Source organism: Rhizobium sp. SEMIA4064, from assembly GCF_003025035.1.
Taxonomy (GTDB): Bacteria; Pseudomonadota; Alphaproteobacteria; order Rhizobiales; family Rhizobiaceae; genus Rhizobium; species Rhizobium paranaense.
On the sequence record NZ_PYJN01000022.1, the window covers coordinates 1 to 114,624 of the forward strand.

The window sequence follows — 114,624 nt, forward strand, 5'->3', positions numbered from 1 at the left end:
ACCATCCTGACGGCCGCCACCTCGGTCGGCAAGAACGTCATGCCGCGGGTTGCAGCCCTGCTTGACGTCGCCCAGGTTTCGGAAATCATCGAAGTCGTGTCGTCCGACACCTTCAAGCGGCCAATCTATGCCGGCAATGCCATCCAGACGGTGCAGGCAAGCGATGCCAGACGAGTGATCACCGTGCGCACCGCCTCGTTTGCTTCCGCCACAGAGGGTGGTTCGGCCACCGTCGAGGCGATCGCGGCGGTCGCCAATCCCGGTCTGTCGACCTTCGTTGCCGACGCACTGTCGACCTCGGATCGTCCGGAACTGACGTCTGCAAAGATCATCATCTCCGGTGGTCGCGCCCTCGGTTCGGCGGAAAAGTTCAAGGAAGTCATCCTGCCGGTTGCCGACAAGCTCGGTGCTGCCGTCGGCGCAAGCCGTGCTGCCGTCGATGCCGGTTATGCGCCGAACGACTGGCAGGTCGGCCAGACCGGCAAGGTGGTGGCGCCGCAGCTCTATATCGCCTGCGGCATATCCGGCGCCATCCAGCATCTCGCCGGCATGAAGGACAGCAAGGTCATCGTCGCCATCAACAAGGACGAAGAGGCCCCGATCTTCCAGATCGCCGACTATGGCCTCGTCGCGGACTTGTTCGAGGCGCTGCCCGAACTCGAAAAGGCGCTGTGATCGCACCGATCACTCTCTTTCGCAGTTGCGAAAGACTGGAAAATTGTCCTTTATAGAGCTATCAATCTTGCCGGGCTAGAAATAGTCCGGCAAATTTATGATGCAAAGCATGGCGCGCCTTCAAGAACGCGCCGCCGGGGAGTTGGCAATGAGTTCGCTGAAGACGATTGGTATTATCGGCGCGGGCCAGATGGGCTGCGGTATTGCCCACGTGTCCGCCTTGGCCGGCTACAAGGTTCACATCTACGATCTGTCGCAGGATCGCATCGAAAGCGGCCTTGCCACCATCAACGGCAACCTTGCCCGGCACGTCGCTTCCGGCAAGATGAGCGACGAGGACCGCAAGGCGGCGTTGTCGCACATCACCGGCTCCTCCGATCTCAACGACCTTGCCCACGTCGATCTCGCAATCGAGGCCGCGACTGAGGACGAAAGCGTCAAGCGCAAGATCTACGCTCAGGTCTGTCCGATCCTGAAGCCCGAGGCGATCCTCGCCACCAACACCTCATCGCTGTCGATCACGCGGCTCGCATCCGCGACCGACCGGCCGGAACGCTTCATGGGCATCCATTTCATGAACCCGGTGCCGGTGATGAAGCTGGTCGAGCTAGTGCGCGGCATCGCCACCGAGGAATCGACCTTCTCCGCCGCCAAAGACTACGTCACCTCGCTGGAAAAGACGATCACCGTGGCCGAAGACTTCCCGGCCTTCATCGTCAACCGCATCCTGCTGCCGATGATCAACGAGGCGATCTATACGCTTTATGAAGGCGTCGGCACCGTCGATGCCATCGACACCGCCATGCGGCTCGGCGCCAACCACCCGATGGGCCCGCTGCAGCTCGCCGATTTCATTGGCCTCGACACCTGCCTGTCGATCATGCAGGTGCTGCATGACGGGCTCGCCGACTCCAAGTATCGCCCCTGCCCGCTGCTGGTGAAATATGTCGAAGCCGGCTGGCTCGGACGCAAATCCGGCCGTGGCTTCTACGACTATCGCGGCGAAGTGCCGGTTCCGACACGGTAGAATACCTCGCCCCCAATGGGGGTCTGAAGGACGGGTTGAGACCTGTGGCTCAACCCCGGCAAAGGTCGCGCGAAAGCGCGTGGTGAGGGGACGTTACCGGGAAGCCAAAACCGATGCGCGGTACTCGTTGGCGCGCCGCTCCAGAAGCAGCTCAAACGATCGTTTGATTCTATTCACATGCGGCGTCTTATACTCAAAGCGCTCATTGTGAATGTGGATCAGCATCGAGGCGTTGACCTCGAAAATCACCACCCTGCCCTGGGAATCGAGCGAACAATCGATACCAAAATAATCGAGACCGATCTGACGGCGGATGGCATCGAGGGCCGCCATGCCTTCTAGCCCGAAGACGCTGCCGGGATCGTTCAGAAAGGCCTCTTCCTCTTTGCGCATCCACTCGACGTCGGACATGCGCGTCGTGACATGATGCACCTTCCAGCCATCACCGATGGCCAGGTGATAGGGAAGTATCTCATCTCCGACGAAGACGAAGCGGTACTTGCGGAAAAGCCTGTCGGGTGAACTGTAGTTGACGAAATCCGTCAGATAGAGGGTCTGCTCTCCGGCGTCCTCGGCAAAGCTCAGCAGGGCGCCGGCATCCGCCACCAGTTCCATCATATCGCCGCCATGCTTGCCGGTATGACGCACGATCACCGGAAAGGCGCCGGTGTCGCCGTCACGCACCCGCCGGCACAGATCTTTGGCCTCGATACGAATGGTCGTCGGCATGACCGCGTTCGCAACGCTGCTCAGGCGTCGCGAGATGGATTCGCGATCCGTCGCCAACATCAGCCGCGGGTGATTGACGACCGGCCTTTCCAGGGAATCGGCAACATCGATGGCAGACGCCATCACATCGAGCCCAAAATCAGTGTCCGAAACGAGATTGACGATGACATCAACCCGATCGCTGCGGACTTGCGGGTCATTGCGATAACCACGCAAGATAAAGATCACCTCCGTGTCGAAGTAACTGTCTCTGATCAGATCCTCATAGGGCGTGTTGCCAGCTTCGGGTGAGAAGAGCAGCAGCACTCGAAACTTTGCTGGCCTTTTCGCCGCCGGATAGTTGCGGACGACGCCCATCTCGGCGACCGCCAGAAAACAAACATGCGCCGCCGCCGGATTTCCAAGCTTGAGCTCAAACTTTCCGCAAAGCATCAATGCTTCGCGATCGGTCGGCTCGACACGCAGCGCCCGTTGCGCCGTAGCTAGGCCCTCGCGCCAGCGACCGGTCGCCTCCAGCGCCTGCGCCTTGTTGCAGAGGCAGCGAAAATCCTCGGGAAAGCGCGACAATCCTTTGTCATAGGCTGCTATCGCCCTGTCGAAATCGCCGGATTTCTGGAGAATATCGCCAAGCCGCGACCACGATGTTGGGTCTTCGGGCGACTGATGGCAGTTGCGCAAGGCTTCTTGTATGGCTTCCGGCACATTGCGCAGCGACTCTACGACCTGGCTGCGCTTGGAAAAAGCCAGGCTGTAATCGCTCTTGAGAGCGATTGCCCGCTCGAGACTCGAAAGCGCTTCGACCGAGCGCCCCACCTCCTCAAGCACGACACCATGGTTGTACCAGGATGCCGCGTCATCCGGCTGCGCGGCAACCACTCTCTCATAGCACTGCAGCGCCCGCGCAAGATCGCCGGTGTTTTGACATGCCATGCCAAGACCTGACATCGCATGTATGTAATCGGGTTTGAGGCGGAGCGCTGTTTCGAACCAAACGATGGCATCCTGCGGCCTGTCGACGTTCAGCAGCAAGAAACCCAGCGTATTGGACGCGATCGGTTCACGGCTGACAAGCTCGCCAGCCGATAGAAACAGATTGATAGCATCCTCGTAGCTGCCAGCACCCATCAAGGTCGCAGCCTGGATCAGGATGGAGGGAAGCGCTGATGCATCGGGCAGAGTATGGGCCGGAGACTGATTCATCTGGATCGATTTTCAAACAGAGAACGGGTTGGGCGATTGCCCTAGTCTCTCATCCGGGCCTTACCCGAGGATGACCCCGTATTCGATCAGATCCAAATCTCGTGTCTCACGATGCGCGCAAACGGCCTCACAGCGCTATCGCAGCCTTCACCAGGCTCTTTGCGTCCTCGCTGTCCCATGCCGCCGGCCCGTTCATGGCCGAGACGAGGCAGCCCTTGCCGTCGATCAGCAGCGTCACCGGCAGGCCGAAAGCAAGGCCCTGCTTCTTCAGCGCATTGAAGACGCCCATGGTGCTGTCACGATAATAGCCGAGCTTGTCGATGCCGTAATCCGTGCGGAACGTCTTCGGCTTTTCGTCGTCGCCCGTATCGATATTGACGGCGACGACCTCGAACTTGTCATTGCCCAAGCTTTTCTGCAACGCGTTCAGCGCCGGCATTTCTTCGCGGCACGGCACGCACCATGTCGCCCAGACATTGAGAAGCAAGGTCTTGCCGGAGAAACTGCCGACCGACAGCGGCTGGCCGTCCGGCCCCTTGAAGGCAACATTCTGCAGCGAGATCGGCGTCTGCGGCGCAGCCATGGCAGCGACCTGACCCTTGGTAAAGGGCGTCAAAGCTGCGGCGCGATCCTTTGCCGTATCGCATTGCCCGGATGAGGCCGTTTCACCAACGCCATTGCCATACCCCGCCTCCTTCACGTATACCGCTGCCGCGCCCGCAATAACCCCAGCGACGGCGGCAAGCAGAACGAGTTTCATAGACGGCAGACCGAACGGCTTCTTTGCTGTCATTACATTCTCCAGGTAGGCATCTCATGGCTGACGGCACGGACACCAAATCCTCCAACCAGATGTGGGGCGGACGTTTCGCCTCCGGCCCCGCGGCGATCATGGAGGAGATAAATGCATCGATCGGTTTCGACAAGAAGCTGTTTGCACAGGATATCCGCGGCTCCATCGCCCATGCCGGCATGCTCGCTCATCAAGGCATCATTTCCACCGAGGATAAAGACAAGATCGTTCACGGCCTGAACACGATCCTGTCAGAGATCGAGAGCGGCAATTTCGAATTTTCCCGCCGCCTCGAAGACATCCACATGAATGTCGAAGCACGGCTCGCGACGCTGATCGGCCCGGCCGCCGGAAGGCTGCACACCGCCCGTTCGCGGAACGACCAAGTGGCGCTCGATTTCCGCCTCTGGGTCAAGGAAGAGCTGCAGAAATGCGAACAGGCGCTGACTGATCTCATCGCCGCCTTCCTCGACCGCGCCGAAGAACATGCCGAGAGTGTCATGCCCGGCTTCACCCATCTACAGACGGCACAGCCCGTCACCTTCGGCCATCATTGCATGGCCTATGTCGAAATGTTCGGCCGCGACCGCTCGCGCGTGCGCCACGCCATCGAGCACATGGACGAATCCCCGATCGGCGCGGCAGCCCTTGCCGGCACCGGCTTCCCGATCGATCGCCACATGACCGCAAAGGCGCTCGGCTTCCGTGAGCCGACGCGCAATTCGATCGACACCGTTTCCGACCGCGATTTCGCCATCGAATTCCTGTCGATCGCCGCCATCGCCGGCATGCACCTATCGCGGCTCGCCGAGGAAATCGTCATCTGGTCGACGCCGCAGTTCGGCTTCGTGCGCCTCTCCGACGCCTTCTCCACCGGCTCCTCCATCATGCCGCAGAAGAAGAACCCGGATGCCGCCGAGCTCGTGCGCGCCAAGACCGGCCGTATCAACGGCTCGCTGGTAGCGCTCCTGACCATCATGAAGGGCCTGCCGCTCGCCTATTCCAAGGACATGCAGGAAGACAAGGAACAGGTGTTCGACGCCGCCGAAAGCCTGGAACTGGCGATTGCCGCCATGACCGGCATGGTGCGCGACATGACAATCAACACCGCCCGCATGAAGGCGGCAGCCGGCTCCGGCTATTCGACCGCCACCGATCTTGCCGACTGGCTGGTGCGCGAAGCGGGCTTGCCTTTCCGTGACGCCCATCACGTCACCGGTCGCGCCGTTGCACTCGCCGAGAGCAAGTCCTGCGATCTTGCCCAACTATCGCTCGAAGAACTGCAGGCGATCCACCCGGCGATTACGGCCAACATCTTCGACGTTCTGACCGTCGAGGCCTCGGTCGCCAGCCGCAAGAGCTACGGTGGCACGGCGCCGTCGGAGGTACGCAAGCAGATCGCCTTCTGGCGTGCTCGCAACTGAGAAAATCGCCGAAAATCACAATCAACAATCAGGGTGCACAAGGCCCGGAAACTTCGCTATGAAGGACTGCTTCCGCGTTTGCCGCCCAAGAGGATTTCGATGCAGATCAACATGCCGCATATCATCCGCCTGGCCGTCGTGCTTTCGGTCATCGGCCTTGCCGTCGTCGGATGTGGCCGCAAGGGCGATCTTGATCCGCCAAGTGCAGCGGCAACCAAGGGCGGTGACGTCTCCAAGCCGACGAAACAGCCGGGCACCGAGGACAAGAAGTTCCTCCTCGATCCGCTTCTCTAAACAGGCCTCGACCGTGAACCATTTTCAATATCGCGACGGCATTCTCTACGCCGAGGACGTTCCCGTTCCGGAAATCGCCAAGGCGGTCGGCACGCCATTCTACGTCTATTCGACGGCAACCCTCGAGCGTCACTACCGCGTCTTCTCCGAAGCCTTCGGCGATGTCGACGCCATGGTCTGCTATGCGATGAAGGCCAATTCCAACCAGGCGGTGCTGAAGACCCTCGGCCGGCTCGGCGCCGGCGTCGACGTCGTGTCCGTCGGCGAACTGCATCGTGCTCTGGCCGCCGGCATCCCGGCAAGCCGCATCATGTTCTCCGGCGTCGGCAAGACTGCTGAGGAGATGGATGTGGCGCTTGAAGCCGGCATTTACTGCTTCAACGTCGAATCCGAGCCGGAACTGGAAGTGCTGAACCAGCGCGCCGTCCGCGCCGGTAAGGTCGCTCCCGTTTCCTTCCGCATCAATCCCGACGTCGATGCCCGCACGCATGCGAAGATTTCGACCGGCAAGAAGGAAAACAAGTTCGGCATCTCGTGGGAGCGTGCCCGCGCCGTCTACGGCCGCGCCGCCAATTTGCCGGGCATCAAGGTCACCGGCATCGACATGCATATCGGCAGCCAGATCACCGAGCTGCAACCCTTCGAGGACGCCTTCAAGCTGCTGCGCGATCTCGTCGAGACGCTGCGCGGCGACGGCCACGATATCCACCATGTCGATATCGGCGGCGGCCTCGGCATTCCCTACCGCGACGACAACGATCCGCCGCCGGCGCCGGAAGCCTATGCCCACATCGTCAAGAATCAGTTGAGCGGCCTGAGCTGCAAGATCGTCACCGAGCCCGGCCGCCTGATCGTCGGCAATGCCGGCATCCTGGTGACCGAGGTGATCTACGTGAAGGATGGCGGCCACAAGACTTTCGTCATTGTTGACGGCGCCATGAACGACCTGATCCGCCCGACGCTTTACGAGGCCTATCACGAAATTCGTGCCGTCGAGATCACCGCCGCCAATGCCCCGCGCATCAAGGCCGACGTCGTCGGCCCGGTCTGCGAGACCGGCGACTATTTGGCGCTCGACCGTGAAATGGCGATGCCGAAGCCCGGCGATCTGCTGGCCGTCAGCTCCGGCGGCGCTTATGGCGCGGTGCAGGCCGGCACCTATAACAGCCGGCTTCTGGTGCCCGAAGTGTTGGTCAAGGGCAGCAAATTCCATGTCATTCGGCCGCGCAAGACCTATGACGAGCTGATTGGCCTCGATTCGATCCCGCCCTGGTTCGACGTGTGAGTTCGGAAATCCGAGCCGATTTTCGATGAAATTCACGCGCTATGCCCGACCAAAGAGCTTGATCACGTTTCGGCGAAATCCGATGAAAAAGCGGCCTTCACCACCGCTTGCCCTCGTCTTCGCCACAAAGAATGTTATCTTCCTGTGAAAGGCGTCTCGCCGGGCGCCATGATTGCGGGCCGATGCGACGCCCCAGCGTCTCCAACAGAGAGATAGCCATCAACGTCAGATCGGGGAGAAAACCGGACCGATGACCAGCCCCAGCAACCTCAAGAAGGGCGCGCTCGCCACCCGTCCGGCGCTGGCGCGGCTGGTTGCGGTCAAGCGTCTCTTTGCGCGGCTGGTCCTGACATCCGAACAAATCTTGCCCCTGCTGCTGGTGCCGCTTTCGATCCTGGCTCTTTTCCTGTCTGCAGCCTGGTTCGGTATTTTCCGCATCGCCCCGGATGTTCTGCGCCTCGGCCTGCTTGCCGTTTTCGCCATCGCCTTCGCCGTCTCCATTTTCCCCTTCCGCCGCCTGCGCTGGCCGACGGTCGCCGAAGCCGACCGGATGCTGGAGGAGCGTAACGGCCTCGCCCATCAGCCGGTCACCGTGCAGGAGGACGAGCCAGCCTTCGACACGCCCTTTGCCCGGGCGCTGTGGCGGGAGCATCAGGTGCGCATGGCGGCGCGGATCGCCGCTCTGGACGCCGGCCTGCCACGTCCTGACATCGCCCGCTACGACCGCTTCGCACTTCGCACCATTCCTGCGCTGCTGCTGGTGACGGCATTCAGCTTTTCCATGTCCAACGGCGGCGGCTCGCTGACCGATGCCTTCACCGCTCCGGCCGTGACGTCCGTCAATCCGGATCTGCGCGTCGATGCCTGGGTGACGCCGCCCTATTATACCGGTGGGGCGCCCGTCTACCTGACGGGCAGTGCCGCCAATACCGGTGACAGCGTCAACGTACCGCAATTCTCCGAACTGACCGTGCGCGTCACCGGCGCTACAACGGACGAGAAGGTACTGTTTCAGGCCGCCGGCAGCGACAATGACGCCGAGATTCCCGAGCAGGCCGCGGATGCGAGCAAGCAGCCGGCAAACGGCAATGCCGCCACGCCTCCGACCGTACAACCGGTGTCGAATAACGCCGCCGCCCCGGCCGGCACCGACGCCATGGTCGCCCGCACCCATGTGCTGAAGCTCGAAAAGGGCGGCAAGCTCACCGTCAACGGGAAATCCTGGTCTTTCAAAGTCGTCGCCGACAAGCCGCCAGAAATCGCCTTCGACGGCATTCCGCACGCAACCGCCAACGGCGCGCTCGAAATCGGCTTCAAAGTCAAGGATGACTACGGCGTCGAAGAGGCCCATGCCGAAATCGTGCCTGTCGAGACCGATCCCCAGGCGACGCCCCTCTATGGCCTGCCGGAATACAGGCTGGAGATTTCGCGCCGCGACCGCCGCAACGGCAAGGGGCTGGCAAACCACGACCTGACGCAGGACCCGCTTGCCGGCAAGCAGGTGCGTATCACCCTCGTCGCGCGTGACGGCGCTGGTCAGACCGGCCGCAGCGCGCCCTATGAAATGACCCTCCCCTCGCGCAATTTCAGCGAGCCACTCGCCGCCGCCGTTGCCGAGGAACGCCAGATTTTTGCGCTGGATACCCGCAAGATGCCCGAGGCGATTGAACTCAATCAATCGCTGACGATCCGCCCGAACGAGACGATCCCCGATCTCGGCAATTACCTGCTGCTCAAATCGGCGCTGACACGCATGAAGCTCGCTCACGGCGATATCGCGCTGAAGGATACCGCCGACTACCTGTGGCAGATCGCGCTCGGCATGGAAGACGCGCAACTGACCGATGCGGAGAAGGCCCTTCGCGACGCGCAGCAGAAGCTATCCGAGGCTCTGCAGCGCAATGCCTCCGACGCCGAGATCAAGAAGCTGACGGACGAACTGCGCAAGGCGATGAACGACTATATGAAGGAGCTCGCCGAGCGCATGAAGAACATGCCGGCGCAGCCGAACCAGAAGTCGGCCAACATTCTGCGCCAGCAGGATCTGCAGCGGATGATGGACCAGATTGAAAATCTCGCCCGCTCCGGCAATCGTGAAGCGGCGCAGCAGATGCTTTCCGAACTGCAGCAGATGATGAACAACCTGCAGGCAGGCAGGCCGCAGCGCGGCCAGAACCAGCAGCAGGGCGAAGCCAACGACAAGATGCGCCAGCAGATGGACAAGCTCGGCCGCATCCTGCGCGACCAGCAGAAGCTGATGGAGCAGACCTTCAAGCTCGACCAGGCCATGCGCGACCGCATGCAGCGCGGCGATCCCAACGAGGATGGCGACGATGCGCTGAACCAGCCTATGCCGGATCTGAATGATCCGACGCAGCAGGACCAAGGGCAGCAGGATCAGGGCCAACGGGATCGGCAGCAAGGCCAGAACCAGCAGGGCCAAAATCAGCAAGGCCAACAACAGGGCCAAAAGCAGCAGGACGGCAATCAGACGGACAACATGACCGCCGATCAACTGCGCGATGCCCTGAAGCAATTGCGCAAGCAGCAGGATGAACTCGGCAAGCAGCTCGGCGAACTGCAAAAGGACCTGGGCTCCATGGGCATGAAGCCGAACCAGAATTACGGCAAGGCCCAACAGGAAATGAAGGGCGCCTCCGGAGACCTCGCCCAGGGCAACGGCGAAGCCGCCGTACAGGGCCAGGGCCGCGCCCTCGACGCACTGCGCAAGGGTACACGCGACATGATGAATCAGCTTATGGCGCAGATGCAACAGCAGCAGGGTCAGGGCCAGGGGCAGCAGCAAGGTCAGGCCGGCCAGGGTAATCAGAACGGCCGCGATCCGCTTGGCCGTCTGCGCAATGGCGACCCCTTCGGCGACGACGCCAATGAGAATAAGGTGCCCGATCGCATCGATCCACAGCGCGCCCGCGAAATCCTGGATGCGATCCGCGAGCGGCTGAGCAACAATCCGTCATTGTCGGAAGAACGGCGTTATCTCGAACGCCTACTCAATTTGGGCCAATAAGGGGTCACCCCCGCTTCGCCGCTATCGGCGAAGCCTATTCCGATGATCTTGCCGCTTAGGCAGCAAGCGCGCGGGCAACCGCCTTGCGGATATCCGGCAAAGCGAAGGGCTTGGAAACGACATCGACGATCTTTTCCATGAGATCGTCGGCGCGTTCGCGCTGTTCCGCATAGCCGGTCATCAAGAGGATCTTCATGCCAGGGCAAGTCGAGGCAGCCTGATGCGCCAATTCGATGCCGTCCATCACCGGCATGCGGATATCGGAGAGCAGCAGGTCGTAAGCGCCCTGCTTCAGTTTTTCCAAACCTTCGGCGCCATCGGCCGCCTCTTCGGTCTCGTGGCCGTCCAAGCGCAGGGCTCGGGCGACAAAGGTGCGAAGAGAATCTTCGTCTTCCGTGATCAGAATTTTTGCCATGGTCTATGCTCCGTGGTCCGTCATGTTCCGCGACCGAAATCACCAGAATTCCGTTTGCGATAGGTAAACGACGGTGGTGCGATGCGGCTCCGTGGTTAATGAGTCGTCATCGCTGGAGCGTATTGGGACAGATTGCGAGAGCATCGGATTGTCCCAAAACCGGTAGCCATTTCTGGCTCCGAAATCTCAGGCGTCCCCGGTTACCACGCCAACAAAGGGCAGTTCGCGGAAAGCATAGGCGACGTCCATGCCGTAGCCGACGACGAAATAGTCGGGGCATTCGAAACCGACATAGTCGGCCTCCAGCTCTTCCTGGCGCTTGACGCTCTTGTCGAGTAGCACCGCGAGCGTGACGTGGCGGGCGCCGCGCTCGTAGAGCAATTCCTTGGCGAATCGCAGCGTGCGGCCGGATTCCAAGATGTCGTCGATCAGCAGCACATCGCGATCCCTGACATCGCTGTCGATGTCCTTGACGATGCGCACGCCCTGGGAGACCGTGCCCGCGCCGTAGCTCGAGAGCGTGATGAACTCGACTTCCGGCGCCAACCCCGTCTCATGCAGCGCACGCAGCAGATCGGCGGCAAAAATGAACGAGCCCTTGAGAATGGCGATGACGAGGAGATCCTTCGTCGGGCCGCTGGCGATTTCCTGCGCCATGGCGTGGTTGCGCTCGGCGATCTGTTCGGCGGTGAAAAGCGGCTCGATATTCTTCCCGCGTACGACAGGCATTGATTGGCATGCTCCATGGCTGTTGCGGCGCTTCTCCGCCGATCAAGCTCTAGGCCCTAGCACAATCCAGGGGGCCGACACACCCCCTAGGGCATAAAGGAAAGGCGAACATCCGGCATTTTTCCACCGGGATGCTGTAATCGCGTAGAAAATCCGCGGCTTTCGTGCGGTCCGATGCGATTGACCGGCGGGTTCACCACGACGCTTGTCAGCAACTGACCGCCGGAAAAGATATCGGCGCGGACGGACGGCACCGAGAACGTGGCGCCGGTCTCATTCTCGATGATGCCGTTGACGGTGACCACCCGCATGCCGTTCTCGTCATGCGGCGTCAGCGTCACATGCGAGAACTGCAGCGGCTCCGACGTCGCCTGTGCCGGCGTGCCTGATAGCCCTGAGAAACCACCGGCAAGTCCGAAGACCAGGATGGCCAGAGCAACGATGAGCGCCACGAAACTGCGGCGCGACGCCTGCTGCAGCCAACCCTCGGCAAGGCGCAGGCTCGTGAATGCATGACGGAGAGTGCCCTTAGCAGCCGGCCGCGACGATTGCCCGGGACGGGAAGCCCTGTCGCGGGTGTTGCTGGTCGACGCGGTCCTGATGCGGCTGGGGATGACCGTCACGAACTCGGCGTCGACGACATCTTCCTTCGGCCCGAAGCGGCGCGATAGTCCCGAACCCAGTGCGCGTTCGGGCGGCAGCAGGTCATAGATCAATCCCGCCTGTTGCTGGCGGTGGCGAAAAGTGCCCATGGCGACCTCCCTTTCCGGTGATCCACATGGTTTCCACGCCCATCTGAATTCTGGGCATTGAAACGAATCCTGCCCAGTCGTAAATTTTAATGGTTAATGCTTCGCAAAGATCGCCATGAATCGGGCGCCTTTCCAGCAAAATTTACCGGCTGTTAACGGCCTTGGTTAACAAGTCGCCTGATTGAACACTGCGGAAGAGTGGACTGCCCGTTGATTCATTTTGAGAACGTCGGTTTGCGCTATGGTATGGGCCCGGAAATCCTCCGCGACCTGACCTTCGACATTCCGAAAAAATCGTTCCAGTTCCTGACGGGACCTTCTGGCGCCGGCAAGACGACGTTGCTTCGGCTTCTCTTCATGTCGCTGCAGCCGACCCGCGGACTGATCCGCATGTTCGATCGTGAGATTTCCTCGATCCCGCGCAACGAACTGCCGCTCCTGCGCCGCCGCGTCGGCATCGTCTTCCAGGATTTCCGGCTGCTGGAACATCTGACGACCTACGAAAACGTCGCCCTCCCCCTGCGCGTGCGCGGCAAGGAGGAAAGCTCCTATCGTACCGACGTATTGGAGCTGTTGAAATGGGTCGGCCTCGGCGAACGCATCAATGTATTGCCGCCGGTGCTGTCAGGCGGCGAGAAGCAGCGCGCCGCCATTGCCCGCGCCCTGATCGATCGCCCGGAAATCCTGCTTGCCGACGAGCCGACCGGCAATGTCGATCCGCCCATGGCGCGGCGGCTGCTCAACCTGTTCCTCGAACTCAACCGCCTCGGCACGGCGGTCGTCATCGCCACGCACGACCTCACCCTCATGGATCAGATCGAGGCCCGGCGCATGATTCTATCGGGAGGGCATCTCGATATCTATGACTGAGCCCACCCCACGCAGAAGAGCCTCGAATGCCGAGGCTGCCAACAACAAGGAAAGACCCGTCGCATCTCCGCCGGAGAGGAGACGGCCGGAAATGCGCGTCCGCCCAACCGGACCGATCGTGCCGTCCTCCAACATCCAGGGCAATGCGCTGATCGTCGTCATCGCCATCATGGCGTTCCTTGCCTGTCTGACGCTCGGCGCCGTCAGCATGGTGCGTTCGACGGCGGCAAGCTGGGAAAGCCAGATTTCCCGTGAGATCACCATCCAGATCAAGCCGGACGACAATCTCGACATGGACAAAGCGCTCGCCAGCGCCCGCGATATCGCACTCGGTTTCGTCGGCACCAAAAGTGGCCAGATCGTCGACGAGGCGGCGACGGCGCGACTGCTCGAACCCTGGCTCGGCGCTGGGCTCGACCTCAAAGAGCTGCCCGTCCCCCGCCTGGTGATCATCACCATCGACGAAACGCATCCCCCCGATTTCGAGGCGATGCGCAACCTTCTCAAGGACCAAATTCCGCAGGCGACGCTGGATGATCACCGCACCTGGGTCGATCGGCTCGTCTCGATGGCGCATACCACCGTTCTCATCGGCACCGGCGTGCTGCTCCTGGTTTTCACCGCCATGGTGCTGACCGTGGTTTTTGCCACGCGCGGCGCGCTCTCGAGCAATCGCCACATCGTCGAGGTGCTGCACTTCGTCGGCGCCGAGAGCACCTTCGTCGCCACCGAATTCCAGAAGCATTTCCTGAAGATCAGCCTGAAGGGTTCGGCAGCCGGCAGCGCGCTTGCCGCCTTTTTCTTCGCCAGCGCCGGCTTTCTGCAAAGCCGCACGATCGCCACGCCGCAAACCGATCAGGCAACCGCTCTGTTCGGCACATTTTCGGTTGGCGCGCTTGGCTATCTCGGCATTCTCGCCACGATGATCATCATCGCCCTGCTCACCACGATCACGGCGCGCTTTACCGTCATGCGCACCATTTACGAGATCGATTTGATCCGCTCCGACCCGGGGAGGACCGAAACTGTGCAGAATTGACGCTACGGCGACGATTTTTTACGATCTAATAGCCTGCTACTTGCCGCAATTAGCGCATAATGACGAATCATGAGCATGGACCTGACGACTCGCAAGGCAGTGAGCTCGCAGACGTTGCGGGAGCAATCCCGCAGCGACAGGCCTGTGCGGCGCAGCCTCTTCCGCCGGTTCTTGCGCTGGGGCGGCTTCGGCTTCATCATCCTTGTCGCTATTGTCTTCGGCGGCTTCCTGCATTTCGCCGATTCGATCACCACGCTAAAGCCACCACTGGAACCGAAGGCGGATGCCATTGTCGTGCTGACCGGCGGTTATCAGCGCATAGGGCAGGCGGTGGAATTGCTGCGCACCGGCGCCGGCAATCGGCTATTGATCTCCGGCGTCCATCCGACCACCACGCCGTCGCAAATCCGCAGGCTGACCCAAAGCCCCGTCAGCCTCTTCAATTGCTGCGTCGATGTCGGCTATGACGCCCTCGACACCATCGGCAATGCCCGCGAGGCCGCGAAATGGATTCACGCCCGCGGCTACAAGAGCATATTGGTGGTGACCAACAATTATCACATGCCGCGCAGCCTGGCCGAGCTGAAATATGTCGATCCGGCCACGGATTTCATTCCCTATCCGGTGGTCAATTCCGATCTCAAGACCACGAACTGGTTCACAGATCCCAATGCGCTGCGCACCATGCTCTCCGAATACGTTAAGGTACTTCTCGCCGGCGCCCGCAATCTCACGGGGCTCGGACGCCCGCTCGGCCTGCGCTCGCGGGAGACGGACGACGATCCGAGCTAAGATCGTCGGCGAAACGCGACCGACTTTTTATTGACAGCGTAATCGTGTAGGCAAGGCTTCAGATGCTGGCGAAAGCCGGCGTGTTGGGAAAGCCTTGATGATCACTCTGCGTTCGATCCTGTTCAATACGACCTTCTATGCCAACCTGATCATTCGCATGATCGTGCTTTCACCGATCTATTTCCTGATGCCGCGCAAGGCCGGCTATGCGATCCCCAAGGCCTGGGCAAAATCCAGCGTCTGGCTGATGGAGAAGATCGTCGGCACCACCTTCGAAATCGAGGGCCTGGAGAATATTCCCGCCGGCAGCTACATCTTCGCCCCAAAGCATCAATCCTTCTGGGATACTTTCGCGTTGCTGCCCTATCTCGACGATCCCGTCTACATTCTGAAGCGGGAGCTGATGTGGATTCCGCTGTTCGGCTGGTATGCGAAGAAACAGCGCATGATCCCGGTTGACCGCAGCGCACGCGGCAAGGTGATGTTCGACGTGCTGAAGCGCACGCGGGAAGAACTGTCCACCGGCCGTCAGTTGATCATCTATCCCGAAGGCACCCGCCGCCCGCCGGGCGCCGAGCCGGTCTACAAATACGGCATCGCCCGCATGTATCGCGATCTCGATATCCCCGTCGTCGCCGTAGCCATGCATCCCGGCCTGTTCTGGCCGCGCCGCACCTTCCGCAAATATCCCGGCCATTTCAAGGTACGCATCCTGCCGCCGATTCCGCCGGGCCTGGACCCGGACGCTTTCTTCGCGCGACTGCTTGAGGAGACGGAAAAGGCAAGCGACGAATTGCTGGTCGAAACCATCGCCAACAACCCGCATCTGCCGGTCCCGCCCACAGCGGCAAAACGCCTGGCGGAGATCGCCAAGGCGAAAGTGGCGGCCGCGGTTTAAGCCGGATGCCTTCCGCGCAGTGGGCGATCAGGACGCTTCCCGCATCCGTTCGATCTCGCCCGCCACCTGTTCCAGCCATTGGTCGCGAATGCCCATCTCGCGCAGATGTGTCAGCGTATTGAAGACATAGGCATCGTTCGGCCCGGACTGTCCGACGGCGGAATCGACGATATGGGCGGCTTCTATGGCATCGAGCGTGCCGGCATATTGCTGATGGTCCCGGTCGACAATATAGGCGACGGCGGTTACCCTCCGGCCATCCGCAAGGCGAATGGGCAACGTCTTTTCCAGATAGACGTTGGTGACCAGCTCGCGCTCGCGCAGATAGTTCAGGACCTCGTCCCACTCGGCGGTGGCTATGCTGAATGCCATGCCGCGGCAGGAGCCGCCGCGATCGAGGCCAAGCACCAGGCCGGGGCTGGCCTCCGTACCGCGATGAACCCAGGAATGGACGCAAAGGGAGCGGCGGTAGCCGAAAATCAAGGCCTCTGCTTTTTCAACATAGCTAAAGCCCGGATTCCACATGAGTGATCCGTAGCCAAATACCCAAAATTCGTCCATATCCAACGCCAAATCACTGTGAACACATAGGTTCAACCATTGGAGAACAACATGGCAGCGTCAAGCCAGGGCGTAGCATCCGGCAGAGGCAAACGCATGTGGCTCATCGGGCTGGGGCTGATCGTGATCCTGGCCGGGCTTTATACCGGCGGCTGGTTCTATGCGACCACGATGGTGAAAACGACCGTGCTGAAGGCGCTCGGCGAGCAGAACGCCGCCGGCATCTCGGGCGAATGCAGCGACATGGCCTTCAGCGGCTTTCCCTTCTCCATCGGCCTGTCCTGCACCAAGGTGACTGTCGACGATCATGTAAAGGGCGTTTCCGCCTCCTTCGACAATCTGAATGCCTCGGCGCCGGTCTATCAGCCGAACCATGTCGGCTGGAGCCTGAAATCGCCAGCGGAAATCCGCACCGCGCAGGGTTTGACGGTGTCGGCCGAATGGACTGATCTGCAATCGAACCTCGTCGCCAAGGGCCGCGGTGTCGCGCAGAGCGAGACCGTCATCGATGGGCTGAAGGCCGGCATCGTCTCCTCCTTCACCGGCCAGAGCGCCGACGTGACCGCCGCTCACACCGAAATGCACGCACGCCAGAACGGCGACGACCTGGAACTGGCGATCGGCATCGAAAACGCCACGGCAGTCATCAAGGACTTTCCGCAGACGCTACCGACGGCATCGACGAGCGCCGATATCACCCTGACCGGCAAGGCCGGCCTGCTCGACGGCAGTGACGGACACGGCCTTTATGGCGCCGCCGGCGTTCTCCGTCAGGTGGTGATCGATATCGGCGACGGCCGCGTCATGACGCTTTCCGGCCCCTTCAATTTCGACGATCAGGGCTTTCTCTCCGGCCGGTTCAAACTGGAGATCAATCAGATCGGGCCATGGGGCGACAGCCTGAAGGCGACGATTCCGGCGGCCAAGAACATGATCGACACAGCCACCAAGCTCCTGAAATCGCTCGCAGCCGGCAGTGACAAAGTCTCCGTCGATCTTACGGCCGATCGCGGACGCCTGTCCCTGAGCGGCTTTATCCCGCTCGGGAAGATTCCGCCGATTTAAGCAGGAAATCGACTACTTCTTCACATCCAGCGCGTGGCGGCCGAAATCCGGGGCATCGACGTCCTGGCCGGCCTCCACGATCGAGCGGCGGATGGCGCGGGTGCGGGTGAAGAGATCGAAGATCTTATCACCCTCGCCCCAGCGGATTGCCCGCTGCAGATAAGCGAGATCTTCCGAGAAACGCGCCAGCATTTCCAGAATGGCATCGCGATTGTGCAGGCAGACATCGCGCCACATGGTCGGATCGGAAGCGGCGAGGCGAGTGAAGTCGCGGAAGCCGGAGGCGGAATATTTGATCACTTCCGATTCCGTCACCGTCTCCAGATCGTCAGCCGTGCCGACAATGTTATAGGCGATGAGATGCGGCAGATGCGAAACGATCGCCAGCACCTTGTCGTGATGGGCGGCATCCATTTCATCGACGCGCGAGCCGAGCGATTCCCAGAAACGGCGAAGCCTTTTGATGGCAGCCTCGTCCGTGCCGGGGACCGGCGTGAAGATGCACCAGCGGCCTTCAAACAGCCCGGCAAATCCGGCGTCAGGCCCGGACTTCTCCGTGCCCGCAATGGGATGGCCGGGAATGAAATGCACATTGCCCGGCATATGCGGTTGCATCTGCGCGATCACGGACGCCTTGGTCGAACCGACGTCGGTGACGATGGCGCCGGGCTTCAGATGCGCCGAGATTTCCGCGGCAACACTTCCCGATGCGCCGACCGGCACGGAGACGATGACGAGATCGGCATCCCTAACGGCTTCGGCTGACGACGGCGTATAGCGGTCGCCGAGCTTGAGTTCCTCGGCGCGCTTCAGCGTCTCGGCGCTGCGGGTTGAAACCACGACTTCCTTGGCGAGGCCGAGCCGCTTGATATCATGGGCGATCGACGAGCCGATCAGGCCGATGCCGATCAGCGCGATACGGTCGAACTGCACGCTGCTCATGCCTTGTGTCCCATGAATTCGGTCAGAGCGGCGATGACGCCCAGATTGGCTTCTTCCGTGCCGATGCTCATGCGCAGCGCATTCGGGAAGCCATAGGCGCGTACCGCGCGCAGGATATAGCCGCGGCTAGTCAGGAACTCGTCGGCATCGGCGGCACGCTTGCCTTCGATATCGGGGAAGTGGACCAGTACGAAGTTGGCAACCGACGGCGTCACTTCGAGTCCGATCGATTCGAAGGCCTTCGTCACCTTCTCAATCCATAGCGTGTTGTGCGCTACCGCCTTCTGGGTGAAAGCCTGGTCGCGGATGGCAGCGGCACCTGCGGCGATGGCTGCCGCGTTCATGTTGAACGGGCCGCGCACACGGTTCAGCGCATCCACCACATCTACCGGTCCATACATCCAGCCGACGCGCAGCGCCGCAAGCCCGTAGATCTTCGAAAAGGTGCGGGTCATGACGACATTGGGATTCGAGGAAACGAGCTCGAGGCCGGCCTCGTAATCGTTGCGGCGGACATATTCAGCATAGGCGGCATCGAGCACGAGGATGACATGCTTCGGCAAACCCGCCTGCAGGCGGCGGATTTCGTTGACCGGAACATAGGTGCCAGTCGGATTGGCCGGATTGGCGATGAAGACGATCTTGGTCCGCTCGGTAACGGCGGCGAGGATCGCGTCAACATCGACGGTGCGATCCTTCTCCTTAACCGTGACCGGCGTCGCGCCGGCAGCCAGGATCTGGATCTTGTAGATCAGGAAGCCGTGCTCGGTGATGATGCCCTCATCGCCAGCGCCGAGATAGACATGGCAGAGCAGACCGAGCAGCTCATCGGAACCATTGCCGCAGAGGATATTGGCGGTGTTCAGGCCGTGAATATCGGCGATCGCCTGACGCAGCTCAGTAGCCTGCCCGTCCGGATAGCGTTCCAGGTGTTCACCAGCAGCGCGGAAGGCTTCGATAGCCTTGGGGCTTGCACCGAACGGCGTCTCGTTCGAGGAAAGCTTGAACACCCGCGCCACGCCGGGCGCATGCTCCTTGCCCGGCACATAGGCGGCGATATCGAGAATGCCGGGGCGCGGGACGGGCTTGTTCATTTCCATGCTCATGGGATCGACCTTGGGAAGGGCCGGAAAATTCCGGCTTTAGACACCCCGTGGCATTAATGCGGATTGACGAATTTGTCGAGTGTTTGCCGATCGGCTAGAGCATCCCGCCTTCAGGTGGAATCACCTGCAAGCGGATAAGATGCTCTAGATTCAAAAGATCAGAGCGCCAGATAACGCACCGTCGCGCGTCGTCGGGATGCCGCGCGGCGCCAGCACCGGCACGAAGACGCGGCGTGAGGCGCGGACGGCGACCGGCAGGCCCTGATAGAGCCGCTTCTGCGCCTCGACGATGATGACGCCGGAGAAAGCCGGCCAGAGAGTGCGCCCGATCCGCTCGAAAGCGCGTCTGAGACGCAGGACGGTGCGCAGTTTCGAAGGAGGAAAGAACAGCGCCTCGGCGGTTGCTCCCGGCGTGAAGTTGGTCTCGCGCAGCAGCGAGGTGAGCTGCCCGCGCGAATAGGGTCGGCCGGAGCCGAAGGGCGTATGCTCCATGCGCGCCCACACGCCCGTGCGGTTCGGCACGACGATGACCAGCCGACCGCCCGGCGCCAGCACCCGCCAAAGCTCCTTCAGAGTCTCGCGCGGGCTCTCGGCGAATTCCAGCGAATGCACCATCAGCACCCGATCGATGGAACTGTCCGGCAGCGGCAATTCCTCATCGAAGATCAGCGCTGTCGAGGAAACCGAATCCACCGGCCAGTTCACAGCACCTTGCCCCGCCGGCATGAAGGCGAATGTGCGCTCGGTGTCGGCGCGGAAGCGATCGAGATAGGGAACGGCATAGCCGAGACCGACAAGACGCTCGTCCGGCAGCCGAGACCAGATCGAGGAAAGCGCCATGGCGATAGACTGCTCGGCCAAGCGCCCAAGCTCGGAATGATAGAATTGGCGGAGATCGACGATATCGGCGTGCATCGCCACAAATGTTATCAGCCGCCCGTTGGACTTCAAGGCCGAACCGCCTACATTCCGATGCAAGCGCATCGATGAGGACTATTTCGACCATGAAACCCTTGGAATTAGAGGTATTTATCTGCCGATCCGACAATTTCGGCGTGCTCGTCCATGATCCAGAAAGCGGTTACACGGCGTCGATCGACGCGCCCGAAGCCGGGCCTATTCTGGCGGCTGCCAAGCGTCGTGGCTGGACGATCACCCACATCCTCACCACTCATCATCACACCGATCACGTCGAGGGTAATCTGGCGCTGAAGGAGCAATTCGGCTGCGAGATCATCGGCCCCATCAACGAAGCCGTCGCCATTCCCGGCCTCGACCGCGCCGTCAGCGACGGTGACACCTTCGAATTCGGCGATCACACCGTCAATGTCATCGAGACACCCGGCCATACCGCCGGCCATGTCTGTTACCATTTCGAGGATGACAAGCTGCTTTTTGCCGCCGACACGCTCTTTGCGCTCGGCTGCGGCCGGCTGTTCGAACGGCCGGCGGCGGATATGTGGGCATCCCTGCAGAAGCTCGCCGTATTGCCGGACGAAACGGCAATCTATTTCGGCCATGAATATACGCTGTCCAACGCCCGCTTCGCCGTGACCATCGATCCCGACAATGAGAGGCTGAAGGCACGCGCTGCCGATATCGAGGCCCTGAGAGCCGAAGGCAAATTCACCGTTCCGACGACGCTTGCGCTGGAGAAGGAGACCAATCCCTTCCTGCGCGCCGCCGATCCGTCGATCCGCAGGCATCTGCTGATGGAAAGCCGCAGCAACGAGGAAGTCTTTGCCGAAATCCGCAAACGCAAGGACAATTTCTGATGCGGCCGGAAGAGATCATCGAGGCACTTTCCATGCAGCCGCATCCGGAAGGCGGCTGGTATGTGCAGACATTCCGCGACGAGCACGGCGGCAGCCGTGGTCATTCGACCGCGATCTACTATCTCCTGCAGGCGGGCCAACGCTCGCATTGGCATCGGGTGCGCGATGCCGCGGAGGTCTGGCATTACTATGCCGGTGCGCCGCTGGCGCTGCATCGCTCCGCCGACGGCAAGGCGAGCGAGACAATCGTCCTCGGCATCGACCTCGTAAAAGGCGAGCGTCCGCAGGCAATCATTCCCGCCGACTGGTGGCAGTCCGCCGAAAGCCTCGGCGATTTCACCCTCGTCGGCTGCACGGTCGCACCGGGCTTCGAATTTTCCAGCTTCGAAATGGCGGCTCCAGACTGGAAGCCTTTGTCGGCCTGAACTTTTCCATTCATTGATATCGAGCACGACTCAAGGTGGCTGCTTTGCGCGCGGCCGCCTTGAAAAAGCGTCACACTGCGTCAGCTTTACACGGGGAGAGAGAAAATTGACTGATGTGGAGGAGGTTTTTTCGTGCGTTTGTTGTTTCCCATATGTGTCTTGGCGGGCTGCATCATGAGCCTTCCCGCCGCTGCTCTTGACGCTCCCGCCGCGCCGCCGGCGGAACGCCCGCTGAAGGAATTCGTCACCTCGGTCGAAAAGGACGGATCGATTACCTTCCGCCTTTATGCCCCTTCGGCAAAAGCCGTGACCGTCGTTCTCGGATCGCACGATCCGATCGCGCTGCAACGTGGCGACGACGGCATATGGGCTGCCAAAACCGAGCCGCTGAAGCCCAACCTCTATGAATACTACTTCAACATCGACGGCTTTCGCAGCATCGATCCCGGCACGAATTCGCCGAAGCCGCAGCGGCAAGTGAATACCAGCCTCATTCTGGTACCCGGCAGCATCCTTGATACCCGCAACGTCCCGCACGGCGACCTCAGGCTGGTGACGCTGCATTCGAAAGCGCTCAATTCGGAGCGCCAGATGTATGTCTACACGCCACCCGGCTACAGCAACCCGTCGAAGCCCCTCCCCGTGCTCTATCTCTATCACGGCTTCGGCGACACGGTGGCATCCTGGGTTGCGCAGGGTCGAGCACCGCAGATCCTCGATAATCTGCTGGCGGAAAAGAAGATCGAGCCGATGATCGTCGTCATTCCGGACACGGAAACCGATGTGCCGGATGCGATTGCGGAGAATTTCCCCGCCGCGGAACGCCGTAAGAACTTCTATCCCGCAAATGCCGAAGCGGCGGATCGAGAACTCATCGAAGATCTCATCCCCTATATGAAAAGCCATTATCAGGTGCGCAGCGATGCTGACGGGCGCGCGGTCGCCGGCCTGTCGCAGGGCGGATACCAGGCGCTCGTTTCCGGCCTGTCGCATCTCGACACCTTCGGCTGGGTCGCGACCTTCAGCGGCGTCAGCACGACCACCGTGCCGAACAAAGGGGTCGACGCCGTCTTGAACGATCCGGACAAGATCAACAAGGCTCTACGCAACTTCACGGTGACGGTCGGAAGCAAGGATCTGGTCGTCGGCAAGGATGTTGCCGGCCTGAAGGCGACGCTCGAAGAGAAGAAAATCAAGCACGATTATGACGAATATCCGGACCTCCAGCATGAGATGGATGTCTGGCGGCCATCGCTGATCGCTTTCCTGGAGAAGGTCTTCAAAGAATAGGCTGCAGGGACCCGAGCGGAGCTATTGCGCCGCTTCCGCCTGCGCCGCTCCATCGCCGTTGCGGCGCAGGATCATCCTGTGCGCTGCCAGCACTGCCCCGCCGGTGACCAGAAGGCAGGCGAGCGCGATGCCCCAGCTTGGCTCGGCAAAGCCGAACAATGTCAGGATCAGCGTCGAGAGCAGCGGCGCGGCATAGCTGGCCGCGCCGAGAATCTGGATATCGCCGTTCTTGACGCCATAATCCCAGGCATAGAAGGCGGCCCCCACCGGAAAGAGGCCCAGCCCAAGCACCGCAACCCATTGCGACGCCGCGTCCGGCCAGATCGTATCCTCCAGGCCAAGGTGGCAAACGAAGGAAAGGGCCGATGTCGCCAGGCAGAAGATGGTGACGACATCGGTCGAGACCGCTTCGAACCGGCGCGTGATCAGCGAATAGCCGGACCAGGTGAAGGCGCAAAGGAATGCCGCGCCATAGCCGATGGCATAAGCGCCCTCGAAGTGAAACCCATTGCGGCCAACGATCAGCACCGTGCCGGCGAGACCCATCACCGCGCCGACGATATGGTACCAGCGCAGCCGCTCGCCCGGCAGCAGCGCCGAGCCGACGACGATCAGCAACGGCCAGAGATAGGCGATCAACCCAGCCTCGACGGCCGGCGCATGGCGCAGCGCGGTGAAATAGAGGAAATGATAGCCGAATAGCCCGGCAACGCCGGTGATCCACACTTTGGCAGGCTGGCGTAGCAGCCGCAGGCGCTCCGGCCTCAGCACGAGAACAAGGATGCCGGGGATACTGCCGATGGCGAAACAGACGGCGAGCAATTGAAACGGCGGCATCTTGCCCGATGCCACCGTCAACAGCGCCAGGAACGACCACATCACGATGGCCGCAAATCCCGTCAATGTTGCCCGAAACTTCAACTCCGCCCCCCAGTCTATCGCCGCGGGCGTCAGTCAAAACCCGCTTAGCTGCCGTATTTCACTGCGGTGATCGTCACCGTGCCGTATTGCGTCGGGATACGGACGTAGACAGGCGCATATACATTCATGGCATCGGCCTTGGCAAACCAGATCTCCATGCCGTCGCTCTTGGCGAGATAAAGGTAATCCTTGCGCGTTCCCTTGTAGCCGCTCTTCGGCGTGAAGCGAACGCCGCAGGCAATCGTCTTGCCCTTGAAACCATCCGTCGAAAACGGGTGCGATCCCTTCGGCGACAGTTTCAGATCCATGCGCATCTCACCGTCGAAGACAGGCAAGGTCTGATTGCAGAGATTGAGATTGGCGGTAATCGGAAAGATCATCCCGGAAATCGGATCGAGCACCGAGTGGAGATCTCCGTCGCTGAGCGGAATCCAGCTTTGCGGCCGCTTCGGCTCTGGCGTGATCGTGTTCGACGTCACATTGCCGTTAGTATAGGCGACATCATAGGTACGTTCCTTTTTGCCGCTTTTGTAGAAGAGCTTGTAGTGGGTCGCCTGCAGCCTGTTATCCCCGACAGTACCGCTCACATCGGTTTTCGCGTCGATCGACGTGACGAGATCGGCAAGACCGGCCGAGGTGATATCCCCCCGGATGGTGAACTGCTTATCCTTGACCTCGGTCTTGAAATCCGCCCTCGCGATCGGAATGCCGGCAAGCGCCACGCGATACTGCGTTTCATGCCGCAATTCCTCGGCCGATGCCATGAATGGCAGCGACGTCACCAGGGCGGAAATGAAAAGCCACCTTCGAAATTGAACCATGATCAAAGCCTTCAACAAAGAGCAGGCAGCATATATAGGCGCTTTATGCACCTGCTGCGACAATCAGAAAACAGCAGCTTTTTGACGGAATTGCGGGAAAGCTCAAGGTTTGGCTTGACGTAGCCGGCCGCGCTGACTATAGAACCGCAACTTTCCAATTATGGCCTGTTGGATTGCGCGCCGGGTTTTGCCCGGGATGACTATCCGATGGCCAAGAAAAACAAAAGTAGGTGTTCCATGTCCCGCATGTGCGAATTGACCGGCAAGGCCGTCCTCGTGGGCAACAATGTTAGCCACGCCAACAACAAGACCAAGCGTCGGTTCCTGCCGAACCTCTGCCAGGTCACTCTGATTTCTGACGTTCTTGGCCAGCGTTATCGTCTGCGCGTTTCCGCTGCAGCACTCCGCTCGGTCGAGCATCGCGGCGGCCTAGACGCTTTCCTTATCAAGGCAAGCGAAAACGAGCTCAGCATGCGCGCCCGCCTGCTGCGTCGCCAGATCGTCAAGAAGACCGCTGAAGCTGCTGAAGCTGCTGTAGCCGCTTAAGCCAAACTTCTCGATATAATACGGGCTAAAAGGCTTGCACGGATAACCTCCGGACAGGCCTTTTTCCATGTCCGGTTTCCCTCCAACTGGTGGCATCACCCAGGATAAAAAAATGCTGAAATCACGCTATACGCTTGCCTATGTTCTGCTGATGACGCTGGTCGTCGTTGCCTCCAACATCCTCGTGCAGTATCCGCTGCAGGCGACGATCGCCGGCATCAATCTCGCGGATATCCTGACCTGGGGCGCCTTCACCTATCCCGTCGCCTTCCTGATCACCGACCTGACCAACCGCCAGTTCGGCCCGAAGGCCGCGCGCAAGGTGGTGTTTGCCGGTTTCGTCGTCGGCGTTACCTTGTCCTTCTTCACCGCACAGCCGCGTATCGCGATTGCCTCGGGCTCGGCCTATCTCGCCGGCCAGCTTCTCGATATCTCGGTGTTCAACCACCTGCGCCGCATGGCCTGGTGGCGTGCGCCGCTGTTCGGTTCGCTGATCGGCTCGATGCTGGACACGGTGATGTTCTTCTCCTTTGCCTTCGCCCCCTTCTTCGTCTTCTTCGGCCCGAACGATCCCTTCGCGATCGACTGGGCGCCGATCCTCGGTGCCTTCTCGACATCGGCACCACGTTGGATTTCCTGGGCGATCGGCGATTTCTCGGTCAAGGTGACCGTCGGCCTCGTCATGCTGCTGCCCTATGGCGCGCTGATGAACGTGCTGAAACCGATGTCGCAGCAGCAGGCACGAGCCTGACCGCAAGCACCAGCACGACTACGTTCGCCCGAACTCGCGGCGATCAAGGCTTCGTCGCAACCGAGGAACCGACCGGCGGCTCCTCATTCACTGCATCGGCGAACTTGCGCATAAGCCGCACCAGTTCGTCGACCTCGTCCGGATTCCAGCTCTCGAAGATGGCGCGCCCGATCCTTTCGCGCGCCGCGTCGACCAGATCGGTCATCGCCTTGCCTTTTTCGGTGATGACGGCCTCACGGACGCGACGGTCGGCAGCACTCCCCTTTCGCTCGACCAGCCCGAGGCTTTCCAACTTTGCGACCTGGCGGCTGACGGTGGTGTAGTCCCGCCCCACGCGATCGGCCATTTCCACCACGCCGATCGGCCCGAACCGCTCGATGCCGACAAGCAACGGAAACAACGCCCGGTCCAGCGGAATTCCCGCCTCCTTGATCAGCACCTCATCGCGCTGCGGTCGATTTATCACCGCGACGATATCGAGAACAGCCCCATGCAGTTGGCGCAATTGATCGGAGATATGTGTATTTTGCACATTTTTTGTTGACGACATTCCTGACTCCTCATATATGTGCATTATACACGCATTATCGAGATCCAAAAGGATAAATGTCATGAAAGCTGCCATCGTCAGGGAAGCCGGGCACGCGCCCGTTTACGGAGATTTCGCCGAGCCGGTGCCATCGGCGGATGAGGTTCGCGTCACCGTTACCGCCGCCGCCATCAGCCATGTCGTCAAGGGCCGGGCCTCGGGCAAACACTACAGCTCGTCCGGCCAGTTCCCCTTTGTCGTCGGCATCGACGGCGTGGGCCGGCTTGACGACGGGCGTCGGGTCTATTTCGTCGTGCCGAAGGCGCCGTTCGGCAGCATGGCAGAATACGCCGTGGTGTCCCCGGCCCATTGTATAGCCCTGCCCGACGATATCGACGACATCACCGCTGCCGCCATTGCCAATCCCGGCATGTCCTCCTGGGCCGCCTATACCGAACGCGCCAAACTCAAGGCCGGTGAGACCGTATTGATCAACGGCGCCACCGGCACCGCCGGCCGCCTCGCCGTGCAGATCGCCAAGCATCTCGGCGCACGCAAGGTGATCGCCACCGGCCGCAACATCGACGCCCTACGCTCGCTTGCGGCGATTGGCGCCGATGTGACGATCCCCCTGGTGGAAAACGACGCCGCTCTGGGGGAGAGCTTCAAGCAACAATTCGCCGAGGGCGTAGACGTCGTCATCGACTACCTCTGGGGAAGAAGCGCCGAACGCCTGCTGATCGCCGCCGCCAAATTCGGCCGGGATGCCGTGCCTCTGCGATTCGTGCAGATCGGTTCCAGCAGCGGGGCGGATATAACACTGCCGAGCGCAGTGCTGCGTTCTTCCGCAATCGAGCTGATGGGCAGCGGCATCGGCAGCATATCGGTCGACGGGCTCGTCCATGCCGTCGGCAAGCTGTTGCGGGCGACCACTCCGGCCGGCTTGACGGTCGCAGTAAAGCCCGTTCCCCTCTCCGACGTCGAGCGGGCATGGCCGGAGGATGACAGCGCGCGGCGCACCGTCTTCACGATGAATGCCGTGACATCCTGAGGAACCACGTCAAAGGCGCGGGCCGCTATTTCATGCTGACTGCCGTATCGTCCCGCAGCCGGAATTCCAGCATCAGGCTTCGCTGCAAAATCGAATGGTTGTCGTCGGAGACCATGATCAGGTGGATCGTACCGTCGGCAGCCCGGAAAGCGTCCAGCCCTTCCATATTGTCGATCTGCAGATTGGACCCTGCTTCGAAGATGACATTGCCGTCGACGACCGCGCCGGGCTTGATGTCGCCGCCGGCAATACGGCGGATGCGTACGCCGATCCCGTGCGCCAGATCGAAGCGCCGCTCCAGCAGCAGCAGATCGCCGTCGGGCAGAAAAACACCGTCGCTGGCGTCGAAATCGTCGCTATGGCGCACCGTAAAACGGCCCTTCAGCGGCCCATCCAGGATTGCCGCCAGCATGTTGCCTTCATCGTCCAGACTGCGCTCCGCGACGATCACCGCTGCCCCCGCCAACGGGCTTGATTGCGGCGCGGTCATCAGGGTTTCCAGGCTGCGGTTGCCGTGCAATTGCTTCTTCGGGATCAGGATCGGAATGCTGCCATCCGGCGGCGATGTCTCGAAGCCGGGATCGGGATAGGAATCGACGCGATGATTCTGCTCATAGCTGACGAGAACATGGTTGCCCCGTAGCACCAGCCCCTCCGCATCCATCGCGCCCTTACCGGCATCCGTCTCACCGAAACGGTCGACCATGGGCATGATACGGGCATCGACGATGCCTTTCAGTTTGCCGTCCTCGTCACGCTCGATGGTTCCCGTCAGCCAATGGCCGGTATCCAGGACCGAAACGAAATGACGCTGATCCGGACGGAAGCGGATGGCGGAGAGGGCGCCGAGAAGCGCATTGCCGGAGCTGAGTTCGAGGCCGCCGAGAAATTCAAGCGCACCGAACCGTGTCTGCTCGGAACCGGGCTTGAACGCCGAAATCGCCGTCGCGTGGATGTCCGCAGATCCGCCTTCCGAAGTATCCACAGAGCCACAGCCGGCGAGCAGCATCACAAGCATGGTCGCGCGGCAAAGGCGTTTCATGGGCTCTCACGGGGCCTTGCAACTGGGCGGAAATCGCACCGGCCGGAAGGCCGATGCAGGTTTGACTATGGGCTATTCAGCTTGCGCGACGCATACGCGGCAGGCTTGCCTGATCCTCGAACAGCGATGCAAGCTGTTCCGTCATGGCGCCGGCCAACTCGTCGGCATCGACGATCGTGACGGCGCGGCGATAATAGCGCGTGACGTCGTGGCCAATGCCGATTGCCAGCAGCTCCACCGGCGAACGCGTCTCGATCTGCTCGATCACGGCGCGCAGGTGCCGCTCCAGATAGTTGCCCGGATTGACAGACAGCGTCGAATCGTCGACCGGCGCGCCGTCCGAGATCATCATCAGGATGCGGCGCTGCTCGCGGCGGCCGAGCAGGCGGTTATGCGCCCAAATCAGCGCCTCGCCGTCGATATTTTCCTTGAGCAGGCCTTCGCGCATCATCAGGCCGAGATTGGTACGCGCCCGCCGATAGGGCTCGTCTGCCGATTTGTAGATGATGTGGCGAAGATCGTTGAGCCGGCCCGGCGTTTGCGGCTTGCCGCCGGCAAGCCATTTCTCGCGCGCCTGTCCGCCCTTCCAGGCCTTGGTAGTGAAGCCGAGGATTTCGACCTTAACGCCGCAGCGTTCCAGCGTGCGCGCCAGAATATCGGCGCAGGTGGCTGCGACGGTGATCGGCCGGCCGCGCATCGATCCGGAATTATCGATCAGCAGCGTCACGACCGTATCGCGGAATTGCGTGTCGCGCTCCATCTTGAAGGAGAGTGCCTGCATCGGATCGATGATCAGGCGCGTCAGACGTGCCGGGTCGAGATAACCCTCTTCGAGGTCGAAATCCCAGGCGCGGTTCTGCTGCGCCATCAACCGGCGCTGTAGGCGGTTGGCGAGCCGCCCTACGGCACCCTGCAGATGCGCGAGCTGCTTATCGAGGAAGGCACGCAGGCGCTCGAGCTCGACGGTGTCGCAGAGCTCCTGCGCCGTCGTCGTCTCATCGAATTCCTCGGTGAAGACGTGGTAGTCGACCTTTTCGTTGAAATCGGCGAAGGGCGTGTTCGGACGGCGGGTTTCGCCCGGCGTCTCCGAATCCTCTTCGCCCTCTTCGCTCATGTCGTCGTCGGAGATTTCGGCGCCATCCATCTCGCCGTCGTCCATCTGCTCATCGGAAGCTTCGCTGTCCTCAGCAGGCGCGGAGTCGGAACCGTCGTCGTTCTCGACGTCCTGATCATCCTGATCCTCGCCGCTCGGCTTGTCCTCCTCGGCAGACTCCTCATCGGAATCCGGCTCCATGTCCTCGTCGCCGTATTCCTCGGCCATTTCCATGGCCGTCAGCATGCTGCGCACGACGCGGGCAAAAGCCTGCTGGTCATTGATGGCAGAAAGCAGATGGTCGAGTTCGCCGCCGGTCTTGTCCTCGATGAAGGAACGCCAGAGGTCGAGCACTTTGCCGGCGCTTGCCGGCGGCTGCTGGCCGGTCAGCTTCTCGCGCACGATCATCGCCATGGCCTCGCCGATCGGCGCATCTTCTTGCCGCTCGATGCCGGAGAAATTCGCCTTGGCGTATTTTTCTGAATTCATCGAATTGAGGTTGGTGGCCATACCGCTCATGCGCAGCGCGCCGATCGATTCCACGCGAGCCTGTTCGACGGCATCGAAGATGGAGCGCGCATCGGCGCCCTGCGGCGCCATGGTGGCATGCACGCGCGCATCGTGGCAGGCAAGCCGCAAGGCCATGGAATCGCCAAGGCCGCGCGTCACCGCCAGCTCATGCGCCGTCAGCCGCTTCGAAAGCTCCGGCAGGCGAATGCGCTCGCCCGTCATCCCCGGGCGCTCGTTGGCGAAAGCCACCTCGACCTCGGCATCGCCGGCGATCGAGCGTACGCAGCCGGTAATCGCCCGACGCAACGGCTCCATGTCCACCGGGGCACCCGGCTTCGCTTTGGAATTGTCTCCGCGACCTGCCATGACTTGCTGGCTCTTCTTCTTAGGCTTCGAGCACGATGTTGGCGGCGCTTTCCTTCAGCTCGACGCCGAAAGCGCGCTGATACTGCTCGGCGACCAACGGCCGCTCCAGCTCATCGCACTTGTTGAGGAAGGTCACGCGGAAGGCAAAGGCGACATCGCCGAAGATTTCCGCATTTTCCGCCCAGGTGATGACCGTACGCGGGCTCATGACGGTGGAAAGATCGCCGTTCATGAAGGCTGCACGGGTCAGATCGGCGACACGCACCATCTTGGACACGGTGTCGCGGCCCTTTTCGGTGCGGAAGGACTTCACCTTGGCGAGCACGATATCGACTTCGTTGTTGTGCGGCAGGTAGTTCAGCGTCGTGACGATCGACCAGCGGTCCATCTGCGCCTGGTTGATCTGCTGCGTGCCGTGATAGAGGCCAGTCGTGTCGCCGAGACCGATGGTGTTGGCCGTCGCGAACAGGCGGAAGGCGGGGTGCGGACGGATAACGCGGCTCTGGTCGAGCAGCGTCAGGCGGCCCGACGATTCCAGCACGCGCTGAATGACGAACATCACGTCCGGGCGGCCGGCGTCGTATTCGTCGAAGACGAGGGCGACGTTGTGCTGATAGGCCCAGGGCAGGATGCCGTCCTTGAATTCGGTGATCTGCAGCCCGTCCTTCACGACGATCGCGTCCTTGCCGACAAGATCGATACGGCTGACATGGCTGTCGAGGTTGATACGCACGCAGGGCCAGTTGAGGCGGGCTGCGACCTGCTCGATGTGCGAGGACTTGCCGGTGCCGTGATAGCCGGAAATCATCACGCGGCGGTTATGGGCAAAGCCGGCGAGAATGGCGAGCGTCGTCTCGCGATCAAAGAGATAGTCGGTGTCAAGGTCGGGCACATAGGCATCGCCCTTGCTGTATGCCGGAACGCGGATATCGGAATCGATGCCAAAGACTTCACGGACCGAAACGGTCGTATCGGGAAGCTCGGAAATATCAAGGTCAATCTTGCTCATCATGTCTCCAGGGCGGGTGACTCTCACCCAGCCATATCAATCTCAGCCGTTTTTGATCCGTGACGCCGCAGCTTGTTGTCCGCATCCGTCAGGTCGGAACAACGGCGATACTTCTCCGGGACTGAAGCGAAACCTCGGCGCGACGACATGATCGCTTGCGAGCATTCTTGAACAGAGTCCCGGACAAGAAACGCCGCGTCCGGAAAGTTGGCCGAGGTGCAGCCAGCCAAAAGCGCACCTTGCCGCAGTCGCCTGCGGCCTCAGCCGATTTGGACCATACCTGATTGAAGGCGGAGAGCAAGGACAGGAATTAACAAAAACCGTTCTGCTTCAACAATTGATAAGCCTGAATGACTGCGCGAAACCGTTCCTCCGACCCGCGGTCACCGCCATTGGCATCCGGATGGTGCTTTTTCACCAATTCCTTGTAACGGCTCTTGATCTCGGCGCTGGTGGCGTTCGCAGCCAGCCCCATCGTGTCGAAGGCTTTCGCTTCGAGCGTCTTCAGCTTGCGCTCCTGCGGGAAACGCGGGCCGCGTCCCTGCCCCTGCCCGTCCTTGACGAAACCGAAGGGATCGCGCACGCGGGAATAGGAACCGGAACGGATGTCGGATTGCAGTGGGCTGTTGCGCGCCGATTTGTTGACGCCGACGGTCCAGGTCGGACGATGACCGGTGATGGCTTCCTTCTGGTAGCGCGCGATCTCACCGTCCGAGAGGCCGGAAAAATAATTGTAGCCCTTGTTGTAATCTTTGACGTGCTCGAAGCAGAACAAAAAGAACTGCCCTTCCGCATTGCGCCCGACCGGCGCACGATGCGTACCCTTTTTATCGCAGCCGTCCCATTGGCACGTCGGCGGAGCCTGTTCGGCCTCCGGCTCGCGTTTGCGGCGGGTTCGAATGCGATCGAAATATTTTGAATCGAGTCTCATGGCGCCCTAATTATGGGGCCTCAGCCACCCCACAACAAGAATTGACAAATGGGAATGTTGCAGGCTTTGTGAAACCTTTTTCGCGAACAAGGTACCGGCGGGAATATGGAAACGACGCTTCAATCCCGCATTGAGAAAAAGCTCAACGAAGCCTTCGCGCCCGAACGTCTCGCTGTCATCAACGAAAGCCACTTACATGCCGGTCATCAGCCCGACATGACCGGAACGGGCGAGACCCATATAAGAGTTCGAATCGTCTCCGCCAAGTTCACGGGCATGACACGCCTTGCCCGCCACAGGGCGATCACAGAGCTTTTGAAGCCGGAACTCGATGCCGGCCTGCATGCCCTTGCCGTGGAACCCGCAGCACCGGGCGAAGCCGTGCGGTGGTAACGGCTACTCCGACTTCCCCTCTTCCGTCTCTGCCGGCCTGATCCGAAGCTTTGTGATGCGGTTCTTTTCCCGCTTCATGACGATGAAGCGCTTGCCGTAGAAGGTGAAGGCCTGACGTTCTTCCGGGATGGTCATCGATTCGTGGATGACGAGACCGGCAATCGTCGTCGCCTCTTCGTCGGGCAGATCCCAGTCGAGCGCGCGGTTGAGATCGCGAATCGGTACGACGCCATCGACGACGATCGAGCCATCGGCCTCTTGCCGCACACCCTGGATATCGAGGTCGTGCTCGTCGGAAATATCGCCGACGATCTCTTCCAGAATGTCTTCAAGGGTAACGATCCCCTGCACTTCGCCATATTCGTCGACGACGACTGCAAAATGCTGCTTGCGGCGCAGGAAGGCGTTGAGCTGGTCTTCGAGATTAGTGCTGTCGGGCACGAACCAGGGTTTTTGCGCGATCTTGACGATGTCGAGATTTTCCGGCTCGACATTCGGCTCCGCCAGCGCCCTCAGCAGATCCTTGGCGTGGACGACGCCGATGATGTTGTCGATCGTACCGCGCCAGAGCGGCATGCGCGTATAGGGGCTATCGAGAATGGCGCGGACGACGACTTCCGGCGGATCGTCGGCATTGATGGCGCGCATCGCCGTGCGATGGACCATGATGTCGGAAAGCTCCAGCTCGCCGAGATCGAGCACACCGCCCAGGCGGTCGCGGTCGGCCTTGACCACCGAACCCTCGCGATGCAGCAGATCGACGGCGCCGCGCAGCTCGTCATACGCCGACAGCATCGACACTTCCTTGGAGAGATTGATGCCGAAGAGGCCGAGAATCTGACGAACGATGGCGTTGACGAAGCTCGAAATCGGTCCGACGACGGCAACGAAGAGACGCACCGTGCCGGCGACATTGAGAGCAAAACGGTCCGGCGTCGAGATCGCCCAGCTTTTCGGCAGGACTTCCGCGAAGATGACGAGAATGACCGTCATGGCCGCCGTCGCCAGCGCAACGCCGGAGCTGCCGAACAGGCCGAGAAACAGGCTGGTTGCGATCGATGACGACAGGATGTTGGCGAGATTGTTGCCGATCAGCAGCGCGCCGATCAGCCGGTCACGGCGCTCGATCAACTGCCGCACGATCCCCGCGCGCTCGTCGCCATTCGCCTCCAGCGTATGGATGCGGCTGCGCGAAGCCGCCGTCAGCGCCGTTTCCGAACCGGAGAAAAATGCCGACAGCAGCACGAGCGCGATGATCGAGATGATCTCGGGCCAATATTCCCACAGAGCAGCCAGCGTGCCTTGAACCGTCATTGCGGATGTTTTTCCCTTAGGAAACTGAGAACTTCGGAAGCCGGAACATCATCGGCGACGAAAGATTGCCCGATGCCGCGGGTCAGGATGAAGGTGAGCTTGCCGCTCTTGACCTTCTTGTCCTGAGCGATCGCGTCCATCAACACCTCGGCCGGCGGCAGATCGCCCGGAATGTCGCCCATCCGCGTCGGCAGGCCGACCGCCTTCAGATGCGTCTCGACGCGCTTGGCATCGTCAGGGCTTGCCAGATTGAGGCGCGAGGAAAATTCGTGCGCCAGCACCATGCCGATCGAAACGCCCTCGCCATGCACCAGCCGCCGGCTGTCGTAGGCGGTGGCCGCCTCCAACGCATGGCCGAAGGTGTGGCCGAGATTGAGCAGCGCCCGGGGACCGTTTTCGCGCTCGTCGGCAACGACAACGTCGGATTTCGCCTGGCAGCTCGCGGCAATCGCCTCGATGCGTTGAGCGCCGCCGGAGAACACCTCTTTCCAGTTGGCCTCCAGCCAGGCAAAGAAATCCGGCTTGTCGATCAGGCCGTATTTGGCGACCTCGGCATAGCCGGCGCGGAATTCGCGTTCGCTGAGCGTATTCAGCACGTCGGTATCGGCGAGTACGAGATCGGGCTGGTGGAAGACGCCGACTAGGTTCTTGCCGTGATGGGTATTGATGCCGGTCTTGCCGCCGACGGACGAATCCACCTGCGACAGCAGCGAGGTCGGCACCTGTACGAAACGGACGCCGCGGCGCACGATGCCGGCAGCAAAGCCGGCGAGATCGCCGATCACGCCGCCGCCAAGCGCGATGACGGCATCGTTGCGCTCGACACGCGCCGTGAGCACGGCATCGCAGACGGCCATCAAATGCTCGAAGCTCTTTGTCTTCTCGCCGGCCGGCAGGACGAGCTTGGAGGACTGGATACCAGCCTCCTGAAGGCTCGCAATCAGCGCATCGAGATAGAGCGGCGCGACATTTTCGTCTGTGATGACAGCGGCTCTGCGGCCCTTCAACCTTGCTGCGATTTCCTTGCCGGCGCGCGCAATCAGGCCAGGGCCGATCAGAATGTCATAGGCGCGCTCGCCGAGGGGCACGCGGACGAGACGCTCGGCCGATGTGATCGCATTCATGGTGTCTTGCTTCCTTCTTTCCCCTCGACGATGGCCACAAGGACTTCCTTGACCATGACATCCTTGCCCACATCGCGGGACAAAACCGTGAGATCGGCTTCCGCATAGATCGGATAGCGCGCATTCATCAGCTTTTCGAGGGTCTGCTTCGGATTTTCGGTTTTGAGCAGCGGTCGCGTATCGCGCTTGTTGACCCGCTCCCAAAGCACGTCGAGATCGGCCTTCAGCCAGACGGACAGGCCGCTGCGTTTGACATGCCGGCGCGTCCGGTCGTTGATGAAGGCGCCGCCGCCGGTGGAAACGACGCGAGGGCCGCCCTTGAGCAGCCGCTTGATCACCCGCGTTTCCAGCGCCCGGAACTCGTCTTCGCCATAAGCCTCGAACAGCTCGGAAATCGTCATACGCGAAACGCGTTCGATCTCGATATCCGTATCGACGAAGGGAATGCCGAGCTGATGCGCGACCAGCCGGCCGATCGAGGATTTTCCGGCCCCCATTAACCCCACGAGGACAAGGTTGCGCGTGCCCAATACGGCGCGCGCTTTGTCTCTGAGGCTTTCTGCAAGGGTCAGCACTTCTTCGTTCATCGGCCCATTCACAATTTGTTTGGAAACGGTATCGTCAAATGCGCCTGTAGCGTCAAGACGCCGCAACATAAACATGTCTGCAATATCCTTCGGCTAACGCTTGTCGGATATGATTACACTATATCGCCGGACCAATGATTGGGACGAGGAGAGTTTCTGAATGCCGACCCTGTTTCGCTTCCTTGTCATCTGCGCGGTCATCGCCGGATCGGTCTATGGAGCAATGTGGGCTTTAGTGCTCTTCGTCGATCCGCAGCCGCGCGATGTGACGATCCGCATACCCTCCGAACGCGTCAACCCGCCGGCAACCGGCTCGGTCAAGCCGTGAGCGCGGGGATCGCCGTGAAGGATCTGAGCCGCGTCCATATGGAAGCCTTCCTCGAAATGATGAGCGCCGAGCGCGGCGCGGCGGTCAACACGCTGCAGTCCTATGAGCGCGACCTCGACGATCTCCACTCCTTTTTGTCGGAGCGCAAGGTCCGCATGACGGAAGCCGCATCGAACGATCTCGGCGCCTATCTCTCCGGCCTTTCACACCAGGGCTTCAAGCCCTCGTCGCAGGCACGCCGGCTGTCGGCCATGCGCCAGTTCTATAAATTTCTCTATGCCGAGGGTCTGCGCACGGATGATCCCACCGGCATTCTCGACGCGCCGAAGAAGGGCCGCGCCCTGCCGAAGACCATGGGCGTCGACGATGTGACGCGCCTTCTCGCCCAGGCCGAACAGGAAGCGGCCGTCGAAGGTCCCGATCAATTGCAGCATCTGCGCATGCTGGTTTTGCTGGAGCTGCTCTATGCCACCGGCATGCGCGTCAGCGAACTCGTGTCCCTGCCGGCGAAAGTGCTGGACCAGGAAGGCCGTTTCCTGATGATCCGCGGCAAAGGCAACAAGGAGCGGCTGGTGCCCCTGTCACAGTCGGCCATCGCTGCGCTGAAGACCTATGGCCGCCGACAGGCGCTGGAGGCTGCAAACACCAAACAGCCAGTTCCGGAAAGCCCATGGCTCTTTCCCGCAGCCTCCAAGCAGGGCTATCTGCCGCGGCAGGTCTTTGCGCGCGACCTGAAGGATCTCGCCATTCGCGCCGGCCTGACACCCTCGTTGATCTCGCCGCATGTGATGCGCCACGCCTTCGCCAGCCACCTGCTTGCCAATGGCGCGGACCTGCGCGTGGTGCAGGAACTTCTTGGCCATTCCGACATTTCGACCACACAAATCTACACACATGTGCTGGAAGAACGGCTTCACCAACTGGTGCAAACGCATCACCCCCTTGCCAAACAGGCTAAAAAACAGGATTAGGACCGGCACACAGGCTATACGTGCCGTCTCTCGTCACGGGCAAAAGGATCGGAAACGCACCTCATGCACAATTATCTCGACTTCGAAAAACCCATCTCGGATCTCGAAGGCAAGATTCACGAGCTGAAGAAACTGGCAAGCGAAGACGAGAGTATCGATACGTCTGATGAAGTCGGACGGCTCGAAATTCGCGTCCGCGAAGCCATGGCCGACATCTATTCGAAGCTCAATGCCTGGCAGAAGACGCAGGTTGCCCGCCATCCGCAGCGCCCGCATTTCGTCGACTATGCCGGAGCGCTGTTTACGGAATTCACGCCGCTGGCCGGCGACCGCAAATTTTCCGAGGATGCCGCCATCCAGGCGGGCTTCGCCCGTTTCCGCGGCCAGCCTGTCGCTGTCATCGGCCAGGAAAAAGGCAATGACACCAAGACGCGCCTGAAGCACAATTTCGGCAGCGCCCGTCCCGAGGGTTACCGCAAGGCGATCCGCATCCTGGAAATGGCCGACCGTTTTCAACTGCCCGTCGTCACCCTGGTTGATACGGCAGGCGCCTACCCCGGCGTCGGCGCCGAGGAGCGCGGTCAGGCTGAAGCGATTGCCCGCTCCACGGAAATGTGCCTGGGCGTCAAGGTGCCGATCATCTCGGTCGTCATCGGCGAAGGCGGCTCCGGCGGCGCGATCGCGATTGCCACCGGCAATCGCGTCTATATGCTCGAACATTCGATCTACAGCGTGATTTCACCCGAAGGTGCCGCCTCGATCCTCTGGCGCGATTCCACCCGCGCCAAGGAAGCCGCCACCAACATGAAAATCACCGCCGAGGATCTGAAGGGGCTTGGCATCATCGACGGCATCATTCCCGAACCGCTTGGCGGCGCGCATCGCGATCCGCAGACGGTGATTGCCGCGACCGGCGACATGATTTCCAACGCGCTTAGCGAACTTTCCAGCCGTTCGGGCGAACAATTGCGCAGCGACCGCCGTCAGAAATTCCTCAACATGGGTCGCAATCTCTAACTCAGGTTCGAGATTCCTGATGCCCCAAGACGGGAATGAGGCCAAATCTTGGCCACATTCTTGTTATCGAACCCTTTATGACAAAGAAAAGCTTGCGGGTGCGCCGCGAGCACGTCATAGGCTGGTAAGGAATTCTCAAGTATAAGCCGTCTATGATTCCGTTTCATGTTTCGATTTGGCGGCGGCGAACAGATCGTGCCGGCCGCTCTTCATGTCTATGGGCTAAGTCAGAATGCGCATCCGTCACCTTGCCTATGTTTCCCTGATGGCGCTGGCTCTTGCCGGCTGTAACGACACGCTCGAATCCGCGTCGGTCGATCTGTCGACGGTGAAAAACAAGGTCGAGCAGCCGCTTCCGAGCCACATCCTCGCCGACATGTCGAAAAAGGGCATGGACCGCAATTCGCCGATCATGATCCGCATCTTCAAGGAAGAAGGTGCGATGGAGATCCTCAAGGCGAACCAGAGCAATCGCTTCGAGGTCATCGCCGATTATAAGATCTGCGCCTGGTCCGGCCGTCTCGGCCCGAAGGTGAAGGAAGGCGACCGGCAAGCGCCGGAAGGCTTCTACATGCTGACGCCGGCCAACCTCAATCCGAACTCCAAATATTACCTTGCCATCAACACCGGTTTTCCGAACCGCTATGACGCGGCCAACGGCCGCAACGGCGCCAATCTGATGATCCATGGCGCCTGCTCGTCGTCGGGCTGCTATTCGATGACCGACCAGCAGGTGCTGGAGATCTATGCCTTCGCGCGCGACGCCTTCAAGGGCGGCCAGAAGGCGATCCAACTCGAAGCCTATCCCTTCCGCATGACAGCGGAAAACATGGTCAAACACCGCCTCAGCCCCAATATCGAATTCTGGAAGATGCTGAAGGTCGGCTACGACAATTTCGAAGTGACCAAGCGTCCGCCGGAAGTCGAGGTCTGCGAGAAGAAATACGTCTTCAACCAGCAGGCCAGTGGCCCGTTCAACGCCGGCGGCAAATGCCCTGTCATGACCACCCCGCCGGCCCTGCAGACTGCGCTTCTGTCCTACAACAAGCAGTATGACGCCGATTACACCGCCGCTCTGAAGAAATTTGACGGCATGGCCTGGTACGACCCGACCGAAGCCGAACGCAAGGCTGTTGTCGCCAAGCAGCGCAAGGGCCACGATATCGCCTATGCCCCGACCGGCACCGCGCTTGCCGCCGGCAAGATGATGAAGGTGGCTGATCTGGAATCGATGATGGCGAACCAGTCGGGCCAGCAGCTTGCCCGCGGCGCCACGGTCGCCAATCCGACGACGGCAAGCATCCGTATGGCGACGGCCGCCCCGGGTCTCACCGGACAGCCGGTGGCTCAACCCGCCGACATCGCCGTGGCAGCCAACATTCCGGCGAATGTGCCGATCCCGATGGCGAACCCGATGAACCCGGGCGTCAATCCGCTCGCCTATGCACCGCCTCCGGCTGTCGAGACCGCGCAGACCGAAGCCAAGAAGCCGCCCTTCTGGAAGTTCTGGGCCAAGAGTGAATAGCCTGACCGACGAGGTTTACGACCTGCGCGGGCTGAAATGCCCCTATCCGGCGATCAAAACGGAAAAGCGCCTGCGCGGAATGCCGAGCGGCACGACTTTGACGGTCGAAACGACCGATCCCCTCGCCATCATCGACATCCCGCATCTCTGCAATGAAAAGGGCCACGCACTTCTCGCCAGCGAGAAGACCGACAGCGGCCATCGCTTCATCATTCGCAAGGGTTGATCGGCCGCGGTCAGGGGCCATCCTCGTGGTTCGAGGGTCGCCCTTCGACAAGCTCAGGCTCCCGCCTCACCATGAGGATGGAGCGAGCCCGGCATTCCTTGGGCATACCTGACACTGCACTCTGACTATGGGCGACAATGCACAAAGATCAGCCTCACCCTGAAGTGGCCGCAGGGCCCTCGAAGGGCGAGGCGGGTTGCTTGATCTCATCGGAGTGAAACTAAAACCGCATCCCCGGCACCGCCAGCGGGTTGTCCTGCAGCGCCGCCCTATCCGGCGTGTCGACACGCGGCTTGCTCAGGAACGCGTCGAACAGGCCCTTCACGAAGTCTTCGGGCAGATCCTTGGTGATGATCACCATGCGCGTGCGCCGGTCGTCGGGATTGGGCCAGGCGGGCAGGCGCACCGGCGGATGGAAGATATTCTGCACGCCATGCAGCACGACCGGACGCTCCGGCCTGTCGGACATGGCAACGATCGCCTTCATCCGCAGCAGCTTCTCGCCATGCGCGGAACGCAGGAGGTCGATGAACATTTCCAGCGCAATCGGATCGATCGGTTGGCTCTCGACAATCGAGAAGGAGCGGATCGACTCGCCGTGACGGGTCACATCATGGGCGTGCTGATGCCGATGGCCATGATGATGGTGGCCATGGCGATGATGGCCGTGGCCGCCGTGATGATGATCGTGATCGTGCCCGGGCTCGTCATGCCCATGTTCGTGATCATGGTCATCATCATCAGCCTCAAGTTCGTCGCGCAGCCAGCGGCCGACATCGGCGATCTTGGAGGCCGGATCGTAGAGCCCGTTGACGAGAATGGCGGCGCGGCCGGCCGCTTCGCTGTCGGCATTCATGATCTGCGCCCGCGGATTGAGCGCCCGCAGCCGTCCCTCCATCATGCCGAGGGAGGCAGCGCCTTCCAGGCCAGTCTTGGAGATGATCAGCCGGTCGGCAACCGCGACCTGCTTGCGCGCCTCTTCATGATTGTCGAGCGTCTGCAAGCCGTTGACCGCATCGACGACGGTGATCACACCATCCAGGTCGAAATTGGTGGCGATGATCGGATTGCCCATGATCGACTGCATCACCGGCGCCGGATCGGCAAGGCCGGTCGTTTCGATGACGACGCGCTTCAGCGGCCGGATGCGGCCGGTCTGCATAGCGTCCATCAGATTTGCGAGCGTATCCACCAGCTCGCCGCGCACCGTGCAGCAGAGGCAGCCATCGGAGAGCTCGATGATGGCATCGCCGGAGCTTTCGACCAGCAGGTGGTCGATGCCGATATCGCCGAACTCATTGATGATGACAGCCGCATCCCGCATCTCCGCGTCCTTGAGGATGCGATTGAGCAATGTCGATTTGCCGGCTCCGAGAAAACCGGTCAGGATCGAAACCGGCACCCTCTCCTGCGGAACGCTCATGGTTCAGGTCCGATCAGTAAGTGGGACGCGGCATGGGGATGGGAATACCGGTGACACCGCCCGTAACGGCAATTTTGTCGCCCTTCACGGCCTTGTCGCCCTTCGCCGCCACATCGTCCTTGTCGCCCTTGCTTGCGGTGGCAACGTCCTGACCGCCGATCAGGCCGGCATAGACGAAATTCGGCTCGTGATCCATTTCATGGATATAGGGCGACTGCACCTTGGTGCGGCCGGTGGGATCGCGGGTCTCGCTGCGGTGTTGCGCGCCCTTGGCGCTGCAGATGTCGGCGGTGATGTCGGCAACCTCGTCCTGGCCCTGTCCATAGGGCTGCAGGCTTGCCAGCGTATCCCGGCCGGAGAACTGGTTCTCGAAACCCTTTTCGAGGAAATTAGCGGAATCATCGGCGCGTGCGGCAAGGCTGTCCGTTCCGAGAACGACTGAGACCAGCGTACGGCCGTTGCGTGTGGCCGAGGCGATCTGGTTGAAGCCGGAAGCACAGATGAAACCAGTCTTCATGCCGTCGGCGCCATCGAAGCGACCGATGAGCATGTTGATGTTCGGCACCTGCTTGACGCCGTTGGTGAACCCTTCCAGCGAGAAATAGCCGGCATATTGCGGGAACTCGCGGCGGAGCGCCACGCTGACGACCGCAAGATCGCGTGCTGTCGTGTACTGGCCCTTGCCGGGCAGGCCATTGGGATTGATGTAATGCGTGTCACGCATTCCGAGGCGGGCGGCTTCCGCGTTCATGCGCGCGACGAAACCCTGCTCGGAACCGCCGACCGTCTCCGCGATCGCCATCGCGAGGTCGTTGGCGGATTTGACCAACATCATCTTCAGCGCATTGTCGAGCGTCAGCTTCTGGCCCGGCTTGAAATACATCTTCGCGGGCGGCTGCGAAGAGGAAAGCTTGGACATGACAACGGGCGTATCGAGCGTGACCTGGCCGGACTGAAGGGCACGGAAGGCGACATAGACCGTCATCAGCTTGGTCAGCGAAGCCGGATACCACTTGCGGAAGGCGTCTTCATGATCGAGCACCCGGCCGCTGCTGACATCGACGAGGATATGCGGATTGGCTTCGGCCACATGCGCGGTCGACAGGAAAAGCATGGATGCGGCGGCGGCCATGGGAACCAGCCGCAAGGCGGCATACAAACGATTCTGCTTCGTCAGCACGGTCAATCCTTCAGAAGTCCGGAATTTTCTCGAAAGCTCCCCCTATTTAACCTATATGGCTAAGAGAAGGCAAAGGCGATTGACGAGTTTATTGCCAACCGATCACAGCCTTGTGATCACGCGCACGGCATAAAAAAGTGCGATGTGATGTTGAGGGTTGTGTCGGATCAAATTGCTAGACCCGAATCCGATATTGAGCAGCAGGAAAAATCAGCATGCCGATTTTGAACAGAGCCGCCGAACTCCAGGACGAAGTGACGGAATGGCGCCGCTATATCCATACGAGGCCTGAGCTGATGTATGCGGTGGAAAACACCGCTGCCTTCGTGGCAGAAAAGCTCAGGGCATTTGGCGTTGACGAGGTCGTCACCGGCATCGGCCGCACTGGCGTCGTCGGCCTGATCCGCGGCAAGGGCGAAGGCCGTACCGTCGGCCTGCGCGCCGATATGGATGCCCTGCCGCTCACCGAAATCACCGGCAAGCCCTGGGCTTCCGAGACACCCGGCAAGATGCATGCCTGCGGCCATGACGGCCACACCGCCATGCTGCTGGGTGCTGCGAAATATCTTGCCGAAACCCGCAATTTCAATGGCAACATCGCCGTCATCTTCCAGCCGGCCGAAGAGGGTGGCGCCGGCGGCGATGCCATGGTCAAGGACGGCATGATGGAGCGCTTCCGCATCGAGGAAGTCTACGGCATGCACAATCTGCCGGGCCTGCCGGTCGGCCAGTTCGCCATCCGCAAGGGCGCGATCATGGCGGCGACCGACGAGTTCACCGTCACCATCAAGGGGCGCGGCGGCCACGCCGCCATGCCGCACACGACCATCGACCCGATCGCCATCGGCGCGCAGATCGTCACCAACCTGCAGCTCATCGCCTCGCGCAGTGCCAATCCGCTGAAATCGGTGGTCGTCTCCGTCACCAAGTTCAATGGCGGCAACGCCTACAATGTCATCCCGAACGACGCGAGCTTCGTCGGCACCGTACGCACGCTCGATCCGGAAATCCGCGACCTCGCCGAGCGCCGCTTCCGGCAGATCGTCAGCGGCATCGCCGCCAGCCATGATGCCGAGGCGGATATCCAGTTCCACCGCAACTATCCGGTCACCGTCAACCACGCCGACGAGACCGAGCACGCGATTGCCGCCGCAAGCGACATCGCGGGGACTGCCAATGTCATCCCGAACATCGATCCCATGATGGGCGGCGAGGATTTCTCCTACATGCTGAACGCCCGCCCCGGCGCCTTCATCTTCGTCGGCAACGGCGACACCGCCGGCCTGCACAACCCGGCCTACGACTTCAACGACGAAGCCATCGCCCACGGCATCTCCTATTGGGTGCGCCTCGCCGAACAACGCCTGAACGCCTGAGCCTCCACCATCTTTCCGTGCGCCTGACCATGGCGCACGGCCCGGCAAAAGCAGATTGTCTCCGAGACGGGAAAAGGGCTTGGCTTCGGGCCCTTGCTTTTGTATGGATCAATCTCAGTGGTCCCGTAGCTCAGCAGGATAGAGCATCAGATTCCTAATCTGAGGGTCACGCGTTCGAATCGCGTCGGGATCACCAATATCCTCAATAACTAGCATGAGTTTCGATGCGGCTTTCGTGCGCCATCAATTTACCAGAATTACCAGCATTTACAGGCGTTTTCGGACGTTAGCGGGAATTCGGTGGCGCATGATTGGCACATGAAATTGGTGCACTGACGGCCTTGAGCGACTGCACATGGAACGGTGGCTGCGGCATCCGCGAACAGCTTGACGCGATTCTCAAAAAATATGCCTGTCAGCGCGGTTTTGCCAAATGGCTACTTCGGTTCCGGCGCAGGATTTTCGTAGTCCTTGCGGTGTTCTGACCACCAGTTTAGCAAGTAGTCGATTGCCAACGGTTTTATTTTCAGATTTGTGTCCATCGTGAAGTACCGACCCGCGTACTCGACTGCCTTCAAGCTTGCATCGGTTTTCATGACCTCGATAAAGAAATCCAGCTTCTCAAGTTTTGGTATATCACTACGGTTATTGATAAATTCGATCAGTGCAGGTTTGAGAGGAACCGCCGTTGAGCCAAAAAAAATTGATTTCAAAGTACCGATGGATAGGATGTCAGGCTCGACGTCAGTTGGCCAAGGGAGTTGGAGGTTAGTTTCGTAAATCCCTTGGCTGTGAGCATCCGTGATAACGTTCTGAGCGGCGTCAGCCCGTTTCGCATAGGGCTGCTCTGGTCGTTAGCGATTAAAGAAAGCTTGTCAAAGGCGCCGCGATCATCGTTCTGCGCTTGCTGAATCACATTCCCGAAGTCCGCATCCTTTTGAAGACGTTCCAAGGTGACCTTCGCCGCTGAAAGAGTGGCATTGAGATCAGCGAGCTTCTGATCGGCGGCGTTTATTTGGGAGGCGGCCTTATTCGAAAGGCCGGCCGCATTTTTGGCCTGTGCTGCCACGGCATCTACTGTCGCAGATTGATTTTCGACTCGAGTTTTCAAAGCTTGGATTGTGCCAGCATCGACTGATGCCTGAGCGGTTGCTGCTTTAATCGTTCCGATACCTAACACCTTGAACTCAGTTATCCTGTCCAACAACATCATCCCAAATCCGACGAGGATCATCATACCTAATAGAGATGCTTCCGCTTTTCCTACCTTTTTCCCTCTGAATAGAAAAACAATATAAATCCCTATCGCTACAACAACGATCACAGCACCGAGAATCTGAAACCACATCGGAGAGGCACTTTCTTTCACGCGCAAATTTGCCAGGTGACAATAGATAATCGAGTTTCAAAATACCTGACTTCTTAAGATAAAGACCTCGAAAAGCTAGGCGCGAGTCAGGTTCATATCGTGCAGCATACGCATAGATTATTGCTCAAGTTGCAAGGGCTCCTTTCGAGCGCCAGCTTGGGAAGCTCGACTTATTCTCTATGGCGCCTGCACTTAGATGTAAAACTCGCCCGTTCGTGAACGAAAAAGCCCTTTGATACCAATAGGGCTGTAAAACCGTGCGGCGCCAAAACTCAGGGCGCATCGATATTGACTCGATCGCGCACAGGAACATAATAAGAACAAATAGGCGGCGGCAAACAAGAAACGAGGAAGGCCCATGCCTCGCGATATCCATCGCTTCATCCCCGCATTTGAGACACTGCGCTTTGTGGCGACGTCCTGCATAGGCCGCACGATTCGACAGACCGGCGCGATTTTGCGCTCTACGCTGAGTTAAAATGCGAAGGGCCTTAAATCTACGCTACCTTTGTAAACTCACCCCACCAAAATCCGATTCCGCACCAGCCTGACCCCCGGCACGGCCTCCGCCACTGCAGTCGCCCGTTCAACCTCCTGCGGAGTTGCCGCCGTTCCGTCCAATCGGATTTCCTGGCCGACGGCGGTCACGGTGACGTCGGAGGCGTCGAGGCCGCCGGCGACAGCAAGGGCGTTGGCGACTGTGGATTCCAGCGCCGAGCGTTTGGCATTTTCGCTTTCTATTTCGGGCTTTAGGCCGTGAAACGTAGCCGCTTTGAAAACCATTGCCCTTCTCCTGCGCCTCTGCAGGATGGAAAACGCGGTATCTGCGTATTGGTTCATTAGTAGCCCGAAAATTGCCGTTAATGCCAGAGATTCCAGCGCGAAGGGACCGGGGAAGAATGCGCCGACAGAGCTGCGGACTTGCCGCCTCCCGCGATCCCCTGTAGAGCCATGGGCAATCACAGCAAGATGCGGATACTGGAATGACCACCGGGAGCAAGGCGCCGCGCCGCCTGACGATATTGGGTTCGACCGGCTCGATCGGACAAAACACGCTCGACGTCATCGCCCAATTGGGCGGACGCGAAGCGTTCGATATCGCCGCAATCTCCGGGCATGACAATATCGATCTCCTGGCGAGCCAGGCGAAAGCCTGCGGCGCCGCTCTCGCCGTCACGGCCAATGAGGAGCGCTATCAGGACCTCAAGGCGGCGCTCGCCGGAACCGACATTGCCGTAGCCGCCGGCAGGAACGCTCTCCTCGAGGCTGCCTCCATCCCTTCCGATTGGGTGATGGCGGCGATCGTCGGCACGGCGGGGCTTGCGCCGACGCTGGAGGCCGCGCGCCGGGGCGCCGACATCGCGCTCGCCAACAAGGAATGCCTGGTTTCCGCCGGCGAACTCTTCGTGCGTGCCGTCAGCGAAGGCGGCGGACGGCTGATACCGGTGGACAGCGAACACAGCGCGATTTTCCAGGCGCTCGAGGACGACCAACAGCATGCGGTCGAGCGGATCATCCTCACAGCCTCGGGCGGCCCCTTCCGCACATGGTCGCGCGAGCAGATGGCCAATGTCACGGCAGCGACCGCGCGCGCGCATCCGAACTGGTCGATGGGCCTGAAGATCTCCATCGGCAGCGCTTCGATGTTCAACAAGGCGCTGGAGATGATCGAGGCCAAGCATTTGTTCAATGTCGGCCCGGATCAGATCGAAGTTATCGTCCACCCGCAATCCATCGTCCATTCGATGGTCGGCTATACGGACGGCTCCGTGCTGGCGCAGCTCGGCTGTCCGGACATGCGCACGGCCATCGGCTATGCGCTGAGCTATCCGTCCCGACCGAAGCTTGATGTCGACCGGCTGGATTTTGCAAAACTGGCCCGGCTGGATTTCGAAGCGCCGGACGAGGTTCGTTTCCCCGCACTGCGTCTTGCCCGCACCGCGCTGGAACGCGGCGGGCTGCAGGGCGCCGTCATGAATGCTGCCGAGGAGATTGCCTTCCAGGCCTTCGTGGACGAGCGCATCGGCTTCCTCGAAATGGCCGACATCGCCGAAGCGGTCATGGACCAGATGATCGGGGTCGGCAGCGCCGAAACGATGGATGCGGTCTTTGCCGCCGACGATGAAGCCCGCAGCCGCGCCAGCGCGCTTGTCGCGCAAAGGGAAAAGGCAGCCTAACCCGCTCGCGAGAAGCCGCGTAAGCCGGAAACGGATGACTGCCCGGAGCTGCGAATTCGTTTGTTGGCGAGGCTCTTTCAACATATTTGATGGAGATCACCAACGTCGCGTTCCGGAGAAGGCATTCCATGGCACTGCATCTCGAAACTCCGCTGCTCGAATCCCCTTCCCTAAGCCTGGCGTCGGGCCGATCCGTCTGGTTGAAGATGGATGCGCTCCAGCCCCCTGGCTCCTTCAAGATCCGCGGCATAGGGGCGGCCTGTGAGCATCACGCCAGAAACGGAAAGCGCCGCTTCGTATCCTCTTCCGGAGGCAATGCCGGCATTGCGGTGGCCTATGCCGGACGCCGCCTCTCGATCCCGGTGTCGGTCTTCGTTCCGCAGACGACGACCGAACGGGCAAAATCGCTGATCCGCCAGGAGGGCGCCGAGGTCTTCGTCCATGGCGCGTCCTGGCAGGAGGCCAACGAGCGCGCGCTTGAGGCAGTCGATGCGGAAACCGCATTCATTCACCCGTTTGACGATCCGCTTCTGTGGACTGGGCATGCGACGATCATCGACGAGGTCGTCAACGCTGGCGTCGCGTTCGACGCGGTCGTTCTTTCGGTCGGCGGCGGCGGGCTTCTGGCTGGCGTTGCGGAAGGGCTTGACCGCAATGGCCTTAAAGGCGTCCCGATCATAGCGGCCGAAACCGAAGGCGCGGCGTCCCTCGCAGCCTCCGTGAAGGCCGGCAAACTCACCGAACTGCCTGCCATCACCAGCATCGCAACCTCGCTTGGCGCCCGAAAAGTCAGCCAGCGCGCCTTTGAGATCGCTCAGACCCTACCCGTCGAGAGCGTCGTCGTGGACGATCGCGCTGCCGTTAACGCGTGTATGCGCGTCCTCGACGATCATCGCGTGCTCGTGGAGCCGGCGTGTGGCGCAGCATTGGCGGTCGCCTATAGCCATGCCGATCGATTGGCAGGCTATGAGCGAGTCCTCATCGTGGTTTGCGGCGGGGCGACGGCTTCGCTCGCTCAGCTACAGGCCTGGCAAGCATCCTGATCATCACCCAGAATTCAAAAAGTCAGGGCGCGGAAACAACATTTCCGCGCCCTGACCAAAGAACAAAAATGTAAGCTTTTACTTACGCCACCGCGCGAGCGAGCGCACAGCGCGACCAGAGCGCATGCAGCGCGCCGACGAGATGCTCGATATCGGCATCCGAATGCAGCGGTGTCGGTGTGATGCGCAGGCGTTCGGTCTTCTTCGGCACGGTCGGATAATTGATCGGCTGGACGTAGACGCCCATATCGAGCAGCAGGTCCGAGATCCATTTGCACTTGGCAGCATCGCCGACCAAAACCGGCACGACATGGCTCGGGTTCGGCATATGCGGAATGCCGGCAGCGTCGAGCTGGGTACGCAGCCGGCGCACCCGGTCCTGATGGCGGGCACGTTCGAACTGGCTGACCTTCAGATGCCGGATCGAGGCGACGGCACCCGCCGCCAAGGCCGGCGGCAGCGATGTCGTGAAGATGAAGCCGGAGGCAAAGGAGCGGATGAAATCGCAAAGTGCGGTCGACGCAGCAATATAGCCGCCCATGACGCCGAAGGCCTTGCCGAGCGTGCCCTCGATCACCGTCAGCCGGTCCATCAGCCCTTCGCGCTCGGCAATGCCGCCGCCGCGCGGGCCATACATGCCGACGGCATGCACTTCGTCGAGATAGGTCATCGCCCCATATTGGTCGGCGAGATCGCAGATCTCCTTGATCGGCGCGATATCGCCATCCATCGAATAGACGCTCTCGAAGGCGATCAGCTTCGGCGCCTTCGGATCGGCGGCCTTCAGCTTGGCTTCGAGATCATTAAGGTCGTTGTGCTTCCAGATGACCTTGTCGCACTTGGCATAACGGATGCCCTCGATCATCGAGGCGTGGTTCAGCGCATCCGAGAAGATGATCAGCCCGGGGATCTTGGCGCCGAGCGTGCCGAGCGTCGCCCAGTTGGAGATATAGCCGGAGGTGAAGATCAGCGCGGATTCCTTGCCGTGCAGATCGGCAAGCTCCTGCTCCAGCAAAACATGGTGGTGGTTGGTGCCAGAAATATTCCGGGTGCCTCCCGCACCCGCGCCACAGTGATCAATCGCCTCTTTCATCGCTTCGATCACCTTGGGGTGCTGGCCCATGCCGAGATAGTCGTTCGAGCACCAGACCGTGACGTCCTTGGAGCCTTCCGGCGTATACCAGGTCGCACGCGGAAAGCTGCCGCGCTGACGCTCCAGATCGGCGAACACGCGGTAGCGGCCTTCCTGATGCAACGCGCCCAATTCGCCTTTGAAAAATGCTTCGAAATCCATCATCTGCTCCAGTACCATGCGACCGTTTTCATGATTGCCGATCTGCACGTCAACCCCTCCGCATCGCTTTAGCACTCGCTGCGGCAAATGGCCCTTAATTTTGAACAATTCCAGACAACAATTGTCAATCACCGAGAATTGACAATCTTGCCCCATCTCCGGAATAGCTGAAACCGGAAGGGCGGCCGAGCCGCCCTTCCGGCATTTTCCGCGCGAATTTTATGCTGCCGCGGTCGCGCGCTTGGCCATGACCTTGATCAAATTGGCACGATATTCGGCCGTGGCATGCAGATCAGACAGCAGCGTCGACGAATCAACGGCCGCGTTGGCGACCGCATCCGGTGACCAGTTCGCCGCGAGCGCTTGCTCCATCCCGCCGTGACGGAACACGCCATCAGAACCAGCGCCGGTGACTGCGACCCGCACGCCGTCCGCTCCCTTGGCAACGAAAACGCCGGTCATGGCGTAGCGCGAAGCCGGATTGGGGAACTTGGCATAGCCGGCCTTTTCCGGCGCCTCGAAGGTGATGGTGGTAATCAGCTCACCCTCTTCCAGTGCCGTTTCGAACAGACCGGTGAAGAAATCATCGGCTGCGATCTGACGCCGGTCGGTCACGATGGTAGCCCCCAGGCCCAGCATGGCCGAAGGATAGTCTGCCGCCGGGTCGTTATTGGCGACCGAGCCGCCGATCGTGCCCATATGGCGGACATGCGGATCGCCGATCATGCCGGCAAGATCACAGAGCGCCGGGCAGACGGCGCGAATCGCCGCCGAGGAGGCGACCTCCGCATGTGTCGTCGCAGCGCCGATCGTGACCCTGCGACCATCGACGCGGATGCCCTTCAGCGCCGGGATATGCCTGAGATCGACGAGATCGCTCGGCGAAGCCAGACGCTGCTTCATGGTGGCGATCAGCGTCATGCCGCCGGAGACATATTTGCCCTCCGGCATACCGGACAGAAGCTTGACGGCTTCGTCGACCGAGGAGGCGCGGTGATAGTTGGTTGCATACATGGTTTTCTCCTCCCCTTGTCTCAGGCCACGACCCGTGCCGCTTCCCACACCTTCAGCGGCGTGGCGGGCATGGCCAGGGCATTATTGCCGATCGCATCGGTGATGGCGTTGATCAGCGCCGGCGGAGAGCCGATGGCGCCCGCCTCGCCGCAGCCCTTGACCCCTAGCGGATTGTTCGGGCAGGGCGTGTTTTGATGCGACAGATTGAAGGACGGCAGATCGTCGGCGCGCGGCATGGCGTAGTCCATGAAGCTCGCCGTCAGCAACTGGCCGTTGGCATCGTAATGCACGGCCTCGAGTAGTGCCTGACCGACACCCTGCGCGATACCGCCATGCACCTGACCTTCGACAATCATCGGATTGATGATATTGCCGAAATCGTCAGCAGCGACGAACTGGATAATGTCGGTCTTGCCGGTTTCCGGATCGACCTCGACTTCGCAGATGTAGCAGCCGGCCGGGAAGGTGAAGTTGGCCGGATCGTAGAAGGCGGTTTCCTTCAGGCCCGGCTCCATGCCGGCGGGGAGATTATGCGCAGTGTAGGCCGCCAGCGCCACCTGGAACCAGGGCAGCGACTTGTCGGTGCCGGCGACTTTGACCTCGCCGTTCTCAATGACGATATCGCTCTCGTCGGCCTCCATCAGATGCGCGGCGATCTTCTTCGCCTTGGCTTCCACCTTGTCGAGCGCCTTCACCACGGCGGACATGCCGACCGCACCGGAGCGTGAGCCATAGGTGCCCATGCCCATCTGCACTTTGTCGGTGTCGCCGTGAACGATCGACACGCTGTCGATCGGCACGCCGAACCGTTCGGCGACGAGCTGTGCGAATGTCGTCTCATGACCCTGGCCATGGCTGTGCGAACCGGTAAGCACCTCGACGGTGCCGACGGCATTCACCCGCACTTCCGCCGATTCCCACAAGCCGACACCGGCGCCGAGCGAACCGACCGCCTGAGAAGGCGCGAGCCCGCAGGCCTCGATATAGCAGCTCATGCCGATGCCGCGCTTCATGCCGCGCGCCTCCGCCGCGGTCCTGCGAGCGGGAAAACCGTTCCAATCAGCCTGCTCCATGGCGGCATCCAGCGATGCCTCGTAGTTGCCGGCGTCATAATTCATGATGACCGGCGTCTGATGGGGGAAGGAGCGGACGAAATTGGTTCGCCTGAGTTCCGCCGGTGAAACGCCGAGTTCGCGCGCCGCCGTTTCGACGGTGCGCTCCAGAAGATAGGTCGCCTCCGGACGCCCTGCACCGCGATAAGCATCGACCGGCACCGTATTGGTATAGACGGTGCGAACATTGGCGTGGATCGCCGGGATCGCATATTGGCCCGATAGCAGCGTCGCATAGAGGTAAGTCGGCACGCACGAGGAGAAGAGCGACATATAGGCGCCAAGATTGGCGATGGTATCGACTTTCAACGCCGTGATGCGGTTTTGGGCATCGAAGGCCATCTTCACCTTGGAGACATGGTCGCGGCCGTGAGCATCGGTCAGGAATGCCTCGGTGCGGTCGGCCGTCCATTTGACCGGCACACCGGTCTTCTTCGACGCCCAGAGACAGACGATCTCCTCGGGATAGATATAGATCTTCGAGCCAAAGCCACCGCCGACATCCGGCGCGATGACGCGCAGCTTGTTTTCCGGCGCGACATTGTAGAAAGCGCTCATGACCAGCCGCGCCACATGCGGGTTCTGGCTGGTGGTGTAGCACGTATAGTGATCGTCGCCGGCATCATAGATGCCGAGGGTCGCGCGCGGCTCCATGGCATTCGGCGACAGGCGGTTGTTGTGGATTTCGAGCTCCGTGACATGGGCCGCTTCGACGATCGCCTTGTCGGTTGCGGCGGCGTCGCCGAGTTCCCAGTCGAAGATCAAATTGCCGGCCGCTTCCGGATGAAGCTGCGGCGCGCCAGGCTTCAGCGCTTCGACCGCCTCGATAACGGCGGGAAGCTCTTCATAGTCCACCACGACGGCTTCGGCCGCATCGCGGGCCTCGCCCAGCGAATCGGCCACGACGATCGCCACGGCATCGCCGACATAGCGCACGGTATCGACCGCCAGCGGCCGCCAGGCGCCCATCTTCATCGGCGTGCCGTCCTTGGAGTGGATCATCCAGCCGCAGATGAGATTGCCGATGCCATCGGCCAGCAATTGCTTACCGTCCAGTACGCCGATCACGCCCGGCATGGCCAAAGCGGCCGAGGCGTCGATGCCGGTGAACTTCGCATGCGCATGCGGGCTGCGGACGAAATAGGCATATTTCATGCCCGGCGCCATCATATCGTCGGTATAGCGCCCCTTGCCCGTCAGAAATCTCTTGTCTTCCTTGCGCGCGACGCGCGCACCAATGCCTTCAACGCCCATGATATCCTCCCATTGGGGTTCCGGGGTCGGCAATCCGCCAAGATAACGGTCGTTGGCGTTCGCCAGACAATCTCGGTGAAATCTTATTCGGCCGCCTGCTTGGCGGCGTGCATCGCAGCATTGGCAGAAAGGACTGCCTTGACGATATTGTGGTAGCCGGTGCAGCGACAGATATTGCCTTCGAGCTCGGCACGTACCGTTTCTTCGTCCAGCATGCCGCCATGGCGGTTAATCATGTCGACGGCCGTCATCACCATGCCGGGCGTGCAGAAGCCGCATTGCAGGCCGTGATGCTCCTTGAAGGCAGCCTGAACAGGATGCAATTCGCCATTGGCGACTAGACCCTCAATGGTTGTAATATCCGAGCCCGACGCCTGCACGGCCAGGACCGAACAGCTCTTGACCGATTTGCCATCCATATGAATCACGCAGGCGCCGCATTGGGTCGTATCGCAGCCGACATGGGTTCCCGTCAGGCCAAGCTTTTCCCTGATGAAATGGACGAGCAGCGTGCGATCCTCGCATTCGCCACTGACCGTCCGGCCGTTCACCGTCAACGTCACTTTTGACATATTTTCCTCCTCGCCTCTCCTCCAGAGGCAACAGCCATCATTTGACTTTTTTGTAGTGCGATCAACCTCTACTTTAGAAAGACTGCGGATTTTTCTCCCGCCCGCTTCCTTTTGTTTACTGAATGCAGAAACAGCAAGTTTAGCACCAAAAAAACCGCAAGTGCCCAGTAGACAAACATATTTTGCACGATATTTCTTCGTAGCTGCAGGACTGCAAGGACAGCCCATCGCGGTGGAGCTGGAAAAATTGGGGACGGCGTTGGCCGGGGGTACCGGCTTAACTAACGTTGGAGAGAATTAAATGAAGAAAGCTCTTATGCTCGCACTGGTCGGCTTGTCTATCGCAAGCTGCACCCCGACTGAACAAGGCGCCGGCATCGGCGCTGCGTCCGGCGCCATCATCGGCGGCGCCGTTACCGGCAATGTCCGCGGTGCAGCCGTCGGCGCCGCGATTGGCGGTGTTTCGGGTGCGGTAATCGGCAGCGTCGCCGAACAGCCCGGCCAGTGCTACTACCGTGACCGCTATGGCCGTCGCTACATCGACGATTGCCCGCGCGGCGGCTATCGTCGCAGCTACTATGATGGCGGCGGTTACTGATCCAATACGAATTGAGATACCGAAGTCCCGGGCCTGAGGTCCGGGACTTTTTGATTCCGGCTCACCGCCTTTTCATCTGTAAGAGGTGCAAAGCGGACGTCGTACCAAGGGAAATGACGCCAATTTCAACGCTGGATCGAAGCAATGACCATGGGAGCGACGACCGCCATTTGCTCCCTAAAGAGCATTGAAACAGCCCTAAGTCCCGGACGAAAATCCGGGATTTTTCATTTCCGCGTCGGTCTTTTGCATGTTTTTGAGTCTAAAAAGGTACACGCGGGACGCTTTTGCCTCTATGGTGCCCGCGCGTTAACCTGGGGGAAACGCCAAACTGAGAAAGTTCTTATATAACCGTAAAGCGGCGTATGCATAAAAGAACTGGTCCGAGGAAGGGTATTGCGTATCGGCGAGCAGGCACCGTAATGGCGGTTGCGGCAGCGATTGTGCTCGGCCCGCTCTATGCCGGAAACGCCTTTGCCTTCAAGCTGTTCGGCATGACGCTTTGGGGCGAGGACGATACGACGGATGAGGTTTCCGATCCCGTCCATTACACCGTCGATTTCAAGACTGATAATCTCGACAAGGATCTCAAGGAGGCTCTGACCGAGAGCTCCATGCTGGTTTCGGACAAGAAGAAACCAGTCTCCGGCGATCTCGGCGTCGTCATCAAGGCGCGCGATGATCGCGACCGGTTGATCGCCACTCTCTATGAAAAAGCGCGCTATGGCGGCGTGGTCACCATCACCATCAATGGCACCAATCTCGATGCGCTGCCGCCCAATCCCACCTTCGGCCGTTCGAAACCGGTCGCCGTCACCATCAGCGTCGATCCCGGCCCGATCTTCACGCTCGGCAAGATCAGCCTGCTCGGCGACGCCCGCAGCCTCGATCCCGCCAGCTATGGGCTTGTGCCCGGCGGCGATGCCGGCTCACTGACGATCCTGAAGGCCGGCGACAAGATCGTTGCCGACTTCAAGAACCAGGGCCATCCGCTCGCCAACCTGATCAAGCGCGATGTTGTCGCCGATCACGACACCCAAAGGGTCGATGTCTCGCTGAGCGTCGAAAGTGGTCCCATGGCGCCCATCGGCAATGTCGGCGTCAGCGGCCAGAAATCGGTCGATCCGGATTTCATCAAGCGCTATGCCCGCATCAATGAGGGCAAGCCCTATTCGCCGGACGAACTGAAGAAAGCATCCGACCGCCTGCGCAAGCTCGGCGTCTTTTCCAGTGTCACCATCCGCGAGGCCGACAAACTCGCCCCGGACGGCAGCATTCCCATGACCATCGAAGTGTCCGAGGGCAAACAGCGCTATTTCGGCGTCGGCGCGCAATATTCCACCATCGACGGTTTCGGCGTCCAGGGCTATTGGGGCCATCGCAACCTGACCGGCCGGGCGGATTCGCTGCGCATCGAAGGATCGGTTTCCCGTATCGGCGAAACGACGGATGTCGGCCAACTCGACTATAGCGCCGGCATTACCTATGTCCGGCCCGCGACCTTCTATCCCTCGGCAACCTTCACCGCCGGCCTGAAGATGCAAAGCCTGCATCCGGACGCCTACGATGCCAATACCGTCACTGCGAGCGCCGACCTTGCCTACGAGCTGTCAGATCAGGATACCGTCTCCGGCGGCGGCGAAGTGAGCTATGAGCAAGACACCACCGACGCCTATGGCGATCAGAAATTTCTGACGCTGGCGATCCCGCTGGAATATGTCAGGGACACGCGCGACAACAAGCTGGATCCGACCGAGGGCTACCGCGCCTCGATCAGCGCCAAGCCGAGCTATGAAACAATGGGCGGAACGGTGTTCAGCTCCTTCGAGGGCTCGATTTCCGGCTATCAGGGCGTCGGCGCCAACGATAATGTCGTCTTCGCCGGAAAGCTTTCCCTCGGCTCGCTGATCGGTTCCAACGGTATCTCGGATATTCCGGCGACCCGGCGCTTCTATGCCGGCGGTGGCGGCTCGGTGCGCGGCTACGCCTACCAGGAAATCACACCCTATAACTCCAATGGCGATGCGCTCGGCGGCCGCTCCTATGCCACTGCCTCCATTGAAGCCCGCGTCAAGATCACCGACAAGATCGGCATCGTGCCCTTCGTCGACATGGGCAGCGTCACCGGCAGCACTTTTCCTGACTTTTCCGATGTTCGCATTGGCGCGGGCGTCGGTGTGCGCTACGCTACACCCTTCGGTCCCATCAGGCTCGACGTCGCCGTCCCTCTCAGGAAATATGAGAACGGTACGGCATACGGCATCTATGCCGGCATCGGTCAGGCCTTCTGACAAGCCGTACAGTCGCAGACGGTTCAGCACGCGGTTAGAAAAATTGAGGTTACTGTCGCTCTCATGAGCATGTTGATTCGAATTGTCGGGAGATTGGTGCGCCTCATCGCCTATGCGGTCGTGGCAGTCCTCGTGCTCGCGATCGCCGCCGTGCTCGTCGTCGGCTTTGTGCCGGCCGCGAGCAGCTATGCCGTCGATCAGGTAGCAAAGCTCGTCTCGACGCCTGACCAGACCATTACGATTGCCGCGCCGTCTGGCCTCTTGACCGGTAACCTCCGTGTCGGTTCGATTGCGGTTGCCGATACCAAGGGCACGTTCGCGAAGGTCCAGAATCTCGCCGTCGATTGGTCGCCGATCTCGCTGCTGACCGGCACGTTCCATGCTGAGCGCGTTGCCGCCGACGCCGTCGATTTTCAGCGCTTGCCGGTTTCCACGGCAAAAGCGTCGGCGGAGCCGCAGGCGACGACTGAAAGCAAGGGCTTTTCTCTGCCCATCGCTGTCGATATCGGCGCCATCGCCTTGCCGAATCTTCGCATCGGGCAGGCCGTTGCCGGCCAGGATTTCGCGCTTGCCGCCAGTGGCAGCGTCAAGGCGAACAGCAGCAGTGTCGACCTCATCCTGGATGCCAATCGCCAGGATGTCCCCGATGCCAAGCTCTCCACCAATATTGCCTTTGCTCCGGCCGAAAACCGCCTGAACCTGAAGGCCGAAATCGCCGAACCGCGCGATGGCATGCTCGCCGGAATGCTGCATCTGCCGGGTGGCCCGGCGATCAATATCAACCTCTCCGGCGAAGGCCCCTTGTCGAACTGGGCCGGCAAACTGCAGGCCGCGCTCGACGGCAAACCGACGGTATCGATCGATGGCCGTCACGCCATCTCTGCCGACGGGCTGCATCATATCGACGTCAAAGGCGGCGGCGACGTCGATTCGCTGTTGCCGCCGACCTTCCGACCCCTCTTCACCGGCCAGACGACGATCGACCTTGCCACCACCTTCGACGGCAAGGGCAAGATCGACATCCAGACCGGCAATCTCGCCACCGGCAGTGTCGTCATCGCCGCCTCCGGCACGCTCGATCCCGCCGGCAACAACAGCCTCAACGCCAACCTGCTCGGCACATCAGGGCCTGTGGATTTCCGCTGGCCGATGGAAGGCGGTGAGGCACGGGCGATGATCTCGCGTATCGATGTCGCGTTGACGGGCCAGGCGCAGGCGGTGAAGATCGACGCCAAGGCTTCGCTCGACAGCGCCAGCACGCCACAAGGCCATATCGGCCAGGTGAACCTCAGCGCCAAGAGTGACGCTTTCAACCTGACCAGCGGCTCCGGCCCGCTGCAGCTTCGCCTCGTGGTCGGCCAGACCGCGTTCATCAGCCCCGATCTCAACCGCTTGATCCGCGCGCCGGTCGCGCTGACGGCGCCCCTGCAGCTTTCTCCCGACACGATCGGCTTCAACAATACGACGCTGGAAAGCGCCAGCATCGGCGGCACCGTCAATGGCAAATATACACTGTCGTCGAAGTCGCTCACCGGCAACTTCAAGATCTTTGCCCTGCCCGCCGTACTGCCGGACGGAGTGTCCGATAAGTTCGAGGGGACGATTTCACTCGAAGGCCAGGTCGCCGGCACGGTGCCGACGAAGATGAATCTCTCCAACCTGGCCCTGAAATCCAATGTCGGCGAAATCAACGGCAGTGCCGCGCTCGATGGCCAGACTCTGACATCGGAGATCACCGGCAAACTGCTCGATCTCTCCAAGCTCGTTCCGAATGCCGAAGGACAGGCGGACATCGGCCTCAAGGCCAAGGGTCCGCTGGCCGCGCTCGGCATTGACGCGACGGTAAAGGCCGTCAACGTCAAGTTGGCAGGCCGCCTGCTGGACACGCTCGATATAGCGCTCACCGGAACCGCCGATCCGAATGCGCCGCAGGCGAGTGTACGGGCAAACGGCGCCATCGACGGCAAACCGATCAGCATTACAGCCGATGCGACCTCGCAGAACGGCCGCACCAGCGTTCCGAAGCTCGCCGTCGAAGTTGGCGCCAACAAGCTGCAGGGCAATCTGGATCTTTCGCCAAGTTTCGAACCCTCAGGCGCGTTGACCTTCAATCTGCCTGACCTCAGCCTGCTTGCCGCCCTGGCCGGACAGAAGGCTGACGGCGATCTCAAAGGCTCGATCGATCTCTCCAGCGCCAATGGCAAGATCGGCCTGAAGGTCGATGCGAGCGGCAACGGCATCCGCCGCGACGATCTCTCGATCACCAAACCGGCCATCGCGTTGACCGTCGATGATCTCAAGGCCTTTTCTGCCAATGGCAGCATCCGCGCCGACGCCATCGCCTCCGGCGCCAACCGCATTACCGATCTCGGGCTGACGTTCACGCAGCAGGGCAACCGCACGGTTTTCGATCTCAAATCGAACTATGACAATGCGCCGCTGACCGCCAATGGCAATGTCGAAACCGGCGGCGGCCAGACGGTCGTCAGCCTCGACAATTTCGCCGGCGCGCCGCGCACCATCCCGGTCAAGCTGGCATCGCCGACCAAGATCGTCGTCAAGGACGGCACGGCAACACTGAGCGGCCTGACGATCCGGACCGGCAGCGGCTCGGTCACGGTCAGCGGCACGGCCGGACAGATGCTGAATATCACCGCCGAGATCGCCAACCTGCCCGCCAGCCTTGCCAATGTCTTCGCGCCGACGCTTGCGGCAGAAGGCGCGATTTCCGGCAAGGTGACGGTGACCGGCAAGCCGGCAGCACCCGTCGTCGCCTTTCAGACCAATTGGTCGGGTGCGGCGACCAGCCAGACGAAATCTGCCGGCCTCGGCCCGCTCGGCATCAAGGCGAACGGCCGGTTCGCCAACAATAGCGTCACCATCGACACGAACCTCACGGGCCAGAATGGCCTAGCGCTCAACGGCGGCGGCACTGTCGCCGTTGCCGGCAACAAGGCCTTGGCGATGAAATTCTCCGGCACCCTGCCCTTCGACGCGGTGGCCGGACAGCTTGCCGCGCAGGGTCTCAGCATGACGGGCGCAGCAAAGATCGATATTCAGATCGCCGGCACGACCGCGGCACCCGCCGTCACCGGCACCATCTCCACCGATGGCTCCAAGCTCGTCGATGTCCGCCGCAACCTCACCCTCAACGGCCTCGCCGTCAGCATTACGCTCGACGGCAGACAGGCAGTGATCTCGCGGCTCAATGGCAATCTCGCCAGCGGCGGCAGCGTATCGGCAAGCGGCACGGTCGGCATTGCTCCGGACAGCGGCTTTCCCGCCGATATCCAGTTGAAATTCAATGATGCCACCTATGTCGACGGCACGCTGGTGACTGCGACCATCAACGGTACGCTCGCCATCAAGGGTCCATTGCTGACTGCACCGGTGCTCACCGGTAGTCTGAAGCTCAGCAAGGCATCGATCACCGTGCCGGAAAAGCTGCCGGCCTCGCTGTCCGAGATCAATATCAAACACAGGAACGCACCGGCCGCCGTCAGCGCCCAGTTCAGGGACCAGAAGCCGCAAGGCCCGCGCGATAAGTCCACCACTCTCGGCATCGACCTGCAACTCGACGCGCCCTCGCAGATCTTCGTCCGAGGTCGCGGCATCGATGCGGAACTCGGCGGTAACATCACTGTGCGCGGCACGGCAGCGGATCCGATCGTCTCCGGCGGTTTCACCATGAGGCGCGGGCGCCTGACCATCCTCAGCCGCCGCCTGGATTTCACCAATTCCAGCAAGATCACCTTTGGTGGCGACCTGACGCCCGCCCTCGACATGGAAGCGACGTCGAGCGTGAATTCCACCACCATCACCGTCGACGTCACGGGTCTGGCGACCGACCCGAAAATCAGTTTTTCCTCCTCGCCTGCCCTGCCGCAGGATGAGGTGCTGGCGCAACTGATCTTCGGCCAATCAATGTCGAAGCTTTCGGCCCTGCAGATCGCCCAGCTTGCCGATGCCGCAAGCCAGCTCGCCGGCGGCCGCTCCACCTCCTTGTTCGAGGGCCTGCGCAGCCATCTCGGCGTCGACGATCTCGACATCACGACCGACTCGAAGGGCCAGGCCCAGGTCGGCGCCGGCAAATATCTGAACAAGCGCACCTATATCGAGCTGCAGCAGGGCGCCTCCAACAACACCAAGGCGATCATCAACCTCGACGTCGGACGCGGCGTCAAGCTGCGGGGCGCAGCCGGCTCGGATGGCGCAGGCGAAGCCGGGATTGTTTATGAGCATGAGTATTGAAGGGCTCACGCGACTTTCTCTTCAAGCCGATCCGCGGCCACCTCGCCCTTCGAGGCCTTGCCGCTTTCGCTAACGCTCAAACGTCAAAGCACCTCAGAGTGAGGTGGAGAGAGTTTTGGGCGCGCGCAAAAGATCAGTCCTCACCCTGAGGTGCGGAAGCCTCCTGAGCTTGTCGAAGGGGCTGGAGCCTCGAAGGGCGAGGACGGGTGGTCTCCCCCTGGCAAGGATGATCAAAACCCCATCTTGCTCGTCTTCAGCAAGATATTGGACTCTGTCGTGTTGATACCGTTGATCAGGCGAATCCGGCGCAGCGTTTCGTCGAAGGAGGCGAGGTCGCGGTCTTCCAGTTCGGCGATGAAATCCCATTTGCCGTTGGTGCTGTGCAACGCCCTCACCTGCGGCAGGCCGCGAAGCTGATCGGCGACCTTATCCGCCAATTTGCCGAGCACCTCGATCATGACGATGGCGCGCACGCCGGCGGAGCGGGTCTCGTGGCCGGTTCGGATGGTAAAGGCGGTGATGGTGCCGTTGTCGACTAACCGTTCGATGCGCGCCGTCACCGTGGCGCGCGAGGCGCCCGTCGTTGCCGCCAGTGATGAGACGGAGGTGCGGGCATTGTGGCGCAGCGCGCTCAGGAGGTCGCGATCAAGGTCATCCATGGGCTTATCATTCTGCTAAATCATACTAGTCAATCTGTCGAAGACTACTCGATTTTTGACAATTTTCCATCTTTTTGCTGTCATCTCCCTCGTTGATAATCGGGATCAACAACCAACCTGAATCTGGGATAACGCACAGGTCTTTCCGAAAACCGCTTCGTATTTTTCGGGGCCAATTGCTGATTGGAGCGCTGCCGATGAACGTAGAATCCACATCCATCACCCTGATCGGCGTTCCGCTCGAGGAAGGCTCCGGCCGCCGCGGCGCCGGCATGGGCCCGACAGCCCTGCGCATCGCCGGCATCGAGACGATGCTGACCGAACTCAACCATCGTGTCACAGACAGCGGCGACCTGCATCCGGCCCCCGCCGCCGATCTGCCGGACCATCCGAAGGCACATAATCTGAAGGTTGTTGGCGCCTTCACCCGTGCCCTGGAAGCCAAGGTCTACGACGTTGCCTCATCCGGTAGCTTTCCGCTGATCCTGGGCGGTGATCACAGCCTCTCCATGGGCAGCGTCTCCGGCATGGCCCGCCATGCCGCCGAGGTCGGCCGGCCGCTGTTCGTGCTCTGGCTGGATGCGCATTCGGACTTCAACTCCCCGGCCACATCGCCGTCGGGCAATATTCACGGCATGCCGGTCGCCTTCTTCTGCGGCGAAGCCGAGATTGCGGATATCCTGCCGGCCTCCCGCCCGCTGGTCGATCCGAAGAAGGTATTCCAGGTCGGCATACGCTCCGTCGACCCGCACGAGCGCCAGGAAATCCGCGAGCACGGCGTCAACGTCTTCGATATGCGCTCCCTCGACGAGCAGGGCGTGGCCGCGATCATGCGCCGGGTGCTCGATACGATCAGCGCCGCCAACGGCCTGCTGCATGTCAGCTTCGACGTCGATTTCCTCGATCCGGATATCGCGCCGGGTGTCGGGACGACGGTACCCGGCGGCGCGACCTTCCGCGAAGCCCATCTCATCATGGAAATGCTGTCCGACAGCGGCCTCGTCTCGTCGCTCGATCTGGTCGAGCTCAATCCGTTCCTCGACGATCGCGGCAAGAGCGCCCGCGTCCTGGTGGAAATGACGGCGAGCCTCTTCGGACGGCGCATTTTCGATCGCCCGACAAGGGCAGCATAGGTCTGGGGGGAAATTATCATGAGCGTATCGACCGATCTCATCGCCACCGAACAGCGCCTCGGCGCCCATAATTACAAGCCGCTCGACGTCGTGCTGACCCGCGGCGAAGGCGTCTATGTCTGGGATACCGACGGCAAGCGCTATCTCGATTGTCTCTCTGCCTATTCGGCGGTCAACCAGGGCCATTGCCATCCGAAGATCCGCGAAGCGATGATCGAGCAGGCCGGTAAGCTGACGCTTACCTCCCGCGCCTTCCGCAACGACCAGCTCGCCTATCTCTACGAAGAGTTGGCGGCGCTGACCGGCTCGCACAAGATCCTGCCGATGAACTCCGGCGCCGAGGCCGTCGAGACGGCGATCAAAGCCGTGCGCAAATGGGGCTACGAGGTGAAGGGCGTTCCGGAAAACCAGGCGGAAATCATCGTCTGCTCCAACAATTTTCACGGCCGGACGCTCAGCATCATCAGCTTCTCCACCGATCCGGATGCCCGTACCGGCTTCGGCCCCTATACGCCAGGCTTCCGCACCGTTCCCTTCGGCGATGCCAACGCCCTTGCCGCAGCTATCAACAAAAACACCGTCGCAGTGCTGATCGAGCCGATCCAGGGCGAGGCTGGGGTCATCATTCCCGCACCCGGCTACTTCACCCGCGTGCGGGAACTCTGCACCGTCAACAACGTCACCCTTATCCTCGATGAGATCCAGACGGGCCTCGGCCGCACCGGCAAGCTGCTCGCCGAAGAGCATGAGGGCATCGAGGCCGACGTGACGCTGATCGGCAAAGCCCTGTCGGGCGGTTTCTACCCCGTCTCCGCCGTGCTCTCCAATTCTGAAGTCCTCGGCGTCTTGAAGCCCGGCCAGCATGGTTCCACCTTCGGCGGTAATCCGCTGGCCTGCGCCGTCGCTCGCGCCGCGCTGCGCGTGCTCACCGAGGAGGGCATGATCGAGAATGCCGCCGTCATGGGCGATTATTTCCTCGAAGGCCTACGTTCGATCCGCTCGAATATCGTGAAGGACGTGCGCGGCCGCGGCCTGATGATGGCAGTAGAGCTGGTGCCGGAAGCCGGCGGGGCACGGCAATATTGCTATCAGCTCAAGGATCTCGGCCTGCTCGCCAAGGATACGCACGATCACACGATCCGCCTTGCGCCTCCATTGGTCATCACCCGCGATCAGGTCGATTGGGCGCTGGAACAGATCGATAAGGTGCTGGCTCAATAGGCCAGCCCTTGGAGCCTGATCCAAAATTAAGTTGAATGGTATCAGCGGCTTATTCTTGACGGATGCCCAATTCGTTGATTCTGCGGTTTTGCTAAATACCGGAGGAGATCGGTAGCGTCTCAGTTTGAATTTCCGCTTTCGCTCCATTCCTCGCCATCCACGTGCCGGTTATTCCATGTCAAACCGCAAGATCGGACGAGCGCGCTTAAGCCATAAACGCCTAACTGATGCCGCTACGGAGTAAAGGACGATGAAGGCGGCATTTCAAAACTATCATGCTCGAATGCAACGAGTTCTGGAATATATCGACCAGCATCTCGATGACGATCTCAATCTTGATGTTCTGAGTAGTATCGCGGCCTTCTCGAAGTTTCATTTCCACCGGCAGTTCACGGCGACCTTCGGGTTGTCCGTGCATCGCTATGTCCAGCTCGCCCGCATGAAGCGCGCTTCATACCGGCTGGCCTATCGCGACGCCCAAAGCGTCACGGACATAGCGATGGATGCCGGCTACGATGCACCCGATGCCTTCGCCCGCGCCTTTCGGCAACGGGTCGGGCAATCGCCTTCGTCGTTCCGAAAATCTCCCGATTGGGAGCCGTGGCTTGCCGCTTTTGGCCCTCTCGACAATGCACGGAGCAAACTTATGCAAAAGACCTTTACCCCCGACGACGTGACGATCCGCGAAGTGGTCTCGACCCCCGTGGCAATCATGGAGCATCGGGGCGATCCGGCGATGATCGGCGCGACGATCCAGCGTTTCATCGCGTGGCGCAAGGCGACCGGCCTGACTCCAAAGACAAGCCCGACCTTCAACGTCTTCCACTCCGATCCGCACACCACGCCCCAGTCCGAGTACCGGATGGACTTATGTGTCGGCATCGACCGGTCGTTCGAACGGGAAGACGGGCAGATCAAGGCTGGCGTGATCCCCGGAGGCCGCTGCGCGGTGCTGCGGGTCGTCGGCAACACCGGCAATCTGGAGCCTGCCGCGCTCTACCTGTATCGCGAGTGGCTTCCAGCCAGCGGCGAAGAAACACGCGACTTCCCGATCTATTGCCAGCGGCTGAGCTTCTTCCCGGAGGTGCCGGAGCATGAGGCGGTCGCAGAGTTGTTTTTGCCCCTGAAATAACGAATTCTGGCGAAGGCTTGTCCTTTCCGATCGCCAGAGGCAGACAAGCCGCTAACCGACAAGTCAAAGTTCAAACTGAGACACCACCAGGAAATTGACGATGTGGACCGACACCACTCGGGTGCAGTATGCCCGCGCGGAACTGAATTTGCCAAGCGATTTGACCGATGCCGAATGGGCGGTTCTGGAACCGTTTTTCCCGCCACCGTCCTATGTCGGGCGCCCACGCAAGTGGCCGCTGCGGCGGATTGTTGAAGCGATCCTCTATCTGCTGCGCGGTGGCCTGCCGTGGCGGATGCTGCCGCCCTGCTTCCGCCGGCCTCGACGGTGCGGCGCTGGTTCTACCTGTGGCGGGACAATCGGCTGTGGCTTTCGCTCAATCATGCTCTGTTACTGATGGCGCGCGAGGCGGCGGGTCGGGAGGCCAGCCCAAGCGCGGGTGTCATCGACAGCCAGAGGGTCAAAACCACGGAAAGCGGCGGGCTTCTAGGCTATGATGCGGGCAAGAGGATCAAGGGCCGCAAGCGCCATATCCTCACCGACACCGATGGCAATCTGGTTCACGCCGTGATTCACACCGCCGACATCCAAGACCGCGACGGTGCACCGATGGTGCTGGCCGAAATCATCCGGCGCTTCCCGTGGCTGCGCCATGTGTTCGCAGATGGCGGCTATGCCGGCGACAAGCTGAGGGACGCACTGCGCCGGATCGGCAAATGGACTGTAGAGATCGTCAAACGATCCGATACCGCCAAAGGCTTCGTGATCCTCCCGCGTCGCTGGGTGGTGGAGCGCACCTTGGCATGGCTGAGCCGAAATCGCCGTCTCGCCAAGGACTTCGAGCAAACCATCGCATCAGCAACCGCATGGCTCTTCATCGCCTCGATCCAGCTTTTCGCGCGGCGTATCGCAAGATTATGAAAGTATGCGGAATAATTTTGAATCAGACTCTTAGAGCACTTCCAGGAAAAGTGCGCAGCGGTTTTCCGTCCGGAATGCGTCAAAACAAAGGGATAGAGCGGGAAAGCGATTCCGTGAAACGCTGAACCGCTCTAAAAAGACCGCAAGTATATCCTTCCGAAATCTCTTCTGCGGTTTAGGTTTGAGCAACATTCTTGCGCTATCTTCGTGATAGCGCGCCAGATTTGGCGCCATGCTTCAATGGAAAGAGTGTTCATGGCCACGATCAATTCCACCAGCTTCAGCGGCGACACTTTGGAGATCATTGCCTTCCGGCTTCATGATCAGGAGTTCTGCGTCAAGACCACCACCATCCGCGAAATCCGCGGCTGGGCGCCGTCGACGCCGATCCCGCATTCGCCGGCCGATGTGATCGGCGTCATGAACCTGCGCGGCTCGGTCATTCCGATCATCGACCTCGCCTACAAGCTCGGTATGAAGAGCACGGTCGCGAATGAACGCAGCGCCATCGTCGTCGCCGAAGTCCACAACATGGTCATCGGCATGCTGGTCGACCGCGTCTCCGACATCCTGACGATCTCCTCGAGCCAGGTTCAGCCGGTCCCCGAAGTCACCGCTTCCTTCGACCGCGCCTATTGCGAAGGCATCATCGCCACCGAAAGCGGCATGATCTGCTTCCTCAACCTCGCGAAGATGTTCAAGGAAAACGAAACGGACGAACTCGTCGCCGCTTAAGGCGATTTCGGGAAACGCGCCCAGCGGTTTCCGTCTGGAATTGGCAAAGAATAAAGATAAAGCCGCCGCGGTTTTCCGAGGCGGCTTTATTCATGCAATCAGTATGTCCGGGTTCAGCCAAACAGCGCGTATGTGCTCTTGATCGTTACCCAGACACCCCAAAGCAGCGGGATGCCGACGATCGCCCAAGCGATCAACGCCTTGGCGTCGAGACCGCCTGTTCCGATGCCGAAGGAACCGGCAGGGCCGGCGTTGGAGGCAGCGCTTTTCGCCTGCAGAGCCGCAACCTCGCCATCCGACATGAACCATTTGTCCGAAAGCGGCTTCACCAACGCATTGGCGATCAGGCCCAGTGCCAGCATGCCGGCGAGGATATACATGGTGAAGCTGTAAAGCTGCGCGCCTTCGACGCCGGCGGCCTTCTGCGCCTCACGGATATAATTGACCACCACCGGACCGATGATGCCAGCCGTCGCCCAGGCGGTGAGCAATCGGCCATGGATGGCGCCGACGAACTGCGTGCCAAAGATATCGGCGAGGTAGGCGGGAACCGTGGCGAAGCCGCCGCCATACATCGACAGGATGATGCACAATGCGCCGACGAACAGTACTTTGCTGTGAATACCTGCCGCCCACGGAGCAAGCGTATAAAGCGAGATGCCGAGGATGAAGAAGCAGTAATAGGTGTTCTTGCGGCCGATCTTGTCGGAGAGCGACGCCCAGAAGAAGCGTCCGCCGATATTGAATAGCGACAGCAGACCGGCAAAGCCTGCGGCGATCGCGGCAACGGCGGCCACTTGGTCCTTGCCGAGAGCGGCGAACTTCACGTCCGGCAGACCGATCAGCGCACCGCCGAAGATTTCCTGCAGCATCGGCGAGGCCATGCCGATGACACCGATGCCGGCCGAGACGTTCAGGCACAGCACGGCCCAGATCAGCCAGAACTGCTTGGTCTTGTGGGCATCGCGCAGATGCACATGCTTGGTCGTGATCATCGTGCTCTTGGCAGCGGGCGGCGTCCAGCCTTCCGGGCGCCAGCCGGCCGGCGGCAGGCGATAGCCGAAAGCGCCACCCATCATGAAGACGAAATAGATCGCCGCCATGACGACGAATGTCTGCCAGACTCCGACCGAACCGTCGCCGCGGAAGCTGGTCATCAGCAGGTTGGCGAGCGGCGCGCCGATCATCGCTCCTCCACCGAAGCCCATGATCGCCATGCCCGTTGCCATGCCGCGCCGGTCAGGGAACCATTTGATCAGCGTCGACACCGGCGAGATATAGCCGAGACCGAGACCTATGCCGCCGATCATGCCGGCGCCGGCCCACATCAGCCAGAGCTGGTGGAAAATGACGCCGATCGCGGCGATCAGGATACCGCCACACCAGCAGCAAGCCGAGACGACGCCCGCTTTGCGCGGACCGACCCGCTCCAGCCAGCCACCCCAGATGGCGGCCGAGGAACCGAGCAGCACGAAAAACAACGTATAGATCCAGCCAAGATCGCTGACGCGCCAATCGCAAGTGGTGGTGACGAGGGCAGAGAGAAGATTAAGGCTGGCGCATTCGGCCGCCGGGGTCGACGTACCGAGCGCTTTCGACAATGGCAGCCAGAAGACACTGAAGCCGTAAGCCATGCCGATGCAAAGATGGATCGCCAGGGCAGCCGGTGGCACCAGCCATCGATTGAAGCCGGGCTTGGCGATGATGCGCTCGCGATCGAGCAAACCTGATGTTACCGATTCTCTTGAAAGATCTGTTTCCGCAGTCGTCATGAACAACTTTTCCTTGATTCGAAGACTTAGGATTCGCAATTATTCTATTTTAAATTGTAACGACGAACAAATTTCGCCGCCCCATTATCGTACTACTAATACTTAATGATTAGAAGGATTAATCCTGTTTGACCGGCTCCGGCCTGTGGATCAAAGAGGCCGCTTCCAGCACCAGGGGATCCAGCCCGCTGTTTCCATTATCGATTATTTCGAAAAACTGCCGCCGCATCCGCGGCTCCCAGAATTTATTGATATGCGTCGCAACGCCTTGCGCTGCCTCATTGGCCGGCTGCGTTTTGAAGAAAGTGGCAATCTGGTTCGCCATATAGACGAGCTTGGCTGACGTTTTGCCGTGGTGTGTTTCGTCAGGCGACATCGGCGATGCTCCCTGGGGTAATGCGCTGCGGATGGGTGAAAATCTCGAAATCGTCGCCGCGCACCAGTGCCACCAGCGTCATGCCGGACTCCTCGGCTGTGCGGATGGCAAGTGCCGTCGGCGCGGAAATGGCAACGAGGACAGAGCTGCCCAATACTGCAGCCTTCTGCACCATCTCGACCGAAAGACGGCTGGTGACGGCAACGATGCCCTCGGAGCCCTCACGGCCGGAACGGATGATGGCGCCGCAGAGCTTGTCCAACGCATTATGGCGTCCGACATCCTCGCGCAGGGCGATCAATCCTTCGCCCGGAATATAAAAGCCCGCCCCATGCACGGCGCGGGTCTCGCGGTTCAACAACTGCGCATCGCTCAACAGAGCGACCGCTTTGATGATATCCTCATGGGAGACCGTCAGCGCGACCGCCGAAACATCCGGAACCTTGCGCACCGCCTGTTCGATCGATTCGATGCCGCAGAGCCCGCAGCCGACCGGCCCGGCCATATGCCGCCGCCGGACACGCAATGCATCGGCCGCGTCATCGACCAAGGTGATCTGCACATCGATCCCCCGCTCGTCCTCGACAGGCTCCACTGCGGCGATCTGATCGATATTGGTGATGATGCCCTCGGTCAGACTGAATCCGACTGCAAAATCGTTAATGTCGGCAGGCGTCCCCATCATCACCGCATGCGAGGAACCACCATAGGAAAAAGCGATTGGCACTTCTTCCGGCACGATGCGCGATCCAGAGCGGACAATGCCGTTGCGGCGCACGGTTTCGGATGCGGTGGTCGTGGGTTTGAAACGGGTCATGTAGCTGCGATACCAGCAATTTCTTGGGCAGGATCGCTCTGCCCTGCGACACCCACAGACAACGTTTCCAACGGGATAATGTTCATTATGTTGCGAGGAGAGTGCCACACATTAACGATCTCCCCCTTTGCGGGGGAGATGTCACGATGGTGACAGAGGGGGGTATCTCTCCACACACTCCGACTCACTCAGCCGCCTCCAGCTTCCCGGCAATCCGACGAGATTGCCGCGCCTGTTCGTCATAATCGATCTGCCATTGCGACGGACCGTTGGAGGGCGAGACCTGCACCGCCGTCACCTTGTATTCCGGGCAGTTCGTCGCCCAGTCGGTATAGTCCGTGGTGATGACGTTTGCCTGCGTGTTCGGATGATGGAAGGTCGTATAGACGACGCCGGGGGCAACGCGGTCGGTAATCAATGCCCTGAGCGTCGTATCGCCGGAGCGGCTGGCGAGCTTGATCCAATCGCCATCGCGGATGCCGCGCTGCTCCGCATCGTGCGGATGGATTTCCAGGCGATCCTCCGCATGCCACACGACATTCTCGGTGCGCCGCGTCTGCGCGCCGACATTGTACTGGCTGAGGATACGCCCGGTGGTGAGCAGCAGCGGGAATCGTGGGCCGGTACGCTCATCGGTCGGAACATATTCCGTGCGGATGAACTTGCCCTTGCCACGCACGAAGCCGTCGACATGCATGATCGGCGAGCCGAGCGGCGTCTTCTCGTTGCAGGGCCACTGCACGGAGCCCATTTTCTCGAGATAGTCATAAGAGACAAGCGCGAAGCTCGGCGTCGTCGCGGCGATCTCGTCCATGATCTCGGACGGATGCGCGTAGTTCCAGCCAAGACCCATGGCTTGCGCCATCTTCTGCGTCACTTCCCAATCGGCATAACCGTTGAGCGGGCTCATCACCCTGCGCACGCGGTTGATGCGGCGTTCGGCATTGGTGAAGGTGCCGTCCTTTTCCAGGAAGGTCGAACCGGGCAGGAAGACATGCGCGTAATTGGCGGTCTCGTTCAGGAAGAGATCGTGAACGACGACGCATTCCATCGCCGCAAGACCGGCGGCAACATGCTTGGTATCCGGATCGGACTGGAGGATATCCTCTCCCTGAATGTAGATGCCCTTGAACGTGCCCTCGACGGCGGCATCGAGCATATTGGGAATGCGCAAGCCGGGCTCGTTGTTGAGCTTCACGCCCCAGAGCTTTTCGAAGATATCGCGGGTCGCATCGTCGGAGATGTGGCGATAACCTGTCAGTTCGTGCGGGAAGGAACCCATATCGCACGAGCCCTGCACGTTGTTCTGACCGCGCAGCGGGTTCACGCCGACGCCCGGACGGCCGATATTGCCCGTCACCATGGCGAGGTTGGCGATCGCCATGACCGTGGTCGAGCCCTGGCTGTGCTCGGTGACGCCGAGGCCGTAATAGATCGCGCCATTGCCGCCCTTGGCATAAAGGCGGGCAGCGCCGCGCACCAGATCGGCGGGAACGCCGGTGTATTTTTCCGATTCCTCCGGGCTGTGCTGCGGCTCGGCGACAAAAGCGGCCCAATCTTCGAATTCGGACCAGTCACAGCGTTCGCGGATGAACTTCTCGTCGAAAAGGCCTTCCGTGACGATGACATGGGCCAGCGCCGTCAGCATGGCGACGTTGGTGCCCGGCTTCAGCGGCAGGTGATAGCTCGCCTCGACATGCGGCGTGCGCACCAGATCGATGCGGCGCGGATCGATGACGATCAGCTTGGCACCTTGACGCAGCCGCTTCTTCAGTCGCGAGCCGAACACCGGGTGACCATCCGTCGGATTGGCGCCGATGACGATGACGACATCGGAATATTCGACGCTGTCGAAATTCTGCGTGCCGGCCGAGGTGCCGAAAGCCTGGCCGAGGCCGTAACCGGTCGGCGAGTGGCAGACGCGGGCGCAGGTATCGACGTTGTTGTTGCCGAAGCCGGCGCGCACCAGCTTCTGCACTAGGTAGGTCTCTTCGTTGGTGCAGCGCGACGAGGTGATGCCGCCGACGGAGTCGCGGCCATACTGATATTGAAGCCGCTTGAACTCGGTGGCGATATGGGCAAAGGCCTCATCCCAGGTCACTTCGCGCCACGGGTCGGTGATCTTCTCACGGACCATCGGATTGAGGATGCGGTCCTTGTGGGTCGAATAGCCATAGGCGAAGCGGCCCTTGACGCAGGAATGGCCGCGATTGGCCTGGCCATCCTTCCACGGCACCATGCGTACCACTTCCTCGCCACGCATCTCCGCCTTGAAGGAGCAGCCGACGCCGCAATAGGCGCAGGTGGTGACAACGGAATGTTCCGGCTGGCCGATCGAAATCACCGATTTCTCGGTCAGCGTCGCGGTCGGGCAAGCCTGCACGCAGGCACCGCAAGAGACGCACTCGCTATCGATGAAATTCTCGTGCATGCCGGCCGAGACGCGGGAGTCGAAGCCGCGTCCCTCGATGGTCAGCGCGAACGTGCCCTGCACTTCCTCGCAGGCGCGTACGCAGCGGGAGCAAACGATGCACTTCGAAGCATCATAGGTGAAATAGGGATTGGACTCGTCCTTCGGCGCCCACTTCAGATTGATCTCGCCGTTGTCGCGTGCCTTGACGTGATTGTCGCCCTCGTAGCCATAACGCACATCGCGCAGGCCGACGGCGCCGGCCATGTCCTGCAATTCGCAATCGCCGTTGGCGGCGCAGGTCAGGCAGTCCAGTGGGTGATCCGAAATATAGAGCTCCATCACGCCGCGGCGGATGTCCTTCAGCCGGCCGGTCTGCGTGTGGACGACGATGCCCGGCGCTACGGGCGTCGTGCACGAGGCCGGCGTGCCGTTGCGGCCTTCGATCTCGACGAGACAGAGCCGGCAGGAACCGAATGCATCGATCATATCGGTGGCGCAGAGCTTCGGCACCTCAATGCCGGCTTCCATCGAAGCGCGCATGATCGACGTGCCTTCCGGCACCGTAATCTGGCGGCCGTCGATGGTCAGCGTCACCTGGTTTTCGGACTGGGAGGCGGGTGTACCGTAGTCGATTTCGTGAACGAGGGACATGGCTCTTACTCCGCCGCTTCGATCAAGGGAACCGGAGAAAAGTCCTCCGGAAAATGCGTCATCGCGCTCATGACGGGATAGGGCGTAAAGCCGCCGAGTGCACAGAGCGAACCAAATTTCATTGTGTTGCAGAGATCGGCAAGCAGGACCCGGTTCTTCTCCGGTTCGATGCCGCCTGCAATCTTGTCGACCGTCTCTACGCCGCGCGTCGAACCGATGCGGCAGGGCGTGCACTTGCCACAGCTTTCCACCGCACAGAATTCCATCGCGAAACGCGCCTGTTTCAGCATGTCGGCGGTATCGTCGAAAACCACGAGGCCGGCATGGCCAATCAGGCCGTCCTTAGCCGCAAAGGCTTCATAGTCGAACGGCGTGTCGAACAAGGCGCGCGGGAAATAAGCCCCGAGGGGCCCGCCCACCTGCACCGCCTTGACCGGTCGTCCCGTTGCAGTACCGCCGCCGATCCTGTCGACGATATCGCCAAGAGACAGGCCGAAGGCCGTCTCGTAGAGGCCGGCATATTTGACGTTGCCCGCGATCTGGAGGGGAATGGTGCCGCGCGACCGGCCCATGCCGAAATCACGATAGAAGGCTGCGCCCTTGTCCATGATCACCGGGACGGAGGCGAGCGAAATGACGTTGTTGATGACGGTCGGGCAGTCGAACAGACCCTTATGCGCCGGCAATGGCGGCTTGGCGCGGACCACGCCGCGCTTGCCTTCCAGGCTGTTCAGGAGCGCCGTCTCCTCGCCACAGACATAGGCGCCGGCGCCAGTGCGGATCTCCACATCGAAAGCCTTGCCGCAGCCGAGAACGGAAGGCCCGAGAATGCCGGCCTTGCGCGCGATCTCGACCGCCTCGGTCATCACGGCGATCGCATGCGGATATTCCGAACGCGTATAGACGAAGCCCTTGGTCGCGCCGGTTGCGAGGCCGGCAATCGCCATGCCCTCGATCAGTACGAAGGGATCGCCTTCCATGATCATGCGGTCGGCAAAGGTGCCGCTATCGCCCTCGTCGGCATTGCAGACGATGTATTTGCGGTCGCCCGCGGCGTCGAGCACCGTCTTCCATTTGATGCCGGTCGGGAAGCCCGCACCGCCGCGGCCGCGCAGGCCGGAGTCGGTCACTTCCTTCACAATGTCGGCCGCAACCATGCCGACGGCACGACGCAGGCCCTTCAGGCCACCATGGGCTTCATAGTCTTGCAGCGAAAGAGGATCGGTGACGCCGCAGCGGGCGAAGGTGAGGCGGGTCTGCTCCTTGAGGAATGGGAGGTTCTCGACCTCCCCAAGACAGAGCGGATGATCGCCGCCGGTGATCAGCCCGGCATCGAAGATACCAACCACATCCTTGGCCTTCATCGGCCCATAGCCGATACGCTTGCCGTCGACCTCGACTTCGACCAGCGGTTCCAGCCAGAACATGCCGCGCGAGCCGTTGCGCACGATCTGCGCATCAAGACCCCGGCCGGCAATCTCCTGCGCGACAGCCTTCGCCACCTTCTCGGCCCCGAGGGCAAGAGCGGCGGCATCGCGGGGGATGTAAATCTTCACCGTCATCGGCGCGCCTCCATCACGAGATCTTCGACGGCCTCATCATCCAGGCGGCCATGAAGCTCACCGTCGAGCATCGCCGACGGCGCACAGGCGCACAGGCCGAGACAGTATACCGGCTCCAGCGTCACGCCGCCATCCAGTGTCGTCTGGTGGAAATCGATGCCGAGCAATTGCTTGACCCGCTCGGCGAGCCGGTCGCCGCCCATCGACTGACAGGCTTCGGCGCGACAGAGCTTCAGCACATGACGGCCGGCGGGATGATCGCGATAATCATGGTAGAAGGTCATCACGCCATGCACTTCGGCGCGAGACAGGTTCAGCGCCTTTGCGATGAGCGGCAGCGTATCCTGCGGCACATAGCCGAACTCCTCCTGGATCCCGTGCAGGATCGGCAGGAGCGGCCCTTCCATCGACTTCATGCGGTCGATGATAACGCCGGCGCGGGCCGCGATCTCGCCCGAACCAAGATGCAAACTCATAAGCAGCCTCCCAGGCTTCTCCTCAGCGAACACGCGAACGCATGGCCAATGAAACAAAAATCGCAGGGAAGAGCGGAGGAATCAATAACGCAGCCCCGTTAATCGATAGAAAATTTCTATCGATTTTTATCGGCTTCAGCTAACAATCGCGCCTCATGCAACAAAGCGGAGACGAGCGGCGTAAACGGCTCGCGATGCGTCGCAACCAGACCAACGAGATGTTCCGCATCCGGTTCCGTGATGGGAATCTTGTGAATATCAGCGGGAAAGCCGAAGGAATCCGCGATATTCTTCGGCATGATGCTCGCCCAGCGTCCGGTCTGGACGTGGGCAAACAGCACAATCATCGAATTGGACTCCAGCGTCGGCTGCACCACCGCCCCCGCTTCGGCGAGATGCCGGTTGATGATCCGGCGGTTTTGCATATCAGCAGTTAATAGACAAAGCCGAAGATGGCCCACTTCCTTCCAGGTCACGCTTGCGCGCTCGGCCAGCGGACTGCCCGCTGCCGTGATCAGATGGTAGCGCTCGGCATAAAGCGGCACGCTGGTGACGCGGCCAAGCGGCTCATTTTCCAGATAGGTGATGCCCGCGTCGATCTCGAGATTTTCGAGCAGGCTCAACACCTGCAGCGAATTGCGCGAGGTGATGGAGAAGGTAACGTCGGGATGCCGCTCCTGAAACGGCGCGGTGATTTTCGGCACCATGGCAAGCGCCGTCGGAATGGCGGCGATGCGGATATGGCCGGCAAGCCCCTTGCGCGCCGCCCGCATTTCCTCGCGCATGGTCCTAGTATCGCCGACGATGCGCCGCGCCCACTCCAGCACCCGCTGGCCCTCCGGCGTCAAACCCTGAAAGCGCGAGCCGCGACTGACGAGCATGACACCGAGCTGATCCTCCAACTGCCTGATCGCGGCCGACAATGTCGGCTGCGTTATCCCGCATTCCTCCGCAGCACGGCCGAAATGCTTCTGGTTGGCAAGCGCGATGAAGAATTCCAGCTTGTCGATCATTTAACTCTCCTGAATACGAGAGTTAAACGCGCCAAGGCATCAGCGCAACATTGGAAAACGGAGGCGTGGCATGGGGCGCATGTCCGCCTTGAGGCTAGGCCTCCGGAAACTCCCTAGAGACCTGCCTCGCCACCGGCGGATAGACGCTCAATGAAAACGGGAGGGACGAGCGGCATCGCACTCTTTTCGGCAGAAGCCGCATTTCTCGCACGGGCCGTTTTCTTCAGAAGCGTCGCAAAGTCGCTCAGCGACACGCGATCGGCACGGAGCATCTGCCGGATCATCGGATCGCGCAGAACTTCCGACATGGTCATCTCATTATTCTGCATGAGCCTATCCTCCTTCTATGTTTTGAGGGAGTATTAGCGTCTCTGCATAACACTGTCGTGTCAGTCAGTTGACGATACGATGATGAATTGAAGGCCAAACCAAGGCTTCAGGAATTTCCGACTTTCCGGATGATCAGCAATCGCCCTTGCAGAAGGACTGCTGCAGCGAATCGAGCACCGCGCAGATTTCGGAACTGGCGACGGCATAATAGACGAGCCGGCCCTCCCGGCGGGTATCGACCAGCTTTTCCAGCCGCAACCGCGCCAGATGCTGCGAAACCACTGCCTGCTGCAGGCCGAGAAGCCCCTCGATCTCCGTGACCGTCTTTTCGCGCTTGGCCAGCATGAAGAGGATGCTCAGCCGCGTCTCGTGCGACAGAGCTTTCAACAGGATACTCGCCCTTCGAGCCCTCGCAGTCAGTTCCTCGACATTATGCTCGATGGCACCGCCAAGCGGTGGAGACAGCGACATAGAATGGCCTCTAGTGATAAACTCACATAGAGATATGCTTATAATATTATGAATCCATAAGCTGGTTCAAAAGGTCGCAGAACACCAAAAAAGGTCCGATTATCAGCAGATAAGCTGCCCGCCGTTGATCTCGATGACCTGTCCCGTGATGTAGCCGGAGAGCGTCGGCGCGGCGAGGAAGAGATAGGCAGGCGCGCAATCCTCCGCCGTCCCCAGGCGCTGCAGCGGGATCGATCGCCGCGTCTGTTCGAGTTTTTCCTTCGACGAGTAACGATCGTGGAAATCGGTGGCGATGGTTCCCGGCGATACGCAGTTCACCCGGATACCCTCCGGCGCCAGCTCGCGCGCCAAAGCCTTCGAATAGGTTGCGACGAAGGCCTTGGAGGCGGAATAGATCGCCGACCCCGGGCTGCCGCCGGTCAAAGCCGAGATCGAAACTGTATTGACGATTGCCGCCTGCCCGGCCGCCCGCAATAGCGGCAACAGCGCCCTTGTCACCTCGACGACGGAGGTCTGGTTGAGCTGGACGATCCGGTCATACCATTCGTCGGTCAATTCGCCGGCCGGAAAGCGGCCGACCATGGTACCGGCATTGTTGACCAGCACGTCGATGCGGTCGAACACGTCAGCAGCGGCAAGAGCAAAGTCCCTCGTGCCGGTCTCGCTCGTGAAATCAGCGGGAACGAGAAAGGCGCGGCGATCGAGCTCGGCCTCTAGCAGAAAATCGGGCAGCTCGCGGCCGGGATCGCGGCCGACATGGACGAGAACGCGCGCGCTGCAATCGAGAAACTGTCGCGCCACCTCCAGCCCGATGCCACGGCCGGCGCCGGTAACCACGACATTGCGATTTTCGAATAGCTTCGGATGAAACACCATGACCTCCCCAATTCGCAGAATCCGCGCGTCGGCAATTGCGGAATTTTCACTTTATCATATGATGACGAAAAAACGAAAGAAAGGGAGCGTCGACAATGTTCCTATCAGGACGCCAGACGGAGATTCTGGAAATCGCCAAGACTGAGGGGCGCGTGCTGGTGGAGGAACTGGCGCTTCGCTTCTCCGTAACGCCGCAAACCATCCGCAAGGACCTGAACGACCTGTGCGACGGCCGCGTTCTATCGCGCGTCCATGGCGGTGCGCTCTTTCCAGGCGGCACGGAAAACGTCAAATACGAAGCGCGCCGCTCCATCGCCGCCCCCGAAAAGCAGGCGATCGGCCGCGCCGCCGCCGGCCTGATCCCCAACAATACCTCTCTTTTCATCAATATCGGCACCACCACGGAAGCGGTCGGCGAGGCCCTTCTCGGCCATCACGAACTGATGGTCATCACCAATAATATCAACGTCGCCAATAAGTTACGCATCTTCCCCTCGATCGAGGTGGTCATCGCCGGCGGCGTCGTGCGCGGCTCGGACGGCGGCATTGTCGGGGAGGCGGCGGTCGACTTCATTAAGCAATTCAAGGTGGATTACGCCGTCATCGGCACCTCGGCCGTCGATGCCGATGGCGCACTTCTGGATTTCGATTTCCGCGAAGTGAAAGTGGCGCAGGCGATCATCGCCAATGCTCGCCATGTCATCCTGGTGGCCGACAGCACCAAGTTCGAACGCACCGCCCCGGTGCGCATCGGCCATCTCTCGCAAGTCCACACGTTCGTTACCGACGAATGTCGTGTCGAGTCCGTCCGCGCCGCCGCGGCCGAACATGGCGTTCGCCTGGTGGAAACCTCACGCCGCCAGAATTGATCGTCTCATCGCTTTCGTCACGAAACGTTCGTTTGACATTCGGATTGATTTCGTTTTAGATGAATCAATTTTCGAATTTTCCATTTCTCAAAATGGCAGACCTTTTCGGAGGGGCGGGTGAGCGAGCAGATTTACGACATTTTCGTTATCGGCGGCGGCATCAACGGCTGCGGCATCGCTCGTGACGCAGCCGGGCGCGGCTACAAGGTGGCTCTTGCGGAAATGAATGATTTCGCCTCCGGCACATCGTCCGGAGCCACCAAGCTCATCCATGGCGGCCTGCGCTATCTCGAACATTACGAATTCCGCCTTGTGCGCGAGTCGCTGATGGAGCGTGAAGTGCTCTGGGCGATGGCGCCGCACATCATCTGGCCGATGCGTTTCGTATTGCCCTATCACAAGGGCGGCATCCGCCCGGCTTGGCTCATCCGCCTTGGCCTCTTCCTCTATGATCACCTCGGCGGCCGCAAGCTGCTGCCTGCCACCGCGACGCTCGACATGAAGAGGGACCCGGCGGGAAAACCACTGAAGGCGCTGTTCACCAAGGCTTTCGAATATTCCGACGGATGGGTGGACGATGCGCGCATGGTCGTGCTCAACGCCCGCGACGCGGCCGATCGCGGCGCAACGATCATGCCGCGGACGAAGGTAACCTCCGCCCGCCGTGAAGGTGCTGCCTGGACGATCGAAACGCAGGACACCGTCACCGGCGAAAAACGCGCCTTCCAGTCGCGCATGCTGGTCAACGCCGCCGGTCCCTGGGTCGATCATGTTCTGTCCGACGCGTTTGGCAAGAACCAGGTGCACAATGTCCGTCTCGTGCAGGGCAGCCATATTATCGTCCGCAAGAAGTTTGACGATCCCCGCGCCTATTTCTTCCAGAATCCGGATAACCGCATCATCTTCGCGATCCCCTACGAACAGGATTTCACCCTGATCGGCACGACGGACCGCGACTACAAGGATGATCCCAAGGACGTGAAGATTTCCGACGAGGAAACGACCTATCTCTGCAACGCTGCCAGCGAATATTTCAAGGAGCCGGTCCGCCGCGAGGATATCGTCTGGACCTATTCCGCCGTACGTCCGCTCTATGACGACGGCGCCTCCAAGGCGCAGGAAGCGACGCGCGATTATGTGCTGAAGGTCGAAGGTGCCGAAGGTCAGCCGCCATTGCTCAACGTCTTCGGCGGCAAGCTCACCACCTATCGTCGCTTAAGCGAACATGCGCTGGAAAAGATCGGCGAGGTTATCGGCCTCAAGGGTACGCCGTGGACGGCCAAGAGCTCTCTGCCGGGCGGCGACTTCCCGGTTCGTGGCTATGAGGCTGAAGTTGCGAAGCTGAAGGGACGCTACCCCTTCCTCGCCGATCCGCATGCCCGCCGGCTCGTGCGCCGGTATGGCACCCGCGCCGCCATGCTCCTTGGAGAGGCAAAGACCACGGCCGATCTCGGCCGCAGCTTCGGCAGCGATCTCTACGAGGCGGAAGTCCGCTATCTCATGGCACATGAATGGGCCTATACCGCCGCCGACGTCCTTTGGCGCCGTTCGAAGAAGGGCCTCTATCTCTCGAAGGACGAAGCCGCCGCGCTGGACGATTACATGGCCGGCACACGCGTTCATGCTTGAGTAGGCGAAGGCTCCAGCCGAATTCCCAGCAAGTGCTTCGGGATTGGCCAAGCGCCATTGGGCGCGGCGGCTATGGATCCAGCAGACGCGGCCCAGGCCCCTCTTTTGCCAATTCATCCAACGGATTACGCAGGGGGCAGCTCTGCATTGAGAGACAGCCGCAGCCGATGCAGCCGTCGAGCTTATCGCGCAGGCCCTGCAGCCGCCTGATCCTGTTATCGAGATCATCCTTCCACTGCGCCGAAAGCGCCCGCCAATCGGCCCCTGTCGGCGTCCGGCTTTGCGGCAGCGTATCAAGTGCCGCCTGAATCTCGGCAAGCTGAATGCCGACGCGCTGCGCTACCTTGATGACCGCCACCCGGCGCAAGACCTCGCGGGCGTAGCGCCGCTGATTGCCGCTGCTGCGATGGCTCTCGATCAGTCCCTTTGCCTCGTAGAAATGCAGCGCCGAAACCGCAATGCCGCTGCGCGCTGCCACCTCGCCCACCGTCAATAATTTGGAAAATTGATCGGATTCGATTTTTCCCATAATGAGCCCTTGACCTCAACTTTACTTGAGGTTCTATAGCTCCTGCTCCGAAGCGCGTAAAGCAGGAGCAATGCATGACAGAACCAACCCGGCTGGCAATTCTCTACGGCAGCACCCGCAAGGGCCGACTATGTGACCGCGTGGTCAATTGGGTCGTCCGTGAGCTGGCGAACTATCCATTGATCGATCTCGACATTATCGATCCATTGGAATTCGGCCTGCCGGTCCACCACGACAAGGAGCATCCGGCCGTCGCGGACCTCGCCGAGCGGCTCTCCGAGGCGGATGCCTTCATCGTCGTCACACCGGAATACAATCATAGCTTCACGGCCGCGCTGAAATTCGTGCTCGATCTCGTTTACGAGCCATGGCAGGGCAAGCCGGTTGCTTTCGTCTCCTATGGCGGCATTTCCGGCGGGCTTCGCGCCGTTGAACAGTTGCGGCTGGTCTTTGCCGAGCTGCATGCCGTCACGGTGCGCGATACCGTCAGTTTCGCCAATCCCTGGGGCCGGTTCGCCGAGGATGGCTCCCTCGAAAACCCGATCGAAGCCCGTCAGGCGCTGGTGCAAATGATGGCGCGGCTGAATTGGTGGAGCGCGGCATTGAAGCCAGCCCGGGCAACGCGCCCCTATCGCTCCGTCGCCGCTTGATCGTCTTCAACAATATCCGAATCCGGTCTTTCGTTTCTGGCAGGTACGGAAGACCGGCTCGACGCCCGGATCTGGCATCCCCAGGTTCGGGCGTCTGTTGTGCACCCAGAAGTTTACCTTGCCGGAAAGCTGCACTTGCCGAAGTCGCCTCGATGACCTAACCCAATAGCAAGGCAGTTTCGGCGGTACAGGGATGGAGAACGAGAAACGTCTGGGAGGAGCGGATTTCATGCGCGCCGTCGCATGTCTGATGGTGCTTGCTCACCATCTCGCGCTTCGAATGAACTTCTACAAAATCCCGCCCGGTTTGGACCTGACCTTCATGCTGGCGCGCTTCGGCAATCACGGCGTCTCGGTCTTCTTCGTGCTCAGTGGCTTTCTTCTCTCGCGTCCCTTCTGGCTGGCGCTGGATAAAGCCCAACCACTGCCTTCATTGAAGATCTACACCATGCGTCGTGCTGCGCGCATCCTGCCGGGCTTCTGGTTTGCCCTGACGGTCGGCTTCGTGCTCAGCTTCACGGTCTATGGGTTTCCGCTCGATGGGGAGCTGATAGGCCGCTACATCGCTGGCTTCTTTCTGATGAGCCAATGGCATTGGCGCACCTTTTTTCCAGTGCAGGGTGACGGGCCACTATGGTCGATCCCCTTTGAGACGACCTGCTACGTTCTGTTGCCGATCGGCTTCCTGCTGCCGTTCTATGCGAAGCCGAGATCGCGCTCCCCTCTCGTCAGCCGCCTGTTCTGGATCGGCTTTATCGCCGCCTCGCTGCTCGGCCACTGGCTGGTAGTGACCTATCTCCCGACGGACAGCGTCGGGCGGGGATGGGAATACGGCTTCGAGGGCGGCGCCAAGGAATGGATGCCGCGCTACAACCCCATCGGCTTCTTCGCGATATTCGCGATCGGGGCGCTGGCAGCCGGAATCCAGACCATCATCCCGGCTCGCCGCTCGGCGATCTACGATGTCATTGGAGCGCTCGCGATTGTTATGGGCGCATGGCAGTTGCCGCAGTCCATCGGCGGTGCAGCGGAAGGCTATGCCTGGCTTGGCATCCCCTATCAATTCCCGCTACTTCCCCTGGGAGTCGCTATTGCGCTTACCACGCTTCCGCAATCGCTGTTGTTGGCAAAGCTGCTCGACAACCCCATCATCCGTTATGTCGCCACCGTCTCCTTCGGCGTCTATATCTGGCAGGATATCGTGCTGACGCTGATGACCACGCTCTTCCCCTGGAGCTTCGGCATTGGCTCAAATGACGTGCTCGGCGGATGGATCACATCGAGCCTCGTCGCAATCGTCATCATCTTCACGATCGGGACTGCCAGCTATTTTCTCCTGGAACGCCCGGTCATTCGTTGGGCCCGCACGCGCGAGCAGACGGCACGCACGGCACCAACATCCGAGAAAAAGGCCGTCCAAGGGAAACCATTGGGCGGCAGATAAGGTGGGAAACGAAACCCAGCCGGGGAGAGGCCGAGTATCATGTCAGATGCGGGTGACCTTCAGGCGCTCTTCATCGAGAACGACGCCGAGGCCGGGAGATAGCCCCAAATCCAGCCAACCCTGATCGTGCTTGAGCGGCATCGCCATCGGATAGTCACGACGGGCCTCGCTCCACTCCGGATTGTCATAGGGATATTCGAGCCAGGGCGCATCACCGACACCCGCCGTCAAATGCGCATTGGCCAGCACACCGATACCATTCGTCCATGAGTGCGGCGTAAATTGAACACCCGCCTCCCGCGCCTGGTAAGCCACCCGCCGGCAGCCGGTGATGCCGCCGACCAGCGCCACATCCGGCTGGACGACATCGAAGGCACGGTCTTCGATAATGTCTCGGAACTCATAGAGCTCTCGCGTCATCTCGCCGCCGGCGATGCGTACCGACGTCGCCTGCTTCAGCTCCTTCATGCCCTTGCGGTCCGAACGGTGCAGCGGCTCCTCCATCCAATAGATGCCGAGCCGCTCCAGCTCTTTCGCAACCGCCAACGCGTCCTTGAAGGTCCAGGGCAATGTCGTATCCCAGGGCATGCGCCAACCCTGGTTGCAGTCCACCATCAACTCCAGCTTGGTGCCGACGCGCGCGCGGATTGCCTCCAGAGCCTTCACATCATCTAGCCAACCGCCGCGCCCACCTGCGGATGAAGAGAAGCGCACCTTCATCGCGGGAAAGCCCTCTTCGAGATAACGCTCCGCCTGCTCAGCCAACGCGGCCGGCTCGCGCAATACGCCGGAGGAAGCATAGAGCCGCACGCGGCTGGCGCGGCCGCCAAGCATCCGCCAGACGGGTTCGCCGGTGATTTTGCCGGAAAGATCCCACAGCGCCAGGTCCATCGGCCAGCAGCGGCCATAATGGAAATTGATATGCGACAGGACCTCGTAGTGACGCTCCAGATGCCGCGGGTCCTGGCCGATGAACAGATCCTCGTGCCCCTCGAAACCCTTCATGAGATCGCCGGACCCGATACCCTCGCGGCCCTCGTCATCCCGCACGCGGACGATCGTCGCATCGAAATGCCGGCGTGGCCTGCCATCCCAGCTCGCCTTGAACGGCGGATCGAGCGGCAGGCGGTGATGGGTGATCTCTATGGAAACGATCTTGCTCATGGTCGTGCCTCCCCGCAAACCTCAGCCGAACTGCTGCCAGATGGTCTTGTAATCGCAATATTTGTCGATCGCATGCACTGAACGGTCACGGCCGAAACCGGATTGCTTGAAGCCGCCGAAAGGTGTCGCGAAATTCGACATATCGTAGGTGTTGATCCACACGGTGCCCGCATGGATCGCCTCGGAAAAGCGGTGGGCGCGGTCCATGTCTTTGGTGAAGACGGCGCCGGCAAGGCCATAGATCGTATCGTTGGCGATCTTGAGCGCTTCCTCCTCGGTGTCGAAGGGAATGGCGGCAAGCACCGGCCCAAAAATCTCCTGCCGCGCCAGGCTCATATCGTTGGTCATGTCGACGAAGACGCCGGGCGAGACATAGTAACCGCCGGTCTCGCTCAGCACCCGCTCTGCGCCGAAAGCACGTCGAGCGCCTTCCTTCTCACCAGCAGCGATCATAGAGAGCACCTTGTTCATGTGCTCCTCCTCGATCAGCGCGCCGATCTGCGCGGACGGATCAAGCGGGTGTTTGAGCGTAATATCGGACCGCGTCACCGCCTCGATCTTCGCAATCAGCTTCTCCTGGACCGAGCGCTGCACGATCAGCCGCGTCGAGGCGTGGCAGGTCTCGCCGGAATTGTAGAAGCAGCCCCAGGCGGCCGCGCTCGCCGCCGCATCGAGATCGGCATCTTCGAAAACGACCAGCGGCGACTTGCCGCCGAGTTCCAGCGCTACGCGCTTGACGTTCGACTGCGCTGCATACCCCATGATCAGCTTTCCGACCTCGGTCGAGCCGGTGAAGGCGATCATGTCGACATCCATGTGCAGCGCCAGCGGTTTGCCGGTCTCTTCGCCATAACCGGTGACGACATTGAAGACGCCGGCGGGCAGGCCTGCTTCAGAAGCAAGTTCAGCCAGGCGGAGGGCCGAGAGCGAGGATTGTTCGGCCGGCTTCAGCAGCACGGAATTACCTGCGGCAATCGCTGGCCCGAGCTTCCAGGCATCGATGATCATCGGATAGTTCCACGGCGTAATCGCCCCGACGACGCCGATCGGCACCTTGCGCACCAAAGCGCGCGCATTCGGCCCGGTCGGCGCGATCTCGTCATACATCTTGTCGATCATCTCGCCGTAGAATTGAATGCCATCGGCGCAAAGGCGGACATCGACCGTCAGCGACGCCATGACCGGTTTGCCGACATCCAGCGTTTCGAGCATGGCGAGTTCTTCGCCATGGGCGCGGATCAGTTCGGCCCAGCGAAGCATGATCCTCTTCTTTGCCATAGGGTCCTTTTTGCGCCAGATGCCGCTTTCGAAAGTCGCACGGGCAGCAGCCACGGCCGCGTCGACATCAGCGGCGTTGCCGCGCGCCAATTCCGGCCCTGCTCTGCCATCCATCGGTCGGATGCGGGTGAAAGTCGTGCCGGACGAGGAGGGACGATAGGCGCCATCGATGAAATGCCTCCCTTCGAGCTTAAGGCCGGACAAAACGCCTTCCCAATACTCGCGTGTGTAGGTCTTGCTCATCTCAAATTCCTTTCGGCAGCGCCATGACGGCAGCGGCGAATCGGTCGATATCGGCATCCGTCACATCGCGGACGGTCGAGCGCCGCATCGGCTGGTTTTCCGGAGCGCGCATTTCCCGCGCGAGATCGGTTGCGGCGAAGGGCATGAACGCCGCCGGCAGGGCGCGGACGATGCCGCAGCGGTCCATCCAATCGGAAACGAAGGCAGGTAGAGCCGCCGCACTTTTGAGCCCACAGGCTCTCGCGGCGGCATTGAGCTCGCCCGTATCCGCCTCCACCAGCCAGGGCAGCGTTACTTCAAAGCCGAGAGCGGTTGCGAGCCCATGGTGAACCGGCGCAAGCCCCGCCAGCGCATGGCTGATATTGTGGGCGATCGCCGTGCCGCAATTGTCAATGGCGATGCCGGCAAGGCAGGAACCGAGCAGCACGTCGCCCCGCGCCTCTATATTACCGGGCTCCTTCACCGCCGTTTCCAGAGCGCCGATGATTAGCCGCAGCGCCTGATGGGCGTAGAGCTGCGCACCGCGATGCGTGTTCCGGTTCGTCGCCGCCTCGAAAGCATGGATGAAGGCGTCAAGGCCGCACCAGGCGGTGAGATTGGCCGGCAGCGTGGTCGTCAGCGTCGGATCGAGGATGACGAGATCGGCCTTGCTCTCCGATCCCCAGATCCAGAGCTTCTTGCCTTCCGGACCGGCGAAGATATTGGTGGCCGAGGTCTCCGAGCCAGTGCCGGCTGTCGTCGGCACCATGATCTTCTTCAGCGGGTTCTTCGGGAGGGGGTTGGCCGCAAGCGCATAAAACATCGGGTCTTCTCCCGACGCTGCGCAACAGGCGACGATCTTGGCGATATCCAGCGCCGAGCCGCCACCGACGCCGATCACCATGTCGGCGCCCTGCCCCAGCTTGATCGCCGCATGCAGATGCGCAAGCTTCGGCTCGCCAGCAAAAGCGGAAAAAACCTGCGTCTTCACACCCGCTTCGGCAAGCTCGCCGCTGATCTCGGCGGCAAGGCCCGATTGCGCCAGGAAGGCGTCGACCACAAGCAGAACAGCACCAACGCCGTCGAAGGATTTGATGGCGGCCGGAAGGCCGGAGAGGGCGCCTTCGCCGAAACGAATGTCCGGAATGGCGGAGAGGGAGAAGAACACGAAGAATCCCCTTGGGAAACGGCTGAAACGATGCCGTAATCCTGCATCACAATTTCAGCTCTTCAAATCTGGCCATTTATCGGGAATATTGATGATCTGAAGTTATGGAGGAGTGATGCTCGAAAAGATACCGCTGGAGGCCTTCCGCGTGTTCGACGCCGCAGCCCGCGCCATGAACTTTTCCCGCGCCGGCCGCGAGTTGAACATTACCCAGGCGGCCGTCAGCCGGCGCATCAAGGGATTGGAGGATCACCTGGGCGCCGCGCTCTTTACCCGGCGCGGCCGCAACCTGGCGCTGACGCCGGATGGCGAGCGACTGTTCCAGCGCGTGCGGGCGACACTCGAATATCTTGAAGAGAGCCTGGAGCCTTTCCGCGCAGGCACGGGCGAGATCATTTCGATCGCCGCCAGCGGTTCTGTCTCGCATCTCTGGCTCGGACAGCGGCTCAAGGATTTCGGCAAGGAGAGCCCCGGCATTTCCGTCCGCCTGCTGACGACGGACTCACCCTCGGAACTTGCCTCGGAGACCAATGACCTCGTCATTCTCTATTCCACTGGTGAGCATCCGCGCTGGAACCTGACGCTGCTGATGAAGGAAGTGCTGGTGCCGATTGCCTCGCCGGATTATCTGGCCAGTCGCGGTCTGGAGCCGCAGGCGTTGACATCGGCCGATATCGCCGCGTTGGATCTGATCGACTACGAGCGTTTCAACGCCCACTGGATCAGCTTCCGCCAATGGTTCGGTCGTATCGGCAATCCACCGAAGGGCAAACTGCCGCGACCGCGGCTGTCTTTCTCCACCTATATCATGGCGGTCGAGGCGGCCTTGCGCGGCGAAGGCATCGCGCTCGGCAGCCTCGGGCTTATCGAAGAGCACCTGCGCTCTGGCGCACTGGTTACGATCGGCAATGACCGGGTCGAAAGCGGCTTCGGTTATTATCTCGGCGCACCGCGCTTCCGCGCCCTCTCGCCGGAAGCGGGTCAGTTGCATCGGCATCTGCTGGGCGGCTATCAGGGCTGATAGAGACCAAGCCGCGCAACAAAAAAGCGGCCCCGAAAGGCCGCTCTCATTCGAAACCTAAGACTAGGTACCGGATCAATCTTGCCCGATTGCGCCGCGCAGCCGCGTCATTTCCATGATGTAATGCTCAAGGCGCGACTTGTGCTCGTGATGTTCGGCATCTTCGAGTTCTGCCCTGGCGAGATCGATACGACGCGTCAACTCGTCCTGTCTCAGGTCTTCGACCGGAATTGCGGATTCCGCAAGCAGCGTGCAGCCGGTCGGCAGGATGTCGGCGAAGCCGCCGAACACGACGTAGTCCTGCTTCTTACCCGATGCTGCATGCACCTTGACGACGCCCGGCTTGATCGTCGTCATCGTCGGAGCATGATGAGCCATGACGGTCATTTCGCCTTCGCTGGCGGGAATGACGACATCAACAACCTGCTCCGACAGGAGCAGACGCTCCGGAGACACCAGTTCGAAATTGAAATTGTCAGGCATGACCGGTCACTTCTCGATTGTCTTTATTTCAAGGCAACGGCGCACGAAACTTCGCGCGCCGTTCGATCGGCTCTATTAGGCAGCCAGCTTCTTGGCCTTTTCGATCGCTTCTTCGATCGAGCCAACCATGTAGAAAGCAGCTTCCGGCAGATGGTCGTATTCGCCGTTGACGAGGCCCTTGAAGCCCTTGATCGTGTCTTCGAGCGCAACGAGCTTGCCCGGCGAACCGGTGAAGACTTCGGCAACGAAGAACGGCTGCGACAGGAAGCGCTCGATCTTGCGGGCGCGGGCAACAGCCAGCTTGTCGTCTTCGGAGAGTTCGTCCATGCCGAGGATGGCGATGATGTCCTGCAGGGCCTTGTAGCGCTGCAGCGTCGACTGAACCTTACGAGCAATTTCGTAGTGCTCTTCGCCGACGACCATCGGGTCGAGCATGCGCGAGGTGGAGTCGAGCGGGTCGACAGCCGGGTAGATACCCTTTTCAGCGATCGAGCGCGACAGAACCGTCGTTGCGTCCAGGTGGGCGAACGAGGTTGCCGGTGCCGGGTCGGTCAAGTCGTCGGCCGGAACGTAAATGGCCTGAACCGAGGTGATCGAGCCCGTCGTCGTCGTGGTGATGCGTTCCTGCATCTGGCCCATGTCGGTTGCGAGCGTCGGCTGATAGCCCACGGCCGAAGGAATACGGCCGAGCAGAGCCGACACTTCCGAACCAGCCTGCGTGAAGCGGAAGATGTTGTCGACGAAGAACAGAACGTCCTGGCCTTCATCGCGGAAGTTTTCAGCAACGGTCAGACCGGTCAGAGCGACGCGAGCGCGGGCACCCGGCGGTTCGTTCATCTGGCCATAGACGAGCGCAGCCTTGGAGCCTTCGCCGCCGCCATGCTTGTTGACGCCCGATTCGATCATTTCGTGGTAAAGGTCGTTGCCTTCGCGGGTACGTTCACCCACGCCTGCAAAGACCGAGTAACCACCGTGCGCCTTGGCGACGTTGTTGATCAGCTCCATGATGAGAACGGTCTTGCCGACGCCGGCGCCGCCGAACAGGCCGATCTTGCCGCCCTTTGCGTAAGGAGCGAGCAGGTCGACGACCTTGATGCCGGTAACCAGGATCTGGCCTTCCGTGGACTGCTCGACGTAAGACGGAGCGTCCTGGTGGATGGCGCGCTTACGAGTGGTGTTCAGCGGACCGGCTTCGTCGACCGGCTCACCGATGACGTTCATGATACGGCCGAGCGTTTCGTGGCCAACCGGAACCGAGATCGGCGCGCCGGTGTCGGAAACGGACTGACCACGAACCAGACCTTCGGTCGAGTCCATGGCGATCGTGCGGACCGAGTTTTCACCCAGGTGCTGTGCGACTTCCAGAACAAGGCGGTTGCCGTTGTTGTCGGTTTCGAGAGCATTCAGGATCTTCGGCAGATCGCCATCGAAAGAAACGTCCACGACGGCGCCGATAACCTGCGTAACCTTGCCGACCGAAACTGCGGCCATAGCTGCGTCAGCCATATTCTTACCCTCTTTCCCTAACCTCAGAGCGCTTCCGCGCCCGAAATGATTTCAATCAGTTCCTTGGTGATCTGTGCCTGGCGCTGACGGTTGTAGTTCAGCGTCAGCTTGTTGATCATCTCACCAGCATTGCGCGTCGCATTGTCCATCGCGCTCATCTTGGCGCCCATCTCGCCGGCGACGTTTTCGAGCAACGCGCGGAAGATCTGAACGGAGATATTGCGCGGGATCAGGTCCGCGAGGATCGAAGCCGCATCCGGCTCGTATTCGTAAATGGCGCCCTTATGAGCGGTATCTTCTTCGACAACAGCCGGGGCCGAAGCCGGAATGAGCTGCTGCGCCGTCGGCACCTGGCTGATGACCGACTTGAACTCGGAATAGAACAGCGTGCAGACGTCGAACTCGCCGCCTTCGAACATCTCGATGACGCGCTTGCCGATGGCATCGGCATTGTCGAAGCCAATGCGCTTGACGTCGCGCAGTTCCTTGCGCTCGACGATCAGCGAAGAGAACTCACGACGCAGAATGTCGTAGCCCTTCTTGCCAACCGTGAAGATCTTCACGGTCTTGCCTTCGGCGATCAGCTTGCGGACATGATCGCGGGCAAAACGCGCGATCTGCGAGTTGAAACCGCCGCAAAGGCCGCGTTCAGCCGAGCAGACGACGAGCAAATGTACATCGCTCTTGCCGGTGCCAGTCATCAGCGGCGGCGCGCCGTCAGCGTCGCTGACAGCAGCCGTGATGTTGGCGAGAACGGCGCTCATGCGCTGTGAATAGGGCCGTGCGGCCTCCGCCGCCTCCTGGGCGCGCCGAAGCTTCGCCGCGGCGACCATTTTCATCGCCTTGGTGATCTTCTGCGTCGCCTTGACGGAGGCGATCCGGTTTTTCAGATCCTTAAGTGAAGGCATCCGGTATCCGTCCTAGAAGTGAGGCCCGATCAGGCGAAAGACTTGGCGTAGCTGTCGAGAGCAGCGATGAGCTTGCCCTTGGTCGCGTCGCTGATGGCCTTTTCGGTGCGGATCGCGTCGAGGATGTCCTTGCCTTCCGACCGCAGGTAGGAAAGCAGGCCCTGCTCGAACTTGCCGATCTGCGCAACTGCGATCTTGTCGAGATAGCCATTGACGCCGGCAAAGATCACCGCGACCTGCTCTTCCGTCTTCAGCGGCGCGAACTGCGGCTGCTTCAGGAGCTCGGTCAGACGGGCGCCGCGGTTCAGCAGGCGCTGCGTTGCGGCATCGAGGTCCGAACCGAACTGAGCGAAGGCGGCCATTTCGCGATACTGGGCGAGTTCGCCCTTAATCGAGCCGGCAACCTGCTTCATCGCCTTGATCTGTGCGGACGAACCGACGCGCGAAACCGACAGACCGACGTTAACGGCCGGACGAATACCCTGGTAGAACAGGTCGGTTTCGAGGAAGATCTGGCCGTCGGTGATCGAAATCACGTTGGTCGGAATGAACGCCGAAACGTCGTTACCCTGCGTTTCGATGACCGGCAGAGCAGTCAGCGAACCGGCGCCCTGTTCATCGTTCATCTTGGCAGCGCGCTCGAGGAGGCGCGAGTGCAGGTAGAAAACGTCGCCCGGATAGGCTTCGCGGCCCGGCGGGCGGCGCAGCAGCAGCGACATCTGACGATAGGAAACGGCCTGCTTCGACAGGTCGTCATAGCCGATCAGGGCATGCATGCCGTTGTCACGGAAATATTCGCCCATGGCGCAACCGGCGAACGGCGCCAGGTACTGCATCGGGGCCGGATCGGAGGCCGTTGCGGCAACGATGATCGAGTACTTCAGCGCACCGCGCTCTTCGAGCACCTTGACGAACTGAGCGACGGTCGAACGCTTCTGGCCGATAGCGACGTAGACGCAGTACAGCTTTTCGCTGTCCGGACCGGCATCGTGGATGGCCTTCTGATTCAAGATCGTGTCGAGAATGATGGCGGTCTTGCCGGTCTGGCGGTCGCCGATGACAAGCTCGCGCTGGCCGCGGCCGACCGGGATCAGAGCGTCGATAGCCTTCAGGCCGGTCGACATCGGCTCATGAACCGACTTGCGCGGAATGATGCCTGGAGCCTTGACGTCGACGCGAGCGCGGCGGGTCGCGTTGATCGGGCCCTTGCCGTCGATGGGGTTGCCGAGCGCGTCGACAACGCGGCCGAGAAGTTCCGGACCAACCGGAACATCAACGATCGCGCCGGTGCGCTTGACGGTGTCGCCTTCTTTGATGTCACGGTCGGAACCGAAGATAACCACGCCGACGTTGTCGGATTCGAGGTTCAGCGCCATGCCGCGGATGCCGCCGGGGAATTCGACCATTTCGCCGGCCTGAACGTTGTCCAGACCGTAGACGCGGGCGATACCGTCACCGACGGAGAGAACCTGGCCGACTTCGGAGACTTCAGCTTCCTTGCCGAAGTTTTTGATCTGATCTTTCAGAATTGCGGAAATTTCCGCGGCGCGGATATCCATCAGCCGACCTCTTTCAATGCAAGCTTAAGGGTGGAGAGTTTGGTGCGAAGGGACGTATCGATCTGGCGGGAGCCGACCTTGACGATCAGGCCACCGAGAATCGACGGATCGACGGTGACGGCGATCGCCACATCCTTGCCGGTGACGCCCTTCAGCGCCGCCTTCAATTCATCTTCCTGCGCCGGGGTCAGCGCATGCGCCGAGGTGATCTCGGCGGAAACTTCACCGCGATGCTGCGCGGCAATAATACGGAAAGCCTTGATCATGCCCGGCAGCGCAAAAAGGCGCCGGTTGCCTGCCACGACCTTGAGGAAATTGGTGACGTAATTGCCGAAGCCGGCCTTGGTCGCCAGCGCCTGCACGGCACCGACCTGCTCTTCAGCCGAAAAGACCGGGCTCGAGACGAAACGCTTCAGATCATCGCTGTCGTCCAGCATGGCTTGGAACCGATCGAGATCGGCGGTCACGGCCGGGACGGCACCCTCCTCGAGGGCCAGCTCGAACAATGACGAGGCATATCGTTCTGCAACACCAGAAATATGCTGGGATGTGTCTGCCACGGGCACAAAATTCCCTGATTTCAACCCAAGAATCCGGCTTCCGAGAGACGGAAGTCACATGTTCTTGAATTCGTTTTGATTTCCCCCAGAAATCAGCAGGAGCTTCCCCCTACCTCATCCGAAATTCGGGGTTCGTCTAACATAGGATATTGAGACTCGCAACACGCGTAATCGCCGAATACGCTATTCGGGTGAATTTATGGTGGCAAAAATTCAAAACTATGGGGATAGCGCAGGCATTAGCAGCCGAAGCGAGAGCATTTTCGCTCAAATATAGCCCAAGCCATAAAGAAGCGGTAGAGCCGCCAAAACCGCTTGCACAACCAGAAGTGCAATATTCAAAAGAAAGCTTCCGCGATCCGACATGATCGAGAGAATGCGGCCGAAGGCCGCAACGGCAAACGACGCCCCGAGCGCCAGATAGACCATCGGCTGGGCGAGCAGAATCGCAACCAGCCCGAAGCCCAGATAGAAGCCGCCGGTCGCACGCCCCTCGGCATAGGCTTCCGGCCGCCCTTCCCGCACCTGCAGCTTAAGGAAACGATAGGTGTAGCCGGGCGCGAACATCGCGAGGAAGCCGATGAGCGCCGTAAACGCCGCCGAGCAATAGGCAAGCTGCTCGCCGAGATCTGTCGGAAAATAAAGCTCCATCGGTCGTCCCCAAATCAACCTAAACCAAATCAATCATATCAACAGGCCGACTTATGGCATGAACAGGCGAAACAGGGGAAGACGCCGGGAAGGCGCCGTTTCACCAAACTACAGGAAACTCTGTGGATCGATGTCGAGTTGCACCTGCACGGAGCCGCGCTCCTTCGGAGATTGTGTCAGCAAAGCGCGCAGGAATCCCTGCATGTCCGAGTTGCGCCGTCCATGCACGAGCAGGCGGAAGCGGTGGCGGCCGCGCACCAGGGCGAGCGGCGCTTCGGCTGGCCCGAGCACCGATATGCCCTGCACCTGCGGCGCCGCGTTGCGCATGCCGCGTGCATGGGTCTCGGCATCCTGCCGAGTATCAGCCGAGACGATGATCGAGGCGAGCCGGCCGAAGGGCGGCAATATGGCTCTTTCGCGCTCCGAAATCTCGCGCTCATAAAAGGCGCTGGCATCGCCGGAGACGATCGCCTGCATGACGGGGTGCTGCGGCTGATAGGTCTGCAACAAGCCATGGCTCTTGAGGCCGGTTCGCCCAGCGCGGCCGGTCACCTGCGACAGAAGCTGGAATGTCCGCTCGGCGGCACGCGGATCGCCGTTGGCAAGGCCGAGATCGGCGTCGACGATGCCGACCAGCGTCATCAGCGGGAAATTATGGCCCTTGGCGACGAGCTGCGTGCCGATGACGATATCCGCCTCGCCCTTGGCAATAGCCTCAAGTTCCAGCCGCAGCCGCTTGACGCCGCCCATGATATCGGAGGAGAGCACGATCGTCCGCGCTTCGGGAAAATGCCGCTCGACCTCCTCCGCAATGCGCTCGACGCCCGGCCCGCAGGCGACGAGATGGTCGAGCGTGCCGCATTCCGGGCAGGCCTCGGGTGTCCGTTCGGCATAGCCGCATTGATGGCATTGGATCTGGCCACGGAAACGGTGTTCCACCAGCCAGCTCGAACATTGCGGACATTGGAAGCGGTGCCCGCAGACACGGCAGAGCGTCAACGGCGCATAGCCGCGCCTGTTGAGGAACAACAGCGACTGCTGGCCCTTCTCCACTGTCTTGCCGATCGCCCGGATCAGCAACGGCGAGAGGAAACCGCCGCGCTCCGGCGCATGCCGGCGCATGTCGATCAGATGCAGGTCCGGAAGAGCTGCATCCCCGAAGCGGGTCGGCAGATGGATGGTGCTGTAGCGCCCGCTCTGGCCGTTGACCTGACTCTCGACCGAAGGTGTCGCCGACACCAGCACCACCGGAAAATCGCCGATCCGGCCACGCACGACCGCCATGTCGCGGGCATTGTAATAGACGCGATCCTCCTGCTTGTAGGCGGGATCATGCTCTTCATCGACGATGATCAAGCCCAGCTCTTCGAAGGGCAGGAACAGCGCCGAGCGCGCGCCGGCCACAACGCGCACCTCACCGGTCACGGCTTGCCGCCAGACTTTTTCGCGCATGCGCGGCGCCAGATCCGAATGCCACTCGGCCGGCTTGGCGCCGAAACGATCCTGGAAGCGCTCGAGAAAACTGGCGGTCAGTGCGATTTCCGGCAGCAGGATCAGCACCTGCTTGCCGCGCTTCAGCGTCTCGGCGATCGCCTCGAAATAGACCTCGGTCTTGCCCGAGCCGGTGACGCCATCAATCAGCGAAACGGCAAACTCGCCCTTGCGCACCTCGGCAAGGATTTCATCGGCCGCTTCGCGCTGCGGGCCTTCGAGCCGCGAGGCGATGTAATCCGGATCTGGCCTCGCCACGACCGGCGGCGGCGGCAGGAATACGGTTTCGAAAATACCCTGCGTGATCAGCCCGTCGATGACGCTGGTCGAAACCCCGGCAGCATGCGCCAGCCCGCTGCGCGTCCATGACAGGCCGTCATTTGCCGTCTCCATGACCCGGGCGCGGGCCGGTGTCAGCCGCTCCGGCGTGCCGCCGATAAAACGCAAGCCCTCGATCATCGGTTCGGGATCGAAGGCTGCGGGTGCACGCAGCGCCATGCGCGCCACCAGCCCCGGCGGTGACAGCGTATAGGCGGCCACCCAGTCGATGAAATCGCGCATCTCCCTGTTGAGCGGCGGGCAATCGAAGACATGGCTGATCGGCCGCAGCTTCTTCGGATCGACGCCGCCCTCGTCACCGCCGTCCCAGACGACGCCGATCACCTGCCTCGGCCCAAGCGGCACCTGCACGACCGAGCCGGGCTCGACCGCCATGCCTTCCGGCACCGCATAGGAATAGGGCTTCGGCGCCGGCATCGGCACCAGAACCGGGACCGTGCGGCTCATGGTCAAGTTTGCGGGCGCGGCTTCAAACAGCGCACCGAACAGATCGGACGAATCTTTAGTCATCGCGCCAGACCATGCCCCGAGCGGCGATAAAAGGAAACCCGGGAGTGGTTCGGCAGGTATCGTCCGAAAGACGCTTCAATGAACTGCCGACAGCCGTCAAACGGAATGTTCGGCGACGACCGCGGCCGTATCCTCGACCGCAACCGGAGGACCGATTGGCGTGAAAGTCGCGTTTCCGTCCGCCGCCAGATCGAACACCGTGTGCTTCTCCAGCGCCTTCGTCACTTCGTTGACGTCGCCGTCCAGATGCTCGACGGGGATGAGATTGCCGATCAGGAAATCGAAGCGGTCATCGCGCTTGTTGAGGAGTTCATGGAACACCGTCATGTCACGCAGCTCGGTCGACCATTTGGCGAACCAATAGAACAGGCCGGAATTGCGCGCCGTCAGATGCACGGGCAGGATCGGCAGATTATACTTGCGCGCCAGCCCGACAGCCGACGTCTTCCATGGCCGCTCGTTCAACTTGCCGTTAGCCCAATAGGCGATGCGGCCGGAGGGGAAGAGCACGGTGACCTTGCCCTCGGCAACGGCGCGATTGGTGAGCTGCAGCGTCTCGCGCGTCTTCGGCTTGCTCTTATATTCCTCACGCCATTCGACCGGAATGATCATCTCGGCGAATCGCGGATTGACGCGGACGGCGTCGCGATTGGCGAAAACCATCATATCGGGCCGGCGCGTCTTCAGAAGATCGAAAACGGCGACACCATCGGCAATGCCGGTCGGGTGGTTGCTGACGAGGATGAAGCCGCCGGAAGCCGGGATGCGCTCGGCATAGGTCACCCCGATATCAAGCCGCAGCAGATCGCTCATATATTCGAAGCACTGGAAACCCGGCAGATTGGCGATATCGTCGGCGAATTCGATCGCCTTGTTGTAGCGCAGCAGCGTGTAGAGAAAGGGCCGCATCAACGGCCAAAGCGGGTTGCGAACGATCTTCTGACCGCGTTCGGCGATCAGCGTATCGACAATATGTCCGGGCTGGCCCTGGGACACCAAAGCGATCGCTTCTGCAAGTTGTCCCAGTGCAGTTATCGAACCGCGACGTGCCATGAAATGCCCTGAATGGTTGGGTTATACTCTATTGCAATCGAATATGATCGAAGCATGACAAAGCGCCTCGCGTATAACCGCCTAAATCGATTTTGATTTAAGAAACAGCTTATACGCAGTTGAAAAGTTCTACTGCGATCTTTCCATACACAAAGGAGAGGCACGGCACAGTAGGAATGTTAGCGATTCCATAACCTTCCCTCCTTCAAAGTGGCAGAAGGAATTTGAATTTCAAGGGGTTTTCCACTGAACGAGTTGCTGATTATCGCCGATCCTGAGTTGATGACCGAGCGCAGCCGATGGCTGGAAACGCTCGGTGAGGAGCGGCGGCTTTCCGCCCATACGCTGGATGCCTACGAGCGCGATACCCGGCAATTCCTGACCTTTCTGACCGGCCATCTCGGCGGCCCGGCGACGATCAAGGACATCCATGCGTTGCGCCCCGCCGACTTCCGCGGTTTTCTGGCCGCCCGCCGCAAGGATGGCGCCGGCGCGCGTTCGCTCGGGCGCAACCTGGCCGGTCTTCGGTCGCTGCTGCGCTATCTCGAAAAGAAGGGGCTGGTGAATGCGGCCGGCGCGGCAGCGGTGCGGTCGCCGAAACAACCGAAATCGCTGCCGAAGCCACTGTCGGATACCCAGGCGATCACCGTTGTCAGCGACGAGGCGCAGATGCACGACGAGCCTTGGATCGCCGCGCGCGATACGGCCGTGCTGACCCTGCTCTATGGCTGCGGCCTGCGCATCTCCGAAGCATTGGATTTGACGCCAGAAGACGTGCGCCCCGGCGCGACCGCGCTGCGCGTCACCGGCAAGGGCAACAAGACCCGGCTGGTGCCGCTGTTGCCCATCGTCGTCGAAGCGGTGGAAAAATACCGCGCGCTTTGCCCCTATCATCTCGACGTAGCTAGTCCGCTCTTTCGCGGCGCGCGCGGCGGCAAGTTGCAGCAGGGCATCATCCAGCGCGGCATGCAGAAGCTGCGCAGCGCCTTCGGGCTGCCGGACACGGCAACGCCGCATGCGCTGCGCCATTCTTTCGCCACGCATCTGCTCGCAGGTGGCGGTGACCTGCGCACGATCCAGGAATTGCTCGGCCATGCCAGCCTTTCGACGACGCAGGTCTATACTGGCGTCGATTCATCACGGCTGCTGGAAGTCTATGATCGGGCTCATCCGCGAGCATAAGAAAGCGTTAACCTCTCGCGTTAAGGGAATATGCGTCTCAGGCGGATAGAGCAGAAGCATGTATCCGCATGTCTCGCGAAAACCACGTTCGCGCTTTACGAGTCATGCCCTCTGCCAGCGGAAGGTTTAGATGATTTCTGCCCTCGAACCTAAGACGATGCGGTCGATGAAACCGGCAATCGGCGACCTTCTCCTTTGGCTCGCCGCAGCCTTTCCGTTGATGCTGGCAGCTCTGTTGATCACAACCATACTCAGCTTGCAGCCGGCGCATGCCGACGAGACGGCATCCGATAGCTGCGGCGGCAAGGATCTGATGGCTGAACTGCAGAAAAGCGATCCCGCGAAATATGCCTCGATCCTCGCCGAGGGTGACAAGGTGGCGAACGGCAAAAGCATTTTCTGGAAGATCGAAAAGCCCGACCTGAAACCCTCCTGGTTGCTCGGCACCATGCATGTCAGCGACGCGCGCGTGCTGACCATGCCGAAGGGTGTAGCCGAAGCAAGTGCCGCGGCCGATACGATCGTCGTCGAATCCGACGAAATCCTTGACGATAAAAAAGCGGCGGCAGCGCTCTTCGTCAATCCGTCTTTGACCATGCTGACCGATGGCTCGACCATCAGCCAGCATCTGTCGCCCGAAGAGAATGCCAAGCTGGAAGCGGGCCTCAAGGAGCGCGGCGTGCCGCTCGCCGCCGTCGCCCACATGCAACCCTGGTTGATCTCAAGTTCCTTCGAAATGACAAGCTGCGAAGTCCGCCGCAAGGCGACCGGCATGAAGTTCCTCGATCAGAAGCTTGCGAGCGATGCGGCCGCTAGCGGGAGGCAAGTAAAAGGCCTGGAAACATTGGCCGAACAGGCCAAGGCGATGAGCGATCTGCCGATCGAACTGCACCTGAAATCACTCATTCAGACGTTGGAACTCGGCGATAAGATCAACGACGTCAACGAAACCATGACCGACCTCTATCTCGCCGGCAATATCGGCGCGATGATACCGATGCTGAAGAATATCGTGCCGGACCAGAATTTGTCCGAGGATGATACCGCCGCCTTCGAACAACGCATCATCCTCGACCGCAACAAGGTCATGGTGGAGCGCGCCGCACCCATCCTCGCCAAGGGCAACACCTTCATCGCCGTCGGTGCGCTGCATCTCGTGGGCGATCAGGGTCTTGTCGAGTTGCTGCGCAAGCAGGGTTTCACGGTAACGGCGGTGAATTGAGCGCGCCCATTCGTTTGCCGAAGTCAGTCAGCACTGTCTCGACAATCAACCGATGGAACGGCGTGATCACAGCGATATAGATCTGGCCGAGCAAGATTTTCCGTTTCACGAGCGTCGTTATATCGATGAGTCGACGCCCCTGACCATCATCCCGCACATCGATTACGACACGGAAATCAAGGTGCTTGTCGTCGAAGCCGAGAACAACTTGGTTCTCTGATTTGCTGACGATCGGAAAGAAGCCGATTGTCTCCGACGTATTTAGGGAGTGATGTCCCGTAGATTTCAGGCCGAAGACACTGACGACCGTATCGCGCAGCTTCAGCAGCGACCGCACCCAAAAAGGAAAATTGCAGAACATCGTGCGCGCTGCAGCGACTGCCGTAAAATCCGATTCCTGTACCTGTAGCTCGTAACAATCAGCCCAGTCCGCGCCCGGCAATGCGGGATGCGGCATATGTGGTTTAACCATTATGGGCTTTGTCGGCATTTTGTCGTCTGCTGTTTCACTCTCTGCAAAGTAGCATAGCCAACGTATAGCCAGACATACAAACGACGGCTGCGGCAATTCGCTCACGACAGCCCGCAAAAGGAAACGGCGGCCGTCATCACCGCCGCCGCTCACATCAAAGGATACGTCTCTATAATTTACATATGGATCGGCTTGAAGAAGGTCGCGAGGGCGGCTTCCTTCACGGCTTCCGACATGGTCGGATGCGCATGGCAGGTGCGGCCGAGATCTTCCGACGAGCCGCCGAATTCCATCAGCACCGCAATCTCGTGGATCATTTCGCCAGCGCCGAAGCCGACGATGTGGCCGCCGAGAACGCGATCGGTCTCCTTGTCCGCCAGGATCTTGACGAAGCCATCCGTCGCGAGCATCGCGCGGGCGCGGCCGTTGGCGGTGAAGGGGAATTTGCCGACCTTGTAGGCAATACCCGCGGCCTTCAGCTCTTCCTCGGTCTTGCCGACGGAGGCGACTTCCGGCTGCGTGTAGACCACGCTCGGAATGACGTCGTAGTTCACGTGGCCTGCCTGGCCGGCGAGGATTTCGGCGAGCGCCACGCCCTCGTCTTCCGCCTTGTGCGCCAGCATCGGGCCCTTCACCACATCGCCGATGGCATAGATGCCGGCGACATTGGTCTTGAAGTGGCCATCAATCTCGACGCGGCCTCTGGCGTCGAGGGCAACGCCCGCCTCTTCCAGGCCGAGACCGGCCGTGTACGGCTTGCGGCCGGTCGACACCAGCACGACATCGGCATCGAGCACCACCTTGTCGCCGCCCTTGACCGGCTCGAAGGTGACCTTGGCGCCGTTGCCGACCTTCTCGACGCCGGTGACCTTCGCACTGAGATGGAAGTCGACGCCCTGCTTGGCCAGCATACGCTGGAACTGTTTCGAAACTTCGCCGTCCATGCCGCCGAGAATCGTGTCGAGATATTCGACGACGGTGACCTTGGCGCCGAGGCGCGACCAGACCGAGCCGAGTTCGAGGCCGATGACGCCGCCGCCGACGACGATCATGTTGGCCGGCACCTTGTCGAGCGCGATGCCGCCGGTGGACGAAATGATCACCTTCTCATCGATTTCGAGGGACACGCCCGGAATGCCAGCAACGTCGGAGCCGGTGGCGATGACGATGTTCTTGCCTTCGATCTCAGTCACCTTGCCGTCATCGGCCGTGACGGAAACCTTGCCGGCAGCGACGATCTTACCGGTGCCCTGGAAGGCATCGATCTTGTTCTTCTTGAAGAGGAAGGCGACGCCGTCGACATTCGACTTCACCGTCGCATCCTTGTGCGCCATCATCTTCGAGAGATTGAGCGTCGGTGCTGCGACTTCGATGCCGAGCGCGTCCATGCCGTGGCCGGCATGATGGAACATTTCGGAGGCATGCAGCAGCGCCTTGGACGGGATGCAACCGACATTGAGGCAGGTGCCGCCGAACGTGGTGCGCTTTTCGATGACTGCCACCTTGAGGCCGAGCTGCGCCGCCTTGATAGCGCAGACGTAGCCGCCAGGGCCGGTTCCGATAATGATCACATCGTAGGACATGGTTTTAATTTCCTTGTTTTGTAACTCTGTTAGTCAGCCGCCCGCGCCAATGCGAGGCGGATGCCGAAGCCGACAAGTGCCGCTCCGGTGATGCGGTTGAACCATTTGCCGCTGGCGATGAAGCGATCGCGGACCGGCTTGACGGTAAAGAAGACGGAGACGCCGGCAAACCAGGCGACGAGTGCCGTCGCCATGCCGATGCCATAGGAAAACTGGATCAGCGCCGGCGTGTCGTGATGCACGAGCGTCGAAAACAGCGACAGGAAAAACAGCACCGGCTTCGGATTGAGCGCGTTGGTGATGAAACCCGTCGCCAGGCAGCGCCAGATGGAAACCGGCTTGCGGTCCTCCTCGCCGATCTCGATCTCCTTCACCTTGAAGCCCGGCTCCCGGAAGGACTTGATGCCGAGATAGGCGAGATAAAGGACGCCGGCCCATTTGATCAGGCTGAAGAGCATCAGCGATTTCGAAACGATGAGGCCGAGACCGAGAATGGTGTAGCTGATATGGAAGAGCAGCGAGAAGCCCATGCCGAGGCCGGTCATGACGGCCGCGCGGCGGCCATGCACGATGCTCTGGCGCAGGATGACAGCGAAATCAGCGCCCGGTGCGACGATGAAAATCGAAAACACCGCCATCAGGCCGAGGAATTCCAACACATATTGCATGATCACTGCCCTTTCCGATCAACGACCGCCGCTCACATCGAGGATGGCGCCCGTTATATAGGATGCCTGGGGGCCTAAGAGGTAGAGGATGGCGTCAGCGACTTCTTCCGCCGTCCCCGCCCTCTTCATCGGCAGTTGCGGTGCGATCGCGCTCGCCCGATCGGGCAGGCCAGCAGCCGCGTGAATTTCAGTATCGATGATGCCCGGCCGCACCGCGTTCACCCTTATGCCCTCAGCCGCCACCTCTCGCGCCAGACCGACCGTGAACGTATCGATCGCACCCTTGGACGCAGCATAATCGACATACTGTCCGCCGCCGCCCAACGTGGCCGCGACGGACGAGAGATTGACGATCGCGCCTCCCTTGCCGCCATGGCGGGTGGACATGCGGCGGATGGCTTCCGCAGCCGCAAGCAACGAGCCGGTGATGTTGATGCGAAACATCCGGTCGAGCCGCTCCGGCGTCATCTCATCCAGACGCTGCACACGGTCAACGATGCCGGCATTGTTGACGAGGCCGTCCAGCCGGCCGAAATGCCCGTCGACTACCGAGAAAATCGACCGGATGTCCTCGGGCGAGCCGACATCGCCAGCAATCACAATTGCCTCCCCGCCGGCATCGCGGATCGCGGTGACGACCGTGTCCGCGGCCGCTTTGTTCGAGGCATAATTGACGGCCACGGCCCAGCCTTGCCGGGCAGCGGCAATCGAAACCGCCGCCCCGATGCCGCGGCTGCCGCCGGTGACGAGAAGAACAGGGGATTTGCCAGTCATTCGCCGCATCCTTTCAAGGTCAGGACATCCCAGGGGGCGACGGTCGCTTTGCCTTTGCCCCAGATGGAGGATTCACGGATCGAAGGTCCGAGCGCCGGCAGGACCAGCCGCGCTGCGGCGCCAGCACCCTCCGCCGGCAACACGCTGATATTGCCCGTCACGTCGGAGGCATAGATCATGCCCTGCCAGACGGTGCAGGCACGCAGATCGGCGCCCGTCACATCGCCTTCCGGGCAGTTGAACATGATCAGGCCGTTGGCGCGCAGTTGATCATCCGAGCGCATCACCACACCATCCGCCACGATCGGCGTATTGCGCACAGTAAATTTGAACTTGTTGCTGGCGGCCGCCGCCTCGGAACCGATCGGCTCGAAACGCAGCTCGTAGGCATTCTCCATGTCGCCGTAGACTGCTTTTTCCTGCACGCATTCATCGGCCAGCGCGGGGGTAGGAATGGCTGTAAACGCCATTATCGCCCAATGCACGGGGGCCAATCGCGCCATCGCGTGGTTTGTCGGCATGGTTATTTCCCCCTCGGCTTGGCCAGAGGATCGCTGGCGACAATGCGGCCGGAGGTCCGTTCGACATCGCCCATATGGAAGACGGTGATCGACCGGGCGGTGGGATCGGCGTCGCTCAGCGACGCCAGATCGAAATTGCCGCTGAGCTTTACTACGTCGAAATCATCCGCGACAGCGGAAAATGGCATCCACGCGGCGACGGCGCACAAGAGTCCGCGCATCGTCCGCATGGGCCATTTCGACATGAGCCAGCGCTCCCTTAGAGATCGAGAACCAGACGTTCCGGATCTTCCAGGCTTTCCTTGACGCGCACGAGGAAGGTCACGGCTTCCTTGCCGTCGACGATGCGGTGATCGTAGGAGAGCGCCAGATACATCATCGGGCGGATAACGACCTGACCGCCGATGGCGACCGGACGTTCCTGGATCTTGTGCATGCCGAGAATGCCCGACTGCGGCGCATTCAGGATCGGCGAGGACATCAACGAGCCGTAGACACCACCGTTGGAGATGGTGAAGGTGCCGCCCTGCATGTCAGCCATGGAGAGCTGGCCGTCACGGGCTGCCTTGCCGAGGCGGCCGATTTCCTTCTCGATCTCGGCGATCGACATCTGGTCGGCATCGCGCACGATCGGAACCACGAGACCCTTGTCCGTGCCGACGGCGACGCCGATGTGGCAGTAGTTCTTGTAGATGATGTCGGTGCCGTCGATCTCGGCGTTGACGGCCGGGAGTTCCTTCAGGGCGTGCGTGACGGCCTTGGTGAAGAAGCCCATGAAGCCGAGCTTCACGCCATGCTTCTTCTCGAAGATGTCCTTGTACTTATTGCGCAGGTCCATGACGGCCTTCATGTCCACCTCGTTATAGGTGGTGAGCATGGCGGCGGTGTTCTGCGCATCCTTGAGGCGCTTGGCGATCGTCTGGCGCAGACGGGTCATCTTGACCCGCTCTTCGCGGCCGGCATCTTCGACGGTGGTCGGCGCACGGGCGGCAACCGGAGCAGCCGGTGCGGCGGCAGGCGCCGAGGCAGCCTTGGCAACAGCGGCAATGACATCGCCCTTCAGGACCTGGCCGCGCTTGCCGCTGCCATCGACCTGATCGGCGGAGAGATTGCTTTCGGCAAGCAGCTTGGCGGCAGCAGGGGCCGGCGGCATGGCGGAAGCCGATGCGGCAACCGGAGCAGCGGGTGCCGGCGCGGCGGCAGCAGCCGGTGCGGCAGCCTGGGCCGGAGCAGCCGCAGCGCCGTTGCCGGCGCTGATCTGGCCGAGCAGCGCGCCGAGGCCGACGGTTTCACCGGCCTGGACAACGATTTCGGACAGCGTGCCGGCTGCGGGTGCGGGAACTTCGATCGTCACCTTGTCGGTTTCCAGCTCGAGAATCGGCTCATCGGCCTTGATGGCATCGCCGACCTTCTTGAACCAGGTGCCGACGGTCGCCTCGCTGACGGATTCGCCGAGGGTAGGAACGCGGATTTCAGTGGCCATTGTTCAGATCCTGATTTTTCGTCGTTATAAACTTAGATGGAATTTCCAGCGGCAGATGGCCGGAGAATGATCGAGGGCATTGGCGAGATTTCGATTCGGAAACCGAGCCCGGCGAGAAGGACGGGATCGGCATCACCAAGCGCCTTGGCGGCATCGGCGTCTTCCACGTCGACGACAGCCATGCCGAAAGCACCGTCGGCCGCGAAAACCGGACCGACGACTACAGCCGTTCCGGCATCCGCATGTTCGCGCCAATAGGCGGCATGTTGCTGCATGGCGGCCATCTCCTCCCCTGTGGCGTCATGTGGGAAGCTGGGGCGCGGCGGCATGAGTTTCAGATGAAAATAGGCCATCGCGCACCCCTATCGCTTTAACCGCCCAGCGCATCCTCAAGGAATGCAGCGAGCTGCGCCAGATGCTTGGACATCAGGCCCGTCGCCGGAGAGGCGGCGGCCGGACGGCCGGTGTAGCGAACCCGCTGGTACTTGGCATCGATATGGGCAAGCACCCATTCCAGATAAGGATCGATGAAGGACCATGCGCCCATGTTCTTCGGCTCTTCCTGGCACCAGACCATCTCCGCATTGCGGAAGCGGCTGAGCTCGTTGATGAGCGCCTTGGCCGGGAACGGATAGAGCTGTTCGATACGCAGCAGGTAGATATCGTCGATGCCGCGCTTCTCGCGCTCTTCCAGGAGATCGTAATAGACCTTGCCCGAGCAGATGACGACGCGACGGATCTTGTTGTCCTTCTGCAGCTTGATCGGGCCGTCCTTGATGACCTCCGCATCGTCCCAGAGCAGGCGATGGAACGAGGTTTCCCCCGCCATCTCCGCCAGGCTCGACACTGCACGCTTGTGACGCAGCAGCGACTTCGGCGTCATCAGAATGAGCGGCTTGCGGAAATCGCGCTTCAACTGACGGCGCAGGATGTGGAAGTAGTTCGCCGGCGTGGTGACATTGGCGACCTGCATGTTGTCTTCGGCACAGAGCTGCAGATAACGCTCGAGACGGGCCGAGGAGTGTTCCGGACCTTGACCTTCATAGCCGTGCGGCAGCAGGCAGACGAGGCCGGACATGCGCAGCCACTTGCGTTCGCCCGACGAGATGAACTGGTCGAAGATGACCTGCGCACCGTTGGCGAAGTCGCCGAACTGCGCTTCCCAAAGCGTCAACGCATTCGGACGAGCCAGCGAATAGCCGTATTCGAAGCCGAGAACCGCCTCTTCCGACAGCATCGAGTTGATGACTTCGTAGCGGGCCTGGGTCGGCGACAGGTTGGCGAGCGGGATGTAGCGCTCTTCGGTTTCCTGATCGTAGAGAACCGAATGACGCTGCGAGAAGGTGCCGCGCTCGCAATCCTGACCGGACAGGCGGATCTTGTGGCCTTCGACCACCAGCGAGCCGAAAGCCAGCGCTTCCGCCATTGCCCAGTCGATGCCTTCACCTGTCTGGACCATGCCGGCGCGGTTTTCCATGAAGCGCTGGATGGTGCGATGCGCATGGAAGCCCGCCGGGATTTCCGACAGCTTGCGGCCGATATCCTTCAGGCTCTTCATCGGCACGGCAGTCTTGCCGCGACGCTGCTCGTCGGCATTGTCGGCCGTATGCAAACCCGACCACTCGCCGTCCAGCCAGTCGGCCTTGTTCGGCTTGTAGGATTGGCCAGCCTCGAACTCCTGTTCGAGATGGGCGCGCCAGTCGGCCTTCATCTTCTCGACTTCGCCTTCGGTCAACACGCCTTCGCCGACCAGCCGCTCGGAATAGAGCTGCAGCACCGTCTTGTGGGCGCGAATGACCTTGTACATCTTCGGCTGCGTGAAGGACGGCTCGTCGCCTTCATTGTGGCCGTAGCGGCGGTAGCAGAACATGTCGATCACGACCGGCTTGTGGAACTTCATCCGGAATTCGGTCGCGATCTTCGCGGCATAGACGACCGCTTCCGGATCGTCGCCGTTGACGTGGAAGATCGGCGCTTCGATCATCTTGGCAACGTCGGACGGATAGGGCGACGAACGCGAGAAGGCTGGATTGGTGGTGAAGCCGATCTGGTTGTTGATGATGACGTGCATCGTGCCGGCGACGCGGTGGCCGCGCAGACCGGAAAGGCCGAGGATTTCAGCCACGACGCCCTGACCGGCGAAAGCGGCATCGCCATGGATCAGCAGCGGCACGACCTTGGCGCGTTCGGAGAGCGGAATGATATCGCCATCCCAGAGGGTGGCGCTCATATCCTGCTTGGCGCGGACCTTGCCCATGACGACAGGGTTGACGATTTCCAGATGCGACGGATTGGCCGTCAGCGAAACGTGCACCTTGGTGCCGTCGAAATCGCGGTCCGAGGAAGCGCCAAGGTGGTACTTGACGTCGCCCGAGCCTTCGACTTCGTCCGGCGCGTAGGAGCCGCCCTTGAACTCGTGGAAGATTGCACGATGCGGCTTGGCCATGACCTGCGAAAGCACGTTCAGACGGCCGCGATGGGCCATACCAAACACGGCTTCCTTGAGTCCAAGCTGGCTACCGCTCTTGAGAATCTGCTCCAGCGCCGGGATGAGCGATTCACCGCCATCGAGGCCGAAACGCTTGGTGCCCTTGAACTTGACGTCGAGGAACTGCTCGTAGCCTTCGGATTCGATCACCTTCTGCAGGATCGCCTTTTTGCGGTCCGCGCTGAAGTTGATGCCCTTGTTGACGCCCTCGATGCGTTCCTGAATCCAGGCCTTCTCTTCCGGATTGGAGATATGCATGAATTCGACGCCGAGCGTCGAACAATAGGTGCGCTCGAGGATTTCCATCATCTCGCGCACGCTTGCATATTCAAGGCCGAGCACGTTGTCGATGAAGATCTTACGGTCGAGGTCGGCCTCGGTGAAGCCATAAGCTTCCGGCGACAGCTCCTTGTAGTCTTCCACGGCGGCAGCGATGCCGAGCGGGTCGAGCTTGGCGTGCAGGTGGCCGCGCATGCGATAGGCGCGGATCATCATGATGGCGCGGACGGAATCGCGCGTCGCCTGCAGGACGTCGGCGGTATCGGTCGGCTTGCCGGCGGCTTCGGCCTTGGCCTTCACCTTGGTCTCGATGACCTTCTCGACGATGCCCCAGTTGCCGTCGAGTGCGGAAACGAGTTCGCCGTTTGCCTGGATCGGCCAGTTCTTGCGCTGCCAGGAGGCGCCCTTGGCCGCCTTCTTCACATCGTCGGGACTGTCTTCCAGTGCCTTGAAGAACGACTGCCACTCGTCGGCCACCGACGATGGGTCTTCCTCGTAGCGCGCATAAAGCTGCTCGATATAAGCAGCGTTGGCGCCGTCCAGGAACGAGGTGATTTGAAATTGCTCGTTGGCTTCTTGCCTTGCCATGGTGATATGCGGACGCTCTCGTCCGCCTCCCGACTTGTTTACTTTGCCGGCTTATGGAAATCCGGCGACCACATTTCGTCTGCGATCCCGTGGACCGTACATCTGCTCTTACAAATTCAAAAGCCGGACGGGATGTGCGGATGCCGCTACCCGTCCGGGTCTTGCTACAGGTAGGATCAGCCCTTCAGGACTTCCACAAGCGTCTTGCCGAGACGTGCCGGCGAAGGCGACACGCGAATGCCTGCCGCTTCCATCGCTGCAATCTTGTCTTCCGCGCCGCCCTTGCCGCCGGAAATCACGGCGCCAGCATGGCCCATGGTGCGGCCGGGAGGTGCCGTGCGGCCGGCGATGAAGCCGACCATCGGCTTCTTGCGGCCCTTCTTGGCTTCGTCCTTGAGGAACTGCGCGGCTTCTTCTTCAGCCGAACCGCCGATTTCGCCTATCATGATGATCGACTTCGTTTCGTCGTCGGCGAGGAACATTTCCAGGACGTCGATGAATTCGGTGCCCTTGACCGGGTCGCCGCCGATGCCGACAGCCGTCGTCTGGCCGAGGCCTTCATTGGTGGTCTGGAACACGGCTTCATAGGTCAGCGTGCCGGAACGCGAGAGAACACCGACGGAGCCCTTCTTGAAGATGGAGCCCGGCATGATGCCGATCTTGCATTCGTTCGGGGTGAGCACGCCCGGGCAGTTCGGCCCGATCAAGCGCGACTTCGACTTCTGGAGGCGATCCTTGACCTTGACCATGTCGGCAACCGGAATGCCTTCCGTGATGCAGACGATCAGCGGGATTTCAGCTTCGATCGCTTCGAGGATCGCAGCAGCAGCGCCGGCCGGCGGAACGTAGATGACTGAGGCGTTGGCGCCGGTGGCGTCCTTGCCTTCGGCGACGGACTTGAAGATCGGCAGCTTTTCGCCGTCCTTGCCGGTCCAGGTTTCACCACCCTTGGAGGGGTGGATACCGCCGACCATCTTCGTGCCGTGATAGGCAAGCGCCTGTTCGGTGTGGAAGGTACCGGTCTTGCCGGTCAGGCCCTGAACCAGAACCTTGGTGTCTTTGTTGATGAGAATAGACATGCGAGGCCTTTGTTACGAGAGGTTGGAAGACGCGGAGGCAACGCGACGATAGACGCCGCTGACGACCTCCTGCCATGTATCGCTGCCGGCGGGCGAGAAAGTGACGCCCATGCGGTAGCAGTCTTCATTTTCGAACTGGAAGAGAGTGCATTGCGAACCGCGCGGCGAGACCTTGGTCAGGACAAGCTTGTCGTCGATCCATTCGCCGGAGGCCGGCGCGGCGGGCACGAAGCCCACCGTATCGAACTGATAAAGCTTGTAGGCCTGATCCGCAGCGTCGAAGCCGAGAATGTTCCGGGCTTCGAACGATGTGCTGCCGTCCCGCATCTGTACGTAGCGCTGTTCGACGAAAAATCCGCCGAACAGACACTCGGCCGTGAGCTGCGCGGTTGCCGTTCCTTCCTTCGTCCAGGCCGAAGCCGCGACACGCTCTTCCCCTTCCCAGGTGCCTGCAAAGGCACCGAGGCGGAGATGAGCAGCCGTTGGAGCGAAGGAAGCAGCCATCCCGATCAGCCCTTGACTGCCTTCACGATCTTCTGGGCGGCATCGTCCAGGTCATCGGCGGAGATGACATTGAGACCGGATTCGTTGATGATCTTCTTGCCGAGCTCGACGTTGGTGCCTTCGAGGCGGACGACGAGCGGAACCTTCAGACCGACTTCCTTGACGGCTGCGAGCACGCCTTCGGCGATGACGTCGCACTTCATGATGCCGCCGAAGATGTTGACCAGGATGCCTTCGACAGCCGGGTCTGCGGTGATGATCTTGAAGGCCGCGGTGACCTTTTCCTTGGTAGCGCCGCCGCCGACATCGAGGAAGTTCGCCGGCTCGGCGCCGTAGAGCTTGATGATGTCCATGGTGGCCATGGCAAGGCCGGCGCCGTTGACCATGCAGCCGATATTGCCGTCGAGGGCGACATAGGCGAGGTCATACTTGTGCGCTTCGATTTCCTTGGCGTCTTCCTCGGTCGTGTCGCGCAGCGCAACGATGTCCTCGTGACGGAACAGCGCGTTGCCGTCGAAGGAGACCTTGGCGTCGAGAACGCGCAGATTGCCGTTGGTCATGACGATCAGCGGGTTGACTTCGAGCAGGGCCATGTCCTTCTCGACGAAGGCCTTGTAGAGGATCGGGAAGAGCTTAGCAGCGTCTTCGCGGGCAGCGCCTTCGAGCTTCAGCGCGTTGGAAAGGGCAGCCGAGTTGGCGACCGTCACGCCCGTCGACGGATCGATGTCGACGGTGATGATCTTTTCCGGCGTGTCGTGCGCAACTGTCTCGATGTCCATCCCGCCTTCGGTCGAAACGACGAAGGCAACCTTGCCGACCGAGCGGTCAACCAGGATCGAGAGGTAGAGTTCGCGGTCGATGTCGGCGCCGTCTTCGATGTAGAGGCGGTTGACCTGCTTGCCGGCCGGGCCGGTCTGCTTGGTCACCAGCGTGTTGCCGAGCATTTCCTTGACATTGGCAACGACGTCCTCGATCGACTTGGCGAGGCGAACGCCGCCCTTGGCGTCGGGGCTGAGTTCTTTGAACTTGCCCTTGCCGCGACCGCCGGCATGGATCTGGCTCTTGACGACGTAAAGCGGGCCCGGAAGCTGCTTTGCGGCGGCTTCGGCTTCATCGGCGGAGAAGATGGCAACGCCGTCCGCGACGGGTGCGCCATAGGTCTTCAGCAGAGCCTTGGCCTGATATTCATGAATGTTCATGGATTTATCCCTGTTGGAACGCGGAAATTACTTCAGCGACGGCGCGATGGTGGCGCAGGCTTCGCAGAGGCCGGCAACGGCTGCGACCGACTTGTCGAAGGCTTCCTTCTCGGCCTTGTTCAGGTCGATCTCGATCACGCGCTCGATGCCGCCGGCACCGATGACGGTGGGAACGCCGACATACATGTCCTTCACGCCGTACTGGCCGGAGAGGTAGGCTGCGCACGGCAGGACGCGCTTCTTGTCCTTGAGGTAGGATTCAGCCATCGCGATGGCGGAAGCGGCCGGAGCGTAGTAGGCCGAGCCGGTCTTCAGCAGACCGACGATCTCGGCACCGCCATCACGGGTGCGCTGGATGATTTCTTCGAGGCGTTCCTTGGTGACCCAGCCCATGGTGATGAGGTCGGTCAGCGGAATGCCGGCAACGGTGGAGTAACGAGCGAGCGGCACCATCGAGTCGCCATGGCCGCCGAGAACGAAAGCCGAGACGTCTTCGACCGAGACGTTGAATTCCTTGGCGAGGAAGAGGCGGAAGCGCGACGAGTCAAGTACGCCAGCCATGCCGACGACCTTGTTGGTCGGCAGGCCCGAGAACTTCTGCAGAGCCCAGACCATGGCGTCGAGCGGGTTGGTGATGCAGATGACGAAAGCGTCCGGGGCATACTTCTTGATGCCAGCGCCGACCTGTTCCATGACCTTGAGGTTGATACCGAGAAGATCGTCGCGGCTCATGCCCGGCTTGCGGGGAACGCCGGCGGTGACGATGCAGACGTCAGCGCCTTCGATCGCGGAGTAGTCGCTGGCGCCGGTGAGGTTGGCGTCGAAGCCTTCGGCAGGCGAAGACTGGGCGATGTCGAGACCCTTGCCCTGGGGAATGCCGTCCGCGATGTCGAACAGGACGATGTCGCCCAATTCTTTCAGGCCGGCGAGATGCGCCAGCGTGCCACCAATCATGCCAGAACCAATAAGTGCGATCTTGTTGCGCGCCATTTCGGTGTATCCTTTGCGATCAAAATCCGTGGCGGGACACCTTGCAAGGCATCCACCATTGCCGCCATTCGCATAGACCCAAAGGTCGAAATTGGCAATTGATTATTTTTGGATCAGGGATTTCAATCGGTTAGATCAAAAATGTCTTACGTAAACGTAAGACATTTTGTCACCAAATCGTTACTCGGCCGCACGTTTTCCGTGAGTCTGGGCGAGATATTCCGCGCTGCGCATCTCGAAAAGCCGCGATGCGGTGCGGTCGAACTCGAAGCCTTCGGTGCCGCGCCTTTCGATCAGAAGGTCTTCCGGCATCGCCTCGGCCGACACGAAAAGCCGGACCGAATGATCGTAAAGCGTGTCGATGAGAATGATGAAACGCTTGGTTTGGTTGCGCTTTTCCGGCCCGAGCTTCGGAACGCGATCGAGAAAGATTGTATCGAACCGTTTGGCGATGGCCAGGAAATCGGCCGCACCCAGGGGCTGCTCGCAGAGATCGGCGAAGGAGAAACGCGCCATACGATCGGCGGCAAGCGGCACATGGATCGAACGTCCCTTCATCGGGATCTCCAGCGGCTGCGCCTTGCGTCCGTGCAGCGCCTGCACCCACGACGCATCCATCGCCATATCCGTGCGCTCGTTGATCGGGATCAAATAAACCGGCTGGCTGTTCAGCTTCTCCATGCGGTAATCCGTCGGCGAGTCCAGCGTGACGATATCGACATGACGCTTGAGAAGATCGATGAAGGGCAGGAACAGGCCGCGATTGAGGCCGTCACGATAGAGATTGTCCGGCTCGACATTCGACGTGGCAACCAATACGCAGCCGAGTGAAAACAGCTCGGAAAACAGCCGCGACAGGATCATCGCATCGGCAATATCGGTCACCGTGAATTCGTCGAAGCAAAGCAGCTCTGCCTGACCATAAAGCTCGGCTGCGACCGGCGGCACCGGATCGGCCTGCTTGGTCTCGCCGTTCTTGAACTTCAGCCGATGGGCGGCGATGCGGTTATGTACGTCCGCCATGAACTCATGGAAATGCGCCCGGCGTTTTTTGCTGCATGGCGCCATGCCGAAGAACATGTCCATCAGCATGGTCTTGCCGCGCCCGACACTGCCATGGATATAGAGACCGCGGACGATCTGGGCCGGCTTCTTGCGCGCCGCAAACATCCAGCCGAGCGCGCTCGATTTGGTCGCCGGTCGTTTCCGCTTGAGATCTGCAAGCACGCGATCGAGGGATTTCGCCACATCCATCTGCGCCGAATCCACCTGAAGCGATCCGGAAGCCGTCAGCGTCTTTAGGTGTTCGACGACGCTGATGGAATAGTCGGGCATGGGCTGCATGGGGAGATACCCGCCTGTGCAAGGAGGAAGCGGCCGGTATGGTCCAACCGCTTCAAAAGAGCTTTATCGGCTGAGGCTGAGCGGCTGGCCGGACGCCGTGGAACCGTTGAAGCGCGAATCGGCCGTCTTGTAGAGCGTGCCGATCTGGCTGCCATCACGGTTCTTCAAGATAACCTGCTTGCCGGAAACTTCCCAGGAACCCATCGTCGTGAGTTCGCCCGCGCAACCGCGCGTTCCGCCGCGCGAACCACTGCCGAGATTGGTGAGCGTCAGGAACATGTCGCAGCTCGCACCGCCATTGCTGACCTTCCAGCTACCGACCATGGATTCCTTGGTCACGTCCTGCGCAGAAGCGGCCATCGCCTGCTGTTGCTGCTGATTACCCGCATTCGGCGTATTCGTTGGCGCCGCAGGAAACTGCGAGGCACCGGTCGTGGGCGGAAGCTGGCTGGATTGGACAGAAGGAACGGGCTGAGCCTGCAGTGGCGCGGCAGAATAATCGTCGTTGTTGTATGCTGTGCGCTGGCAACCGGCAAGCGACAGACTGATCGCCGCAGCCGTCGCTGCATATCTCAATTGCATCATCATACTCCTAATTGTCCACCATCGAGGTTTGCAAACTGGCGCTTAGTTAGGTTGGGATTATCGTATTTCACTTTGGTTAATCAAGTCGCTACACAGCACAAATCGCTAGGGGCCATAGCTCCGCAAGAATCCGGTCATTTCAAGGCTTAACCCGACGAACCTCATCCAGATAGAAATGATTGGCGAGTTCTTGCATCTTTTTATCGCGGTCGGCGTCCTGACGAAGTTTGCTGGAAAAATCGGAATAACGTGCAAGCGAGCTCGACAAGAATTCCATGAGCGGCGCTGGCGGCGCGCCTTCGCCCATCTCGCGTGTCTCTTTCTTGAGAGCTACCAATTGCAGAATTGCTGCCCGCATTTTTTCGGCTATGTCGATGTCTTCAAGGCATTCGAGCATGTTCATCGGCGGCAGTTTTGAGAAATCGGTCTGCCGCATCCACTCCAGCGCTATGGCCGGTCGAATGCCGTAAAGCAACTTTTTTAACCGTACTGGCTCGGCTCCATCGCCCGGCTGGTGCTGTTTCATCAGGCCGATATAGTGATGAGCAACCTTTCCCGGCACCATGATCGCTTCCAGCAAAGCGCCAAGACGCTCGCGAAAGCCAGGCTCTTCTTCATAGACAAGCGGGGATTTCAACCATTCGACAAGAACGGCATTGCCTTTCAGCGCTAGGAGCAGCGCCTTGCGCAAGTCCCAGCCGCCGGTGTCGATGTCTCCCACAATGGGAAATTCAATGACATCGCGATGCGGAAACAGGGAAAAATGATCCCGCTCTGGCCTGACATAGACAAAGCGGCAATCATAGTCGCTATCGGGTGACGGGAACCCCCAGGCTCGGCTTCCGCTTTCGATGGCAAGGCCGATGCGAATGCCTTCAGATTTGACCGAGGCAAGCCGCAAGCGAATTTCAGCTACTGCCTCCGGCGCAAAGCCTTCCATCGTCATGC

107 protein-coding genes and 1 tRNA gene are annotated in these 114,624 nt (G+C 60.8%); 42 read left to right on the forward strand and 66 right to left on the reverse strand.

Features of this window, described 5'->3' with window-relative positions; genetic code table 11:
- The coding region (locus tag C9E91_RS17200) for an electron transfer flavoprotein subunit alpha/FixB family protein (protein ID WP_107109502.1) at positions 1-675 on the forward strand (675 nt) is incomplete at its 5' end.
- Positions 676-823: 148 nt separating this feature from the next.
- Positions 824-1,702: a 3-hydroxybutyryl-CoA dehydrogenase gene (locus tag C9E91_RS17205; protein ID WP_107109921.1), complete on the forward strand. Its 879-nt coding sequence runs from the start codon at positions 824-826 to the stop codon at positions 1,700-1,702.
- A 93-nt stretch (positions 1,703-1,795) separates the two neighbouring features.
- Here the strand turns inward: C9E91_RS17205 and C9E91_RS17210 are convergent, their stop codons facing one another.
- Positions 1,796-3,631 carry a tetratricopeptide repeat protein gene (locus C9E91_RS17210; RefSeq protein ID WP_107109503.1) on the reverse strand — a complete coding sequence of 612 codons (1,836 nt, stop codon included), beginning with the start codon at positions 3,629-3,631 and terminating at the stop codon, positions 1,796-1,798.
- Positions 3,632-3,758: 127 nt separating this feature from the next.
- A complete protein-coding gene (gene tlpA / locus C9E91_RS17215) occupies positions 3,759-4,424 on the reverse strand; it encodes a thiol:disulfide interchange protein TlpA (RefSeq protein ID WP_107109504.1) in 666 nt (221 codons plus the stop codon).
- 23 nt (positions 4,425-4,447) lie between these two features.
- Here tlpA and argH point away from each other — a divergent pair, with 23 nt between their 5' ends.
- From argH to C9E91_RS17235, 4 genes are all read left to right on the forward strand, one after another.
- Positions 4,448-5,848 carry an argininosuccinate lyase gene (gene argH, locus C9E91_RS17220; protein ID WP_107109505.1) on the forward strand — a complete coding sequence of 467 codons (1,401 nt, stop codon included), beginning with the start codon at positions 4,448-4,450 and terminating at the stop codon, positions 5,846-5,848.
- A gap of 99 nt (positions 5,849-5,947) precedes the next feature.
- Positions 5,948-6,142, forward strand: a complete 195-nt coding sequence (gene lptM / locus C9E91_RS17225; protein ID WP_107109922.1) for an LPS translocon maturation chaperone LptM — start codon at positions 5,948-5,950, stop codon at positions 6,140-6,142.
- A 13-nt stretch (positions 6,143-6,155) separates the two neighbouring features.
- Complete coding sequence (lysA, locus tag C9E91_RS17230) at positions 6,156-7,427, forward strand: diaminopimelate decarboxylase (protein ID WP_107109506.1); 1,272 nt, start codon at positions 6,156-6,158, stop codon at positions 7,425-7,427.
- A gap of 250 nt (positions 7,428-7,677) precedes the next feature.
- On the forward strand, positions 7,678-10,455 hold the full coding sequence (locus C9E91_RS17235) for a TIGR02302 family protein (protein WP_107109507.1): 2,778 nt from the start codon (positions 7,678-7,680) through the stop codon (positions 10,453-10,455).
- A 55-nt stretch (positions 10,456-10,510) separates the two neighbouring features.
- Here the strand turns inward: C9E91_RS17235 and C9E91_RS17240 are convergent, their stop codons facing one another.
- The 3 genes from C9E91_RS17240 to C9E91_RS17250 all read right to left on the reverse strand — a co-directional run bounded on the left by C9E91_RS17240 (position 10,511) and on the right by C9E91_RS17250 (position 12,351).
- The gene (locus tag C9E91_RS17240; protein ID WP_028754822.1) at positions 10,511-10,870 is read right to left on the reverse strand and encodes a response regulator; all 360 of its coding nucleotides are present in this window, start codon (positions 10,868-10,870) and stop codon (positions 10,511-10,513) included.
- 186 nt (positions 10,871-11,056) lie between these two features.
- The gene (gene hpt / locus C9E91_RS17245; protein ID WP_107109508.1) at positions 11,057-11,599 is read right to left on the reverse strand and encodes a hypoxanthine phosphoribosyltransferase; all 543 of its coding nucleotides are present in this window, start codon (positions 11,597-11,599) and stop codon (positions 11,057-11,059) included.
- An 86-nt stretch (positions 11,600-11,685) separates the two neighbouring features.
- A complete protein-coding gene (locus C9E91_RS17250; RefSeq protein ID WP_107109509.1) occupies positions 11,686-12,351 on the reverse strand; it encodes an FxLYD domain-containing protein in 666 nt (221 codons plus the stop codon).
- A 210-nt stretch (positions 12,352-12,561) separates the two neighbouring features.
- Here C9E91_RS17250 and ftsE point away from each other — a divergent pair, with 210 nt between their 5' ends.
- The 4 genes from ftsE (at position 12,562) to C9E91_RS17270 (ending at position 15,950) form a co-directional block, all read left to right on the forward strand.
- Positions 12,562-13,221, forward strand: coding sequence for a cell division ATP-binding protein FtsE (ftsE, locus tag C9E91_RS17255; protein ID WP_028754819.1), 660 nt, complete (start codon positions 12,562-12,564; stop codon positions 13,219-13,221).
- Positions 13,214-14,260, forward strand: coding sequence for a cell division protein FtsX (locus tag C9E91_RS17260; RefSeq protein ID WP_414124472.1), 1,047 nt, complete (start codon positions 13,214-13,216; stop codon positions 14,258-14,260). The genes ftsE and C9E91_RS17260 overlap by 8 nt, the downstream gene beginning before the upstream one ends.
- A 69-nt stretch (positions 14,261-14,329) precedes the next feature.
- A complete protein-coding gene (locus tag C9E91_RS17265; RefSeq protein ID WP_107109511.1) occupies positions 14,330-15,052 on the forward strand; it encodes a YdcF family protein in 723 nt (240 codons plus the stop codon).
- Between the two features lie 97 nt (positions 15,053-15,149).
- Positions 15,150-15,950 carry a lysophospholipid acyltransferase family protein gene (locus tag C9E91_RS17270; protein WP_107109512.1) on the forward strand — a complete coding sequence of 267 codons (801 nt, stop codon included), beginning with the start codon at positions 15,150-15,152 and terminating at the stop codon, positions 15,948-15,950.
- Between the two features lie 27 nt (positions 15,951-15,977).
- On the opposite strand, the gene C9E91_RS17275 is transcribed toward C9E91_RS17270, so the two are convergent.
- Positions 15,978-16,511, reverse strand: a complete 534-nt coding sequence (locus C9E91_RS17275; protein ID WP_107109513.1) for a gamma-glutamylcyclotransferase — start codon at positions 16,509-16,511, stop codon at positions 15,978-15,980.
- Between the two features lie 51 nt (positions 16,512-16,562).
- On the opposite strand from C9E91_RS17275, the gene C9E91_RS17280 reads away from it, so the two are divergent.
- Positions 16,563-17,576, forward strand: coding sequence for a DUF2125 domain-containing protein (locus C9E91_RS17280; RefSeq protein WP_107109514.1), 1,014 nt, complete (start codon positions 16,563-16,565; stop codon positions 17,574-17,576).
- 12 nt (positions 17,577-17,588) lie between these two features.
- Here C9E91_RS17280 and C9E91_RS17285 read toward each other — a convergent pair whose 3' ends face one another.
- The 3 genes from C9E91_RS17285 to C9E91_RS17295 all read right to left on the reverse strand — a co-directional run bounded on the left by C9E91_RS17285 (position 17,589) and on the right by C9E91_RS17295 (position 20,575).
- Positions 17,589-18,518 (reverse strand): prephenate/arogenate dehydrogenase family protein, encoded by a 930-nt coding sequence (locus tag C9E91_RS17285; RefSeq protein WP_107109515.1) that lies wholly within the window; start codon positions 18,516-18,518, stop codon positions 17,589-17,591.
- Positions 18,515-19,624 (reverse strand): histidinol-phosphate transaminase, encoded by a 1,110-nt coding sequence (gene hisC, locus C9E91_RS17290; RefSeq protein ID WP_107109516.1) that lies wholly within the window; start codon positions 19,622-19,624, stop codon positions 18,515-18,517. The genes C9E91_RS17285 and hisC overlap by 4 nt, the downstream gene beginning before the upstream one ends.
- A gap of 150 nt (positions 19,625-19,774) precedes the next feature.
- A complete protein-coding gene (locus C9E91_RS17295; RefSeq protein ID WP_107109923.1) occupies positions 19,775-20,575 on the reverse strand; it encodes a class I SAM-dependent methyltransferase in 801 nt (266 codons plus the stop codon).
- A gap of 53 nt (positions 20,576-20,628) precedes the next feature.
- Between C9E91_RS17295 and gloB the strand changes: the two genes are divergently transcribed.
- From gloB to C9E91_RS17310, 3 genes are all read left to right on the forward strand, one after another.
- Positions 20,629-21,399 carry a hydroxyacylglutathione hydrolase gene (gene gloB / locus C9E91_RS17300; protein WP_107109517.1) on the forward strand — a complete coding sequence of 257 codons (771 nt, stop codon included), beginning with the start codon at positions 20,629-20,631 and terminating at the stop codon, positions 21,397-21,399.
- Positions 21,399-21,824: a cupin domain-containing protein gene (locus tag C9E91_RS17305; RefSeq protein ID WP_107109518.1), complete on the forward strand. Its 426-nt coding sequence runs from the start codon at positions 21,399-21,401 to the stop codon at positions 21,822-21,824. Before gloB ends, C9E91_RS17305 begins: the two co-directional genes overlap by 1 nt.
- A 174-nt stretch (positions 21,825-21,998) precedes the next feature.
- Complete coding sequence (locus tag C9E91_RS17310; RefSeq protein WP_181316105.1) at positions 21,999-23,114, forward strand: esterase; 1,116 nt, start codon at positions 21,999-22,001, stop codon at positions 23,112-23,114.
- A gap of 21 nt (positions 23,115-23,135) precedes the next feature.
- On the opposite strand, the gene yddG is transcribed toward C9E91_RS17310, so the two are convergent.
- Positions 23,136-24,035, reverse strand: coding sequence for an aromatic amino acid exporter YddG (gene yddG, locus C9E91_RS17315; protein WP_107109520.1), 900 nt, complete (start codon positions 24,033-24,035; stop codon positions 23,136-23,138).
- Positions 24,036-24,079: 44 nt separating this feature from the next.
- Positions 24,080-24,856 (reverse strand): DUF3108 domain-containing protein, encoded by a 777-nt coding sequence (locus C9E91_RS17320; RefSeq protein WP_107109521.1) that lies wholly within the window; start codon positions 24,854-24,856, stop codon positions 24,080-24,082.
- A gap of 237 nt (positions 24,857-25,093) precedes the next feature.
- On the opposite strand from C9E91_RS17320, the gene rpmB reads away from it, so the two are divergent.
- A complete protein-coding gene (gene rpmB / locus C9E91_RS17325) occupies positions 25,094-25,402 on the forward strand; it encodes a 50S ribosomal protein L28 (RefSeq protein ID WP_107109522.1) in 309 nt (102 codons plus the stop codon).
- 112 nt (positions 25,403-25,514) lie between these two features.
- Positions 25,515-26,153 (forward strand): queuosine precursor transporter, encoded by a 639-nt coding sequence (locus tag C9E91_RS17330; protein ID WP_107109523.1) that lies wholly within the window; start codon positions 25,515-25,517, stop codon positions 26,151-26,153.
- A gap of 43 nt (positions 26,154-26,196) precedes the next feature.
- Here C9E91_RS17330 and C9E91_RS17335 read toward each other — a convergent pair whose 3' ends face one another.
- On the reverse strand, positions 26,197-26,703 hold the full coding sequence (locus tag C9E91_RS17335; protein WP_107109524.1) for a MarR family winged helix-turn-helix transcriptional regulator: 507 nt from the start codon (positions 26,701-26,703) through the stop codon (positions 26,197-26,199).
- A 61-nt stretch (positions 26,704-26,764) separates the two neighbouring features.
- Between C9E91_RS17335 and C9E91_RS17340 the strand changes: the two genes are divergently transcribed.
- Positions 26,765-27,733 (forward strand): quinone oxidoreductase family protein, encoded by a 969-nt coding sequence (locus C9E91_RS17340; protein ID WP_107109525.1) that lies wholly within the window; start codon positions 26,765-26,767, stop codon positions 27,731-27,733.
- A 25-nt stretch (positions 27,734-27,758) separates the two neighbouring features.
- Here C9E91_RS17340 and C9E91_RS17345 read toward each other — a convergent pair whose 3' ends face one another.
- From C9E91_RS17345 to C9E91_RS17360, 4 genes are all read right to left on the reverse strand, one after another.
- Positions 27,759-28,775: an esterase-like activity of phytase family protein gene (locus C9E91_RS17345; RefSeq protein ID WP_107109526.1), complete on the reverse strand. Its 1,017-nt coding sequence runs from the start codon at positions 28,773-28,775 to the stop codon at positions 27,759-27,761.
- Positions 28,776-28,851: 76 nt separating this feature from the next.
- On the reverse strand, positions 28,852-30,744 hold the full coding sequence (gene cobT, locus C9E91_RS17350) for a cobaltochelatase subunit CobT (protein ID WP_107109527.1): 1,893 nt from the start codon (positions 30,742-30,744) through the stop codon (positions 28,852-28,854).
- A gap of 19 nt (positions 30,745-30,763) precedes the next feature.
- The gene (gene cobS / locus C9E91_RS17355) at positions 30,764-31,753 is read right to left on the reverse strand and encodes a cobaltochelatase subunit CobS (RefSeq protein WP_107109528.1); all 990 of its coding nucleotides are present in this window, start codon (positions 31,751-31,753) and stop codon (positions 30,764-30,766) included.
- 310 nt (positions 31,754-32,063) lie between these two features.
- Entirely contained in the window at positions 32,064-32,684 is a 621-nt protein-coding gene (locus tag C9E91_RS17360; RefSeq protein WP_107109529.1) for a J domain-containing protein, read from the reverse strand.
- Positions 32,685-32,789: 105 nt separating this feature from the next.
- Between C9E91_RS17360 and C9E91_RS17365 the strand changes: the two genes are divergently transcribed.
- Complete coding sequence (locus tag C9E91_RS17365) at positions 32,790-33,077, forward strand: BolA family protein (protein ID WP_107109530.1); 288 nt, start codon at positions 32,790-32,792, stop codon at positions 33,075-33,077.
- Positions 33,078-33,080: 3 nt separating this feature from the next.
- On the opposite strand, the gene C9E91_RS17370 is transcribed toward C9E91_RS17365, so the two are convergent.
- From C9E91_RS17370 to C9E91_RS17380, 3 genes are read right to left on the reverse strand one after another with little or no spacing between them, the layout of a single operon-like run.
- Complete coding sequence (locus C9E91_RS17370) at positions 33,081-34,391, reverse strand: HlyC/CorC family transporter (RefSeq protein WP_107109531.1); 1,311 nt, start codon at positions 34,389-34,391, stop codon at positions 33,081-33,083.
- Positions 34,388-35,515 (reverse strand): 3-dehydroquinate synthase, encoded by a 1,128-nt coding sequence (gene aroB / locus C9E91_RS17375; RefSeq protein WP_107109532.1) that lies wholly within the window; start codon positions 35,513-35,515, stop codon positions 34,388-34,390. The genes C9E91_RS17370 and aroB overlap by 4 nt, the downstream gene beginning before the upstream one ends.
- Positions 35,512-36,102 carry a shikimate kinase gene (locus tag C9E91_RS17380; RefSeq protein WP_107109924.1) on the reverse strand — a complete coding sequence of 197 codons (591 nt, stop codon included), beginning with the start codon at positions 36,100-36,102 and terminating at the stop codon, positions 35,512-35,514. Before C9E91_RS17380 ends, aroB begins: the two co-directional genes overlap by 4 nt.
- A gap of 160 nt (positions 36,103-36,262) precedes the next feature.
- On the opposite strand from C9E91_RS17380, the gene C9E91_RS19850 reads away from it, so the two are divergent.
- From C9E91_RS19850 to C9E91_RS17400, 5 genes are all read left to right on the forward strand, one after another.
- A complete protein-coding gene (locus tag C9E91_RS19850) occupies positions 36,263-36,430 on the forward strand; it encodes a hypothetical protein (protein ID WP_028754795.1) in 168 nt (55 codons plus the stop codon).
- The gene (gene xerD, locus C9E91_RS17385; protein WP_511458170.1) at positions 36,427-37,401 is read left to right on the forward strand and encodes a site-specific tyrosine recombinase XerD; all 975 of its coding nucleotides are present in this window, start codon (positions 36,427-36,429) and stop codon (positions 37,399-37,401) included. The genes C9E91_RS19850 and xerD overlap by 4 nt, the downstream gene beginning before the upstream one ends.
- Before the next feature lie 63 nt (positions 37,402-37,464).
- Positions 37,465-38,418 carry an acetyl-CoA carboxylase carboxyltransferase subunit alpha gene (locus C9E91_RS17390; protein WP_107109533.1) on the forward strand — a complete coding sequence of 318 codons (954 nt, stop codon included), beginning with the start codon at positions 37,465-37,467 and terminating at the stop codon, positions 38,416-38,418.
- Between the two features lie 232 nt (positions 38,419-38,650).
- Entirely contained in the window at positions 38,651-39,943 is a 1,293-nt protein-coding gene (locus C9E91_RS17395) for a L,D-transpeptidase family protein (RefSeq protein ID WP_107109534.1), read from the forward strand.
- Positions 39,936-40,169: a sulfurtransferase TusA family protein gene (locus tag C9E91_RS17400; RefSeq protein ID WP_107109535.1), complete on the forward strand. Its 234-nt coding sequence runs from the start codon at positions 39,936-39,938 to the stop codon at positions 40,167-40,169. The genes C9E91_RS17395 and C9E91_RS17400 overlap by 8 nt, the downstream gene beginning before the upstream one ends.
- 220 nt (positions 40,170-40,389) lie before the next feature.
- Here the strand turns inward: C9E91_RS17400 and C9E91_RS17405 are convergent, their stop codons facing one another.
- Together C9E91_RS17405 and C9E91_RS17410 are read right to left on the reverse strand one after the other, a co-directional pair.
- Positions 40,390-41,592, reverse strand: coding sequence for a CobW family GTP-binding protein (locus C9E91_RS17405; RefSeq protein WP_107109536.1), 1,203 nt, complete (start codon positions 41,590-41,592; stop codon positions 40,390-40,392).
- Positions 41,593-41,605: 13 nt separating this feature from the next.
- Positions 41,606-42,772, reverse strand: a complete 1,167-nt coding sequence (locus tag C9E91_RS17410) for a D-alanyl-D-alanine carboxypeptidase family protein (RefSeq protein ID WP_107109537.1) — start codon at positions 42,770-42,772, stop codon at positions 41,606-41,608.
- Between the two features lie 215 nt (positions 42,773-42,987).
- Here C9E91_RS17410 and C9E91_RS17415 point away from each other — a divergent pair, with 215 nt between their 5' ends.
- Positions 42,988-44,148, forward strand: a complete 1,161-nt coding sequence (locus C9E91_RS17415) for a M20 aminoacylase family protein (protein WP_107109538.1) — start codon at positions 42,988-42,990, stop codon at positions 44,146-44,148.
- 119 nt (positions 44,149-44,267) lie between these two features.
- Positions 44,268-44,344, forward strand: a tRNA-Arg gene (locus tag C9E91_RS17420).
- Positions 44,345-44,857: 513 nt separating this feature from the next.
- On the opposite strand, the gene C9E91_RS17430 is transcribed toward C9E91_RS17420, so the two are convergent.
- On the reverse strand, positions 44,858-45,496 hold the full coding sequence (locus C9E91_RS17430) for a hypothetical protein (protein WP_107109540.1): 639 nt from the start codon (positions 45,494-45,496) through the stop codon (positions 44,858-44,860).
- Between the two features lie 537 nt (positions 45,497-46,033).
- Complete coding sequence (locus tag C9E91_RS17435; RefSeq protein WP_107109541.1) at positions 46,034-46,300, reverse strand: BON domain-containing protein; 267 nt, start codon at positions 46,298-46,300, stop codon at positions 46,034-46,036.
- Between the two features lie 200 nt (positions 46,301-46,500).
- Here C9E91_RS17435 and dxr point away from each other — a divergent pair, with 200 nt between their 5' ends.
- Positions 46,501-47,694, forward strand: a complete 1,194-nt coding sequence (dxr, locus tag C9E91_RS17440; protein WP_107109542.1) for a 1-deoxy-D-xylulose-5-phosphate reductoisomerase — start codon at positions 46,501-46,503, stop codon at positions 47,692-47,694.
- Between the two features lie 128 nt (positions 47,695-47,822).
- Positions 47,823-48,737 (forward strand): pyridoxal-phosphate dependent enzyme, encoded by a 915-nt coding sequence (locus C9E91_RS17445; protein WP_107109543.1) that lies wholly within the window; start codon positions 47,823-47,825, stop codon positions 48,735-48,737.
- 82 nt (positions 48,738-48,819) lie between these two features.
- On the opposite strand, the gene hemA is transcribed toward C9E91_RS17445, so the two are convergent.
- From hemA to C9E91_RS17465, 4 genes are all read right to left on the reverse strand, one after another.
- Complete coding sequence (hemA, locus tag C9E91_RS17450; protein WP_107109926.1) at positions 48,820-50,031, reverse strand: 5-aminolevulinate synthase; 1,212 nt, start codon at positions 50,029-50,031, stop codon at positions 48,820-48,822.
- Between the two features lie 219 nt (positions 50,032-50,250).
- Positions 50,251-51,045 carry an FAD binding domain-containing protein gene (locus tag C9E91_RS17455; protein ID WP_107109544.1) on the reverse strand — a complete coding sequence of 265 codons (795 nt, stop codon included), beginning with the start codon at positions 51,043-51,045 and terminating at the stop codon, positions 50,251-50,253.
- Between the two features lie 20 nt (positions 51,046-51,065).
- Positions 51,066-53,411, reverse strand: a complete 2,346-nt coding sequence (locus C9E91_RS17460) for a xanthine dehydrogenase family protein molybdopterin-binding subunit (RefSeq protein WP_107109545.1) — start codon at positions 53,409-53,411, stop codon at positions 51,066-51,068.
- An 83-nt stretch (positions 53,412-53,494) separates the two neighbouring features.
- The gene (locus C9E91_RS17465; protein WP_107109546.1) at positions 53,495-53,983 is read right to left on the reverse strand and encodes a (2Fe-2S)-binding protein; all 489 of its coding nucleotides are present in this window, start codon (positions 53,981-53,983) and stop codon (positions 53,495-53,497) included.
- Positions 53,984-54,284: 301 nt separating this feature from the next.
- On the opposite strand from C9E91_RS17465, the gene C9E91_RS17470 reads away from it, so the two are divergent.
- The 3 genes from C9E91_RS17470 to C9E91_RS17480 all read left to right on the forward strand — a co-directional run bounded on the left by C9E91_RS17470 (position 54,285) and on the right by C9E91_RS17480 (position 61,123).
- Positions 54,285-54,581, forward strand: coding sequence for a YMGG-like glycine zipper-containing protein (locus tag C9E91_RS17470; RefSeq protein WP_104824564.1), 297 nt, complete (start codon positions 54,285-54,287; stop codon positions 54,579-54,581).
- Positions 54,582-54,946: 365 nt separating this feature from the next.
- Positions 54,947-56,872 (forward strand): autotransporter assembly complex protein TamA, encoded by a 1,926-nt coding sequence (locus tag C9E91_RS17475; RefSeq protein WP_181316106.1) that lies wholly within the window; start codon positions 54,947-54,949, stop codon positions 56,870-56,872.
- A gap of 63 nt (positions 56,873-56,935) precedes the next feature.
- Complete coding sequence (locus C9E91_RS17480; protein WP_107109548.1) at positions 56,936-61,123, forward strand: translocation/assembly module TamB domain-containing protein; 4,188 nt, start codon at positions 56,936-56,938, stop codon at positions 61,121-61,123.
- A gap of 230 nt (positions 61,124-61,353) precedes the next feature.
- Here the strand turns inward: C9E91_RS17480 and C9E91_RS17485 are convergent, their stop codons facing one another.
- Positions 61,354-61,782: an Lrp/AsnC family transcriptional regulator gene (locus C9E91_RS17485; RefSeq protein ID WP_107109549.1), complete on the reverse strand. Its 429-nt coding sequence runs from the start codon at positions 61,780-61,782 to the stop codon at positions 61,354-61,356.
- Positions 61,783-61,979: 197 nt separating this feature from the next.
- On the opposite strand from C9E91_RS17485, the gene rocF reads away from it, so the two are divergent.
- The 5 genes from rocF to C9E91_RS17510 all read left to right on the forward strand — a co-directional run bounded on the left by rocF (position 61,980) and on the right by C9E91_RS17510 (position 66,924).
- Positions 61,980-62,915 (forward strand): arginase, encoded by a 936-nt coding sequence (rocF, locus tag C9E91_RS17490; protein WP_107109550.1) that lies wholly within the window; start codon positions 61,980-61,982, stop codon positions 62,913-62,915.
- A gap of 18 nt (positions 62,916-62,933) precedes the next feature.
- Positions 62,934-64,136: an ornithine--oxo-acid transaminase gene (rocD, locus tag C9E91_RS17495; RefSeq protein ID WP_107109551.1), complete on the forward strand. Its 1,203-nt coding sequence runs from the start codon at positions 62,934-62,936 to the stop codon at positions 64,134-64,136.
- 250 nt (positions 64,137-64,386) lie between these two features.
- Positions 64,387-65,268 carry an AraC family transcriptional regulator gene (locus C9E91_RS17500; RefSeq protein ID WP_107109552.1) on the forward strand — a complete coding sequence of 294 codons (882 nt, stop codon included), beginning with the start codon at positions 64,387-64,389 and terminating at the stop codon, positions 65,266-65,268.
- Positions 65,269-65,368: 100 nt separating this feature from the next.
- A protein-coding gene (locus C9E91_RS17505) for an IS5 family transposase (protein WP_107109553.1) occupies positions 65,369-66,189 on the forward strand; the annotation gives its coding sequence in 2 pieces (ribosomal slippage) (positions 65,369-65,579 and positions 65,579-66,189; 822 coding nt in all).
- 255 nt (positions 66,190-66,444) lie between these two features.
- Entirely contained in the window at positions 66,445-66,924 is a 480-nt protein-coding gene (locus C9E91_RS17510) for a chemotaxis protein CheW (RefSeq protein ID WP_028751249.1), read from the forward strand.
- A gap of 113 nt (positions 66,925-67,037) precedes the next feature.
- Here the strand turns inward: C9E91_RS17510 and C9E91_RS17515 are convergent, their stop codons facing one another.
- From C9E91_RS17515 to C9E91_RS17560, 10 genes are all read right to left on the reverse strand, one after another.
- Complete coding sequence (locus C9E91_RS17515) at positions 67,038-68,696, reverse strand: OFA family MFS transporter (RefSeq protein WP_107109554.1); 1,659 nt, start codon at positions 68,694-68,696, stop codon at positions 67,038-67,040.
- Positions 68,697-68,814: 118 nt separating this feature from the next.
- Positions 68,815-69,072 (reverse strand): formate dehydrogenase subunit delta, encoded by a 258-nt coding sequence (locus C9E91_RS17520; protein ID WP_107109555.1) that lies wholly within the window; start codon positions 69,070-69,072, stop codon positions 68,815-68,817.
- Positions 69,062-69,889, reverse strand: coding sequence for a formate dehydrogenase accessory sulfurtransferase FdhD (fdhD, locus tag C9E91_RS17525; RefSeq protein ID WP_107109556.1), 828 nt, complete (start codon positions 69,887-69,889; stop codon positions 69,062-69,064). Before fdhD ends, C9E91_RS17520 begins: the two co-directional genes overlap by 11 nt.
- Before the next feature lie 184 nt (positions 69,890-70,073).
- Entirely contained in the window at positions 70,074-72,953 is a 2,880-nt protein-coding gene (gene fdhF / locus C9E91_RS17530; protein WP_107109557.1) for a formate dehydrogenase subunit alpha, read from the reverse strand.
- 5 nt (positions 72,954-72,958) lie between these two features.
- A complete protein-coding gene (locus C9E91_RS17535) occupies positions 72,959-74,515 on the reverse strand; it encodes a formate dehydrogenase beta subunit (RefSeq protein ID WP_107109558.1) in 1,557 nt (518 codons plus the stop codon).
- Positions 74,512-74,991, reverse strand: coding sequence for a formate dehydrogenase subunit gamma (locus C9E91_RS17540; RefSeq protein ID WP_107109559.1), 480 nt, complete (start codon positions 74,989-74,991; stop codon positions 74,512-74,514). The genes C9E91_RS17535 and C9E91_RS17540 overlap by 4 nt, the downstream gene beginning before the upstream one ends.
- A 116-nt stretch (positions 74,992-75,107) precedes the next feature.
- The gene (locus C9E91_RS17545) at positions 75,108-76,004 is read right to left on the reverse strand and encodes a LysR family transcriptional regulator (protein ID WP_107109560.1); all 897 of its coding nucleotides are present in this window, start codon (positions 76,002-76,004) and stop codon (positions 75,108-75,110) included.
- Between the two features lie 113 nt (positions 76,005-76,117).
- Positions 76,118-76,333 (reverse strand): hypothetical protein, encoded by a 216-nt coding sequence (locus tag C9E91_RS17550; RefSeq protein ID WP_107109561.1) that lies wholly within the window; start codon positions 76,331-76,333, stop codon positions 76,118-76,120.
- A 133-nt stretch (positions 76,334-76,466) separates the two neighbouring features.
- The gene (locus tag C9E91_RS17555; RefSeq protein WP_107109562.1) at positions 76,467-76,805 is read right to left on the reverse strand and encodes an ArsR/SmtB family transcription factor; all 339 of its coding nucleotides are present in this window, start codon (positions 76,803-76,805) and stop codon (positions 76,467-76,469) included.
- Positions 76,806-76,907: 102 nt separating this feature from the next.
- Positions 76,908-77,678 carry an SDR family NAD(P)-dependent oxidoreductase gene (locus C9E91_RS17560; protein ID WP_107109927.1) on the reverse strand — a complete coding sequence of 257 codons (771 nt, stop codon included), beginning with the start codon at positions 77,676-77,678 and terminating at the stop codon, positions 76,908-76,910.
- A 98-nt stretch (positions 77,679-77,776) separates the two neighbouring features.
- On the opposite strand from C9E91_RS17560, the gene C9E91_RS17565 reads away from it, so the two are divergent.
- Both C9E91_RS17565 and glpD read left to right on the forward strand, forming a co-directional pair.
- Positions 77,777-78,550 (forward strand): DeoR/GlpR family DNA-binding transcription regulator, encoded by a 774-nt coding sequence (locus tag C9E91_RS17565; protein ID WP_107109563.1) that lies wholly within the window; start codon positions 77,777-77,779, stop codon positions 78,548-78,550.
- A 117-nt stretch (positions 78,551-78,667) separates the two neighbouring features.
- Entirely contained in the window at positions 78,668-80,179 is a 1,512-nt protein-coding gene (gene glpD, locus C9E91_RS17570; RefSeq protein ID WP_107109564.1) for a glycerol-3-phosphate dehydrogenase, read from the forward strand.
- 70 nt (positions 80,180-80,249) lie between these two features.
- On the opposite strand, the gene soxR is transcribed toward glpD, so the two are convergent.
- Positions 80,250-80,708: a redox-sensitive transcriptional activator SoxR gene (soxR, locus tag C9E91_RS17575; RefSeq protein WP_107109565.1), complete on the reverse strand. Its 459-nt coding sequence runs from the start codon at positions 80,706-80,708 to the stop codon at positions 80,250-80,252.
- Between the two features lie 74 nt (positions 80,709-80,782).
- On the opposite strand from soxR, the gene C9E91_RS17580 reads away from it, so the two are divergent.
- Together C9E91_RS17580 and C9E91_RS17585 are read left to right on the forward strand one after the other, a co-directional pair.
- Positions 80,783-81,358 carry an NADPH-dependent FMN reductase gene (locus C9E91_RS17580; protein WP_107109566.1) on the forward strand — a complete coding sequence of 192 codons (576 nt, stop codon included), beginning with the start codon at positions 80,783-80,785 and terminating at the stop codon, positions 81,356-81,358.
- A 193-nt stretch (positions 81,359-81,551) separates the two neighbouring features.
- Positions 81,552-82,802, forward strand: coding sequence for an acyltransferase family protein (locus C9E91_RS17585; protein ID WP_107109567.1), 1,251 nt, complete (start codon positions 81,552-81,554; stop codon positions 82,800-82,802).
- Between the two features lie 42 nt (positions 82,803-82,844).
- Here C9E91_RS17585 and C9E91_RS17590 read toward each other — a convergent pair whose 3' ends face one another.
- From C9E91_RS17590 to C9E91_RS17600, 3 genes are read right to left on the reverse strand one after another with little or no spacing between them, the layout of a single operon-like run.
- A complete protein-coding gene (locus C9E91_RS17590) occupies positions 82,845-83,966 on the reverse strand; it encodes a mandelate racemase/muconate lactonizing enzyme family protein (protein WP_107109568.1) in 1,122 nt (373 codons plus the stop codon).
- 21 nt (positions 83,967-83,987) lie between these two features.
- Complete coding sequence (locus tag C9E91_RS17595) at positions 83,988-85,487, reverse strand: aldehyde dehydrogenase family protein (RefSeq protein WP_107109569.1); 1,500 nt, start codon at positions 85,485-85,487, stop codon at positions 83,988-83,990.
- A 1-nt stretch (position 85,488) separates the two neighbouring features.
- A complete protein-coding gene (locus C9E91_RS17600) occupies positions 85,489-86,634 on the reverse strand; it encodes an iron-containing alcohol dehydrogenase (RefSeq protein WP_107109570.1) in 1,146 nt (381 codons plus the stop codon).
- Positions 86,635-86,749: 115 nt separating this feature from the next.
- Here C9E91_RS17600 and C9E91_RS17605 point away from each other — a divergent pair, with 115 nt between their 5' ends.
- Positions 86,750-87,655, forward strand: a complete 906-nt coding sequence (locus tag C9E91_RS17605; protein ID WP_107109571.1) for a LysR substrate-binding domain-containing protein — start codon at positions 86,750-86,752, stop codon at positions 87,653-87,655.
- A 75-nt stretch (positions 87,656-87,730) separates the two neighbouring features.
- On the opposite strand, the gene C9E91_RS17610 is transcribed toward C9E91_RS17605, so the two are convergent.
- The 8 genes from C9E91_RS17610 to C9E91_RS17645 all read right to left on the reverse strand — a co-directional run bounded on the left by C9E91_RS17610 (position 87,731) and on the right by C9E91_RS17645 (position 96,715).
- Positions 87,731-88,138 (reverse strand): F0F1 ATP synthase subunit epsilon, encoded by a 408-nt coding sequence (locus C9E91_RS17610; RefSeq protein ID WP_107109572.1) that lies wholly within the window; start codon positions 88,136-88,138, stop codon positions 87,731-87,733.
- Positions 88,139-88,213: 75 nt separating this feature from the next.
- Complete coding sequence (gene atpD / locus C9E91_RS17615; RefSeq protein WP_107109573.1) at positions 88,214-89,644, reverse strand: F0F1 ATP synthase subunit beta; 1,431 nt, start codon at positions 89,642-89,644, stop codon at positions 88,214-88,216.
- A gap of 23 nt (positions 89,645-89,667) precedes the next feature.
- Complete coding sequence (locus C9E91_RS17620) at positions 89,668-90,552, reverse strand: F0F1 ATP synthase subunit gamma (RefSeq protein WP_107109574.1); 885 nt, start codon at positions 90,550-90,552, stop codon at positions 89,668-89,670.
- Between the two features lie 29 nt (positions 90,553-90,581).
- Positions 90,582-92,111 carry a F0F1 ATP synthase subunit alpha gene (gene atpA / locus C9E91_RS17625; RefSeq protein WP_107109575.1) on the reverse strand — a complete coding sequence of 510 codons (1,530 nt, stop codon included), beginning with the start codon at positions 92,109-92,111 and terminating at the stop codon, positions 90,582-90,584.
- On the reverse strand, positions 92,111-92,677 hold the full coding sequence (locus tag C9E91_RS17630; protein ID WP_107109576.1) for a F0F1 ATP synthase subunit delta: 567 nt from the start codon (positions 92,675-92,677) through the stop codon (positions 92,111-92,113). Before C9E91_RS17630 ends, atpA begins: the two co-directional genes overlap by 1 nt.
- A 261-nt stretch (positions 92,678-92,938) precedes the next feature.
- A complete protein-coding gene (locus tag C9E91_RS17635) occupies positions 92,939-93,322 on the reverse strand; it encodes an AGROH133_08824 family phage infection protein (RefSeq protein ID WP_107109577.1) in 384 nt (127 codons plus the stop codon).
- Between the two features lie 108 nt (positions 93,323-93,430).
- Positions 93,431-95,662 (reverse strand): primosomal protein N', encoded by a 2,232-nt coding sequence (locus C9E91_RS17640; protein WP_107109578.1) that lies wholly within the window; start codon positions 95,660-95,662, stop codon positions 93,431-93,433.
- 96 nt (positions 95,663-95,758) lie between these two features.
- Positions 95,759-96,715, reverse strand: a complete 957-nt coding sequence (locus tag C9E91_RS17645) for a lysophospholipid acyltransferase family protein (protein ID WP_107109579.1) — start codon at positions 96,713-96,715, stop codon at positions 95,759-95,761.
- 246 nt (positions 96,716-96,961) lie between these two features.
- On the opposite strand from C9E91_RS17645, the gene C9E91_RS17650 reads away from it, so the two are divergent.
- Positions 96,962-97,897, forward strand: a complete 936-nt coding sequence (locus tag C9E91_RS17650) for a tyrosine recombinase XerC (protein WP_107109580.1) — start codon at positions 96,962-96,964, stop codon at positions 97,895-97,897.
- Positions 97,898-98,027: 130 nt separating this feature from the next.
- Positions 98,028-99,119 (forward strand): TraB/GumN family protein, encoded by a 1,092-nt coding sequence (locus tag C9E91_RS17655; protein ID WP_107109581.1) that lies wholly within the window; start codon positions 98,028-98,030, stop codon positions 99,117-99,119.
- Here the strand turns inward: C9E91_RS17655 and C9E91_RS17660 are convergent.
- The 16 genes from C9E91_RS17660 to C9E91_RS17735 form a co-directional block, all read right to left on the reverse strand.
- Complete coding sequence (locus C9E91_RS17660) at positions 99,097-99,609, reverse strand: DUF2867 domain-containing protein (RefSeq protein ID WP_107109582.1); 513 nt, start codon at positions 99,607-99,609, stop codon at positions 99,097-99,099. The two genes, C9E91_RS17655 and C9E91_RS17660, sit on opposite strands and share 23 nt — an antisense overlap.
- Before the next feature lie 158 nt (positions 99,610-99,767).
- On the reverse strand, positions 99,768-101,174 hold the full coding sequence (lpdA, locus tag C9E91_RS17665; protein ID WP_107109583.1) for a dihydrolipoyl dehydrogenase: 1,407 nt from the start codon (positions 101,172-101,174) through the stop codon (positions 99,768-99,770).
- 29 nt (positions 101,175-101,203) lie between these two features.
- Positions 101,204-101,842 (reverse strand): LysE family translocator, encoded by a 639-nt coding sequence (locus tag C9E91_RS17670; RefSeq protein ID WP_107109928.1) that lies wholly within the window; start codon positions 101,840-101,842, stop codon positions 101,204-101,206.
- 18 nt (positions 101,843-101,860) lie between these two features.
- Complete coding sequence (locus C9E91_RS17675; RefSeq protein WP_107109584.1) at positions 101,861-102,616, reverse strand: SDR family oxidoreductase; 756 nt, start codon at positions 102,614-102,616, stop codon at positions 101,861-101,863.
- Positions 102,613-103,119, reverse strand: a complete 507-nt coding sequence (locus C9E91_RS17680) for a hypothetical protein (RefSeq protein ID WP_107109929.1) — start codon at positions 103,117-103,119, stop codon at positions 102,613-102,615. Before C9E91_RS17680 ends, C9E91_RS17675 begins: the two co-directional genes overlap by 4 nt.
- A 20-nt stretch (positions 103,120-103,139) precedes the next feature.
- On the reverse strand, positions 103,140-103,382 hold the full coding sequence (locus C9E91_RS17685; RefSeq protein ID WP_245407520.1) for a hypothetical protein: 243 nt from the start codon (positions 103,380-103,382) through the stop codon (positions 103,140-103,142).
- A 14-nt stretch (positions 103,383-103,396) separates the two neighbouring features.
- Positions 103,397-104,620, reverse strand: a complete 1,224-nt coding sequence (odhB, locus tag C9E91_RS17690; RefSeq protein ID WP_107109585.1) for a 2-oxoglutarate dehydrogenase complex dihydrolipoyllysine-residue succinyltransferase — start codon at positions 104,618-104,620, stop codon at positions 103,397-103,399.
- Between the two features lie 32 nt (positions 104,621-104,652).
- Positions 104,653-104,973: a YciI family protein gene (locus tag C9E91_RS17695; protein ID WP_107109586.1), complete on the reverse strand. Its 321-nt coding sequence runs from the start codon at positions 104,971-104,973 to the stop codon at positions 104,653-104,655.
- A gap of 17 nt (positions 104,974-104,990) precedes the next feature.
- The gene (locus C9E91_RS17700) at positions 104,991-107,975 is read right to left on the reverse strand and encodes a 2-oxoglutarate dehydrogenase E1 component (protein ID WP_107109587.1); all 2,985 of its coding nucleotides are present in this window, start codon (positions 107,973-107,975) and stop codon (positions 104,991-104,993) included.
- A 176-nt stretch (positions 107,976-108,151) separates the two neighbouring features.
- A complete protein-coding gene (sucD, locus tag C9E91_RS17705) occupies positions 108,152-109,054 on the reverse strand; it encodes a succinate--CoA ligase subunit alpha (protein ID WP_107109588.1) in 903 nt (300 codons plus the stop codon).
- 12 nt (positions 109,055-109,066) lie between these two features.
- Positions 109,067-109,558: a DUF1579 family protein gene (locus tag C9E91_RS17710; RefSeq protein WP_107109589.1), complete on the reverse strand. Its 492-nt coding sequence runs from the start codon at positions 109,556-109,558 to the stop codon at positions 109,067-109,069.
- A gap of 5 nt (positions 109,559-109,563) precedes the next feature.
- Positions 109,564-110,757 (reverse strand): ADP-forming succinate--CoA ligase subunit beta, encoded by a 1,194-nt coding sequence (sucC, locus tag C9E91_RS17715; protein WP_107109590.1) that lies wholly within the window; start codon positions 110,755-110,757, stop codon positions 109,564-109,566.
- Positions 110,758-110,784: 27 nt separating this feature from the next.
- Positions 110,785-111,747 (reverse strand): malate dehydrogenase, encoded by a 963-nt coding sequence (gene mdh / locus C9E91_RS17720; RefSeq protein ID WP_107109591.1) that lies wholly within the window; start codon positions 111,745-111,747, stop codon positions 110,785-110,787.
- 180 nt (positions 111,748-111,927) lie between these two features.
- Positions 111,928-113,091, reverse strand: coding sequence for a cell division protein ZapE (zapE, locus tag C9E91_RS17725; protein ID WP_107109592.1), 1,164 nt, complete (start codon positions 113,089-113,091; stop codon positions 111,928-111,930).
- A 63-nt stretch (positions 113,092-113,154) separates the two neighbouring features.
- Positions 113,155-113,673: a protease inhibitor Inh/omp19 family protein gene (locus C9E91_RS17730; protein ID WP_107109930.1), complete on the reverse strand. Its 519-nt coding sequence runs from the start codon at positions 113,671-113,673 to the stop codon at positions 113,155-113,157.
- Between the two features lie 142 nt (positions 113,674-113,815).
- Positions 113,816-114,622 carry a nucleotidyltransferase domain-containing protein gene (locus C9E91_RS17735; protein ID WP_107109593.1) on the reverse strand — a complete coding sequence of 269 codons (807 nt, stop codon included), beginning with the start codon at positions 114,620-114,622 and terminating at the stop codon, positions 113,816-113,818.
- Positions 114,623-114,624: the final 2 nt, after the last annotated feature.

Bases quoted from the DNA above. Each gene is read 5' to 3' on its own strand.
- C9E91_RS17205 (WP_107109921.1), top strand. From the start codon at position 824: ATGAGTTCGCTGAAGACGATTGGTATTATCGGCGCGGGCCAGATGGGC.
- C9E91_RS17210 (WP_107109503.1), bottom strand. From the start codon at position 3,631: ATGAATCAGTCTCCGGCCCATACTCTGCCCGATGCATCAGCGCTTCCC.
- tlpA (WP_107109504.1), bottom strand. From the start codon at position 4,424: ATGACAGCAAAGAAGCCGTTCGGTCTGCCGTCTATGAAACTCGTTCTG.
- argH (WP_107109505.1), top strand. From the start codon at position 4,448: ATGGCTGACGGCACGGACACCAAATCCTCCAACCAGATGTGGGGCGGA.
- lptM (WP_107109922.1), top strand. From the start codon at position 5,948: ATGCAGATCAACATGCCGCATATCATCCGCCTGGCCGTCGTGCTTTCG.
- C9E91_RS17235 (WP_107109507.1), top strand. From the start codon at position 7,678: ATGACCAGCCCCAGCAACCTCAAGAAGGGCGCGCTCGCCACCCGTCCG.
- C9E91_RS17240 (WP_028754822.1), bottom strand. From the start codon at position 10,870: ATGGCAAAAATTCTGATCACGGAAGACGAAGATTCTCTTCGCACCTTT.
- hpt (WP_107109508.1), bottom strand. From the start codon at position 11,599: ATGCCTGTCGTACGCGGGAAGAATATCGAGCCGCTTTTCACCGCCGAA.
- C9E91_RS17250 (WP_107109509.1), bottom strand. From the start codon at position 12,351: ATGGGCACTTTTCGCCACCGCCAGCAACAGGCGGGATTGATCTATGAC.
- C9E91_RS17260 (WP_414124472.1), top strand. From the start codon at position 13,214: ATGACTGAGCCCACCCCACGCAGAAGAGCCTCGAATGCCGAGGCTGCC.
- C9E91_RS17265 (WP_107109511.1), top strand. From the start codon at position 14,330: ATGAGCATGGACCTGACGACTCGCAAGGCAGTGAGCTCGCAGACGTTG.
- C9E91_RS17270 (WP_107109512.1), top strand. From the start codon at position 15,150: ATGATCACTCTGCGTTCGATCCTGTTCAATACGACCTTCTATGCCAAC.
- C9E91_RS17275 (WP_107109513.1), bottom strand. From the start codon at position 16,511: ATGGACGAATTTTGGGTATTTGGCTACGGATCACTCATGTGGAATCCG.
- C9E91_RS17280 (WP_107109514.1), top strand. From the start codon at position 16,563: ATGGCAGCGTCAAGCCAGGGCGTAGCATCCGGCAGAGGCAAACGCATG.
- C9E91_RS17285 (WP_107109515.1), bottom strand. From the start codon at position 18,518: ATGAGCAGCGTGCAGTTCGACCGTATCGCGCTGATCGGCATCGGCCTG.
- hisC (WP_107109516.1), bottom strand. From the start codon at position 19,624: ATGAGCATGGAAATGAACAAGCCCGTCCCGCGCCCCGGCATTCTCGAT.
- gloB (WP_107109517.1), top strand. From the start codon at position 20,629: ATGAAACCCTTGGAATTAGAGGTATTTATCTGCCGATCCGACAATTTC.
- C9E91_RS17305 (WP_107109518.1), top strand. From the start codon at position 21,399: ATGCGGCCGGAAGAGATCATCGAGGCACTTTCCATGCAGCCGCATCCG.
- C9E91_RS17310 (WP_181316105.1), top strand. From the start codon at position 21,999: ATGAGCCTTCCCGCCGCTGCTCTTGACGCTCCCGCCGCGCCGCCGGCG.
- C9E91_RS17320 (WP_107109521.1), bottom strand. From the start codon at position 24,856: ATGGTTCAATTTCGAAGGTGGCTTTTCATTTCCGCCCTGGTGACGTCG.
- rpmB (WP_107109522.1), top strand. From the start codon at position 25,094: ATGTCCCGCATGTGCGAATTGACCGGCAAGGCCGTCCTCGTGGGCAAC.
- C9E91_RS17330 (WP_107109523.1), top strand. From the start codon at position 25,515: ATGCTGAAATCACGCTATACGCTTGCCTATGTTCTGCTGATGACGCTG.
- C9E91_RS17335 (WP_107109524.1), bottom strand. From the start codon at position 26,703: ATGTCGTCAACAAAAAATGTGCAAAATACACATATCTCCGATCAATTG.
- C9E91_RS17340 (WP_107109525.1), top strand. From the start codon at position 26,765: ATGAAAGCTGCCATCGTCAGGGAAGCCGGGCACGCGCCCGTTTACGGA.
- C9E91_RS17345 (WP_107109526.1), bottom strand. From the start codon at position 28,775: ATGAAACGCCTTTGCCGCGCGACCATGCTTGTGATGCTGCTCGCCGGC.
- cobT (WP_107109527.1), bottom strand. From the start codon at position 30,744: ATGGCAGGTCGCGGAGACAATTCCAAAGCGAAGCCGGGTGCCCCGGTG.
- cobS (WP_107109528.1), bottom strand. From the start codon at position 31,753: ATGAGCAAGATTGACCTTGATATTTCCGAGCTTCCCGATACGACCGTT.
- C9E91_RS17360 (WP_107109529.1), bottom strand. From the start codon at position 32,684: ATGAGACTCGATTCAAAATATTTCGATCGCATTCGAACCCGCCGCAAA.
- C9E91_RS17365 (WP_107109530.1), top strand. From the start codon at position 32,790: ATGGAAACGACGCTTCAATCCCGCATTGAGAAAAAGCTCAACGAAGCC.
- C9E91_RS17370 (WP_107109531.1), bottom strand. From the start codon at position 34,391: ATGACGGTTCAAGGCACGCTGGCTGCTCTGTGGGAATATTGGCCCGAG.
- aroB (WP_107109532.1), bottom strand. From the start codon at position 35,515: ATGAATGCGATCACATCGGCCGAGCGTCTCGTCCGCGTGCCCCTCGGC.
- C9E91_RS17380 (WP_107109924.1), bottom strand. From the start codon at position 36,102: ATGAACGAAGAAGTGCTGACCCTTGCAGAAAGCCTCAGAGACAAAGCG.
- C9E91_RS19850 (WP_028754795.1), top strand. From the start codon at position 36,263: ATGCCGACCCTGTTTCGCTTCCTTGTCATCTGCGCGGTCATCGCCGGA.
- C9E91_RS17390 (WP_107109533.1), top strand. From the start codon at position 37,465: ATGCACAATTATCTCGACTTCGAAAAACCCATCTCGGATCTCGAAGGC.
- C9E91_RS17395 (WP_107109534.1), top strand. From the start codon at position 38,651: ATGCGCATCCGTCACCTTGCCTATGTTTCCCTGATGGCGCTGGCTCTT.
- C9E91_RS17405 (WP_107109536.1), bottom strand. From the start codon at position 41,592: ATGAGCGTTCCGCAGGAGAGGGTGCCGGTTTCGATCCTGACCGGTTTT.
- C9E91_RS17415 (WP_107109538.1), top strand. From the start codon at position 42,988: ATGCCGATTTTGAACAGAGCCGCCGAACTCCAGGACGAAGTGACGGAA.
- C9E91_RS17430 (WP_107109540.1), bottom strand. From the start codon at position 45,496: ATGTGGTTTCAGATTCTCGGTGCTGTGATCGTTGTTGTAGCGATAGGG.
- C9E91_RS17435 (WP_107109541.1), bottom strand. From the start codon at position 46,300: ATGGTTTTCAAAGCGGCTACGTTTCACGGCCTAAAGCCCGAAATAGAA.
- dxr (WP_107109542.1), top strand. From the start codon at position 46,501: ATGACCACCGGGAGCAAGGCGCCGCGCCGCCTGACGATATTGGGTTCG.
- C9E91_RS17445 (WP_107109543.1), top strand. From the start codon at position 47,823: ATGGCACTGCATCTCGAAACTCCGCTGCTCGAATCCCCTTCCCTAAGC.
- hemA (WP_107109926.1), bottom strand. From the start codon at position 50,031: ATGGATTTCGAAGCATTTTTCAAAGGCGAATTGGGCGCGTTGCATCAG.
- C9E91_RS17455 (WP_107109544.1), bottom strand. From the start codon at position 51,045: ATGTATGCAACCAACTATCACCGCGCCTCCTCGGTCGACGAAGCCGTC.
- C9E91_RS17460 (WP_107109545.1), bottom strand. From the start codon at position 53,411: ATGGGCGTTGAAGGCATTGGTGCGCGCGTCGCGCGCAAGGAAGACAAG.
- C9E91_RS17465 (WP_107109546.1), bottom strand. From the start codon at position 53,983: ATGTCAAAAGTGACGTTGACGGTGAACGGCCGGACGGTCAGTGGCGAA.
- C9E91_RS17470 (WP_104824564.1), top strand. From the start codon at position 54,285: ATGAAGAAAGCTCTTATGCTCGCACTGGTCGGCTTGTCTATCGCAAGC.
- C9E91_RS17475 (WP_181316106.1), top strand. From the start codon at position 54,947: ATGCATAAAAGAACTGGTCCGAGGAAGGGTATTGCGTATCGGCGAGCA.
- C9E91_RS17480 (WP_107109548.1), top strand. From the start codon at position 56,936: ATGAGCATGTTGATTCGAATTGTCGGGAGATTGGTGCGCCTCATCGCC.
- C9E91_RS17485 (WP_107109549.1), bottom strand. From the start codon at position 61,782: ATGGATGACCTTGATCGCGACCTCCTGAGCGCGCTGCGCCACAATGCC.
- rocF (WP_107109550.1), top strand. From the start codon at position 61,980: ATGAACGTAGAATCCACATCCATCACCCTGATCGGCGTTCCGCTCGAG.
- rocD (WP_107109551.1), top strand. From the start codon at position 62,934: ATGAGCGTATCGACCGATCTCATCGCCACCGAACAGCGCCTCGGCGCC.
- C9E91_RS17500 (WP_107109552.1), top strand. From the start codon at position 64,387: ATGAAGGCGGCATTTCAAAACTATCATGCTCGAATGCAACGAGTTCTG.
- C9E91_RS17510 (WP_028751249.1), top strand. From the start codon at position 66,445: ATGGCCACGATCAATTCCACCAGCTTCAGCGGCGACACTTTGGAGATC.
- C9E91_RS17515 (WP_107109554.1), bottom strand. From the start codon at position 68,696: ATGACGACTGCGGAAACAGATCTTTCAAGAGAATCGGTAACATCAGGT.
- C9E91_RS17520 (WP_107109555.1), bottom strand. From the start codon at position 69,072: ATGTCGCCTGACGAAACACACCACGGCAAAACGTCAGCCAAGCTCGTC.
- fdhD (WP_107109556.1), bottom strand. From the start codon at position 69,889: ATGACCCGTTTCAAACCCACGACCACCGCATCCGAAACCGTGCGCCGC.
- fdhF (WP_107109557.1), bottom strand. From the start codon at position 72,953: ATGTCCCTCGTTCACGAAATCGACTACGGTACACCCGCCTCCCAGTCC.
- C9E91_RS17535 (WP_107109558.1), bottom strand. From the start codon at position 74,515: ATGACGGTGAAGATTTACATCCCCCGCGATGCCGCCGCTCTTGCCCTC.
- C9E91_RS17540 (WP_107109559.1), bottom strand. From the start codon at position 74,991: ATGAGTTTGCATCTTGGTTCGGGCGAGATCGCGGCCCGCGCCGGCGTT.
- C9E91_RS17545 (WP_107109560.1), bottom strand. From the start codon at position 76,004: ATGATCGACAAGCTGGAATTCTTCATCGCGCTTGCCAACCAGAAGCAT.
- C9E91_RS17550 (WP_107109561.1), bottom strand. From the start codon at position 76,333: ATGCAGAATAATGAGATGACCATGTCGGAAGTTCTGCGCGATCCGATG.
- C9E91_RS17555 (WP_107109562.1), bottom strand. From the start codon at position 76,805: ATGTCGCTGTCTCCACCGCTTGGCGGTGCCATCGAGCATAATGTCGAG.
- C9E91_RS17565 (WP_107109563.1), top strand. From the start codon at position 77,777: ATGTTCCTATCAGGACGCCAGACGGAGATTCTGGAAATCGCCAAGACT.
- soxR (WP_107109565.1), bottom strand. From the start codon at position 80,708: ATGGGAAAAATCGAATCCGATCAATTTTCCAAATTATTGACGGTGGGC.
- C9E91_RS17580 (WP_107109566.1), top strand. From the start codon at position 80,783: ATGACAGAACCAACCCGGCTGGCAATTCTCTACGGCAGCACCCGCAAG.
- C9E91_RS17585 (WP_107109567.1), top strand. From the start codon at position 81,552: ATGGAGAACGAGAAACGTCTGGGAGGAGCGGATTTCATGCGCGCCGTC.
- C9E91_RS17590 (WP_107109568.1), bottom strand. From the start codon at position 83,966: ATGAGCAAGATCGTTTCCATAGAGATCACCCATCACCGCCTGCCGCTC.
- C9E91_RS17595 (WP_107109569.1), bottom strand. From the start codon at position 85,487: ATGAGCAAGACCTACACACGCGAGTATTGGGAAGGCGTTTTGTCCGGC.
- C9E91_RS17605 (WP_107109571.1), top strand. From the start codon at position 86,750: ATGCTCGAAAAGATACCGCTGGAGGCCTTCCGCGTGTTCGACGCCGCA.
- C9E91_RS17610 (WP_107109572.1), bottom strand. From the start codon at position 88,138: ATGCCTGACAATTTCAATTTCGAACTGGTGTCTCCGGAGCGTCTGCTC.
- atpD (WP_107109573.1), bottom strand. From the start codon at position 89,644: ATGGCTGACGCAGCTATGGCCGCAGTTTCGGTCGGCAAGGTTACGCAG.
- C9E91_RS17620 (WP_107109574.1), bottom strand. From the start codon at position 90,552: ATGCCTTCACTTAAGGATCTGAAAAACCGGATCGCCTCCGTCAAGGCG.
- atpA (WP_107109575.1), bottom strand. From the start codon at position 92,111: ATGGATATCCGCGCCGCGGAAATTTCCGCAATTCTGAAAGATCAGATC.
- C9E91_RS17635 (WP_107109577.1), bottom strand. From the start codon at position 93,322: ATGGAGCTTTATTTTCCGACAGATCTCGGCGAGCAGCTTGCCTATTGC.
- C9E91_RS17640 (WP_107109578.1), bottom strand. From the start codon at position 95,662: ATGACTAAAGATTCGTCCGATCTGTTCGGTGCGCTGTTTGAAGCCGCG.
- C9E91_RS17645 (WP_107109579.1), bottom strand. From the start codon at position 96,715: ATGGCACGTCGCGGTTCGATAACTGCACTGGGACAACTTGCAGAAGCG.
- C9E91_RS17655 (WP_107109581.1), top strand. From the start codon at position 98,028: ATGATTTCTGCCCTCGAACCTAAGACGATGCGGTCGATGAAACCGGCA.
- C9E91_RS17660 (WP_107109582.1), bottom strand. From the start codon at position 99,609: ATGCCGACAAAGCCCATAATGGTTAAACCACATATGCCGCATCCCGCA.
- lpdA (WP_107109583.1), bottom strand. From the start codon at position 101,174: ATGTCCTACGATGTGATCATTATCGGAACCGGCCCTGGCGGCTACGTC.
- C9E91_RS17670 (WP_107109928.1), bottom strand. From the start codon at position 101,842: ATGCAATATGTGTTGGAATTCCTCGGCCTGATGGCGGTGTTTTCGATT.
- C9E91_RS17675 (WP_107109584.1), bottom strand. From the start codon at position 102,616: ATGACTGGCAAATCCCCTGTTCTTCTCGTCACCGGCGGCAGCCGCGGC.
- C9E91_RS17680 (WP_107109929.1), bottom strand. From the start codon at position 103,119: ATGGCGCGATTGGCCCCCGTGCATTGGGCGATAATGGCGTTTACAGCC.
- C9E91_RS17685 (WP_245407520.1), bottom strand. From the start codon at position 103,382: ATGTCGAAATGGCCCATGCGGACGATGCGCGGACTCTTGTGCGCCGTC.
- odhB (WP_107109585.1), bottom strand. From the start codon at position 104,620: ATGGCCACTGAAATCCGCGTTCCTACCCTCGGCGAATCCGTCAGCGAG.
- C9E91_RS17695 (WP_107109586.1), bottom strand. From the start codon at position 104,973: ATGGCCTATTTTCATCTGAAACTCATGCCGCCGCGCCCCAGCTTCCCA.
- C9E91_RS17700 (WP_107109587.1), bottom strand. From the start codon at position 107,975: ATGGCAAGGCAAGAAGCCAACGAGCAATTTCAAATCACCTCGTTCCTG.
- sucD (WP_107109588.1), bottom strand. From the start codon at position 109,054: ATGTCTATTCTCATCAACAAAGACACCAAGGTTCTGGTTCAGGGCCTG.
- C9E91_RS17710 (WP_107109589.1), bottom strand. From the start codon at position 109,558: ATGGCTGCTTCCTTCGCTCCAACGGCTGCTCATCTCCGCCTCGGTGCC.
- sucC (WP_107109590.1), bottom strand. From the start codon at position 110,757: ATGAACATTCATGAATATCAGGCCAAGGCTCTGCTGAAGACCTATGGC.
- mdh (WP_107109591.1), bottom strand. From the start codon at position 111,747: ATGGCGCGCAACAAGATCGCACTTATTGGTTCTGGCATGATTGGTGGC.
- zapE (WP_107109592.1), bottom strand. From the start codon at position 113,091: ATGCAGCCCATGCCCGACTATTCCATCAGCGTCGTCGAACACCTAAAG.
- C9E91_RS17730 (WP_107109930.1), bottom strand. From the start codon at position 113,673: ATGCAATTGAGATATGCAGCGACGGCTGCGGCGATCAGTCTGTCGCTT.
- C9E91_RS17735 (WP_107109593.1), bottom strand. From the start codon at position 114,622: ATGACGATGGAAGGCTTTGCGCCGGAGGCAGTAGCTGAAATTCGCTTG.